Annotated in this window: 95 protein-coding genes, 2 tRNA genes and 2 pseudogenes; 52 read left to right on the forward strand and 47 right to left on the reverse strand. The window is 64.3% G+C overall.

The window, feature by feature from the left end; all coding sequences use genetic code 11:
* Positions 1-201: 201 nt before the first annotated feature.
* The 7 genes from ACM9ME_RS12105 to ACM9ME_RS12135 are packed head-to-tail and all read right to left on the reverse strand — an operon-like array spanning position 202 to position 6,360.
* Positions 202-1,110: an L-threonylcarbamoyladenylate synthase gene (locus ACM9ME_RS12105; RefSeq protein ID WP_415643717.1), complete on the reverse strand. Its 909-nt coding sequence runs from the start codon at positions 1,108-1,110 to the stop codon at positions 202-204.
* Between the two features lie 47 nt (positions 1,111-1,157).
* Positions 1,158-2,144 (reverse strand): SDR family NAD(P)-dependent oxidoreductase, encoded by a 987-nt coding sequence (locus ACM9ME_RS12110; protein WP_415643718.1) that lies wholly within the window; start codon positions 2,142-2,144, stop codon positions 1,158-1,160.
* An 8-nt stretch (positions 2,145-2,152) separates the two neighbouring features.
* A complete protein-coding gene (gene wecB, locus ACM9ME_RS12115; RefSeq protein ID WP_415643719.1) occupies positions 2,153-3,295 on the reverse strand; it encodes a non-hydrolyzing UDP-N-acetylglucosamine 2-epimerase in 1,143 nt (380 codons plus the stop codon).
* On the reverse strand, positions 3,292-4,557 hold the full coding sequence (locus ACM9ME_RS12120; RefSeq protein ID WP_415643720.1) for a nucleotide sugar dehydrogenase: 1,266 nt from the start codon (positions 4,555-4,557) through the stop codon (positions 3,292-3,294). Before ACM9ME_RS12120 ends, wecB begins: the two co-directional genes overlap by 4 nt.
* Before the next feature lie 59 nt (positions 4,558-4,616).
* A complete protein-coding gene (locus ACM9ME_RS12125; RefSeq protein WP_415643721.1) occupies positions 4,617-5,366 on the reverse strand; it encodes a metallophosphoesterase in 750 nt (249 codons plus the stop codon).
* Positions 5,367-5,406: 40 nt separating this feature from the next.
* Entirely contained in the window at positions 5,407-5,760 is a 354-nt protein-coding gene (locus tag ACM9ME_RS12130) for a GntR family transcriptional regulator (protein ID WP_415643722.1), read from the reverse strand.
* Between the two features lie 30 nt (positions 5,761-5,790).
* Positions 5,791-6,360 (reverse strand): nitroreductase family protein, encoded by a 570-nt coding sequence (locus ACM9ME_RS12135; protein ID WP_415643723.1) that lies wholly within the window; start codon positions 6,358-6,360, stop codon positions 5,791-5,793.
* Between the two features lie 60 nt (positions 6,361-6,420).
* Here ACM9ME_RS12135 and ACM9ME_RS12140 point away from each other — a divergent pair, with 60 nt between their 5' ends.
* The 5 genes from ACM9ME_RS12140 (at position 6,421) to ACM9ME_RS12160 (ending at position 12,722) form a co-directional block, all read left to right on the forward strand.
* Positions 6,421-7,323: a M48 family metalloprotease gene (locus tag ACM9ME_RS12140; protein WP_415643724.1), complete on the forward strand. Its 903-nt coding sequence runs from the start codon at positions 6,421-6,423 to the stop codon at positions 7,321-7,323.
* A gap of 90 nt (positions 7,324-7,413) precedes the next feature.
* Entirely contained in the window at positions 7,414-9,225 is a 1,812-nt protein-coding gene (locus ACM9ME_RS12145; protein WP_415643725.1) for a peptide MFS transporter, read from the forward strand.
* Positions 9,225-10,616 (forward strand): amidohydrolase, encoded by a 1,392-nt coding sequence (locus ACM9ME_RS12150; protein ID WP_415643726.1) that lies wholly within the window; start codon positions 9,225-9,227, stop codon positions 10,614-10,616. Before ACM9ME_RS12145 ends, ACM9ME_RS12150 begins: the two co-directional genes overlap by 1 nt.
* Positions 10,613-11,899, forward strand: a complete 1,287-nt coding sequence (locus tag ACM9ME_RS12155) for an amidohydrolase family protein (RefSeq protein ID WP_415643727.1) — start codon at positions 10,613-10,615, stop codon at positions 11,897-11,899. Before ACM9ME_RS12150 ends, ACM9ME_RS12155 begins: the two co-directional genes overlap by 4 nt.
* Before the next feature lie 154 nt (positions 11,900-12,053).
* Positions 12,054-12,722, forward strand: a complete 669-nt coding sequence (locus tag ACM9ME_RS12160) for an NnrU family protein (RefSeq protein ID WP_415643728.1) — start codon at positions 12,054-12,056, stop codon at positions 12,720-12,722.
* Here ACM9ME_RS12160 and ACM9ME_RS12165 read toward each other — a convergent pair.
* Together ACM9ME_RS12165 and ACM9ME_RS12170 are read right to left on the reverse strand one after the other, a co-directional pair.
* Positions 12,712-13,710, reverse strand: coding sequence for an aldo/keto reductase (locus ACM9ME_RS12165; RefSeq protein ID WP_415643729.1), 999 nt, complete (start codon positions 13,708-13,710; stop codon positions 12,712-12,714). The genes ACM9ME_RS12160 and ACM9ME_RS12165 overlap by 11 nt on opposite strands.
* A complete protein-coding gene (locus tag ACM9ME_RS12170; protein ID WP_415643730.1) occupies positions 13,707-14,948 on the reverse strand; it encodes a dicarboxylate/amino acid:cation symporter in 1,242 nt (413 codons plus the stop codon). Before ACM9ME_RS12170 ends, ACM9ME_RS12165 begins: the two co-directional genes overlap by 4 nt.
* Before the next feature lie 78 nt (positions 14,949-15,026).
* Between ACM9ME_RS12170 and glmM the strand changes: the two genes are divergently transcribed.
* From glmM to ACM9ME_RS12225, 11 genes are all read left to right on the forward strand, one after another.
* Complete coding sequence (gene glmM, locus ACM9ME_RS12175; RefSeq protein WP_415643731.1) at positions 15,027-16,370, forward strand: phosphoglucosamine mutase; 1,344 nt, start codon at positions 15,027-15,029, stop codon at positions 16,368-16,370.
* Between the two features lie 270 nt (positions 16,371-16,640).
* Positions 16,641-17,189, forward strand: a complete 549-nt coding sequence (locus ACM9ME_RS12180) for a PEP-CTERM sorting domain-containing protein (protein WP_415643732.1) — start codon at positions 16,641-16,643, stop codon at positions 17,187-17,189.
* A 36-nt stretch (positions 17,190-17,225) separates the two neighbouring features.
* The gene (locus ACM9ME_RS12185; RefSeq protein WP_415643733.1) at positions 17,226-17,438 is read left to right on the forward strand and encodes a DUF1272 domain-containing protein; all 213 of its coding nucleotides are present in this window, start codon (positions 17,226-17,228) and stop codon (positions 17,436-17,438) included.
* Positions 17,435-18,583, forward strand: coding sequence for a bifunctional hydroxymethylpyrimidine kinase/phosphomethylpyrimidine kinase (thiD, locus tag ACM9ME_RS12190; RefSeq protein WP_415643734.1), 1,149 nt, complete (start codon positions 17,435-17,437; stop codon positions 18,581-18,583). The genes ACM9ME_RS12185 and thiD overlap by 4 nt, the downstream gene beginning before the upstream one ends.
* A gap of 17 nt (positions 18,584-18,600) precedes the next feature.
* Entirely contained in the window at positions 18,601-19,290 is a 690-nt protein-coding gene (locus ACM9ME_RS12195) for a hypothetical protein (RefSeq protein WP_415643735.1), read from the forward strand.
* A 47-nt stretch (positions 19,291-19,337) separates the two neighbouring features.
* The gene (locus tag ACM9ME_RS12200; protein WP_415643736.1) at positions 19,338-19,934 is read left to right on the forward strand and encodes a ribonuclease HII; all 597 of its coding nucleotides are present in this window, start codon (positions 19,338-19,340) and stop codon (positions 19,932-19,934) included.
* 153 nt (positions 19,935-20,087) lie between these two features.
* Entirely contained in the window at positions 20,088-21,212 is a 1,125-nt protein-coding gene (locus tag ACM9ME_RS12205; RefSeq protein WP_415643737.1) for a site-specific DNA-methyltransferase, read from the forward strand.
* Positions 21,213-21,249: 37 nt separating this feature from the next.
* On the forward strand, positions 21,250-21,648 hold the full coding sequence (locus tag ACM9ME_RS12210) for a BLUF domain-containing protein (RefSeq protein WP_415643738.1): 399 nt from the start codon (positions 21,250-21,252) through the stop codon (positions 21,646-21,648).
* A 3-nt stretch (positions 21,649-21,651) separates the two neighbouring features.
* Positions 21,652-22,719 (forward strand): dihydropteroate synthase, encoded by a 1,068-nt coding sequence (folP, locus tag ACM9ME_RS12215; protein ID WP_415643739.1) that lies wholly within the window; start codon positions 21,652-21,654, stop codon positions 22,717-22,719.
* 92 nt (positions 22,720-22,811) lie between these two features.
* The gene (gene rpsU, locus ACM9ME_RS12220; RefSeq protein ID WP_415643740.1) at positions 22,812-23,018 is read left to right on the forward strand and encodes a 30S ribosomal protein S21; all 207 of its coding nucleotides are present in this window, start codon (positions 22,812-22,814) and stop codon (positions 23,016-23,018) included.
* A 1-nt stretch (position 23,019) separates the two neighbouring features.
* Entirely contained in the window at positions 23,020-23,616 is a 597-nt protein-coding gene (locus ACM9ME_RS12225; protein WP_415643741.1) for an FKBP-type peptidyl-prolyl cis-trans isomerase, read from the forward strand.
* A gap of 12 nt (positions 23,617-23,628) precedes the next feature.
* On the opposite strand, the gene ACM9ME_RS12230 is transcribed toward ACM9ME_RS12225, so the two are convergent.
* From ACM9ME_RS12230 to pyrE, 7 genes are read right to left on the reverse strand one after another with little or no spacing between them, the layout of a single operon-like run.
* Positions 23,629-24,714 (reverse strand): AI-2E family transporter, encoded by a 1,086-nt coding sequence (locus ACM9ME_RS12230; RefSeq protein WP_415643742.1) that lies wholly within the window; start codon positions 24,712-24,714, stop codon positions 23,629-23,631.
* Positions 24,714-25,604: a signal peptidase I gene (gene lepB, locus ACM9ME_RS12235; protein WP_415643743.1), complete on the reverse strand. Its 891-nt coding sequence runs from the start codon at positions 25,602-25,604 to the stop codon at positions 24,714-24,716. The genes ACM9ME_RS12230 and lepB (ACM9ME_RS12235) overlap by 1 nt, the downstream gene beginning before the upstream one ends.
* Positions 25,601-26,011: a holo-ACP synthase gene (gene acpS, locus ACM9ME_RS12240; protein ID WP_415643744.1), complete on the reverse strand. Its 411-nt coding sequence runs from the start codon at positions 26,009-26,011 to the stop codon at positions 25,601-25,603. Before acpS ends, lepB (ACM9ME_RS12235) begins: the two co-directional genes overlap by 4 nt.
* A gap of 7 nt (positions 26,012-26,018) precedes the next feature.
* Positions 26,019-26,747, reverse strand: coding sequence for a pyridoxine 5'-phosphate synthase (locus tag ACM9ME_RS12245; RefSeq protein WP_415643805.1), 729 nt, complete (start codon positions 26,745-26,747; stop codon positions 26,019-26,021).
* Positions 26,744-27,229, reverse strand: a complete 486-nt coding sequence (locus ACM9ME_RS12250; protein ID WP_415643745.1) for a hypothetical protein — start codon at positions 27,227-27,229, stop codon at positions 26,744-26,746. Before ACM9ME_RS12250 ends, ACM9ME_RS12245 begins: the two co-directional genes overlap by 4 nt.
* Positions 27,226-28,191: a serine hydrolase domain-containing protein gene (locus tag ACM9ME_RS12255; protein WP_415643746.1), complete on the reverse strand. Its 966-nt coding sequence runs from the start codon at positions 28,189-28,191 to the stop codon at positions 27,226-27,228. Before ACM9ME_RS12255 ends, ACM9ME_RS12250 begins: the two co-directional genes overlap by 4 nt.
* Positions 28,188-28,763, reverse strand: coding sequence for an orotate phosphoribosyltransferase (pyrE, locus tag ACM9ME_RS12260; RefSeq protein ID WP_415643747.1), 576 nt, complete (start codon positions 28,761-28,763; stop codon positions 28,188-28,190). Before pyrE ends, ACM9ME_RS12255 begins: the two co-directional genes overlap by 4 nt.
* 120 nt (positions 28,764-28,883) lie before the next feature.
* On the opposite strand from pyrE, the gene coxB reads away from it, so the two are divergent.
* From coxB to ACM9ME_RS12280, 4 genes are all read left to right on the forward strand, one after another.
* Positions 28,884-29,972 (forward strand): cytochrome c oxidase subunit II, encoded by a 1,089-nt coding sequence (gene coxB / locus ACM9ME_RS12265; RefSeq protein ID WP_415643748.1) that lies wholly within the window; start codon positions 28,884-28,886, stop codon positions 29,970-29,972.
* Between the two features lie 10 nt (positions 29,973-29,982).
* Positions 29,983-31,680, forward strand: coding sequence for a cytochrome c oxidase subunit I (gene ctaD, locus ACM9ME_RS12270; RefSeq protein WP_415643749.1), 1,698 nt, complete (start codon positions 29,983-29,985; stop codon positions 31,678-31,680).
* Positions 31,681-31,822: 142 nt separating this feature from the next.
* Positions 31,823-33,319, forward strand: a complete 1,497-nt coding sequence (locus ACM9ME_RS12275) for a DUF1800 domain-containing protein (protein ID WP_415643806.1) — start codon at positions 31,823-31,825, stop codon at positions 33,317-33,319.
* A gap of 2 nt (positions 33,320-33,321) precedes the next feature.
* Entirely contained in the window at positions 33,322-34,473 is a 1,152-nt protein-coding gene (locus ACM9ME_RS12280) for a DUF1501 domain-containing protein (protein ID WP_415643750.1), read from the forward strand.
* On the opposite strand, the gene ACM9ME_RS12285 is transcribed toward ACM9ME_RS12280, so the two are convergent.
* Entirely contained in the window at positions 34,437-35,396 is a 960-nt protein-coding gene (locus ACM9ME_RS12285) for a PEPxxWA-CTERM sorting domain-containing protein (protein ID WP_415643751.1), read from the reverse strand. The genes ACM9ME_RS12280 and ACM9ME_RS12285 overlap by 37 nt on opposite strands.
* Before the next feature lie 126 nt (positions 35,397-35,522).
* Between ACM9ME_RS12285 and ACM9ME_RS12290 the strand changes: the two genes are divergently transcribed.
* The gene (locus ACM9ME_RS12290; protein WP_415643752.1) at positions 35,523-36,677 is read left to right on the forward strand and encodes a glycosyltransferase family 4 protein; all 1,155 of its coding nucleotides are present in this window, start codon (positions 35,523-35,525) and stop codon (positions 36,675-36,677) included.
* Here ACM9ME_RS12290 and ACM9ME_RS12295 read toward each other — a convergent pair.
* A complete protein-coding gene (locus ACM9ME_RS12295) occupies positions 36,674-36,967 on the reverse strand; it encodes a DUF2218 domain-containing protein (protein WP_415643807.1) in 294 nt (97 codons plus the stop codon). The genes ACM9ME_RS12290 and ACM9ME_RS12295 overlap by 4 nt on opposite strands.
* 20 nt (positions 36,968-36,987) lie before the next feature.
* A complete protein-coding gene (locus ACM9ME_RS12300; RefSeq protein ID WP_415643753.1) occupies positions 36,988-37,572 on the reverse strand; it encodes a PadR family transcriptional regulator in 585 nt (194 codons plus the stop codon).
* An 85-nt stretch (positions 37,573-37,657) separates the two neighbouring features.
* Between ACM9ME_RS12300 and ACM9ME_RS12305 the strand changes: the two genes are divergently transcribed.
* The 6 genes from ACM9ME_RS12305 to ACM9ME_RS12330 all read left to right on the forward strand — a co-directional run bounded on the left by ACM9ME_RS12305 (position 37,658) and on the right by ACM9ME_RS12330 (position 42,396).
* Entirely contained in the window at positions 37,658-38,947 is a 1,290-nt protein-coding gene (locus ACM9ME_RS12305) for a replication-associated recombination protein A (protein WP_415643754.1), read from the forward strand.
* Positions 38,944-39,273, forward strand: coding sequence for a hypothetical protein (locus ACM9ME_RS12310; RefSeq protein WP_415643755.1), 330 nt, complete (start codon positions 38,944-38,946; stop codon positions 39,271-39,273). Before ACM9ME_RS12305 ends, ACM9ME_RS12310 begins: the two co-directional genes overlap by 4 nt.
* A complete protein-coding gene (locus tag ACM9ME_RS12315) occupies positions 39,270-40,133 on the forward strand; it encodes a hypothetical protein (RefSeq protein ID WP_415643756.1) in 864 nt (287 codons plus the stop codon). Before ACM9ME_RS12310 ends, ACM9ME_RS12315 begins: the two co-directional genes overlap by 4 nt.
* Positions 40,134-40,150: 17 nt before the next feature.
* Positions 40,151-40,226 (forward strand) — tRNA-Thr (locus ACM9ME_RS12320).
* A gap of 78 nt (positions 40,227-40,304) precedes the next feature.
* Positions 40,305-41,387: a hypothetical protein gene (locus ACM9ME_RS12325; protein WP_415643757.1), complete on the forward strand. Its 1,083-nt coding sequence runs from the start codon at positions 40,305-40,307 to the stop codon at positions 41,385-41,387.
* Positions 41,380-42,396: a phosphotransferase family protein gene (locus ACM9ME_RS12330; protein WP_415643758.1), complete on the forward strand. Its 1,017-nt coding sequence runs from the start codon at positions 41,380-41,382 to the stop codon at positions 42,394-42,396. Before ACM9ME_RS12325 ends, ACM9ME_RS12330 begins: the two co-directional genes overlap by 8 nt.
* Here the strand turns inward: ACM9ME_RS12330 and ACM9ME_RS12335 are convergent.
* The 4 genes from ACM9ME_RS12335 to ACM9ME_RS12350 all read right to left on the reverse strand — a co-directional run bounded on the left by ACM9ME_RS12335 (position 42,393) and on the right by ACM9ME_RS12350 (position 47,969).
* Positions 42,393-42,899: a glycine zipper 2TM domain-containing protein gene (locus ACM9ME_RS12335; RefSeq protein ID WP_415643759.1), complete on the reverse strand. Its 507-nt coding sequence runs from the start codon at positions 42,897-42,899 to the stop codon at positions 42,393-42,395. The genes ACM9ME_RS12330 and ACM9ME_RS12335 overlap by 4 nt on opposite strands.
* Positions 42,900-42,987: 88 nt before the next feature.
* Positions 42,988-46,293 (reverse strand): polysaccharide deacetylase family protein, encoded by a 3,306-nt coding sequence (locus tag ACM9ME_RS12340; protein ID WP_415643760.1) that lies wholly within the window; start codon positions 46,291-46,293, stop codon positions 42,988-42,990.
* Between the two features lie 11 nt (positions 46,294-46,304).
* On the reverse strand, positions 46,305-47,651 hold the full coding sequence (gene gorA, locus ACM9ME_RS12345; RefSeq protein ID WP_415643761.1) for a glutathione-disulfide reductase: 1,347 nt from the start codon (positions 47,649-47,651) through the stop codon (positions 46,305-46,307).
* Between the two features lie 27 nt (positions 47,652-47,678).
* On the reverse strand, positions 47,679-47,969 hold the full coding sequence (locus tag ACM9ME_RS12350; RefSeq protein WP_415643762.1) for an MliC family protein: 291 nt from the start codon (positions 47,967-47,969) through the stop codon (positions 47,679-47,681).
* A 52-nt stretch (positions 47,970-48,021) separates the two neighbouring features.
* Between ACM9ME_RS12350 and lepB (ACM9ME_RS12355) the strand changes: the two genes are divergently transcribed.
* Genes lepB (ACM9ME_RS12355) through era form a run of 3 tightly spaced genes read left to right on the forward strand, consistent with a single transcriptional unit; the run spans position 48,022 to position 50,374 of the window.
* Complete coding sequence (gene lepB, locus ACM9ME_RS12355; RefSeq protein WP_415643763.1) at positions 48,022-48,834, forward strand: signal peptidase I; 813 nt, start codon at positions 48,022-48,024, stop codon at positions 48,832-48,834.
* Entirely contained in the window at positions 48,831-49,484 is a 654-nt protein-coding gene (gene rnc, locus ACM9ME_RS12360; protein WP_415643764.1) for a ribonuclease III, read from the forward strand. Before lepB (ACM9ME_RS12355) ends, rnc begins: the two co-directional genes overlap by 4 nt.
* Positions 49,481-50,374 (forward strand): GTPase Era, encoded by an 894-nt coding sequence (gene era, locus ACM9ME_RS12365; protein WP_415643765.1) that lies wholly within the window; start codon positions 49,481-49,483, stop codon positions 50,372-50,374. The genes rnc and era overlap by 4 nt, the downstream gene beginning before the upstream one ends.
* Here the strand turns inward: era and ACM9ME_RS12370 are convergent.
* From ACM9ME_RS12370 to ACM9ME_RS12380, 3 genes are read right to left on the reverse strand one after another with little or no spacing between them, the layout of a single operon-like run.
* Positions 50,341-51,171 carry an NAD-dependent deacylase gene (locus ACM9ME_RS12370; RefSeq protein ID WP_415643766.1) on the reverse strand — a complete coding sequence of 277 codons (831 nt, stop codon included), beginning with the start codon at positions 51,169-51,171 and terminating at the stop codon, positions 50,341-50,343. The two genes, era and ACM9ME_RS12370, sit on opposite strands and share 34 nt — an antisense overlap.
* Positions 51,168-52,028: an oxidoreductase gene (locus tag ACM9ME_RS12375; protein ID WP_415643767.1), complete on the reverse strand. Its 861-nt coding sequence runs from the start codon at positions 52,026-52,028 to the stop codon at positions 51,168-51,170. Before ACM9ME_RS12375 ends, ACM9ME_RS12370 begins: the two co-directional genes overlap by 4 nt.
* A 16-nt stretch (positions 52,029-52,044) precedes the next feature.
* Positions 52,045-52,464, reverse strand: coding sequence for a GFA family protein (locus tag ACM9ME_RS12380; RefSeq protein ID WP_415643768.1), 420 nt, complete (start codon positions 52,462-52,464; stop codon positions 52,045-52,047).
* 146 nt (positions 52,465-52,610) lie between these two features.
* On the opposite strand from ACM9ME_RS12380, the gene ACM9ME_RS12385 reads away from it, so the two are divergent.
* The 5 genes from ACM9ME_RS12385 to ACM9ME_RS12405 all read left to right on the forward strand — a co-directional run bounded on the left by ACM9ME_RS12385 (position 52,611) and on the right by ACM9ME_RS12405 (position 55,338).
* Positions 52,611-53,378, forward strand: coding sequence for a DUF72 domain-containing protein (locus tag ACM9ME_RS12385; protein ID WP_415643769.1), 768 nt, complete (start codon positions 52,611-52,613; stop codon positions 53,376-53,378).
* A 105-nt stretch (positions 53,379-53,483) separates the two neighbouring features.
* Positions 53,484-54,212 (forward strand): 4-hydroxy-tetrahydrodipicolinate reductase, encoded by a 729-nt coding sequence (gene dapB / locus ACM9ME_RS12390; protein WP_415643770.1) that lies wholly within the window; start codon positions 53,484-53,486, stop codon positions 54,210-54,212.
* On the forward strand, positions 54,209-54,874 hold the full coding sequence (gene nth, locus ACM9ME_RS12395) for an endonuclease III (protein WP_415643771.1): 666 nt from the start codon (positions 54,209-54,211) through the stop codon (positions 54,872-54,874). Before dapB ends, nth begins: the two co-directional genes overlap by 4 nt.
* On the forward strand, positions 54,871-55,236 hold the full coding sequence (locus ACM9ME_RS12400) for a hypothetical protein (RefSeq protein WP_415643772.1): 366 nt from the start codon (positions 54,871-54,873) through the stop codon (positions 55,234-55,236). The genes nth and ACM9ME_RS12400 overlap by 4 nt, the downstream gene beginning before the upstream one ends.
* A 25-nt stretch (positions 55,237-55,261) precedes the next feature.
* Positions 55,262-55,338: transfer RNA gene (locus tag ACM9ME_RS12405), tRNA-Arg, on the forward strand.
* Here ACM9ME_RS12405 and ACM9ME_RS12410 read toward each other — a convergent pair.
* Positions 55,309-56,397 (reverse strand): recombinase family protein, encoded by a 1,089-nt coding sequence (locus ACM9ME_RS12410; protein WP_415643808.1) that lies wholly within the window; start codon positions 56,395-56,397, stop codon positions 55,309-55,311. The genes ACM9ME_RS12405 and ACM9ME_RS12410 overlap by 30 nt on opposite strands.
* Positions 56,398-56,526: 129 nt before the next feature.
* Here ACM9ME_RS12410 and ACM9ME_RS12415 point away from each other — a divergent pair, with 129 nt between their 5' ends.
* On the forward strand, positions 56,527-57,228 hold the full coding sequence (locus ACM9ME_RS12415) for an IS6 family transposase (RefSeq protein ID WP_415643773.1): 702 nt from the start codon (positions 56,527-56,529) through the stop codon (positions 57,226-57,228).
* Positions 57,229-57,279: 51 nt separating this feature from the next.
* Here ACM9ME_RS12415 and ACM9ME_RS12420 read toward each other — a convergent pair.
* Positions 57,280-57,459: pseudogene (locus ACM9ME_RS12420) on the reverse strand (hypothetical protein); the annotation flags it as partial.
* A 767-nt stretch (positions 57,460-58,226) separates the two neighbouring features.
* Between ACM9ME_RS12420 and ACM9ME_RS12425 the strand changes: the two are divergent.
* Complete coding sequence (locus ACM9ME_RS12425; protein WP_415643774.1) at positions 58,227-59,018, forward strand: methyltransferase; 792 nt, start codon at positions 58,227-58,229, stop codon at positions 59,016-59,018.
* Positions 59,019-59,159: 141 nt separating this feature from the next.
* Positions 59,160-60,005 carry an ATP-grasp fold amidoligase family protein gene (locus tag ACM9ME_RS12430; RefSeq protein ID WP_415643775.1) on the forward strand — a complete coding sequence of 282 codons (846 nt, stop codon included), beginning with the start codon at positions 59,160-59,162 and terminating at the stop codon, positions 60,003-60,005.
* 150 nt (positions 60,006-60,155) lie between these two features.
* On the opposite strand, the gene ACM9ME_RS12435 is transcribed toward ACM9ME_RS12430, so the two are convergent.
* The 7 genes and pseudogenes from ACM9ME_RS12435 to ligD form a co-directional block, all read right to left on the reverse strand.
* Positions 60,156-61,181 carry a glycosyltransferase family 4 protein gene (locus tag ACM9ME_RS12435; protein WP_415643776.1) on the reverse strand — a complete coding sequence of 342 codons (1,026 nt, stop codon included), beginning with the start codon at positions 61,179-61,181 and terminating at the stop codon, positions 60,156-60,158.
* Positions 61,178-62,746, reverse strand: coding sequence for an alpha-amylase family glycosyl hydrolase (locus tag ACM9ME_RS12440; protein ID WP_415643777.1), 1,569 nt, complete (start codon positions 62,744-62,746; stop codon positions 61,178-61,180). The genes ACM9ME_RS12435 and ACM9ME_RS12440 overlap by 4 nt, the downstream gene beginning before the upstream one ends.
* A gap of 159 nt (positions 62,747-62,905) precedes the next feature.
* Positions 62,906-63,193 (reverse strand): hypothetical protein, encoded by a 288-nt coding sequence (locus tag ACM9ME_RS12445; RefSeq protein WP_415643778.1) that lies wholly within the window; start codon positions 63,191-63,193, stop codon positions 62,906-62,908.
* Between the two features lie 100 nt (positions 63,194-63,293).
* Positions 63,294-64,016, reverse strand: a complete 723-nt coding sequence (locus ACM9ME_RS12450; protein ID WP_415643779.1) for an IS6 family transposase — start codon at positions 64,014-64,016, stop codon at positions 63,294-63,296.
* Positions 64,013-64,396, reverse strand: coding sequence for an ATP-dependent DNA ligase (locus tag ACM9ME_RS12455; RefSeq protein WP_415643780.1), 384 nt, complete (start codon positions 64,394-64,396; stop codon positions 64,013-64,015). Before ACM9ME_RS12455 ends, ACM9ME_RS12450 begins: the two co-directional genes overlap by 4 nt.
* 35 nt (positions 64,397-64,431) lie before the next feature.
* The gene (gene xth / locus ACM9ME_RS12460; protein WP_415643781.1) at positions 64,432-65,229 is read right to left on the reverse strand and encodes an exodeoxyribonuclease III; all 798 of its coding nucleotides are present in this window, start codon (positions 65,227-65,229) and stop codon (positions 64,432-64,434) included.
* Positions 65,226-67,037, reverse strand: a pseudogene (ligD, locus tag ACM9ME_RS12465) (DNA ligase D); the annotation flags it as partial. The pseudogene ligD and the gene xth, both read right to left, overlap by 4 nt.
* A 156-nt stretch (positions 67,038-67,193) precedes the next feature.
* On the opposite strand from ligD, the gene ACM9ME_RS12470 reads away from it, so the two are divergent.
* Positions 67,194-68,357, forward strand: coding sequence for a DUF4062 domain-containing protein (locus tag ACM9ME_RS12470; RefSeq protein WP_415643809.1), 1,164 nt, complete (start codon positions 67,194-67,196; stop codon positions 68,355-68,357).
* A 14-nt stretch (positions 68,358-68,371) separates the two neighbouring features.
* Here the strand turns inward: ACM9ME_RS12470 and ACM9ME_RS12475 are convergent, their stop codons facing one another.
* Positions 68,372-68,764 (reverse strand): response regulator, encoded by a 393-nt coding sequence (locus ACM9ME_RS12475; RefSeq protein WP_415643783.1) that lies wholly within the window; start codon positions 68,762-68,764, stop codon positions 68,372-68,374.
* A gap of 110 nt (positions 68,765-68,874) precedes the next feature.
* On the opposite strand from ACM9ME_RS12475, the gene ACM9ME_RS12480 reads away from it, so the two are divergent.
* Entirely contained in the window at positions 68,875-69,966 is a 1,092-nt protein-coding gene (locus ACM9ME_RS12480) for a sensor histidine kinase (RefSeq protein ID WP_415643784.1), read from the forward strand.
* Positions 69,967-70,023: 57 nt separating this feature from the next.
* On the opposite strand, the gene ACM9ME_RS12485 is transcribed toward ACM9ME_RS12480, so the two are convergent.
* On the reverse strand, positions 70,024-70,464 hold the full coding sequence (locus tag ACM9ME_RS12485; protein WP_415643785.1) for a DUF1810 domain-containing protein: 441 nt from the start codon (positions 70,462-70,464) through the stop codon (positions 70,024-70,026).
* On the reverse strand, positions 70,464-70,814 hold the full coding sequence (locus ACM9ME_RS12490) for a hypothetical protein (protein WP_415643786.1): 351 nt from the start codon (positions 70,812-70,814) through the stop codon (positions 70,464-70,466). The genes ACM9ME_RS12485 and ACM9ME_RS12490 overlap by 1 nt, the downstream gene beginning before the upstream one ends.
* 150 nt (positions 70,815-70,964) lie before the next feature.
* On the opposite strand from ACM9ME_RS12490, the gene ACM9ME_RS12495 reads away from it, so the two are divergent.
* The 6 genes from ACM9ME_RS12495 to ACM9ME_RS12520 all read left to right on the forward strand — a co-directional run bounded on the left by ACM9ME_RS12495 (position 70,965) and on the right by ACM9ME_RS12520 (position 81,424).
* Complete coding sequence (locus ACM9ME_RS12495; RefSeq protein WP_415643787.1) at positions 70,965-71,696, forward strand: ImuA family protein; 732 nt, start codon at positions 70,965-70,967, stop codon at positions 71,694-71,696.
* Entirely contained in the window at positions 71,617-73,170 is a 1,554-nt protein-coding gene (locus ACM9ME_RS12500; RefSeq protein WP_415643788.1) for a DUF6504 family protein, read from the forward strand. The genes ACM9ME_RS12495 and ACM9ME_RS12500 overlap by 80 nt, the downstream gene beginning before the upstream one ends.
* Positions 73,167-76,478, forward strand: a complete 3,312-nt coding sequence (locus ACM9ME_RS12505) for an error-prone DNA polymerase (RefSeq protein ID WP_415643789.1) — start codon at positions 73,167-73,169, stop codon at positions 76,476-76,478. The genes ACM9ME_RS12500 and ACM9ME_RS12505 overlap by 4 nt, the downstream gene beginning before the upstream one ends.
* Before the next feature lie 199 nt (positions 76,479-76,677).
* Complete coding sequence (locus tag ACM9ME_RS12510) at positions 76,678-77,010, forward strand: DUF6471 domain-containing protein (RefSeq protein ID WP_415643790.1); 333 nt, start codon at positions 76,678-76,680, stop codon at positions 77,008-77,010.
* Positions 77,007-80,726: an Eco57I restriction-modification methylase domain-containing protein gene (locus tag ACM9ME_RS12515; protein WP_415643791.1), complete on the forward strand. Its 3,720-nt coding sequence runs from the start codon at positions 77,007-77,009 to the stop codon at positions 80,724-80,726. The genes ACM9ME_RS12510 and ACM9ME_RS12515 overlap by 4 nt, the downstream gene beginning before the upstream one ends.
* Positions 80,723-81,424, forward strand: coding sequence for a hypothetical protein (locus ACM9ME_RS12520; RefSeq protein WP_415643792.1), 702 nt, complete (start codon positions 80,723-80,725; stop codon positions 81,422-81,424). The genes ACM9ME_RS12515 and ACM9ME_RS12520 overlap by 4 nt, the downstream gene beginning before the upstream one ends.
* 270 nt (positions 81,425-81,694) lie before the next feature.
* On the opposite strand, the gene ACM9ME_RS12525 is transcribed toward ACM9ME_RS12520, so the two are convergent.
* Positions 81,695-82,084 carry a hypothetical protein gene (locus ACM9ME_RS12525; RefSeq protein ID WP_415643812.1) on the reverse strand — a complete coding sequence of 130 codons (390 nt, stop codon included), beginning with the start codon at positions 82,082-82,084 and terminating at the stop codon, positions 81,695-81,697.
* Here ACM9ME_RS12525 and ACM9ME_RS12530 point away from each other — a divergent pair.
* Positions 82,019-83,209 (forward strand): alpha-ketoglutarate-dependent dioxygenase AlkB, encoded by a 1,191-nt coding sequence (locus tag ACM9ME_RS12530; RefSeq protein WP_415643810.1) that lies wholly within the window; start codon positions 82,019-82,021, stop codon positions 83,207-83,209. The two genes, ACM9ME_RS12525 and ACM9ME_RS12530, sit on opposite strands and share 66 nt — an antisense overlap.
* Before the next feature lie 29 nt (positions 83,210-83,238).
* Positions 83,239-83,601 carry a hypothetical protein gene (locus ACM9ME_RS12535; protein ID WP_415643793.1) on the forward strand — a complete coding sequence of 121 codons (363 nt, stop codon included), beginning with the start codon at positions 83,239-83,241 and terminating at the stop codon, positions 83,599-83,601.
* 11 nt (positions 83,602-83,612) lie between these two features.
* Here ACM9ME_RS12535 and ACM9ME_RS12540 read toward each other — a convergent pair whose 3' ends face one another.
* A complete protein-coding gene (locus ACM9ME_RS12540) occupies positions 83,613-83,783 on the reverse strand; it encodes a hypothetical protein (protein WP_415643794.1) in 171 nt (56 codons plus the stop codon).
* Positions 83,784-83,869: 86 nt separating this feature from the next.
* Here ACM9ME_RS12540 and ACM9ME_RS12545 point away from each other — a divergent pair, with 86 nt between their 5' ends.
* Positions 83,870-84,133 (forward strand): DksA/TraR family C4-type zinc finger protein, encoded by a 264-nt coding sequence (locus ACM9ME_RS12545; RefSeq protein WP_415643795.1) that lies wholly within the window; start codon positions 83,870-83,872, stop codon positions 84,131-84,133.
* A 6-nt stretch (positions 84,134-84,139) separates the two neighbouring features.
* Here the strand turns inward: ACM9ME_RS12545 and ACM9ME_RS12550 are convergent, their stop codons facing one another.
* From ACM9ME_RS12550 to ACM9ME_RS12580, 7 genes are all read right to left on the reverse strand, one after another.
* A complete protein-coding gene (locus ACM9ME_RS12550; protein ID WP_415643796.1) occupies positions 84,140-84,895 on the reverse strand; it encodes a hypothetical protein in 756 nt (251 codons plus the stop codon).
* On the reverse strand, positions 84,870-85,061 hold the full coding sequence (locus ACM9ME_RS12555) for a DUF6961 family protein (protein ID WP_415643797.1): 192 nt from the start codon (positions 85,059-85,061) through the stop codon (positions 84,870-84,872). Before ACM9ME_RS12555 ends, ACM9ME_RS12550 begins: the two co-directional genes overlap by 26 nt.
* Positions 85,058-85,708, reverse strand: coding sequence for an SOS response-associated peptidase (locus ACM9ME_RS12560; protein ID WP_415643798.1), 651 nt, complete (start codon positions 85,706-85,708; stop codon positions 85,058-85,060). Before ACM9ME_RS12560 ends, ACM9ME_RS12555 begins: the two co-directional genes overlap by 4 nt.
* Before the next feature lie 60 nt (positions 85,709-85,768).
* Positions 85,769-86,560 (reverse strand): hypothetical protein, encoded by a 792-nt coding sequence (locus ACM9ME_RS12565; RefSeq protein WP_415643799.1) that lies wholly within the window; start codon positions 86,558-86,560, stop codon positions 85,769-85,771.
* Between the two features lie 81 nt (positions 86,561-86,641).
* Positions 86,642-88,180, reverse strand: coding sequence for an HNH endonuclease domain-containing protein (locus ACM9ME_RS12570; RefSeq protein ID WP_415643800.1), 1,539 nt, complete (start codon positions 88,178-88,180; stop codon positions 86,642-86,644).
* Positions 88,181-88,185: 5 nt separating this feature from the next.
* Positions 88,186-88,383, reverse strand: a complete 198-nt coding sequence (locus ACM9ME_RS12575) for a methyltransferase domain-containing protein (protein ID WP_415643801.1) — start codon at positions 88,381-88,383, stop codon at positions 88,186-88,188.
* A 1-nt stretch (position 88,384) separates the two neighbouring features.
* Positions 88,385-89,293 carry an HNH endonuclease gene (locus ACM9ME_RS12580; RefSeq protein ID WP_415643802.1) on the reverse strand — a complete coding sequence of 303 codons (909 nt, stop codon included), beginning with the start codon at positions 89,291-89,293 and terminating at the stop codon, positions 88,385-88,387.
* 374 nt (positions 89,294-89,667) lie between these two features.
* On the opposite strand from ACM9ME_RS12580, the gene ACM9ME_RS12585 reads away from it, so the two are divergent.
* The 3 genes from ACM9ME_RS12585 to ACM9ME_RS12595 form a co-directional block, all read left to right on the forward strand.
* The gene (locus ACM9ME_RS12585) at positions 89,668-90,825 is read left to right on the forward strand and encodes a DUF6361 family protein (RefSeq protein WP_415643811.1); all 1,158 of its coding nucleotides are present in this window, start codon (positions 89,668-89,670) and stop codon (positions 90,823-90,825) included.
* The gene (locus ACM9ME_RS12590) at positions 90,822-92,633 is read left to right on the forward strand and encodes a phospholipase D family protein (RefSeq protein WP_415643803.1); all 1,812 of its coding nucleotides are present in this window, start codon (positions 90,822-90,824) and stop codon (positions 92,631-92,633) included. Before ACM9ME_RS12585 ends, ACM9ME_RS12590 begins: the two co-directional genes overlap by 4 nt.
* Positions 92,630-93,435, forward strand: an 806-nt coding sequence (locus ACM9ME_RS12595; RefSeq protein ID WP_415643804.1) for a DEAD/DEAH box helicase family protein, incomplete at its 3' end; no start/stop codon positions are given. The genes ACM9ME_RS12590 and ACM9ME_RS12595, both read left to right, overlap by 4 nt.

The raw sequence follows: 93,435 nt of genomic DNA on the forward strand, positions 1-93,435 counted from the left end.
CGAGGCCGGTCGCGGGGAAAGACAGCGGGCGGTCGGCGATAGTGGGCCTGCTAGGAAATCAGCGGTTACAGCGCGGCTGTGGTCGCAAATGCTATTTCCACCCGCTATCACTATACCCCCCGGACTTGATCCGGGGTCCACCTCTCCACCGGAACAGGCCCAGCGATGATGGATGGATCCCGGATCAAGTCCGGGATGACGTTAGTGAGTGGGAGTAGCGGCCCGCCTCAACCGGTCGTTGATCGCTGCGCCCAAGCCCTCATCCGGCACCGGCGCCACCGCGATGCGCGCCTGCCCGCTGGCATCGGCCAAGTGCAGGAGATCGTAGAGTTTTGCCGCCGCCTCGACCGGATTGCCAGATGCGGACAGGGTTTCATCCCCGCCGACATTGCCAAAACCGATCAGGAACTCATCGGCACCAGCGGCGACCACGTCGAGCCGCAACGGCTTCGAAGGCGAATAATGCGCCGCCATCTGCCCCGGCGCGACGATCGCTTCTCCGCCCGTCAGCGCCCCCAATTCGATCGACCCCAGCCGCAGTACTTCGACCCGCCCGTCCACCACGCGCGCAATCGTGCTCTCGATGCCGACCTCGGTCGCGCCGCCATCCACCACCAGCGGCACCCGCCCGTCCAGACTCGCCACCACATGCTCCGCCCGCGTCGGCGAAATCCGTCCGCTGGCATTGGCCGACGGCGCGGCGAGCGGCTTGCCCACTGCGGCCAGCAACGCGCGCATCGCCGGATGCGCCGGCACGCGGATGGCCAATGTCGGCAACCCCGCCGTGACCAGGCTGGCGATCCCGTTGTCCGCCCGTGCCGGCAGCACCAGGGTCAGCGGCCCCGGCCAATGCGCCTCGGCCAGGCCGCGCGACACATCGTCGAACACCGCCAGCCGCTCCGCCGCCGCCAAATCCGGCACATGCACGATCAGCGGGTTGAACGCCGGTCGCCCCTTGGCCTGGTAAATCCGCGCCACCGCCGCGCCGTCGGTCGCGTCCGCCGCGAGGCCGTAGACCGTCTCGGTCGGCACCGCGACGGGCTGGCCATCCGCGATCAGGCGTGCGGCTTCGGCAATCGTTTCATCGTCGAAGGGCAGGACGCGGGTCATCGCGGCTGCCGCTATCACCCGCCTGGCGCATTGGGAACGCGCGTCGCCTAAAGCCCGTGATAGGCGCGGTACCAGCGTACGAAATTGGGGATGCCGACATCGATGCTGGTGGTCGGCGCGTAGCCCAGATCGTTGGCAATGGCGTCGATATTGGCGAAGGTTTCGGGGACGTCGCCGGCCTGGAGCGGCTGGAAATCGTACGTCGCCTTCACGCCCAGCGATGCTTCGATCAGGCCGATCATGTGCATCAGCTCTTCGGAGCGGTGGTTGCCGATATTGTAGAGGCGGTGGGGCGCAACCGAGCCGCCGGCTTTTTCCGCTCCATCGTCGGGCGGCGGGTTGTCGATGCAGGCGACGATCCCGGCGACGATGTCGTCGATATAGGTGAAATCGCGGCGCATCTTGCCGTCGTTGAACACCTTGATCGGTTCGCCCGCGAGGATCGCCTTGGTGAACAGCCACATCGCCATGTCGGGGCGGCCCCACGGGCCGTAAACCGTGAAAAAGCGCAGGCCGGTCAGCGGGATGCGGTAGAGATGGGCGTAGGTTTCGCTCATCAGCTCGTCCGCCTTCTTGGTCGCGGCATAGAGCGACATCGGGTGATCGACGCGCTGATCGACACTGAAGGGCAGAACCTTGTTGCCGCCATAGACCGATGACGACGACGCATAGACCATCGGCACTGCGGCATGCCGTGCGACCTCGAGCAAATTGAGGTGGCCGACGAGATTGGCCTGCACATAGGCGCGGGGGTTCTCGATCGAATAGCGCACCCCTGCCTGCGCGCCGAGGTGGAGGACGCCGTCGAATTTTTCGCCCGCCAAGGCTGCGTCGAGCGCGGCGTGATCGGCGAAATCGATCTTCTTGAACGCGAAGTTGGTCTGTTCGAGCGATTTCAGCCGCGCCTGCTTGAGCGTCGGATCGTAATAATCGTTGATATTGTCGATGCCGAGAACGCTGTCGCCGCGCGCCAACAGGACGCGGGCGACGCTGGAGCCGATGAACCCGGCCGCGCCGGTGATGAGGATACGCATAACGGCTCCTATGCTTCGGTAAGGGTTGATGCCCGCTTAGCGGCGGCGGGAATGCCGTGGATCAGCGCATCGGCGATGCGTTCGGCGGCGCGACCGTCGCCATAGGGGCACTGGCCGGTCGCGGAGGGCGGGTTGGCGAGCATTTCCGTCGCCGCACTGACGATGGCGGCCGGGTCGAGTTTGGTCAGGCGGGCGAGGCCACAGTCCACGCCTTCGGGGCGTTCCGTCGTTTCGCGCAGTACGAGAACCGGCGTGTTAAGCGCGACCGCTTCCTCCTGCACGCCGCCGCTGTCAGTCAGCACCAGCGATGCACGATCGAGCAAGGTCACGAATGCGGCATGGTCGAGCGGATCGGTGACCACCAGATTCGCGACGCCGAGCAGCCGCGCCAGATCGTCCGAAGCCGCGGCGTTGGGGTGACGCACCATCACGACCAGCGCACCGCTGTCGCGCGCCATTTTCTTGAGCGCGGTGACGATCGCATGCAGCGATTTGGCGTTCTCGCGCCGGTGCGCTGTGGCGAGGATCAGCGCGCGGCCATCGGCGGCGGCGAGGATCGGTTGCGCGGCGGCGGCCAATTCTGGGTCGAGCGCCACCCGCGCGCGGACTGCGGCGAGTGCATCGACGATGGTATTGCCGGTCATCAGCACGGTTGCCGGATCGATGCATTCGCGACCGAGCGCCGCAGCCGCAGCCGGTGTCGGCGCGAAATGCAGCGCCGAATAGTCGGCGATGGCGCGGCGGTAATGTTCTTCGGGCCAGGGGTGTGCGGTGTTGCCGCTGCGCAGGCCAGCTTCGACATGCGCCACGGGGATTTGGCGGTGGACGGCGGCGAGCGCGCCGGCATGCGCGGTCGCGGTGTCGCCCTGCACCACGACCATGTCGGGTCGGACCAGTTCGAGCGCATCGCCGATCGACAGCAGTAGCGAGGCATGCAGCGCATCGAGTGAATCGTCGCGACGGATCAAATCGAGCTGCAGATCGGGTCGCAACCTGTGCAGCGCCAACACCTGCTCCAACAACACATCATGCTGTCCCGTCGCCAGCGTCTGGACGACTATCCCTGCCCGCGCCTGCAGCGCCCGCACCACGGGGATCAGCTTGATCGCCTCCGGCCGTGTGCCGAAGATGACGAGGATGCGCTGGCTCACAGGCTCCAGCGGTTGGCGAGCGGACGGTCCGCCCAGATGTTCTTGAGGTCCGCGACCAGCCCGCCGACATTGGTCAGTTTGGTGATCGCCTCGGTATCCATCGCCGCATATTGTTCGTGGCCAACGGCGCAGACGACGAGGTCATAGCGGCCCTGCAACGCGTCGGCTTGTATCGATGCGCCATATTCGTGGCTGAACTCCACCGGATCGGCGAGTGGATCATGCAGCGTCACGTCATGGCCAAGGCGCTTAAGCCGGTTGACCACGTCGATCACCTTCGAATTGCGGATGTCGGGAACGTTTTCCTTGAACGTCAGCCCCATGACCAGAGCCGTGCCGGCCTTGCCGCGTTTGTCGTGCAGCGTTTCCGCTACCCATGCGCCCATACCGTCGTTGATCGCACGACCCGACAGGATCACGCGCGGCTCGATGTCATGTTCGGTCGCGACATGCGCGAGATAATAGGGATCGACGCCGATACAGTGGCCGCCGACCAGCCCGGGTTTGAAGTCGAGGAAGTTCCACTTGGTCCGTGCCGCGGCGAGGACATCCCACACCGATAGATCGAGCTGGGCGAAAATCTGGGTGATTTCGTTAACGAAAGCGATGTTGATGTCGCGCTGCGCGTTTTCGATAACCTTGGCGGCTTCGGCAGCCTTGATCGACGCGGCGCGGAAGGTGCCGCCGCTGGTCACCGCCGAATAGATCGCATCGACACGGTCGAGCGTTTCGGCGTCCTCGCCGCTGATAACCTTGGTGATACGATCGACGGTATGTTCGCGGTCGCCCGGATTGATGCGTTCGGGCGAGTAGCCGAGGACGAAGTCCGGGCCGCGTTTGAGGTCGCCGACGCGTTCCAGTTCGGGGCCGCACAAATCTTCGGTCACGCCTGGATAGACCGTCGATTCATAGACGATCACGGCGCGCGAACCTTTGGCGACAAGCTCCGCTACGGTGCGCGTCGCCGACATGACGGGGCCAAGGTCGGGACGGCGCAAGCGATCCACCGGCGTCGGCACGGTGACGATGTACGCGTCATAGCCTTTACATTCGGCAGGGTCGGCGGTGAGCGTCAGCGTCGTTGCGGCCAGTCGCGGCGCGTCGATCTCGCCGGTGCGGTCATGCCCGTCGCGCAATTCGGCAATTCGGCCCTGATCGATGTCGAGCCCCACGGTCTCGAAAGACTTGGCGAGCGCCACAGCCAGCGGCAGGCCGACATAGCCCAATCCGACGACGACAATGCGCGGCTTTGCTTCGGTCACGAAATCCCCCTTGGTCGCCAACGCCCTATGCCGTGACGGTTACGCCTCCGTAAACCCCGTCAGGTGGACAAAAACCACCGCTCCGCCCCTTCGAGACCGATTGCGGTCAGGACGCCGCTGGCAAAGGCGCCGGTATCGATGCCGATGCGGTTCGATCGTTCATCGACCGCACCGGTGATCGAATGGCCGTGGACGACCATCGCGCCATGATCGCGCGCGTCCTCGAGGAATTCGCGGCGGATCCAGCGCGTGTCTTCGCTCGACTGTTCATTACGCGGGATGCCCGGGCGAATTCCGGCGTGGACGAACAAATAATCGCCCTCGAGGATCGTTTCCTCGAACCCGCGCATGAACTCGATATGCGCGGCGGGCACATGCTTGCGGGTCAGCGCAACGAGTTCGGGCAACCCCGCCTCGTCATATTCCGCTTCATCGACGCCATAGCTCAGCAAGGTTTCGCGGCCGCCGATGCGCGAAAACATGCCGGCGGTGCGCCGATCGCCGTCCCATGTGCGGATCAGTACTTCTTCGTGATTGCCCATCAGCACGCGGCATTTGCCATCGGCGCATAATTGCATCGCGCGCTCGACCACCCCCGCCGAATCCGCACCGCGATCGACCAGATCGCCGAGCAGCACCAGATGCGTGTCCGCCGCGCCGCGCTGGCCGTCGTCGGCACGGATTTTCGCGAGCAATTCCTCGAACAGGTCCAACCGTCCGTGGACGTCGCCGACGGCATAGATCCGCTGTCCCGCAGGCAGCGCGTGCGCGCGGGGCTCCGGCCGGGAGAAAAGTCGTTTGAAAACCATGATGCGCGGGCGCCCTAGCGCAAAAATGCTGAACCCGCGATTATGCCGCTTCGCGGCTCAGCAAAGTTTCGGGGCGAATGCCCAGGCGTTGCATCTGCGCGCGGACGCGCGGCCAGGTTTCGCTGAGAAATTGGGCGCGCTGATCACCGCGCAGCTGGTCGAGTGCGCCATCGGCGACGAACATGCCGACGCCGCGCCGGACGGTGACGTACCCATCATCCTGCAACGACTGATAGGCCTTGGCGACGGTCAGCGGATTGGCGCCGTGTTCGGCGGCAAAGGCGCGTACCGAAGGAAGTTGATCGCCTTCGACGAAGTCGCCTTCGAGGATCGCAGCGGCGAGCAGATTGCGCAGGCGCAGGTAAACGGGCTCACCGGAGTCGGAAACTGTCATGCAACCCTAATACACTAACACAGGCGTTTGTCACCCCCAGTGTCGCACAACCAATTCTATCGGTGGCCGTGGCCGATCTTCGAGCGGGGCGCCCGTCGTGCCGATGAAAAGGAAACCCGCGATCCGTTCGCCAGCTTCACCGATACCGGCAGCGACGATGGGTGAAAACGCCGCCCAGCCGGTGATCCACGCCGCGACGAAGCCGAGGGCGTGGGCGGCATGGAGCAGGTTCATACACGCTGCGCCCGCGGACAATTCCTGTTCCCACAACGGCACGCGGCTGAGCGCGTCGGGCGCCGACATGACCGCGATCAGCATGGGTGCGTCGTGCGCGAATGCCGTCAGCTTGCCGAGATCGACACCCTCCGCCGCGGCGCGTTCGGCGCGGAAGGCATCGGCGAGCAACGTGGCGAATTTCTCACGGTCGTCGATGATAACGAAGCGCCACGGCACCAGTTTCTTGTGATCGGGCGTCCGCGCCGCGATCGTCAGGATCGTATCGAGCTGGGCTGAATCGGGTCCGGGTGCGACCATGTCGCGCGGTTTCCCCGAACGGCGGGTGGTCAGCAGACTAAGCGGTGACGACAAATCGTTGAGCATGATGTGCAGCTAGGCACGCAACCCCTGTTGCACAACGCAGCACGCGCTATGGCGAGCGGAATGCTTTCACTCCTCCTGGCGCTCACCGCCCCCGCTGCCCCCGATCCGCTCGCCATCGCCGACGCCCGCGTGGCGCAGGTGTCGTGGCGGCTGCAAACGGCCAATGTCGCTTTGTGCCCGCAACATGCGCCCTTGCCCGGCCTGTCGCTCCAGATGCGCGATCAATATGGCCCGGCGGATCGCGCCGCCACCGGCCTCGGCGACCGCCCCACGCTTAGCGCGGTCGTCCCGGGAAGCGCCGCGGCGCGCGCCGGGCTGAAGGTCGGGGATGCGCTTGCGGGGATCAACGGTACAGCGACGCCGGTCGCGTCCGACAAGGGGGCAACCTTCGCCACGGTCGGTCGCGCGGACGCCCAGTTGGCGGCGGCGCTGGCCAAGGGCGACGCTATGATCGTTTTCGGCGATGGGCGCAGCGTCACCCTCACGCCGGATCAAGGCTGTGCGTCGGAGGTGCAGTTGCTCCCGCAGAAAGGGCTGAATGCCGGTGCCGACGGGCAGATCGTCCAGATCGGCGGCAAGCTGTACGACTTTGCGGCGAATGACGACGAGTTGGCCGCAGTCATCGCGCATGAATTGTCCCACAATTTCCTCGGTCACCGCAATCAGCTTGACGAAGCGGGCGTTTCGACCGGGCTGTTTTCGGGGCTGGGCAAGAATGGCGCGAAGCTGCGTCAGATCGAGTTCGAGGCCGACCGCCTGTCGGTGTGGCTGGTGGCGCGCGCCGGCTATCGGGTCGACGCGCTGCCGCCGTTTTGGGCGCGGTTGGGACAGCGCGCCGGGATCCTGATTTCCGACGGGACGCACCCCGGGTTCAAGGAGCGCGTTCGCCGGATCGAAGCGGCGGTCGCCGAAGTCGCAACACAGCGCGCGGCGGGCCAACCCCTTATTCCGCCGGTGCAATAACCCCTTCCCTTCGCTCGATTCGCCGCTAACTCTCCCGCCATATCAAGGCGCGCCCGCCAGAGGTGCGCCCAAAGGGAGTTGTTACAGGGCATGGACACGCCAACCGTGGATTCGCCGGTCGAACCGGATATCAGCCACACCAATCCGGCATCGCAGGAAACCTGGTTCGGGCATCCGCGACAACTCGCCCGGCTGTTCACGACAGAGGCGATGGAGCGATTCGGCTATTACGGCATGCGCGCGTTGCTCACGCTGTATCTCGCGCAGCATTTCCTGTTTTCCGATACGACGACCACCGGACTGTATGGCGGGTTCACCGCGTTGGTGTATTTGACGCCGCTGATCGGCGGATTGATGGCCGACCGGTTCCTCGGCGCTAAACGCTCGGTCAAATTCGGTGCGATCCTGATGAGCCTCGGCTATCTGACGCTGTGCTTCGGCGGTCAGCCGGCCAAGCCGTTCGCGACGATCGACGGGGTCCGCAGCGAAATTACCAACCAAGGTACCGGTGAAGCGCGCAAGCAATTCGTCGCGGGTGCCGATGGCCAGCCGCTGCAGATCAAGGGCAATGACGACAAGTCGGTCTCGCTTCTGCGCGCGGATGGCAGCGAAGCGCGGCGCATTGCCGATGGCGGGTTCAAACCCGATGGCGAGCGCAACCCGACCAGCGTGTTCCTGCTGCTCATCGGCCTCGCCTTGGTCGTTATCGGCAACGGTTTCTTCAAACCCAACATCTCGACGATCGTCGGCTCGCTTTATGCGCAGGGCGACCGCCGCCGCGATGCGGGTTTCACCATCTTCTACATGGGCATCAACCTCGGCTCGCTGTTCTCCCAGATCCTGTGTCCGTTGCTCGCGGTCGGCATGGGCAGCTGGGGCGGCCTCGGCTGGTGGGCGGGGTTCGCGCTGGCGGCAGTCGGCATGCTGATTTCGTGGCTGCTGATCCAGTTCGACGGCGGCAAGCTCGACGGCTTCGGCGATCGTCCGGCCGATGCGCCGACCAATCGTGACTTCGTCATTTATATCGGCGCGGTGCTGGCGATCCCGGTCGTGTGGTTCCTGTTCACCAACTTGATGAGCTATGTCCGTCCCGCCGCCGGTTCGGGGATGATCGGCTATTTCATGACGCTGCCGATCATGGGCAAGATCATGTTCGGCACGTTCCTGATCAGCGTCCCGGGCATCCTGATCTGGTCGTACATCAAGGGGACCAAGCAGGAATTTCAGATGATGCTGGCGGCGATGGTGCTCATCACCTTCAACACCGTGTTCTGGACGTTGTTCGAACAGGCGGGGTCGAGCCTGACGCTGTTTGCCGATCGCAACACCGACCTCAGCGTGTTCGGGCTGTTCTCGATCTCGGCGGGGCAAACCCAGTTTTTCAACGCCGCTTTCATCGTTCTCCTCGCGCCGCTCTTCTCGATCATGTGGAACGGCATGGCGCGGCGCGGGATCGAGCCGACCATTCCGATCAAGTTCGCCATCGCACTTATGGGCGTCGGCGCCGGCTTCTTGTTCCTCGTCTGGGGCGCGAGTTTTGCCGGTCCGGACTTCAAGGTCGGGCTGTGGTGGATCGCCGGACTTTATTTCGTCCATTCGGCGGCCGAATTGTGCATCTCGCCCGTCGGTCTCAGCATGATCACCAAGCTCAGCATCGCGCGCATCGTCGGGTTGATGATGGGCGTGTGGTTCCTGTCGATCGCGGTGGCGCAATATGTCGCCGGGTTGGTGGCACAAGTCGCCAGTGTCGAGACTGTTGGCGGACAGGTGACCAATTTAAAGGTCAGCCTCGACACCTATGTCGGCGTGTTCACCACCATTGGTTGGGTCGCGGTTGCGATCGGGGTCGTGCTGTTTGTCCTCGCCTGGCCGCTGAAGCGGCTGATGCACGGAGTGAAGTGATGCGGTTAGCCTGGGCCCTTATTCCTGCCATCGCGCTGGCGGGTTGCGCGACCAACGAACATCCCAAAACGGCGTCGGCGTCCACGCCATCAAAGCCGTTCGACTGGAACCCCGACCCGTTTCCGTCGACCTACAAGCCGTATCCGTCGCGCCCCACGATCGTGCGCAATGCGACGATCTATGATGGCGAAGGTGGACGGATCGAGCATGGCTCGGTGGTTATGGCCGATGGCAAGATCGTCGCCATCGGCGGCGCCGACCTCGCGGCGCCGGCGGGGGCGGATGTCGTCGACGGCACCGGCAAATGGGTGACGCCCGGGATCATCGACATCCATTCGCACCTTGGCGACTATCCTTCACCCGGGGTCGAAGCGAATTCGGACGGGAATGAAGCCACCGGTCCGGTGACGTCGCAGGTCTGGGCCGAACACAGCGTCTGGCCGCAGGACCCGGGGTTCAGCCGCGCGCTGGTCAATGGCGGGGTCACGACGCTCGAAATCCTGCCGGGCTCGGCCAATCTGTTCGGCGGCCGGTCGGTGGTCGTGAAGAACGTCTATGCCCGCACGCAGCAGGGGATGAAGTTTCCCGGCGCGCCTTACGGCCTGAAAATGGCGTGCGGCGAGAATCCGAAGCGCGTTTATGGCAGCCGCAACCAGATGCCGTCGACGCGCATGGGCAATATCGCGGTCGACCGGCAAACCTGGGCCAAGGCGGTCGAATATAAGCGCAAGCGCGAAAAGGACCCGCTGGGCACCCCGCGCGACTTGCAGATGGATACGCTGGCCGCAGTGCTCGACGGCAAGATCCTGGTCCAGAACCACTGTTATCGCGCCGACGAAATGGCCAATGTGATCGATATGTCGAAGGAATTCGGCTATCATGTCAGTGCGTTCCACCACGCGGTAGAGGCTTACAAGATCGCCGATCTGCTCAAGGCCAACGGCATTTGCGCGGCGATGTGGGCGGATTGGTGGGGTTTCAAGATGGAGTCCTATGACGCCATCGACGAGAATTTGCCGCTGGTTCACGCCGCGGGTGCGTGTGCGATTACGCATTCGGACGATCCCAACGGCATCCAGCGGCTGAATCAGGAAACTGCCAAGGCGCTGGCGCATGGCCGTCGCGCGGGCATCCAGATCGCCGATGAGGTCGCGTGGACGTGGATGGCGATCAACCCGGCCAAAGCGCTGGGCATTGCCGACAAGGCTGGCAGCTTGAAGCCCGGCAAGATGGCCGACGTCGTGCTGTGGAACGGCAATCCGTTGAGCGTTTACACCCGCCCCGAACATATCTGGATCGATGGTGCGACGATGTACGATGCCGACAATCCGCGGATGCGCCCGGTGAGCGATTTCGAGCTGGGCCAGACCGGTGAAGGAGACACGAAGTGAAGCGGCTCCTGCTCGCCACTGCGGCGCTTTTCGCCGCACCGCTCCACGCCGAAACTGTTGCGATAACCGGCGCAACGATTGCCACGGGTGAGGAAGTCGCGCCGTCGCAAGGCAATGTCGTGATCCGCGACGGCCGCGTCGTTGGTATCGGCAATGTCGCCGTCCCCGCCGGAGCCCGCATCATCGACGGCACCGGCAAATGGGTTTCGCCGGGCATCGTCGCGGGCTTCACGCGGCTCGGGCTGGTCGGAGTCGATGCGGTCGACGAGACCAACGATGCGTCGGCGCGCACGTCACCCTTTTCCGCGAGCCTCGACGTATCGACCGCGATCAACCCGCGCGTCCCCGCTATTGCGGTCAGCCGCGCGGCAGGCGTCACCCGCGCGATCGTCGCGCCCGAAGCCGCAAGCGCGATGTTCGCCGGACAAGGCGCCTTGATCGATACCGCCAGCCGCACCGACATCGTCGACAAGGCCCGCGCATTCCAGTTCGTCGAGTTTGGCGAAAACGGCGCGCGCCGCGCGGGTGGCAGCCGCACCGCCGCGCAGGCATGGTTCCGCAACGCCCTCGAACAGGCACGCAGTTTCGCGCGCAACCCGGCGAGCTATGACGGCAATTCGAAGGACGCGCTGCTCAACCGCAGCGATGCCGCCGCATTGGTGCCGGTGATCGAGGGGCGGCAGCCGCTTTACGTCCATGTCGAGAGCGGGCCGGATATCCTCCAGATGCTGTCGCTCAAGCGGGAGTTTCGGGCGCTGAAGCTGGTCCTTGTCGGGGTCAGCGAAGGATGGACCGTCGCGCGTGAAATAGCGGCGGCTGGCGTGCCGGTGATCGCCAGCCCGACCAACGATCTGCCCGCGTCGTTCGAAGCGCTGGCCGCGACCCAGTCCAATGTCGGTCGCCTGCGTGCGGCGGGCGTCGAAGTCGCCATCGGCATGATCGACGACGACGATGCACGCCAGGCGCAGCTCAGCATGCAGCGGGCGGGCAATCTGGTCGCGCTGTCGAAAGTGCCGGGCGCGACCGGGCTCAATTGGGGTCAGGCATTCGCCACGATCACGAGCGTTCCCGCGCGCATCGCGGGCATGACCGATGTCGGCACGCTCAAGCCCGGCGCGCGCGACGTGGTGATGTGGTCGGGCGATCCGCTCGAGCTATCGACGCTGGCCGAACGCGTGTGGATCGACGGCGTCGAGCAGCCGATGGAAACGCGCCAGTCGCGCTTGCTGAAGCGCTATCTGACGCCACAGGAAGGTGCGATGCCAAAGGCTTACGACCGCTAGGCGGACCAAAACTCGTCACCCTGACGAAAGTCAGGGTCCATTCGCCCTCTGCCCTGATCGAGAGCGAATGGACCCCGGATCAAGTCCGGGGTGACGAGGGCTTCGGCCTTGACCGCGCCCATGACTTGGCCCCTACTCTCGCCAGGAGAGACCAATGCTCAATTTGATCCTCGCACTCGCCGCGTTCGTCGGCACGCATTTCGCCATGTCGCATCCGTTGCGTGCGCCCCTCGTCGCGCGACTGGGGGCAGGTGGCTTTCTCGGCCTTTACTCGCTGGTCGCGGCGCTGACGCTTGGTTGGGCGGCGGTCGCCTTTCGCGCCGCACCCTATGGCGATCCGTTATGGGCCGCGTCCGACGCCCTGTGGTGGGTCTCGACCGTCGTCATGTTGCTCGCCGCGATCCTGCTGGTCGGCAGTTTCTTCGGTAACCCTGCCTTGCCCGGCCCGCAGAGCACGGCGCCCATTCCTGCCGCGCGCGGCGTATTCGCCATCACCCGCCACCCGATGATGTGGAGCTTCGCGCTGTGGAGCCTTGCGCACGCGCTGGTCAGCCCGCGCCCCGCCGTGCTGGCATTGAGCGGCGCGATTGCCGTTCTTGCGCTCGTTGGCGCTAACCTGCAGGACGGCAAGAAGGCCGGACTGCACGGCGAACGCTGGCGAGACTGGACCGGGCGGACCAGCTTCGTACCTTATGGTCGTGGCTGGGCCTGGCCGGGGCTGGTCGCCAGCGTCGGCGGCGTCGCATTATGGCTGGTCGCGACATGGGTGCACCCGTTGCTGGGTGCGCCGGCCGCCGGGATCTGGCGCTGGCTTAGCGCCTGACCGTCGCCATGCCGCGCGCATTATAGCGGTCACCCGACGTCCCGCCGCGCGGGCTGGCGGTATCGAGCGCGGCGAGATCGTCGGCGGTCAGTTTGACGTCCGCCGCACCGACCGAATCCTCCATCGTGGCGCGGCGTTTGACTCCCGGGATCGGCACGATGCCATCGCCCTGCGCCAGCAACCACGCCAGCGCGACCTGCGCCTTCGACGCTCCGTGTTTGTCGGCAACCGCGCCGATCGCATCGACGACCTTCAGATTCTTCGGCAGGTTTTCCGCCGAATAGCGCGGGTCGTTGCGGCGCCAGTCGTCGGCAGGGAGGTCGTCGAGGCTGGTGATCCCGCCCGCAAGGAAACCACGACCGAGCGGCGAATAGGGCACGAAGCCAATGCCGTTCTCGCGGCAGATGTCCAAGATCTCGTCCTCGACGTCGCGTTCCCACAGCGAATATTCGCTTTGTAGTGCGGTGATCGGCGCGGCCTTGGCGGCGCGGCGCAGCGTGTCGGGGCCGGCTTCGGACAAGGCGATGTGGCGGACCTTGCCTTCCTTTACGAGCTCCATCATCCCGCCGACCGTTTCCTCGATGGGGACGTTCGGATCGACGCGGTGCTGATAGAACAGGTCGATCGTGTCGATGCCGAGACGTTTGAGCGACCCTTCCACCGATGCCCGGGCATTGGCCGGTGACCCGTCAACCCCGGTGATCTGATTACCATCGAATTTGAAACCGAATTTCGTGGCGATAATCAATCCGTCGCGCTTGCCCGCGATTGCCCGGCCGACCAGTTCTTCATTGGCGAACGGGCCATAGATTTGCGCGGTGTCGAAGAACGTCACGCCCAGGTCGATGGCGCGGTGGATCGTCGCAGTGGCCTCTCCGACATCGGCATGTGCGCCGTAGGTGATGTTCCCGCCCGCCTCGATCATCGGCATGCAGCCGATGCCGATGGCCGACACGGTCAACCCGTTGCCGAGTTCGCGATACTTCATGCTGCTTCTCCCATCGTCCTGGTTTGCCGGGCGACTGCGCCCGTCACCGCCACGTCCCACATGACATTGCCCAATGTCCGGAAGATGTCGGGTAAGGTCTCGACAGCGATCAACAACGCCAGCGGTTCCACCGGCACCCCGAGAATGAGGCAGAGCGGACCGATCGAGGTGACGAAGCTGACTTGCCCGGGCAAGCTGACCGCGCCCATCGAGGTCAGTACCGCGGCGAAAATCGCCACGGCATATTGTGCCGCCGTCAGGTGAACCCCGAACCAGTTGGCGACGTAAAGCGCGACGGCGAGGTTCATCGCCGGGCCCGTCGCCCGCAGCAAGGCCACCGCCATCGGCAAGGTGATTTCGGCGGTCGCCGGCTGCACGCCCAGCCCTTGCGATTTGTTGAGCATGATCGGCAGACAGGCAAGCGAACTCTGCGTCGAGATCGCCAGCGCCTGGACCGGCGCAATGGCCTTTACATAATCGCCGAACCGCCAGCGCGCGGCAAACACCGCGACCAGATAGGCGATCAGCGATATGACGATCCCGACGCTCGCGACCGTGGCGACATAGTGGAACAGCGCCCCAAGCGCGGCCAGACCGCTGCGCGCGCCGACGACGAACGCCAGCGCGAACACGCCGATCGGCGCGAGGCGCAACACCCAGTCGATGACGATGACCATCGCATCGGCGATGGCCGAGAAGAACCGCGACAACAGGGCGCGCGGCTCGGCCGGCAAGCGGGTGATCGCAAAGGCGAAGACCAGCGTGAACACCAACAGCGGCAGGATCGCATCGCTGGTTGCCGCCGCGAGCGGATTGGTCGGAACGATCGATTTGACGAAATCCACGAATGGCGGCGGCGGCGTAACCGTGCCCGTGGTGGTCAATGCGCCCTTCAGCGCATCCGCCGCCGCGACCGGCATCGGCACCAGCGCCAGGAATGTCGGCATCAACACCGCCCCGAGGATCGCGCTGAAACTCATGACGCAGACGATCCAGAGCATCGCCCGGCCGGCGACTGCACCCGCGCGCGCGGCTTCTGCAGTCTGGGCGATGCCCGTGATCAGCAGGGCGACCACCAGCGGCACGATCGTCATGCGCAGCCCGTTGAGCCACAAGGCGCCAACGGGATCGGCGATGTTGGCCGCGCCGGTCGCAAATCCGGGCGCGAACGAACTGGCAAGCAGGCCCAGGCCCAGACCGATAATGAGCGCGACGAGGATGCGGGTGGCGTTGGACATAATCGCTTTGCTAAGCGTCTCGGCTTCGCCGTGGAAGTGGAATAGATCGGTGACGACGGCGACGAGGAGGAGAATAGCTTGGGCCAGCGCAATTATTTCGGCACCGACGGCATTCGCGGGCGCACCAACACCAGCCCGATGACTCCGGAAATTGCGATGAAGGTCGGCCAGGCAGCGGGTACGTATTTCCTGCGCGGCGACCACCGGCATCGCGTGGTGATCGGCAAGGACACGCGGCTCAGCGGCTATATGGTCGAAAATGCGCTGGTCGCTGGCTTCACGTCGGTCGGCATGGACGTCGAACAATTCGGGCCGATGCCGACCCCCGGCGTCGCGATGCTCACCGCGTCGATGCGCGCGGATCTGGGCGTGATGATCTCGGCCAGCCACAATCCGTACTACGACAATGGCATCAAGCTGTTCGGTCCCGACGGGTACAAATTGTCGGACGAGGCCGAGGCGAAGATCGAGGCGATGATCGATGCACCGCCGCGCCTTGCCGCGTCATCCGATATCGGTCGTGCGCATCGTGTCGACGATGCCAAGGGCCGCTATATCCATCATGCCAAGGCGACGTTTCCGCATCATCTGCGCCTCGACGGGCTCAAGATCGCGCTCGATTGCGCCAATGGCGCGGCGTACAAGATCGCCCCCACCGCCTTGTCCGAATTGGGTGCCGAACTGGTGTGCATCGGCGTCGATCCCAATGGCCGCAACATCAACGACAATTGCGGATCGACCGCGCCGATGACGCTACAGGAAACGGTCGTCGCGTCGGGTGCGCAAATCGGCATCGCGCTCGACGGCGACGCCGACCGGCTGATCGTTGTCGATGAGCGCGGCAAGGTAATCGACGGCGACCAGCTGATGGCGTTGATTGCCGGCAATTGGGCGCGCGACGGGCGCCTCATGGGTGGCGGGCTGGTGACCACCGTAATGTCGAATTTGGGCCTGGAACGCTATTTGCAGGGCAAGGGCTTGGGCCTCGAGCGCACCGGGGTCGGCGACCGCTATGTCCTCGAACGCATGCGCAGCGGCGGGTTCAATGTCGGCGGCGAACAATCGGGTCACATCATCCTCGGCGATTACGGCACCACTGGCGACGGGCTGGTCGCGGCGCTCCAAGTCCTTGCCGCCTTGGTCGAGGTCGGTCGCCCGGCGAGCGAAATGCTCCATCTGTTCGATCCGGTGCCGCAATTGCTCAAGAACGTCCGCTATGAACGGGGTGCCAAACCGCTCGAGAATGCGCAGGTGCGCGCCGCTATTGCGGATGCCGAAGCCGCATTGACGGGCAGTGGCCGACTGGTGATCCGTGCATCGGGTACCGAACCCTTGATCCGGGTGATGGCCGAGGGCGACGACGCCACCCAAGTCGAACGCATTGTCGACGGTGTATGCGCGGCGGTCGCCGCCGCCGGCTAACAGCCGTTCACGTCCGTTTCGGCGGTAACCATGAATCGCGGTCGATTTAAGAGTCGAAACAGGCTATAAGCCTCGAATTCTAGGGGATTTAGCAGTCGAGGCAGCGGTTCGTTACGGTCAATTGTACCGCAATGAGACACGTTTTCGCCAAATTGCGCATCATTGTGGTTCTACGGGGGAACTTTCATCCCATGTGAACCATTACACTCTTATAACAAAACTAATGCAGGCAAAGGTTTATCGCCGGAGCCGCCTCGGGATTGCAAATACATGTTGAAACAGCTCGCGGCTTCGCATTTTGCGAAGACCCTCGCCCTGTGCGTTTGCCCGATCGTGACCGCAGGGGTGGTCGCGGTCAAGGAACCGCACGTTCGGCGGATGATCCACAAGGCGACGGGCTCTGCTCCCGAAAAGGTCGGGCGTCATAGGGCAGCGCTGTCTGCTGTCTCGCTTCCGCCGTGCACGCCGGTCGGGCCATTTGCGACCTTGCCGCGTGTGTCAGCCGCGCTTCCTGCTGCCGTTGGACTTCCTGGCGAAGGCGCCCAATTGACCCCCACGGCGGCATCCGCGCCGGAAGCGGTGGGCAGCGCGTTCAACCCTGGCTTTGGCTCGCCGGGCGGATTCGTATTCAACCCGAGCGGCCCGTCCGGCGGCGGCGGGGTTATTCCTCCGACGTTTCCCGGTGGCGGCACGTCTCCGACGAGCCCGGTATCGGGTGTGCCCGAGCCCGAAACATGGGTCCAGATCTTGGCTGGCCTCGGCCTCGCCGGCGCTGGGATCCGCGTGCTCCGCGCCCGTAAAGAACTGGCCAAAGCCTGACTTTCATCCGCGCGGCGCGCTCGCTATGGCGGCGCGATGCTGGAAATGCGTCCCGATTGCGAGTTGTGCGGTCGCGACCTTTTGCCCGGCGATGATGCGTTGATCTGCTCGTTCGAATGCACGTTCTGCACCGGTCACGCTCTGACCGCCTGCCCGAACTGTGGCGGCGATCTGCAGCGACGGCCGACGCGCCCGGAACCCATGCTAACCAAATATCCAGCTTCTGTGGTGCGTAAGTACGCCGCATGACGCCGCGTATCCTCATTATCGCCGGATCGGATTCGGGCGGCGGCGCGGGGATTCAGGCTGACATCAAGACCGTCACGATGCTCGGCGGTCACGCGATGACTGCGATAACCGCGCTGACCGCCCAGAACACACTTGGCGTCGACAGTATCCTTCCCGTCGCGCCGGACTTCGTCATTGCCCAGATCGATGCCTGTCTCAACGATATCGGCGCGGACGCGATCAAGATCGGCATGCTCGGTTCGGTCGAGGTGGCGCACGCGGTCGCCGAACGATTGGCCGACGTCGATCTGCCCATCGTATTCGACCCGGTCATGGTCGCGACCAGCGGTGCCGAATTGGCCGACGATGCGACGGTCGAGGCGTTCGACCGGCTGCTGCGTATTGCCACGATCGCCACGCCGAACTTGCCCGAACTCGCCGAATTGTCGTCCGGTGAGGATGAAGTCGGCGCGGCGCTTGCGCTCGTCGCGGCGCGTGGTTGCGCCGTCCTGATCAAGGGCGGACATGGCGGCGAAGATCCCATCGCCGACGTGCTGGTCGAAACCGACAACATCACCACCTGGCAAGGCAGCCGGATCGACACGCGCCACAGCCACGGCACCGGCTGCACGCTCGCCAGCGCGATCGCCGTGTTCCTGGCGCGTGGCGCGACGTTGCCGCAGGCCGTGGACCGTGCACGCGACTTCGTCCGTCAGGCACTACGCTCGGCTCCTGGCCTCGGCAAAGGTGCCGGGCCGATGGGGCATCAGGACGTACGCCTCGACGTCGGCGAGCCGATGCGGCTCAACCAGATCACTCTGCCCTGCACCGATTACGAGGCAAGCAAGGCATTCTACCGGCGACTGGGCCTGACCTTGATCGTCGACAGTCCGGCCGACGGCTATGCCCGGTTCGAAGCGCCCGGCGGCGTCACGCTGTCGATCCACCATGACGACGCGCGTCCCGTCGGCGCAACGGTATATTTCGAAGTCGACGCGCTCGACGACCGGGTCCTCAGCCTGTCGCGCGCGGGCGTCCAGTTCGAACACCCGCCGATCGACCAGCCTTGGCTGTGGCGCGAAGCGCGGTTGCGCGATCCGGCGGGCAATATGATCTGCCTGTATCGCGCGGGTGAAAATCGGAGATTCCCGCCGTGGCGCGTGTGATTTTGCAATGGTTGACGATGGCTTTGCTGGCTGCGGTGATGGCGTCGTCCGCCACCGCGCAGCATCCCTTAATTCTCGCCAAGCTCAAGGGCTGGAACGACGCCGCGCCAGCTCCGCCGTCGGCCATGCTCAACGCCGAAGTGATGAAAACCGCAATTGCGGTGCAAGGGCGCAACGGCGGGTGTCTGCCCACCTCAGCAGTCATCGACCGGCTTCAGCCGGCGACCGCCGAGCGTTATATCTTTAACGGCCTAATCCGCGGTCAGATACGCAACGGCTGGACCGAAATCGTCCGCCATCCGAATTGCGGGCCCGAAGTGACTCGTTATATGACGATGCAGCAGACCGACGGAACGTTGAACACCGTCCGGGTCAATCGCGGCGTCTCCTACGCACATGACTCGCTGATCGGCGACACCGTGCCGCTGGCCAGCCTTGCCGCAGACCAGTCGTTACGGAAAGCAGGAGCAGGGTGCGAGGTGTCAAAGCCAGGAACACTGGGAGTCATCCGCATCGCGAGTGAAGACCCCGGACTGGGACCGGATATCTATGGCGTCCGTTACGCCGGCGGATGGAGCGAAATCTGGCCCGTCTCACTCTGCGGGCGAACGGTCGAAGTGCTGGTTCACTTCCTTGCGGACGGCGATGGCGGCGCCTATACCGACATCAAGGATGAAGCGGCAAAACTGCTCCCATCCGTAAAGTAATGCCTAAGGTCGTGCGTCCCTCCCATCGCTATGTTCGCGCGCTTGGCATGACGCCCGTCGCTGGCGTCGATGAGGCGGGTTGCGGCCCCCTCGCCGGGCCGGTGGTGGCGGCGGCGGTGATCTTGCCCACGAAAGGGGTACCGCGCGGAATCGACGATTCCAAGAAGCTTTCGGCCAACGAACGCACCCGTCTGCATGGTCGGCTGATGCATTGCGCGATTGTCGGCATCGGCATCGTCGAAGCTGACGAGATCGACCGCATCAATATCTATTGGGCGCGGATGAAGGCGATGACCTTGGCGGTCGAGGCTCTGGCCGAGTTTCCGGCCCATATTCTGGTCGACGGCAACCGCCTGCCGCGCTGGGATCGGCCCGCGACGGCGATCGTCAGCGGTGACACGTTGTGCCTGTCGATTGCCGCCGCCTCGATCGTCGCCAAGCACACACGCGACACGATCATGCTCGCACATCACGAGGCGCACCCGCAGTATGGCTGGGCGTCGAACAAGGGCTATGGCTGTCCCGCCCACTTCCAGGCGCTGCGCGAACACGGTCCGTCGCCGCTTCATCGCCAGAGCTTCGCGCCAGTCCGTCGCAGTGGTTTCCGCGACGATGAGTCTTTCGCGCAACACGCCACCGGTTGAGTCTCCGATTCCGCCGAGACTCAACATCTTGTGTCTGGTCCCTTGCGCGACCGCTATGGTTAACAAAAGGTTAAAATCGTCACCTGATCGTCGTTGACCACGACTCCCCGCGGACTCACTCTGACTTTCAAGACAGGGACGAAGGGGCATTCGATGGGGGTTTTGGAGCGCGTCCGCGCGGCACCGGTGCCAAAGCATTTTGGGGCGAAACTGCCGCTCGACACGATCATTCGCGACGATTGCATTGCGGCGATGTCGCGCCTGCCCGACGCCAGCGTCGACATGGTTTTCGCCGATCCGCCATATAACCTGCAGCTCGGCGGCGACCTGTTCCGGCCCGAAGGCGGGCGCGTCGATGCGGTCGATGACGACTGGGACAAGTTCGCGAGTTTGCAGACTTACGACGCATTCACTGTCGCCTGGCTTGGCGAGGCGCGGCGCATCCTCAAACCCAACGGTACTTTGTGGGTCATCGGCAGCTACCACAACATCTTCCGCGTCGGCGCTAAGCTGCAGGACCTGGGATACTGGATCCTCAATGACATCGTCTGGCGCAAGGCCAACCCGATGCCCAACTTCCGCGGCACGCGCTTCACCAACGCGCATGAAACGTTGATCTGGGCGTCGCACAGCGACACGTCGCGCTACACGTTCAACTATCGCGCGATGAAGACGCTCAACGACGAACTGCAGATGCGCAGCGACTGGTCGCTGCCGATCTGCGGCGGTCAGGAACGGATCAAGCGCGGAGGAAGCAAGGCGCACCCGACGCAAAAGCCCGAGGCGCTGCTCTACCGTGTGCTGCTCGCCGCGACCAATCCGGGCGACGTGGTGCTCGACCCGTTCTTCGGCACCGGGACCACCGGTGCGGTGGCCAAGCGCCTCGGTCGTCACTTCATCGGTATCGAGCGCGATCCCGGCTATGTCGAAGTCGCCGAAGAACGCATCGCGGCCGCCCTGCCCCTCGATGAATCCGGCCTGCGCACAATGCAGAGCCCCAAATCGCAACCCAAAGTGGCGTTCGGCACGTTGGTCGAAACCGGCATGTTGCCGCCGGGCAGCACGATCTTCGACAGCAAGCGCCGCTGGACCGCGACGATCGGTGCGGACGGCTCGCTGACCGCCAACGGCACCGTTGGATCAATCCACAAACTTGGCGCGACGTTGCAGAATTTGCCGTCGTGCAACGGCTGGACCTTCTGGCATTTCGAACGCGACGGCGCGGTCAAGCCGATCGATGCTTTGCGACAGGATTATATTCTCGCGACCGAGCCATGAGCTATCGGCGAGCGGAATCATTCCCTAGCCTCCCTGCGTGACCATCTATCAGCTTATCTACGCGTCGGAGCCGTTCGGCTTCGACGACGGCTTGCTCAGCAGCATCCTGTGGGTATCGCGCCGCAACAATCAGCGCGACGGAATTACCGGCGCCCTGATCTGTCGCCGCGACATTTATTTGCAGTTGCTCGAGGGGCCGGAAGCGTCGGTCGAAGCCGCGTTTGCGCGGATCGTCGGTGACGACCGCCACTTGGCGGTGCATCGCCTCGTGTCGGGCAAAGTCGCGGCACGCGTTTTTCCCGATTGGGCGATGCGCGACGATCCCGCCCGTTCATGGTTATGGAATGAGGTCGAAGTTGGCGCTGGGGCGGTCAAGGCCGCCGGCCCGGGTGAATTGCAAGCCGTGTTCGCGCGCGTCGCCCGCGAAAGCGCGTAGCCGGTGGCACGCTATTTTCGCCCGACCGCTTTCATCGACTCCCCAATCGGCTTCGACGGTCAAGTGGCCAGGCTGGCTGGCGGGCTGGCCTATTTCTCGGCTTATGAAGTGATCGAAGCCGAGGGCCAGCGAATTTCGAAACGGCTCGTGCCGGTCGCTCAGATCGACGCGACCGTCGCGGGTGATGCCCAAGCGCAAGCGACGCTCGCCAATCTCTCCGGCTCGCGCCCACCGCTGACCCTCGGCAACCGGACAATCCGCCTCGACCAGCCGCAGGTCATGGGTATCCTCAACGTCACGCCCGACAGCTTTTCGGACGGCGGAGCCTATGCCGACGAGCCCGGCGCGATCCGGCATGCCCACGCGATGACCGACGCGGGCGCGGCGTTGATCGATGTCGGCGGCGAATCCACGCGCCCGAATGCCGACCCGGTGTGGGAGGGTGACGAGATATCGCGCATCCAACCTGTCGTTGCGGCGCTCGCCCGGGGTGGCACCGCCGTCTCGATCGACACGCGCAAGGCGAGCGTGATGGAAGTCGCGCTCACTGCAGGTGCGGCAATCGTCAACGACGTCTCGGCACTGAGTTTCGACCGCAAGGCGATCGAATTCCTGCGCGACCGTGCCGAACCGATCGTCATCATGCATTCGCCCGACGCGGCGAAAACGCTCCATGCGGGCGGCAACTACGGCAACGTCCTGATCGAGGTGTACGACTGGCTCGCCGCGCGCATCGCCGCGCTGGAGGCGGAAGGCATCGCCCAATCGCGCCTGATCGTCGATCCGGGCATCGGCTTCGGCAAAAGCCTTGCGGAAAACCTCGCTTTGCTCAACGGCGCCGCGATCTTCCACGGCCTAGGCTGTCCGCTCCTCATCGGCGCGAGCCGCAAGCGGTTCATCGGCGCGCTGGCGAACGAGGTTCCGGCGAACCAGCGCCTCCCCGGCAGCCTCACCATCGCGCTCAAGGCCGCCGAGCAGGGCGCACAGATCATCCGCGTCCACGATGTCCCCGAGACCGTCCAGGCGCTCAAGGTGTGGCGCGGTCTGCGCGATCAGGCGCTTGCGGGTTGAGTTTCAGCGAATCCCGCGCTATGCGGCCCCCTTTCGCGGGACGTGTTTGCGCGCCCTGCCCTTAATCATATGCGGAGTTAGACGGCCTTTTTATGCAAATCATGGTGCGCGACAACAATGTCGATCAGGCGCTTCGGGCGCTGAAGAAGAAGCTTCAGCGGGAAGGCGTTTATCGCGAAATGAAGTTGCGCCGGCATTATGAAAAGCCGTCGGAAAAGCGTGCGCGCGAACGCGCCGCCGCGGTGCGCCGCGCCCGCAAGATGGATCGCAAGCGCGCCGAGCGCGACGGCGTAAAGTAGAATGAGCGAAGTCACGGCTGTGCCGCTGCGCCCGATCAAAAAGGGCGCGGTGACGCGTTTGTGGCTTGGTATCGCCGTTGCCGTGCTTGGCGCCGGTGCGGTGGCCTGGGCCGGCACCAGCAAGAGCGTCGCGATCAGCGGTACCAACGAACAATTCTTCGCCTGGCATGCAGGGCAGCCGGGCGTGAAGACCACGCCATCGGGCCTCCAATACCAGATATTGAAAGCCGGTAAGGGTCCCAGCCCGACCGACACCGACATCGCGCTCGTTAATTACAAGGGTGCGTTGCGCGACGGCACCGTGTTCGACGAATCGAAACAGCCGACGCCATTTCCCGTGACCCAAGTCGTGCCTGGCTTCAGCGAAGGCCTGAAGCTGATGCCCAAGGGTAGCAAGTTCCGCCTGTGGATCCCGTCGGCGCTCGGTTACGGCGAACGCTCGCCCGATCCCAAGCTGCCCGCCAATTCGGTGCTGGTGTTCGACGTCGAGATGATCGACTTCCGCAGCCAGGCCGAGGTTCAGCAGCAGATGATGCAGCAGCAGATCCAGCAGCAAATGCAGGGCGGCGGTCAGCCGGGCGGCCAGCCGCAACAATAAGGCTGTGCGGGATTAAAGCTCCGCGCGCTTTCCTTCCGCCTTGGGATCGAGCCCCGACCGCGCCTCCAGCGCGACCTTGACCATCGCCAACAGCGGATCGGCGAACAACAGACCCAGAAACCCGAACGCCGCGCCGAACAGCAACTGCGCGGCGAGGACCAGAGCGGGTGCCAGATCGACCGACTTCCGGGCAACCGTCGGCACGATCAGCCAGCCATCGAGCAATTGCACGCCGAGATAGACCGCAAACGCATAGAGCCACAAATTGCCGCCCGCGCTGAGGCCCACCAGAACGATCAGTGTCCCCGAAATGATCGACCCGATATTGGGCAGAAAGGCCAGCAAGCCGGTCAGCAAGCCGAGCAAAGCCGCCATCGGCACACCGCCGGCCCACAGCAGCAACCACGTGCTGACACCCTCGACGGCCATGCCGATCAAGCGACCGAGCATCAACCGCCGCAGCGAATAGCCCATATGGCCGAGCGTGTCGTACAGGCTCGCACGGCGCGCCACGGGGAACATCCATGCCAGCCCGCGCTCGTAACTCCCCGGCTCGATCGCCAGGAACACACCGATCACCAGCATCATCACCGCGCTGGTCAGCGCGCCGAGCGCCGAGCCGACGAACGATGTGACGCGGCCCAGCGACCCGAACACCTGCTTGCCGACCTCGTTCGCGCTGTCCGCGCCGATCAGCCCATTGGCGTGCGCCAGCGTGAGCAAATGCTGGACCTGAGCGGTAACGATCACACGCAACCCTTCGGCCTGCGACGCGATCTGGCTGCCGGCGTAAATCATCGTCCAGACGAGGAACGCGACGACGCCGACCACGACGATACCCAGCCGCCAGCCGCGCGCGATCTTCAGCCGCCGCCCGAGCAATCGCACGCCGCCATCGAGCATCGTCGCAAGGACCACGCCGCCAAAGATCAGCAACAATGGCTGCGACAGGAAATACGCCGCGACGACCGCGACGATCAGCGCGATCCATACGCCCGCGCGTTTCAATTCTTCGCGCACCACCGGGTCGCGCATTTCATTCGGACCCGGCGCTTCCGTCGGTCGCGTCGAGGCGTCTTGCCGCGGCGCTTCGGCCATCAGCCGCCCCGCGACGGGTGCAACGTCGTCCCTGCACGATTACCGCGCAGCGACGTCAGCCAGCTGATCGGATTCCACCACACCGCGCCACCATCGAGCGAGAAGGTGATGAATTCGGCACGCCCGCCCAGATTTTCCCACGGCACCGCGCCGCCCAATCCCTTTTCGGCGAGGCTGAACCGGCTGTCCGCCGAATGGTCGCGATTGTCGCCCATCAGGAAGACATGATCCGCCGGAATCTTGGTCGGCGCATAATCGTCCGCCTGCCAGATATAGCCCGATTCGACGGTGTCGTAACTGCGCCCGTTGGGCAGCGTTTCGCGGATGATCGCCAAACGACAGCTGTTCTTGCCGCCCGGTTTTTCGGTCAACGCGCCGGGATAGACGCGCGGATCGCAGGTCAGGCCGTCGGCCGAGGGATCGCCGCCATAATCGGGGATGTCGACATAATGGAGCGGGCCGCGCTTCACCGGCACACCGTTGAGGATGACCGTGCCGCCGCGCACTTCGAGCGTATCGCCCGGCAGCCCGATAACACGCTTGATATAATCTTCGCTGGTGCCCGGCGGCGTGACGATGACCACGTCGCCGCGCTCGGGCAAATGCCCCAGCACGCGGCCGGGAATGAACCCGATGGGATGGAACGTCAGCGACGCAAAGCTCCAGCCATAAGGGAATTTCGTCACCACCAGCCGGTCGCTGACCAGCAGCCCCGGCAACATCGATTCCGACGGAATGTAGAATGGCTTGGCGACGAAGCTGTGAAATCCGAGCACCGCGAGGACCAGCCAGAAGATGCCTTTGGCCTCGGCCTTCCAGTCGGTCTTCTTCTTTTCCTTGACGACCACCGGTTCTTCGGCGGGGGTCTCGACGATCGTTTCGCTGGTCACGCAGTCGCTTTCGGCAGTGCCTCGATGATCACAAAGGCCTGCGCCCAGGGGTGATCGTCGGTGAGCGTCAAATGGATGCGCGGCTCATAGCCGTCGGGAATAAGCGCGTCGAGCGCCGCTTGCGCCCCGCCCGCCAACGCCAAAGTCGGCGCACCCGACCGGGCGTTGACCACGCCGATGTCCTTCATGAACACCCCGCGCTTAAAGCCCGTGCCGACGGCCTTGGAAAAAGCCTCTTTTGCGGCGAAGCGCTTGGCGTAGGTGCCCGCGCGGGTGAACGGCCGCCGCGCCGCCTTGGCACGTTCGACATCCGTGAACACGCGATTTTCGAAACGCTCGCCGAAGCGGTCGAGCGAGTTCTGGATCCGCTCGATATTGCAGAGATCAGAGCCGAGGCCGACGATCATGCTTGAGTCATCGTGCCGCCGCCATCAGCGCCTTCATCTCGCGCACACTCTCGCCCAGCCCGCCGAAGATCGCCTCGCCGATCAGGAAATGCCCGATGTTCAACTCGGCGATTTGCGGGATCGCGGCGACGGGCGCGACATTATCGAAGGTCAGGCCGTGCCCCGCGTGCGGCTCGATACCGTTCTTGGCCGCCAGCGCCGCCATGTCGGCGATGCGGCGCAGTTCCTCGACCTGCGGCGCGCCAACCCGGTGCGCATACCGCCCGGTGTGAAACTCGACCACCGGCGCGCCGAGGCGGATCGCCGCTTCGACCTGTTCGGGCGACGGCTCGATGAACAGGCTGACGCGCACCCCGGCATCGAGCAAGCGCGCGACGAACGGCGTCAGGCTGTTGTGCTGGCCATAGGCATCCAGCCCGCCCTCGGTCGTCCGCTCCTCGCGCTTTTCCGGCACGATGCACGCGGCATGGGGGCGGTGCTTGAGCGCGATGGCCAGCATCTCGTCGGTGGCCGCCATTTCGAGATTGAGCGGCAAATCGATTTCGCCCATCAACCGCGCGATATCGTCATCGCGAATGTGCCTCCGGTCCTCGCGCAGGTGAGCGGTTATGCCATCCGCCCCCACCTCCGCCGCGATCCGCGCCGCGCGGACCGGGTCGGGATGCTCGCCCCCCCGCGCATTGCGCACCGTCGCGACATGGTCGATGTTGACGCCGAGGCGGAGATGGCCGGTCATCGCCGCGCCCCCGTTCCAGCGAACCATGCCAGCGCCGCCGCCGACCCCAGGCCGGCAGTCGCCTGCATCGCCGCACTGCCAGCCGGAAGCAGCAGCGCGGCAGCGTCGATCGCCGTCATCGTCGCGGCCAGCCACAGATAGCGCTCTCCGCCCCCGGCCCACCACAGTCCGATGAAGTGCAACCCGACGAGGATACCAACAGCCGGCAACAAATAGCCGCCCAGCCCCCACCGCCCGAGCAACAGCTGCGTCACCGCGATTGCCGCGAATTCGGCGATCACCGCGATCCTGTAGCGGCCCATTCGAAACAGCCCGGTGCGCGGCTCCTCCATTCGCCACGCACGCCAGACGAATATGCCGATCACCGCCAATCCGCCCGCGCCGACCAGGCAGCGCCACGGTATGGGCAACGCCGCCGCGCCGAGTATCAACCACAGGACGGCAAACCCAAGCCCGATCGCGCGCCCGGTAAACGCGCTCACGAACAGGCCGCCGCACTAAGCAGATCGTAGGTGAAGCCCTTGCCTTCCCACACTTCGCCAAACGCGAAATCGTCGGACGAGCGGTTGGTAAAAGCGATCACTACCAGATCGTCGTCGGGGAAAATGAAATTGCGTGCCTGGACGCCATAGATTTCGCCGTCGCGCTGAACGATCCGTTTGGGTTTGGCGCAGCCTTTGAGCGTGCCGGGAAAGACCCATTGGCCGAGCGCCTGATAGCTGCCCTTGCCCTCCGGCCTCCACAATTCGGCGAGGGCGGCGGGCGGCAGCAGCTTGCCGGTCATCAGCGAGCGATCGAAATCGAACACCGCGCGCGCGGTGCCCATGAAACCGCCCGCCGTGTACCAGCTGCCCAGCTCGAAATAGGGTTCTGGTTTACCGCCGACAAAACCTGGAACGCCCACTTCGCCTAGGCGTGCGACAGTGATGCCTTTAGGCAAGATCGGTCCGCGTGACTGCTGCACGGTGAGATAATCGCAATTGTTATAGCTGAATGGAGCATCGGACTTAGGTGGTGCCGACATGCAATATGCGAAATCGGGCATAGGTTTCTGGTAGAAGCTGGGAACGCCACCGATCCCCGTCGGCGTCGCATCGGGATTGGGCAGGCCACTATGGTGCGTGAGCAGTTCACGCCGCGTCAGCTTCTCGAAACCCGGCAGCGCGATCCCCATCGGTTTATCGAGTTCACCAAAATAGTTCCTTACGATGAGTGCTGCCGTGATCTGCTTGCTGATCGATGCCAGCCGCCAGCGCGCACCGGCCTTGTGCAGCTTGCCGCCCGCCGGATCGACCGTACCAAAGGCTTGGTCGGACACGACGGCCTTGCCCTTGCCAACCAGGATTTCGCCCGCCAGCCCGTAACGCGCGGCAACCTGATCGACCGTTTCTGCCGCGGCTGGCACGGCGATGAGGGCCAACAAGGCGAGTGCGGCAAATCTCACCTCCGACTCCCCGGCTTGATCGCCGGTATTGCTGCCAGATCGGGCGGCAATTTATCCGCTTCGTAGGCCGGCACATCCATCTTGAGCAGCGACACCAAGGGCAAGCCGATATCCGCCGTCCCGTTCGAACGATCGACGATGCACGCGGCGCCGAGCAATACGCCGGGATGCTCGCGAATGGCGGCGATGCATTCGCGCGAACTGAGCCCGGTGGTTACGATATCCTCAACCATGACGATCCGCGTGCCCGCCGGAATCTCGAAGCCGCGGCGCAGATGGAACTCGCCGTCCTCGCGCTCGACAAACACGGCCCTGCAGCCGAGGGCGCGCGCAGTCTCATAGCCGGGGATGATCCCCCCGATCGCGGGTGAGACCACCAGATCGACTTCACCAAAGGATGTGCGGATAAGGTCGCCCAGCGCGCCGCACACGCGCGCGGTGCGCACCGGATCCTCGAAAATGCGCATTTTCTGGAGAAACACTGGCGAATGCAGCCCCGACGACAGGATGAAGTGCCCCTCGAGCAATGCTTGCGCGGCGCGAAATTCCGCGAGTACCTCTTCGTCGGTCATTTACCCTCCGTAACGTGCCGAAATCCCCGCGCCAATGCCCTTCACAGGGGCGCGGTCGCTGATTATAGGCGCTTGCACAGAGTGCGCCGTCGGGCGCGATTCCAGGGACGCCGATTGCCGATGAAATTGTTCGCTCCGCTTTTGATTGCCCTCGGTCTCGGCCTCTCCGCGCCCGTGCTGGCCCAGCCCGCACCGGCTCCAGTCGTTGCCGAACAGCAGGCTGCTGCCGCGACCGCCAATGCCGCCGCCCCGGTCGCGACACCGGCGGTTGCCGCGCCGGTCCTGCCAAAAACCGAGGCTGGCATCGGCCAGCCGACTCCCGGCGCCATCGGCATCCAGAAACAGGTGACGGTCAACGGCGAACGCGCCTTATGGATGCACAATGCGCTGTTGATGCCGATCATCACGGTCATCTCGTTCTTCGTGCTCGGGCTGTTGTTCTGGGTGGCGATCTTCCACAATCGCCGGTCGAACCCCGTGGCGTCGAAAACCAGCCACCACACCGGACTCGAAATCGCCTGGACGCTGATCCCCGTGTTGATCCTGGTGGCGATCGCGATTCCCTCGATCTCGCTGCTGGCCGCGCAGTACAAGCCTGCGGGCAAGGACGCGCTGACGATCAAGGCGATCGGCAACCAATGGTATTGGTCGTACGAATACCCCGACAATGGCGGGTTCGAAGTCGTCGCCAACATGCTGCCCGACGACAAGGCGAAGGCCGCCGGCAAGCCCCGCTTGCTGGGCACCGACAACCCGATCGTCATCCCCATCGGCACGACCATCCGGCTGCTGACCACCGCCAATGACGTGATCCACAGCTGGGCGGTTCCGGCGTTCTGGACCAAGATGGACGCGGTCCCCGGCCGGACCAACGAGACGACCTTCAAGGTCGATCGCATCGGCACCTATTATGGCCAGTGTTCCGAACTGTGCGGTGCGCGCCACGGCTTCATGCCGATCGAGGTTTCGGTCGTGAGCAAGGCCGATTTCGACCAGTGGGTGCTATCGAAGGGCGGCAAGATTTCGAACGGCAGTGCCGCCAGCGCCGCCAAGGCCGCGAACGCCGAAGCGGGCGGTGGCGGACAGGCGCTGCAGGCTCCGGCCACCGCGTCCGGCACCGTGCCGACCGCCACTGCACCCGACAATGCGACAGTTCCGGCCAAGACGACGGGCACCGCCCCCGCCAACGCCGCGACCGCGAACCACTGAGACTCAGCATATGACCGATATCGCCGCCACCCCGCACGACTTTCACGGCCACGCGCATGACCATGATCATGCCCATGACGCGGATCACAAGCCGGGCTTTTTCGCCCGCTGGTTCATGTCGACCAATCACAAGGATATCGGCACGCTGTATCTGATCTTCGCAATCATCGCGGGGATCATCGGCGGCGGCATTTCGGGGATGATGCGCGTCGAATTGGCGACACCGGGCATTCAATGGCTCGAATATTGGGCGAACATCCACAACGGCATGGTCGGTCAGGGTCCCGCGACGATGGATGAGGCGTACCATCTGTGGAACGTCCTGATCACCGCGCACGGGCTGATCATGGTGTTCTTCATGGTCATGCCGGCGATGATCGGCGGTTTCGGCAACTGGTTCGTGCCGATCATGATCGGCGCGCCCGACATGGCGTTCCCGCGCATGAACAATATCAGCTTCTGGCTGCTCGTTCCCGCGTTCATCCTGTTGCTCGGTTCAAGCTTCTTCAGCGGTGGCAGCGGCCTCGGCGCCGGCACCGGCTGGACGGTCTATGCCCCGCTGTCGACGTCGGGTTCGGTCGGTCCGTCGGTCGACATGGCGATCCTTTCGCTCCACCTCGCGGGCGCAAGCTCGATCCTCGGCGCGATCAATTTCATCACAACGATCTTCAACATGCGTGCGCCGGGCATGACCCTGCACAAGATGCCGCTGTTCGTGTGGTCGGTGCTGGTCACCGCGTTCCTGTTGTTGCTGGCATTGCCGGTGCTCGCGGCGGCGATCACCATGCTGCTAACCGACCGTAATTTCGGCACGACATTCTATGACGCGTCGGGCGGGGGCGATCCGATCCTGTACCAGCATCTGTTCTGGTTCTTCGGTCACCCCGAGGTCTACATCATGATCCTGCCGGGCTTCGGCATGGTCAGCCAGATCGTCGCGACCTTCTCGAAAAAGCCGGTGTTCGGCTATCTCGGCATGGCCTATGCAATGGTCGCGATCGGCGTGGTCGGCTTCATCGTGTGGGCGCACCACATGTTCACCACCGGCCTCAGCGTGAACGTGAAGATGTATTTCACCGCCGCGACGATGGTTATCGCGGTGCCGACAGGGATCAAGATCTTCAGCTGGATCGCCACGATGTGGGGCGGTTCGATCAGCTTCAAGACCCCGATGATGTGGGCGATCGGCTTCATCTTCATGTTCACCGTCGGTGGCGTCACCGGCGTCGTGCTCGCCAATGGCGGCATCGATACGTACATGCAGGACACCTATTACGTCGTCGCGCACTTCCACTATGTGCTGTCGCTCGGCGCGGTGTTCTCGCTGTTCGCGGGCTTCTATTACTGGTTCCCCAAAATGTCGGGGAAGATGTACAATGAATTCCTCGGTCAGGTTCACTTCTGGATCTTCTTCGTCGGCGTAAACGTGCTGTTCTTCCCGATGCACTTCCTGGGGCTTCAGGGCATGGCGCGGCGTACGCCGGACTATCCCGATGCCCAGGCGTACTGGAACCACATCGCGTCGGATTACGGGTACTCGCTTATGGCGATCGGCATGCTGGTGTTCTTCGTGAATATCATCTGGTCGCTCGCCGCGGGCCGCAAGGCGGCAGACAATCCGTGGGGCGAAGGGGCGACGACGCTCGAATGGACGTTGCCCAGCCCGCCGCCCTACCATCAGTTCGAAACGCTGCCGGTAATCCACTAACGGAGCGAGGCGGGTAAGGCTTCTTTACCCGCCGGTCGCTTCAGCGACGCGAACGTCCGGCCGGCCTCGCTTTCGCGAGGACCGACGGCGTGGCGCACTTTCATTCACCGGCAATTCAACCGACTCGGCGCAGCTTTGCGTGATGTCAGCCAACGCCGCCATCGCTCTCAACCGCTTCGGCCTCGGCGCACGCCCCGACGACACGCCGCCGGGCGATCCCAAACGCTATCTGCTCGATCAGCTGAAAAGCTTCGATCCGAAACCGCCCGCGCTGGCCGCCGCACCGACACGCGCGAGCGTCGCCGGGCACCTCGCCGAATATCTCGACGAACTGCGCGACATGCGCCAACAGACGGGCGGCAAGACGCAACTCGCCGCCGTCGCCCGGGTCGATCCCGCTGCCATGCCGGGCGCTTCCCCGCCCGGCATTGGGGCAAAGATCGACCCCGCCGCCAAGACCGCAATGCAGACGGTCCGCAAGGATCAACGCCTCGCCGGCCGCGCCGATTACCTCGCGCTGACCGGCGCGCGCGCCACCGCCGCGCTCACCAGCCCCGCGCCGTTCGTCGAACGCCTCACCCATTTCTGGGCCAATCACTTCGCGGTCAGCGCCGACAAACTGACCGTTATCGGCCTGTCGGGCCTCCTCGAATTCGAGGCGATCCGCCCCAATGTCCTCGGCAAGTTCGCCGACCTCACCCTCGCCGTCGAACAGCATCCGGCGATGCTGCTGTATCTCGATCAGGCGCAATCGATCGGCCCCGACAGCCCGGTCGGGCAACGCATCGCCGCGCGCGGCCAGCGCAAGGTCGGACTCAACGAAAACCTCGCGCGCGAAATCATGGAGCTGCACACGCTGGGTGTCCGCACCGGTTACACCCAGGCCGACGTCACCGAATTCGCCCGCGCGCTGACCGGTTGGACGGTCAGCGGCATCGGCCGCGGCCCCGGCGCGAGACTGCTCGGCGTCGCTGACAATCCCGGCGAATTCACCTTCCTCGCCTCGGTCCACCAACCGGGCACCCGCACGATCGTCGGGCGCAGCTACGACCAACAGGGCGAGGCACAAGCGCGCGCGATCCTCACCGATCTATGCGCCAGCCCGGCGACGGCGACGCACATCGCAACCAAGCTTGCGCGCCATTTCGCGGGCGACACGCCGCCACCTGATTTGGTTCAGCGGCTCGCCGCGAATTTCACATCGACCGGGGGCGATCTGCCTTCGCTGTATCGCACGCTCATCGAGTCCCCCGAATTGTGGGCGGCGCCCGAGGAAAAGTTCAAATCGCCGTGGGACTGGATGATTTCGTCGTCGCGCGGGCTGGGCCTCAAAACGCTCGAGGGGCAGCAGGTCGCGGGCCTGATGCAACAACTCGGCCAGCCTGTATGGCGGCCTGGCTCGCCCGCCGGTTATGACGATATCGACGCCAGTTGGGCCGGCCCCGACGCCTTGGTTCGGCGCGTCGAAGCCGCCGAACGCCTCGCGGCGCGCGTGCCCACGCTCGACGCCCGCGCCCTCGCACCCAAACTGATGCCCGGCACGCTCACGCCGGCAACCGCGCAAGCCATCGCCCGCGCCGACAGCCCGGCACAGGCGACCGCGCTGATGCTCGTCGCCCCCGAATTCATGCGGAGATAGATATGCTCACGCTCGACCGTCGCCATTTGCTGACCAAAGGCGCCCTCGCCGCCGCCGCGCTGGCCACCCCGCGCATCGTCCTGGCGCAAGCCGCGACCGAGCGTCGGTTCGTGTTCATCATTCAGCGCGGTGCGGCCGATGGGCTCAACATCATCATGCCGACGGGCGATCCGGGGTTCGCGCCCGCACGCGGCGCACTCGCCATTCCCGGCGGCACCAAATTGGATGGTATGTTCACCCTCCACCCCGCACTCGCCGAAGCTGCGAAAATGTATGCGGCCAACGAAGCGCTTTTCGCGCACGCCGTCGCGTCGCCCTATCGCGACCGCTCGCATTTCGATGGCCAGAACGTGCTCGAAACCGGCGGCACCGCGGCCTATCAGTTGCGCGACGGCTGGCTCAACCGCTTGCTGACGCAAGTCCCGCGCACCGATGCCTCGGCCATCGCCGTGTCCGCCACGGTTCCCGTCGCGCTGCGGGGCAAGATCGACGTGGCGAGCTATGCGCCGTCGGCGCTGCCCCAGGCGTCCGACGATCTCCTCGCCCGCGTGACCCAACTCTATCAGGCCGACACGCAACTCCACCCGCTCTGGTCGAGCGCGATGGCGACACGCGCCCAGACCAGCGACTTGACGGCGGGCGGCGGCGCCAACGCCGCGGCAACCGGCGCGCTCACCGCTAAGCTCCTCACCGGCCCGAATTCGGCGCGCATCGCAATGATCGAAACCGGTGGCTGGGACACTCATTCGGCGCAGACCGCGAGATTGGGCGCACAGCTCAAGGGCCTCGACGCGATGCTCGCGGCGCTCAAAACCGGCCTCGGCCCCGCATGGAGTGACACGCTCGTCCTCGTCGCCACCGAATTCGGCCGGACCGTTGCGGTCAATGGCACTGGCGGCACCGATCACGGCACGGGTTCGGCAGCAATGCTGTTGGGTGGCGCGGTCGCGGGCGGGCGCGTCGTCGCCGACTGGCCCGGATTGTCGGCGGCCAACCTCTACGAAAATCGTGATCTAAAACCGACGCTGGGTCTCGATACCCTGATCGCCGGTGCCCTCGGGCAGCATTACGGGATCGACCCCGCCCCGCTTGCCCGCGCTTTGTTCCCCGAAACGCCTTATGCCAGCTTCAAGGAACGCCTCGTCCGCGCATAGCCGCCGGCAAAACCGAAGCCACCGATCATCAGCGCCCAGCTCGCCGGTTCGGGCACGAATGCCAGCGCCGTCGCCGCGCCGCCCGAAGTCAGCGTCAGCCCGCTAATTCCGCGGAACGACGAATTCAGCCGGATCGTCGGATCGATATAGGCCGACACACTGCCGCTCGACCCGTCGAAATAAGTGTAGCTCGAGGCATTGAGATAGGCGCGGCTGTAGAAATCGAGCGCGCTGCCATTGGAATATTGATCGCCGCGAACAAAGCCGAAATCCAAACTATAGCCGCCGGTGCCGCAGCCCGACGCGTCGATCGTGCCCGGGATCGCCGTGCAATCCTTGCGGAAAGAGCCTCCAAAGCTCTGGGGATTGGTGGTGACCGCGATCACCGTCGCGCTGCCGACGCCCGACAACGTCGTCCCCCAATTCCCCGAGATCGTTCCTGCCTTGGTCGATTGACCCAGCGTCAACGCAATCTGGTCCGCCGCCGCCATATCCGGCGCGCTGAGCTTGATCGTGTAGAACATGGACATCGATACATTGGCATTATTGGCCAAGGTCTTCTGTGCGACGGTCCCCAAAGAGGGCGATCCCTGGTTGGGCAGGGTCACGGCAAACGCCACGCCCCCGTCAGCATCACCCAGCACGGTATAGCCGGTGGTCGATACGAAATGCACGCCGGGATTGCCGCTGACGGTATAGGTCACCGACGGCATCGCATTGGGCAGCGGCAGGGTGAAAGTCGAAATTCCCCCGCCGACATAATAATTCTGCGGATCGGTCGTCGGAAATTCGAAATACCCCTGAAGCTCGAGCGCGTCGGGCACCGGCGGTACGTAGCACCCATCCCCGGGGCAGGCAGCAAGCGCGGGTGAGGATAAAGCGGCGACAGCGATCGTCGCGATCGAGAACAGCGTCTTGCGCATGGTTAACCCCCCGAGAATGCGCCGCCATCACAACAATTGGACGATATTGATTGTATGAAAACGACATTCCCGCAGCGGGACGGCGCGTGCTCGCATGCGCGACCCGTTTCCGCTACGCCTCGGCCAATGGACCTTTCGTCGCTGCGCATTGCCCTGTTTTCGGGCAATTATAACTTCGTGAAGGACGGCGCGAACCAGGCGTTGAACCGCCTGGTCGGTTATTTGCTGCGCCAGGGTGCGGCGGTCCGCGTCTATTCGCCGACGACCGATCACCCTGCGTTTCCGGCGACCGGCGATCTGGTCAGCGTGCCGTCGGTCCCGCTGCCGGGGCGCGAGGAATATCGCTTCGCCTTCGGCATTATGCCCGCGGCAAAGCGCGATTTGCGCCGTTTCGCGCCCAATATCGTTCACGTCTCCGCGCCCGAAATGCTCGGCCATCGCGCGGTCAGCTGGGCGCGGTGGCACGATCTGCCGATCGTCGCCTCGGTCCACACGCGCTTCGAAACCTATCCGCGTTATTATAATCTGGCGTTTCTCGAACCGGTCATGCTGGCGATCCTGCGGCGTTTCTATCGCCGCTGCGATGCGCTGGTCGCGCCGTCGGACAGTTTTGCCCAGATCCTCCGCGAGCAGCGCATGAATTACGATATCGGCATCTGGTCGCGCGGCCTCGACCACGAATTGTGGAATCCCGGGCGGCGAGATCTCGAATGGCGCCGCGCGCAGGGCATTGCCGACGACGAGGTCGTGATCGGTTTTCTCGGCCGCATCGTTATGGAAAAGGGGCTGGATGTCTTCGCCGAAGCCGTCGAGCGACTGACTCAAAAGCATATCAAACACCGCGTGCTCATCGTCGGCGAAGGGCCGGCGCGCGACTGGTTTCAGCGCCGCCTGCCCGACGCGGTGTTCACCGGTTTCCAGATGGGTCCCGACCTCGCCCGTGCGGTTGCCGGGATGGACATCTTCCTCAACCCCAGCGTCACCGAAACCTTCGGCAACGTATCGCTCGAATCGATGGCCTGCGGTATTCCCGTCGTCGCCGCGCGCGCGGCGGGCAGCGAGGATATCGTCCAGGACGGCGTGACCGGCCTGCTGGTCCGCCCCGGCGCGATTGAGGGCTATGCCAACGCGCTCGCCCGCCTCGCCACCGATCACGATTTCCGTGCGCGCATGGGCCAGGCGGGCATCGCCGAAGCCGCCAAATATGAATGGGACCGCATCAACGCGGCAGTCGCGGAAACCTATCTACGCGTCATCCGCAACCGCCAGACGCGGCTTTAAGCCCAGTCGAATGTCAACGGCGCTTCGCGAAAGGCAAAGCGGTCGAGATGGCGCGCCAAAGCGCCCTTCAGCCCGTCGAGTTGACCGTCGGCACTCGCATCGATCCGGCATTCGAGCGTGTCGGGATGCGCAATCATCGTCACCACCCCGTCGCCCGGCCAGTCGGCTCCCCGCGCGTCGCGGGGAAACGTCACCGTCCCCCGCTCCGGCGTGAATTCCACCTCCAAATTATGCTGCCAATGCTTGCACAATTGCTGGAGGTATTTGCTACCACTGGCCGTCGGCACCATCGCCGTCGCGGATGCGACGGTCACAGGCGCTCGACCTTTTTCGCTGCCTCGTCGATCGCGTCGGCAATCGCGTGCAACTGCTCCGGGCTCAGTTCTTGGCCCATGATGCGGTCCTGCAGCACTTGCCGCAAATTGCCCATCGCGCGGCGCACCGGCCGTGCATCGCCGCGATTGCGCTCCGCACCGACCGCATCGAGCCGGGCAAAGATCGCCGCGACTTCTTCGGCGCGCTCGGCCAGATGTGCCGTGCCCGCCTCGGTAATGCCGAACAGCTTCTTGGCGCCCTCGGCCTGCCGCGCTTCGATCAGGCCCATATCGTCGAGCAAGGTCAGCGTGGGATAAACCACGCCCGGGCTCGGCGCATAGGCTCCGCCCGTCCGCTCCTCGAGCGCGCGGATCAGGTCATAGCCGTGGCGTTCCTGCTCTTCGATCAGCTTGAGCAGCACCAGCCGCAACTCGCCCCCGTCGAACATCCGGCGGCGACGAGCGCCACCGGCTTCCGCCATCGCCTCGCCCCAGGCCTGCCGCGCGTGGCGGCCGAACATCGCATGCATGCCGTAATGGCCGCCGCGCGGGCCGCCTCTGTGTTTATGATAACCAAACATATTTATCTCCTTCTCAAACGGATCTAAGATATATCTTTAGAAAGATCAAGTGGCGAGATGTGCTTGTACTTCTTATCTTTCGCTCATGGCCGATCTCTTCGCCGCTCCCGCCCCACTGGCGCCACTTGCGGACCGCTTGCGCCCACAGGCGTTGGATGAAGTCGTCGGCCAGGATCACCTGACCGGATCCGAGGGAGCGATCGGTCGGATGGTCTCCGCCGGGAAACTCGCCTCGATGATTTTGTGGGGTCCGCCCGGAACCGGCAAGACGACCATCGCCCGCCTCCTCGCCGACGCGGTCGGGTTGCGGTTCGAAGCGATCAGCGCGGTGTTTTCAGGCGTCGCCGACCTCAAGCGCGTCTTCGCCGCCGCCCGCGACGCCGCGACGATGGGCCAGCGCACGCTCCTGTTCGTGGACGAGATCCACCGCTTCAACCGCGCGCAACAGGACGGCTTCCTGCCTTATGTCGAGGACGGCACGATCACCCTGGTCGGTGCGAGCACCGAAAATCCGAGCTTCGAACTCAACGCCGCCTTGCTGAGCCGCGCGCAGGTGCTGGTTCTCCACCGCCTTGATCACGCTGCGCTCGGCCAACTGCTCGACCGCGCTGAATCGGAGGAGAACCGCACCCTCCCCCTCACCCGCGAAGCCCGCGACGCGCTGATCGCCAGTGCCGACGGCGACGGCCGTTTCCTGCTCAATCAGGCCGAGACGTTGTTCAGCGTCGCGATCGCCGAGCCGCTCGATCCGCCCGCGCTTGCCGAACTCCTGCACCGCCGCATGCCGGTCTATGACAAGGACCGCGAGGGGCATTACAACCTCATTTCCGCGCTCCACAAAAGCCTGCGCGGTTCGGACCCGCAGGCCGCACTCTATTGGATGGCGCGCATGCTCGTTGCGGGTGAAGAGCCGCTCTACGTCCTCCGCCGCCTCGTCCGCTTCGCCAGCGAGGATATCGGCCTCGCCGATCCGCAGGCGCTCGTGCAATGCCTCGCCGCCAAGGACGCGTACGACTTTCTCGGCAGCCCTGAAGGCGAACTCGCGATCGTGCAGGCATGCCTCTACCTCGCCACCGCCCCCAAATCGAACGCCGCCTATGTCGCCCAAAAGGGCGCGTGGAAATCGGCCAAGGAAACCGGCAGCCTGATGCCGCCGATGAACATCGTCAACGCCCCGACCAAGCTGATGAAGCAGCTCGGCTATGGCAAGGGCTATGCCTATGACCACGATCAGGCCGAAGGGTTTTCGGGCGACAATTACTGGCCCGACGAAATGACCCCGGTAACCTTTTACAGCCCCGTCGACCGTGGCTTCGAAGCGCGCGTCGCCGAACGTATGGCCCATTGGAACCAACTGCGAGCCGAGCGGCAATGACGCTGGAGGAGGCGCTAAATTTCGCGGCAAGCCTGCCCGGAGGCGAGCGCTCGAAACATTATGGCCAGCCCGCCGCAAAAGTGCACGGGCATGCCGAGGTGTCGACTGGGCATGAGCCGGACAGTTCGTTCGTTCTGCTGATCGACCGCGGCGACGTGGAGATGCTGATGGCGACCGAGCCGGACACGTATTGGCAGACGCCGCATTATGCCGGCTATTCCGCGGTCCTGGTGCGCTACGAAGCCGCTGATGACGACCGCGTCCGCACGATGATTGGACGCGCGGCGGACCAAGCGCGGGCGAAGAAGCCGCCGCGTCGGCGTTGAGGACGTTTGCAAACTTCGCGGCGATTGATTGGTCGGGCGCTGCGGGAGAACGGCACAAGGGCATTGCCGTCGCGCTGTGCGGACCTGCCGGACCGCCCGCGCTCGTCAGGCCTGGCCATCGTTGGTCACGGGCGGAGGTGCTCGACTGGTTGTTGGCAGAGATGCCTGAGGACACGCTGGTCGGGCTCGACTTGAGCGGATCGATGCCCTTTGCCGATGCCAGCGCCTACTTTCCCGGTTGGGACGAAAGTCCCGCCGATGCGCGCGGCCTGTGGGCGCTGGTCGAGCGGCACAGCGCGGACGATCCACATCTCTCTGCCATGAGCTTTTTCGATCATCTGGAAGCATCGCGCTATTTCCGCCGCCATGGCGGCCGGCGCGGCGACCGTTTCGGCGAAGGCCGACAGGGCCGCTTCCGCATCACCGAGAATGCCCAACGCGCGCTTGGCTGTCGCCCTTACAGCAACCTCAATCTGGTCGGCGCGGCACAGGTCGGCAAATCGAGCCTCACCGGTATGCGCGTGCTGCATCGGCTGAGCGGCAAACTGCCGCTGTGGCCGTTCGATGCCGTTCCCGAAACAGGTTCGCTGGTCGTCGAAATTTACACCACCATTGCCGCCATCGCCGCAGGCCGCGCGCCGGGCCGGTCGAAGATGCGGAGCTATGAGGCGCTTAATGATGCCCTCGGCAATCTTGGCAGCCCGCCCGTGCCAAGCGAAGGCGCGATCGACGACCACACCAGCGACGCACTGCTCACCGCAGCGTGGTTGCGCCATGTCCATGGCGACGCGGCACTGTGGCACCCGCCCGGTCTCGACGCGGTCCGCTTCACCGAAGGCTGGACGTTCGGCGCACGCTGACGTTACAGGGCACCCAAGCCGGCTTAGCTCAGATGGTAGAGCACCTGATTTGTAATCAGGGGGTCAGGGGTTCGATCCCTCTAGCCGGCACCATCATGACAGACTCAAATCATCCAGGGGATGATTTGTCGCGAGCGTGATCCGGGGGTAGCGAGGCCGCAGGAGAATGCCGTGCTGACCAAGGGCGACGATTACCCGATCCATCAGACGCCCGAACCGGTGGCGTTCGCGGGCACCGACCGCAATTTCTACGACCGCTATTTCTTCAACGGCTATGGCCCCGAAGGCGAAGCGTTTTTCGCCATCGCGTTTGGCATTTATCCCAATCTCAACGTCGCCGACGCGCATTTTTCGTGCTTGGTTGGCGGCAAGCAAATCTGCCTCCACGCCTCGAAATTGCTCGGCATGGAGCGCATGGACCTGTCCGTCGGGCCGATCAGCATCGACATCGTCGAACCGCTGCAAATCCTCCGCGTTCGCATCGCGCCGACCGACGGCATCGCCGCCGATTTGACCTTCACTGGTCGCCATTTTCCGATCGAGGAGCCGCGTTTCACGCGCCGTTTCGGTCCGCGCAGTTTCATGGACTACACCCGCCTGACGCAGAACGGCCATTGGTCCGGCTGGTACGAGATCGATGGCCAGCGGGTTGGCGTCGACACCCATGTCGGCACGCGCGACCGCAGCTGGGGCGTCCGGCCCGTCGGTGCGCGCGATCCCCAGCCCATCGTGCCCGAAGTCGCGCCGCAATTCTACTGGCTGTGGTCGCCCGCCAATTTCGCAAATGGCTCGCTGTTCTTCCACGTCAACGCCGATGCGGAAGGGAAGCCGTGGAACGTCCGTGCGGTGCGACAGGCGGACAGCGGCGAGCATGACGAAACCAGCGACGGGGCGATGACCCTGACTCTCGAACCCGGCCTGCGTCATGCCAGCGCGGCGACCCTCACCGCAAAATTCGGCGATGATCGCCTGGCCGCGACGTTCGAACCCGGCGCGAAATTCCTGATGCGCGGGATCGGTTACGGCCATCCCGACTGGCCGCATGGCGGGTGGAAAGGCGCGCTGGCGGTCGAACGCGAAGACATGGGCCCGGCGGCCATTTCCGCCGGGCGCCCCGACCATCTGCACATTCAGGCACTGGCGCGAGTCACCGTCGAGGATGGCGGGCAAACGCACGTCGGGACCGGCATCCTCGAACAACTGATCCTCGGCCCTTACGCCCCACTCGGACTCACGACGGTGTTCGGTGACTAAGGTCTTTCGCGTCGAACAGGTCACCGCAGAATGGCTCAGCGAAATGCTGGGCACCCGCATCGACCGGTTGTCGCACACCCCGATCGGAACCGGCCAAGTCGGGGCGACCTATCGGTTCACTCTGGCCGGTGCAGGCGCGCCCGCGACGCTGGTCGGAAAATTCGCGGCCACCGACGACGTGTCGCGCGCGACCGGTGTGGCACAGAACAGCTATAAGCGCGAGACCGGCTTTTACGACCGCTTGGCGCGGGGGAAGTCGTTGCCGGTTCCTGAAATACTATATGTTGGGTTCGATGAGGCGACGCACGATTTCGCCCTGATCATGCGCGAAATCGCCGGCGCACGCGCGGGCGATCAACTCGTGCCGTTAACGCAAAACGAAGCCGAGACCGCGGTCGATGCACTCGCGGCCGTTCACGGAGCATTCTGGGCCGACGCGACGCTCAACACGCGCGACTGGTTGCCGGGCTCAGCAAAGCTGCCGCACGGCACGGTCGATCCGCTTTATGCGATGCTGTGGCCTGCGTTTCTCGAACGTTATGGCGCATGCGTCACGCCGGCGATGCGTGAGGCCGGCGACGCTCTTGTGGACCGCGTCGATGCGTGGATCGCTTGTGGCGGATCTAAAACGCTCGTCCACGGTGATTATCGCCACGACAATCTGCTGTTCGACCCGCAGGGCGGCGTGACTATCGTGGATTGGCAGACCTGCGCCGTCGGGCGTGGCGTGCGCGATCTTGCCTATTTCGCCGGCACGTCGCTTTCACCGAACGATCGGCGGGCTTGGGAACGCGTATTGTTCGACCGCTGGTTGTCGGCGATCAAAGCTGAAACCGAAGCCGATACAGAGTGGGTCGAATATCGCCGCAGTGCTTTTGCCGGCTTCCTGATGGCTGTCGCGGCGTCGATGATCGTCGGACGCACCGAACGCGGCGACGCGATGTTCCTCACCATGGGTGAGCGCGCCGCCGCGATGGTTCTTGATCTAGGCTCGATCAACCTGATTTAACGGCAGGAATAACCGTTCCGTGATCCGTTGCGATCGATCGAACTGCCGACGGCACCACCGGCTGCGGCACCGATCAGCGCGCCGAGCAAGCTCGAACGGCCATTGGCGATGGTCGCGCCAGCCAGCGCACCGACACCCGCACCGATGATCAGACCGGTCGTGCCGTCCGACCGGCGGCAATAATAGCGCCCGTCATACCCACGATAGACGCGGTCGTTCTGGCTGAGCCGGCGCGGCTGATAATAGCGGCCGTCGCGATAGTAGCGGTCGGCATAATAGGTGCCGTAACGCGGGTCGGGATTGTTATAGTCGTAACGGTTCCACTGGCGATAATGGCGCAGTTCACGGCGGTAGTCGCGACGCGCCTGATCGTAATTATAGACGCCGCGCGCAGCGTTTTCGCGCTCGAACGTCGTCTGCTGTGCTTGCGCCGGGGCGGCGGCGACGGTCATTCCCGTCATCGCCGTTGCGGCCAGCGCGATCGCATTGATCATCGTCTTCATCGGGTCTCTCCTACGATTGACGCAGGTTGAACGGACCGCAGGTGGAACGGTTGCGTGAACCCAAAACTACTTTCGGTTCACCCGGGCGTCAGGCGGCCGACGTGCGCCCGGTCCGCTCTAATTTGCCCCAGCCGACACGCGGTCCCGACAGCGCCGCGCCGATCGCGCGCAGCACCACGCCATACATCAACTGGCGATAGACGATGCGCTGCGTGATCAGCCGCCAGAACGGATAGCCCTTCTCGCGTGGCTCCAGCCGATAGGCGATGAACCCGCACAGCAAATCGATGGCGGTGAACACGATCCAGAAAATCGCCATCGTCAGCACATCGGACTGCGTCTGCGCCCAGCCATGCTGGTGCACCCGGATCACCGTGCCGATCGCGCTCACGACCAGGGCGAGGTCGATGACCGGCGAGATCATCGCAAATACAATCTGGAACAACCACGCCTGTGGCAGCCCGACCAGCGCCAGCCCCAGCGGCTTGCGCGTGCGGATCACCGCGCGATGCTTCCACAGACATTGCAGCGTGCCATAGGCCCAACGGAAACGCTGCTTGCCCAACTGGCGCAGCGTTTCCGGCGCCTCGGTCCACGCCACGGCGTCGATGTCATACGCCACGCGCCAGCCCGCGCGCTGAATGGCGATGGTCAGATCCTGATCCTCGGCCAGCGTGTCGAGCGGATAGCCGCCGACCGCGTCGAGTGCCGTCCGACGCCACGCCCCGACCGCGCCCGGCACGACGGTGATCGCGTCGAAGCCGGTCAGCGCACGGCGTTCGAGATTCTGCGCGGTGACATATTCGGTCGCTTGCCAGCGGGTGACGATGTTGACGCGGTTGCCGACCTTGGCATTCCCCGCGACGGCGCCCAGCGTCGGATCGGCGAACCAGCGGGCCAGGCGCGCGATCGTCGTCGTTTCGAACTGCGTATCGGCATCGAGCGCGATGACGATGTCCGATGTCGTCAGCTCCAGCCCGAGATTGAGCGCCCGCGCCTTCCCGCCGTTTTCCAGCGTGAGGAGGCGCACCCGCGGTTCATCGGCAAAGGCGGCAGAGACGATCGCGCTGGTATCGTCTTTCGATCCGTCGTCGATGACGATCACTTCGACACGCACATCTTCGCTCGCCAGCACGCGGTGGATAGACCCTTCGATCACGCGCGCTTCGTTGAACGCGGGGATGAGCACGGAGACCAGAGCGTTGCTCTCCCCCGCGGGCGGGTCATCCTGCCGCCCGTTTTGCCGGACCGCCAAAATCGCCATCAGCACCGCGCGCGCAATGCCCAGCGAAATCGCGACGTAGAACAGCCATTTGAGCAACCAGAGCAACGATGCGAGGAACAGGAACACGCTAACGTCGACCCGCACGGCGAGCAGGTCGCTGCCTTTGACCAATGGCATCACCGCTTGCGGCGTGACCCCGGCCAGTTCGGACACTGTGACGATCTTCAAACCCTTGGCGCGCAACCCATCGATGATCGCGGGCAAGGCCGCGACAGTCTGTGCACGGTCGCCACCGCCATCGTGGAGCAGGATGATGCGCGTCGAATGCTGCGGATCGGCGCTGTCGCCGGCGGCCAGCGCTTTCTGGATGATCGCCGCGACGCCGGGGCGTTTCCAATCGTCGGGATCGACGTGCAGCCCGACATTCAGATAACCAGCCTGCTGCGCCGCGAGCGCCGGGCGCAATTCCTCGCTGGTCGTCGGCTCGGCGTCGCCGAAATATGGTGCGCGGAACAACCGCGTCGAATGCCGCGTATACGCCTCGATCAGCCGCTGCGAGGCGTTGAGCTCCAACTGCGTGCCACGCGGTGAGACCTCGGCGAGATTGGGATGCGTGTAGCTGTGGTTACCCAACTCGCTGCCGCCATCGACGATGCGCCGGAGCAATTGCGGGTGCGAAATCGCATTCTCGCCGATGACGAAGAAAGTGGCGGGCGCATGCTTCGCCTCGAGCACGTCGAGGATACGCGGGGTCCAGGTCGCATCGGGGCCATCGTCGAACGTCAACGCGACCATCCCCGCACGATCGCCGCCTCGGCGCACGACATAGGGGCTGGGCAAACTTTGATAGGCGACCTGGCGGATCAGTCCGCTGGCGTCGAACGCCACCTGCCGCGCGCCATCGCGCGGCGTGGCTTCGATGCGCAGCAATTCGCCAGTGCCTTCGACGTCGACACTGCCTTCGTAACGGACGATACTCAGGTCGGGCTGCGTCCCCGCCTCGACCGCCGCCTGCGCCGCCCAGAACCCGGGGTCTTCGCTGCCCATGCGCCACAAGGCGACGCCGGCGACGCCTTCGCGGCGCACCGCCTTCAACTGATTATACGCGCTCGCGGCGTCGAGGATCCAGACGTTGTGCGTGACCCCGTCTTCTTCGTACGAGAACGTCGAATTACCCGATGTCTTGTCGAACCCCGGCGTCGCATCGCTTTCGGATGCCTCGAGCCATGCTTCCTCGACCGACAGATTGTCGCTGTCCTTGCCGTGCCAGTCATAGGCGTAATTGCCGACCGCCACGATCGCCTTGTTGCGTGGCACCTGGCGCAGCGCGTCCTGCAGGCGCGCGATGAACCAGCCCTGCGATGCGATCGGCCCGGGGCCGAACCCGGGCGAATGCTCGTCATAATCCATCAGGAACAACCGGTCGGCGGCGCGCGCGAAATCGGCGAGGCGCCAGTCGGGATCGCCGAGCGGCACGGCCAGCGTGACCAACCAGCCGCGCTTGGCAAATTCGGCGCGCGTTTCGCCGATGAAACGCAAATAATCGCCCAATGCCGAACGCGGCAATTCTTCGAAATCGAACGCGATGCCGCCGCCTTTTTCGCGCTCGACCATTGCCGTCAGCACCTTGAGCATCGCGCCGCGTCGCGCCGGGTCGGCGAGGATCGCCGCCATGCCCGGGCCATCCCATTTGTCGTTGGCGGCGTTCTGCACCATCGGCAGGACGCGGGGGCGGTTGGGCGCGGCGGCAATAACGCGGTCGAACGACGGATCGGCGGTGAACACCGCGCGCTTGCCGCCTTCCGTAATGCTGCCGAGCGTCGGCACGACCCAATCGAGTTGCGCCACATCTCGATGCAGCGAACTCAGGCTGTCCGGGTCCCACGGCACATAGAAACCGACCATCACCGCATCGGCGGCGGTCGCATGCGCGCGGCCCGAGGGCAGCCAGCCAATCTGTCGCCCGATCCGCGCGAGCTGCTGCTTCAGCGGGCGGGCCTGATACCGCTCACCGATCGGATGCAACGGGCCGCCGACCGGCACCGCCAGCACGGTGATGGCGAAGGCGACTGCGCCCGCGACGATCAGCAGGAGCAGCGCGCCGACCACGGCGATCGACCGCCGTCGGCGGCGCCCGCTCGGATCGTAGAAAATCGGATTTTCGGCCATCGTCAGAGCGCCTACTTCAACAGCACCAGTTCCTCGGCCATCGTCGGGTGCAAGGCAATCGTGTCATCGAACTGCGCCTTGGTCAGTCCCGCCTTGACCGCCACCGCCGCCGCCTGAAGAATTTCCGCCGATTCCGGGCCGATCATGTGCAGCCCGACGACGACATCGTTCGAGGCGTCGCAGATCATCTTGTACAGCGACCGTTCGTTGCGCCCCGCCAGCACATTCTTCATCGGCCGGAAATCCGAGGTATAGACCTTGACCGCGCCCAGCTGGTTCTTCGCCTGCCCCTCGGTCATGCCCACGGCGGCGATCGGCGGGTGGCTGAACACTGCGCTCGGCACATTGACGTAATCGACGCGCGTCGGCTTGTTGCCGAAGACGGTATCGGCAAACGCTTGTCCCTCGCGGATCGCGACGGGGGTCAACTGGATGCGGTCGGTCACGTCGCCCACCGCATAGATCGATCCGACCGACGAGCGGTTATCCTCATCGACCTTCACCGCGCCCTTGTCCGTAAGCACAACACCCGCCTCTTCGAGCCCCAGCCCCTTGGTATTGGGCGCGCGACCGGTGGCGAACAGCACCATGTCGGCATGGATGTTTTCGCAACCCGCCATGTGCACGTCGAGCGTGCCGTCCTTGCGCTTGACGATCTTTTCGAATGGCGCGTTGAAGCGGAATTCGATTCCTTTCATCACCGAGATCTGCAGCAACCGGTCGCGGATCTGCTCGTCATAGCCGCGCAAGATCTGGTCGCTGCGATTGACCAGGATCACGCGCGCCCCGAACTGATGGAATATTCCCGCAAATTCGTTGGCGATATAGCCGCCGCCCGCGATCACGATGCGCTTTGGCAGCTTTTCGAGGTTGAACACCTCGTTCGACGTAATGCCGTGCGCACTGCCGGGGAATGTCGGGACGATGGGATAACCGCCGGTCGCGATCAGGATGGTCTTGGCGGTTATGTCGCGTCCGCTGGCCAATTTGATCCCGTTGGGCCCGGTAATGACCGCGCGCTCCCTGATGACCTCGACATGGTGATTGCCCAGCGTCTGGCCGTATAATTCTTCCAGCCGGTCGACTTCGGCCAGCACATTGTCGCGAAGGACCGGCCAATCGAACTTGCAGTCGGGTACGTCCCACCCGAACCGCCGCGCATCGGCCAGATCTTCGGCAAAATGCGCGCCATAAATCAGCAGTTTCTTGGGCACGCAGCCGCGGATGACACAGGTGCCGCCGACGCGGAATTCCTCGGCCACCGCCACCTTCGCACCATGCGCCGCGGCGACCCGGCTGGCGCGCACGCCGCCCGACCCCGCGCCGATGACGAACAGGTCGTAATCGTATTCAGCCATGCGTCATTCCTTTAGTGACTGCCTAAGTCACCCCGCGGGCATGTTGGCAAGACGGCATTCGGGCCAGGTGCGCAGACCCACGGTCAAGCGCGCCCAATCACCCCGCGTCCAGAACTCCGTCCGGCGGCGATGATCCAGCCCCGTGAAACGCGCGCCGTCGGCGCTGACCGTCTGCGCCAACCGCAGCAACCGCCCATCGAAGTTGAGCACCACCCGGTCGCGCGAAAAACGCGCGATCACCACCGTCGGACCGCATTGAAAACGCGCCGCGGTCGGGATCGTCGCGCCCGCCAAAGCCATTGCCGCCAACACGATCATCGCCGTCTCCCAACCTTGCTACACCGCCTTGACCCACATCGAGCATCGCCCCATGCCGCCGCCGATGGACGATGCCCCGCCCGCCGCAATCGCGCCAGCCCCCGTCGCGCGCAGCGAGTGGCGCGATTTTGCCCTGTTCTGCATCAAGCTGTTATTCGTCGTCGCCTTGGTCCGCAGCTTTGTCTTCGCGCCGTTCAGCATCCCGTCGGAATCGATGATGCCGCGCTTGCTGGTCGGCGATTATTTGATCGTGACCAAATGGCCCTACGGCTTCTCGCGTTATTCGCTGCCTTATTCGGTGCCATTGATCCCCGGACGCGTCCTCACCACCTTGCCCCAACGCGGCGACGTGGTGGTGTTCAAGGAACCGCCCGAAAATAATATCGACGTGATCAAGCGCGTCATCGGCCTGCCCGGCGACACGATCCGCATGAAGGCGGGCCAGCTGTTCATCAACGGAACGGCGGTGCCGAAGGTCCAGATCGCCGATTTTATCGTGCCGGTCAGCCCGAACACCCATTGCCTGACCCCGGCATCGGATCATGGCAGCACCTGCCGCTATATGCGCTTTCGTGAGACCTTGCCCGGCGGGCGGAGCTATGACGTCCTGGATTTCGGGCGCTATCCGGCGGACGATACCGGCGATTACCGCGTCCCGGCCGGCCACGTCTTCCTGATGGGCGACGACCGCGATGACAGCGCCGACAGCCGCCTCGAAGCCGGCGGGTTCGGCTTCGTGCCGATCGAAAATCTGGTCGGCCGCGCGCAATTCTCGGTGTTCTCGACCGACGGCTCCGCCAATTACCTGCTCCCCTGGACGTGGTTCACGGCGGCGCGCTGGCACCGCATCGGCGAAGGGTTTTGAGCTGGCTCGCCGAGACATTGGGTGCGGAGCCGCGTGATGCGACGCTGTACCAAACCGCGTTGACGCATCCAAGCCACGGCGCGGACAATTACCAGCGCCTCGAATTTCTCGGCGACCGCGTCCTCGGCCTCGTCATCGCCGACTGGTTGAGCGCGCTGTTCCCCAGGGACCGCGAAGGCGAGCTGTCGCACCGCTTCGTCACTCTGGTGTCCGGCGCGACCTGCGCCGATGTCGCCCGCGATCTCGGCCTGCGCGGCCATGTCCGCCTCGGCAAGCAGGCGCGCGACGATGGCGCGGCGGACAGCGACAACATCCTCGGCGACGTGATCGAGGCGCTGATCGGCGCTTTGTATCAGGAACACGGGTTGCAAGCCGCCCGCGCTTTCATCCACCGTGCCTGGGCCAGCCGGATCGACGGCAAGGCTGCGGTGCCGCGCCATCCCAAATCCTTGCTTCACGAATGGGCGGAAGGACATAAGCGCAAGCCGCCGACCTACACCGTCATCGACCGCTCGGGTCCCGACCATGCGCTTCGCTGGACCGTCCGTGCCAGCCTCGGCACTGCGGGCGAGGCGGACGGCACCGGTTCGTCCAAACAGGAGGCCGAAACCGCTGCGGCCACCGCTTTATTGGGAATGCTCAGCCTATGACGCAGCATTGCGGCCTCGTCGCTGTGATCGGCGCGCCCAACGCGGGCAAATCGACCCTCGTCAATGCGCTGGTCGGCCAGAAAGTGGCGATCGTCACGCCCAAGGCCGGCACCACGCGCACCCGCCTGATGGGCATCGCGATCGAGGGTGAGGCACAAATCATGCTGGTCGACACGCCCGGGATTTTCGACGCCACCCGCCGCTTCGACCGCGCGATGGTCCAGGCGGCATGGGGCGGCGCGCAGGATTCGGACGTCATTGCTCTGGTCGTCGATGCCACGCGCGGCGGCGGACCAAAGCTGGCGGGCATCCTCACCGCGCTCGAAAACCGCAGCGAACCCAAGTTGCTGATCCTCAACAAGGTCGATGCGGCGGACAAAGGCAAGCTCCTCGCGCTCGCGCAGAAACTCAACGAGCGGATCGAGTTCGACGAAACGCTGATGGTGTCGGCCACCACCGGCGATGGCGTCGCGGACCTCAAAGCCATGCTCGCCGCGCGCCTGCCCGAAGGGCCGTGGCACTTCCCCGAGGATCAGGTCAGCGACGCCCCCGAACGGATGATGGCCGCCGAAGCCACGCGCGAACAATTAACGCTGCAACTGCATCAGGAACTGCCTCAGGCGAGCGCAGTCGTCACCGAAAAATACAGCGAACGCGACGACGGCTCGGTCGAAATACACCAGCAAATCCTCGTCGAACGCGACAGCCAACGCGCCATCGTCCTCGGCAAGGGCGGGGTGCGATTGAAAGAGATCGGCTCAAAGGCGCGGGCCGAACTGGCGACGTTGCTCGACCGCCGCGTCCACCTCTATTTGCACGTGAAGGTCGCCCCCAAATGGAGCGACGACCGCGGGATCTATCGCGACATCGGACTCGACTGGGTCGACTGAAGCAGCTGGTCGACCCAAGCGGGCACCAATGTGCTGGCCGGGCCGATCCGCGTCGTGTCGAAATAGATGCTGCCCGCGCTCGGATCGAGGTTCATCTCGAGCGTCTGCGCGCCATGATAGCTGGCCGTCCGCACGAAGCCCGCCGCCGGATAGACCGCGCCCGAAGTGCCGATCGACACGAACAGATTCGCGCGGGAGACCGCCGCGTCGATCTCCTCCATCCGGTAGGGCATTTCGCCGAAAAACACGATGTCGGGGCGGAGGGCGGGTCGTCCACAGTCCGCGCACAGCGTCGCGGGCGGCAGACCTTCGAGCCACGCCCGCCGCGCGCCACACGCGGCACACAGCGCCGATTTCAGCTCGCCATGCATGTGGATTAGTCGAGGCGCACGGCCCCCTGCCGTCATCCCGGCGAAAGCCGGGATCCATCCCTCCGGGCGTACCCCAGGTTCGGACGATGGACCCCGGCTTTCGCCGGGGTGACGAGAAAGGTGCTGCCAGGCACGCTCATGCAGATCGTCGACATTCTGCGTGACGATCAGCAACTCTCCCGACCATTCGGCATCGAGCCGCGCCAGCGCGACATGCGCTGCATTGGGCTCGACTCGATCCAGCGCCGCGCGCCGCTCGTCGTAGAAGCGGTGCACCAATTCCGCATCGTGCCTCAGCGCGTCGGGGGTGCAAACATCCTCGACGCGATGCCCTTCCCACAGCCCGCCGGGCCCGCGAAACGTCGCCAGCCCGCTTTCGGCTGAAATCCCCGCCCCGGTCAGGATGACGATGTTGCGAGGGGTCACGCCATGCCGTTGAGCGCGGTTATCGCCTCTTCATCGAGCGTGATGTCCGCGACAGCCAAATTCTCCGCGAGGTGCGCGCGCGACGACGTGCCGGGGATCAACAGGATGTTCGGCGACCGCCGCAACAGCCATGCCAGCGCTGCCTGCAAAGGCGTGATCTCCAGCCGCGCCGCCTCCCGCGACAGCACATCCGACTGCAACGGGCTGAACCCGCCGAGCGGGAAGAACGGGGTATAGGCGATGCCTTGCGCGGCAAGGCTGTCGACCAACGCATCGTCGCCCCGATGCGCCAGATTATACATGTTCTGGACGCAGACGACCGGCGTGATCGCCTGTGCCTCGGCGATCTGCTCGGGCAGGACGTTGCTGACCCCGACGCCGCCGATCAGCCCGTCGTCGCGCAACCTGGCGAGCGTTTGGACCTGTGTAGCGATCGACCCCTTGGCGGGTTCCTGCGCGAACATCGCGCGGTAATTGACCGCGCCGATCTGCTCGATGCCCAGCCGGGTGAGATTGTCTTGGACCGCCGACGTCAATTGCGCAGGAGTTTGCGCGGGCAGCCAGCCGCCCTTGGCATCACGCACCGCCCCGACTTTGGTCACCAAGGTGAGATGCGCGGGATAGGGATGCAGCGCCTCCCGGATGATGTCGTTGACGACGAACGGCCCGTAATAATCGCTGGTGTCGATATGATCGACGCCGGCATCGACCGCCGCCCGCAGCACGGCGACCGCCTCGGCACGGTCGCGCGGCGGACCGAACACGCCCTTCCCCGCCAGCTGCATCGCGCCATAACCGATGCGATGAACCGTCCGGTCGCCGATTTGATACGTGCCGGCGGCGTCGAGATTGGCCATGCTGGGTCTCCCTGAATTACTCTCCAGCATCAACTTGCTCGGGCGACCAATGATCCACGTCGCCGGTAATTTCGACCCAAGGGTGTTTGCGGTTTTCGTAAACCGAATAGCTTGGCGCGGGGAAATTCGGGTCGGCGAACGCACCCATCGGCACGGCGGTCACGCCGGGCATCAGTTCGATCACATAAGTGACCGTCGCGCCGCATTCGGGACAGAAGTGGAAGGTCGCGCGATTGCCGCTGTCGGACACATTCGAATACGCCTTGGCCTCGCCCGTCACGGTGATGCGCTCGTCGGGCCAGCGCGCCTGCGCCGCAAAGGCGCTGCCCGAACGCCGCTGACAGTCGAGGCAGTGGCACACCGACACGCGCACCGGCTCTCCTTCGCATTCGGCGCGAAGCTGGCCACAGCGACAGGTGGCGGTGCGGGTCGTCACGGCGTCTCTCCCTCGATTTCCTGCTGTCCTACACCGGCTTGCTTGTGGCAGGAACGCGGCATGACCCGACCGGCCTCGCCCCCCTTCCCCACAGCCCTTATTGGCACATGTGAATCGTGTGAACCGGGCGGCGGAGCGAAACGATAATGGCAGATGTGAACCGTGTGAATCGCGGCACCATTCGCGTCGGCGTCGGTGGCTGGGATTACGACCCGTGGCGCGAGACATTCTACCCCGCGGGCCTCAGCAAGGCGAAGCAATTGCCTTATGCCGGGACCCAGCTGACGGCGATCGAAATCAACGGCACCTATTACGGCAGCCAGAAGCCCGAAACCTTCGCCAAATGGGCCAAAGCGGTGCCCGACGGGTTCAAGTTCGCGGTCAAGGCGTCGCGTTTCTGCACCAACCGCCGCGTGCTGGCCGATGGCACGGAATCGATCGAACGGTTCCTGACGCAAGGGCTGACCGAATTGGGCGACCGCTTGGGGCCGATCCTGTGGCAGTTCATGGCGACCAAGAAATTCGACGCCGACGATTTCGCCGGGTTCCTCGCTTTGCTCCCCGCGACACAGGACGGCGTCCCGCTGCAACACGCCATCGAAGTGCGGCACGAGAGTTTCCTCGCGCCCGAATTTGCGGCGATGGTGGCAAAGGCCGGACACGCCGTCGTGTTCGCGCATTCGAACGACTTCCCCGAAATCACCGCGCCATCCTCCACGCTTTTCTATGCGCGGCTACAGGAGAGCGTGGACGAAGTCGCGACGGGCTATGATGCCAAGGCGCTCGACGCCTGGGCGGCCCGGGCGAACGATTGGACCGCGGACGGGCGCGACGCCTATGTGTTCTTCATCTCGGGCGCAAAGCACCGCAATCCGGCGGCGGCCATGGCGCTGATAGAGAAATTGCAAAAGTAGCTGGACCCCGGCTCGGAGGCCGGGGCGACGCAGTCCGGTTATTTTACCCCATATCGTCGCCCCGGGCTTGACCCGGGGTCCAGCTTCTTCTTCGGAATCACTCTTATGGTGAAAATCGGAATCTACGGAAGCAGAGGCCGCATGGGGCAAGCCATCGCTCACGCCCTCGCGGACCAGAATCTCGTCCTCGCGGGCGGGTCGGATGCGGGCGACGATCCGCTCGAACTGGCGAAGAAGAGCGACGTGCTCGTCGATTTCTCCGCGCCCGTAGCACTCGGCGGGAATCTCGATGCGGCCGTCGCGGCGAAAACGCCGATCGTCATCGGCACCACCGGCCTGACCGAAGAACATCAGTCGATGATCGACGAGGCGGCGCAGTCGATTGCGGTGCTGCAGGCGGCGAACACCTCGCTCGGCGTGACGTTACTCACCGCATTGGTCGAGCAGGCGGCGGCGCGGCTGGACGAGGATTGGGACGTGGAAATCCTCGAATTGCATCACCGCCACAAGGTCGACGCGCCGTCCGGCACGGCGCTCGCGCTGGCCGCTGCCGCCGCGCGCGGCCGCGCACGGAGCCTCCCCGAAGTCAGTCGCTTCGACCGCTTCGAAAACGACTCCCCGCGCGACCGTGGCAGCATCGGTTTCGCGTCGCTCCGTGGCGGATCCGCGGCGGGCGACCACACCGTGCTCCTCGCGACAGAAGGCGAACGCATCGAAATCACCCACCGCGCCGAAAGCCGCGACATTTTCGCGCGCGGCGCGATCAAGGCGGCGCTGTGGCTCGTCCGCCTGTCGCCCGGGCGCTACACGATGAACGACGTGCTGGGGCTTTGAAGAAGGCCGATATTTTCGAGTTCTACCGGCGGTTGGCCGAGGCCAATCCGGACCCGCAGACCGAGCTTGAAAGCGTCAACATCTACACCCTGCTCGTCGCGGTGGCACTGTCGGCGCAGGCGACCGATGTCGGGGTCAACAAGGCTACCAAGGCGCTGTTCGCCAAAGTGCGCGATCCGCAGGCGATGCTCGATCTTGGCGAAGACGGCCTCAAGCAGCACATCAAGACCATCGGCCTGTTCAACACCAAGGCCAAGAACGTCATCGCGCTCAGCCGGATGCTGGTCGACAAATATGGCGGCGAAGTGCCGAACGAGCGCGCGCTGCTCGAGGAACTGCCTGGCGTCGGGCGCAAGACCGCCAATGTCGTGCTCAACGTCGCGCTGGGGGCGGAGACGTTTGCCGTCGACACCCATGTGTTCCGCGTTGGCAATCGCACCGGCCTCGCCAGGGGCAAGACGCCGCTCGCCGTCGAGACGATCCTCGACCGCCAGACGCCGCAGCCGTTTCGCAGCCACGCACATCACTGGCTGATTTTGCACGGCCGCTACATCTGCAAGGCGCGCACCCCCGAATGCTGGCGCTGCGTCGTTGCCGAGCTTTGCGCGTTCAGGCCCAAGACACCTGCGCCGAAGCAGAAGGATGCCGGAGGAACGCCATGAACAAGCTGCTGCTCGCTACCGCCCTCATCGCCGGTGCCGCCGAGGCCCGGCCGCGCGATATCCCCGTCGCGACGCCCGATGGCAAAGCGGTCAGCTGCCTCCAGACGACGCGGATCCGCGAAACGCGCGTGCGGTCGGACAGCGTGATCGATTTCTACACATCGGGCGGCAAGGTCTATCGCAACACCCTGCCCAACTCGTGCCCCAGCCTCGGGTTCGAAGAGAAGTTCGCTTACACCACTTCGACATCGCAGCTGTGCAATGTCGACATCATCACGGTGCTGCAAAGTGGTGGCGGCCTGTCGCGCGGCGCATCGTGCGGGCTGGGCATGTTTCAGCCGGTCCAGCTTGCCAAGAAGTAGCGCGCCCGCGTAAGGCCGCGCCCACGCACCGGTAGCTCAGCTGGATAGAGCACTGCCCTCCGAAGGCAGGGGTCAGGGGTTCGAATCCCTTCCGGTGCGCCATTCCCGTTCGATGTTGGGCACCATCCGTTTTGGATCGCCATCGAACCGGCAGATGGCGTGTTCCAGAGCGCGATTAGCGCCCACGATCTTGATAGTAGTGTCACCCACTTCGATGCGATCGACCATTGAACGGACGTAATGCTGGGCAAGAGCCGGGTTGTGGCAGCGCAACCCCTCGCGCATCAGGTCGCTAAACCGCTGCAAACGCTCGGGTGTGATGCGACGCTCAGACCGCTGCAACTTCCTTTCCAGCAATACGATATCGGTTTTAATTCCGGCCAACTGGTTGGTCTGTTCAGCATATTTGCGTGAAAAGCGCTCATCTGTCGCCGTCAACACGCCTTCTGCCACCAAATCGAGAAGACGATCGACGCCCGCTTCAAGTGCGGTCTGCCGCGACCGCAACTGGCGCAGCGCCTCGCGGCGCGAACTGGACGCGTCGGCAGAATAGTCGAGCCAACCCGACAACAATGCTTGCAAGCGCTCGGGTTTCAACACTTGGGCTTCGATTGCCGTCAATGCGATTGCGTCGAGCTTGGCCATCGGCACCCGCCGCCCTCGACAAACGCTTAAACCGGCGCGGGCGCGGTTTGAGCAAGCATAATATTTGTAACGTCCTGACTTGCCCGTCGACGTGGTCATTCCTCCGCCACAACCATCTCCGTCACAGCCGCATTTGAGGAGGCCAATCAGCAAGTTGTTGGTCGTTGTAACCCGTGCCGGGCGGTTCGCCGGGCGATGCTCGACAAGTCGTGCCTGCACGGCCTCGAAGTCCTCTTGCGACACGATCGGCGGGACCGGGATCGCGATCCATTGGTCTTCGGGACGCATTTCGCCGGTACGAGCGTTACGTTTGTTATAGAGCGCAACTCCCACGTACGCGAGATTGCGGAGGATGCGCTGCACGTTCGAGATGTAGAAGTTGCCACCCCTCTGCTTGTAACCATGGTCATTCAGCCACGCGGCCAATCTGGTAATGCCGAGCGGTAGCCCGCCTGGTGGTCCATCAAGATAAAGTTCGAACATTTTACGCACGATGAAGGCTTCGTCTTCGTCAATCTCGAGTTTGCGCTTGCTCTTGCCTCCGCGACGCTCGGCTTCGTAACTGCGATACCCGAGAGGCGGCGTCTGCCCGTTCCAGAAGGTGCTGTCAGGCTAATGCTAACTTGTCTCTGTCAGGAGGCGATGATGCAACCGATTTCCTACAAGCGGCACCGGTTTCCGCCCGACACGATTCGGCTCGCGGTGTGGCTGTATTTTCGCTTCACGATGAGTTTTCGGGACGTCGAGGAGCTGCTCGCCGCGCGCGGGATCGAGGTCAGCTACGAGACCATTCGGTGTTGGACGATCAAGTTCGGCCCGGCCATCGCCGCCAACATTCGGCGTCGCCGCGGGCGCGCCGACAGTGTGTGGCATCTTGATGAGATGGTCGTGCGGATCAGTGGTAAACGGATGTACATGTGGCGCGCCGTGGACAAGGAAGGTGAGGTCCTCGACATCTTGGTTCAGAAGCGCCGCAACAAAGCAGCTGCATTGAAATTGTTGCGAAAACTGATGAAGAACCAGGGCGCCATGCCCGAGGCAATCGTTACCGATGGCTTGGCTTCGTATCCTGCGGCGATGAAAGTTCTGGGATGCCTGGCCCGGCATCATCCCGGCCGATTACGCGACAACAACCGGGCCGAAAACTCTCACCTGCCGGTCCGGCGACGAGAGCGAAAAATGCAGCGCTTCAAGTCCCAGGGCCAGGCGCAACGCTTCGTTTCCACCCACAGCGCAATCTACAACACCTTCAATATCCAGCGTCACCTGATCTCCCGAAACACGATGCGCCTCTTCCGAACTTCCGCGATGGCGGAGTGGAACGCCGCGTCCGCCGCCGCTGCATGAAACGACAGAATTACGGTCTATTGCCGCTCCCGGAAGTTAACCTGACAACACCTCCACGCCGACCAGGCACGCTGGCAGTGAGGCGAAGAAGGAAAGCAGGTCTCGGCGACGCACCTCTCGGGCAACGATAACTTGGCCTTGGTCATCCACGGCGTGGACGAAGAACACATGCTTGGCCAGATCGAGGCCAACCGTGGTGACAGACGACAAATCGATTGGTAATTTACCCATGGACGGTGCTCCTGTGCTGGATCGCTTCGACAACGATCACAGACTGGCAGCGGGTTCTTCCGAATCAACTGCCAAACAGAGCGCCGTCCACACCATCAGACTAACCGGAATCTGGTTCGTTCGCGGCGAAACTGGCTGCGCTTGGCTGAAATTGAGCGGAACAAAGCCAGCCTGAACTTGGCCCATTCGCGGGACATTCGCGCCAAACGTTGGCCGCGAACCAGATAGGAAATCAGCGGTGCATTACGTCTGACAGTGCCCGTCGGGGAGGGCTGGCTATTGAGGCGCGTAGGCGCCATCCCGAATTTCATGAACAGGAGTCCATTTACGCCATTCGGCCACCCGAAAGCTGCCTGTCCACCTTCCACCCCTTGTGTCAGCAGACGTCGCATGAACGAATGACAGCTTTCGGGATTTGCCCGTGGGCACGGCGACGACTGGAATTGGGCGCGAAGGTGCCTGTCGGCTAACGACCCGTTTTCGGGCATTCTGACCTCGCCGACGTGCATCACACCTCGGCGATATAATCCATGACGGCTTGGTTCGGCCAGCGCTAGAGCGTCGGCGAAAGGTTGGCTCGTTGACGAACCGACCAGATTGCTCCAGCCGACTTCGTCATGATCGAGCTAGCGACACCCGATCAGGCCCTGGTAACGTTGCTCAAAGCCCTTGCTGCCCGGAAATACAGGTTCACCACAATCACGCCTGCGTCACACGAACGCGTGCTCGGACGGCAACCCGCACGTATCGCGGAGACCGTAGAGGACGTGTTCGGCTGGAGCCTGCCCTTTGGGGAACGGCTCCTCCCAGCCGATCTGCTTGAACCACTTCGTGCGAGTGGCGGGCTGGAGGATGTGTTCGGGGCTTTTCGGGCGAAGCTGCGCGTGTCTTCGGTCGATGGCCGGCTATATGTCCATTCGTCCTTCCCGACGGTCGCTGCCGACGCGGTGTTCCTGGGCCCTGATAGTTATCGTTTCGCTCGCCTGATTGCAGCCGAACTGTCACGCCAGCCGCTGGCGAAGACAGCAAGGGTCGTCGATATCGGCACCGGCGCGGGGGTGGGAGCGCTTACGGTTGGTGGACTAGCGCCCAACGCCAAACTGCTTGGCACGGATATCAACGCCGATGCCCTGCGGCTCGCTTCGGTAAATGCGACGGCGGCAGGGATGGATCTGCAGGTCATACAAACATCAGCCCTCGACGGCATTGACGGAACCTTCGATCTTATTTTGCTCAACCCGCCCTTCATTGCGGATGATGGCGACCGCGTATATCGCGATGGTGGAAGGCGCCACGGGGGCCAATTGTCGCTCGACCTTGCAAAAGCGGCGCTGGCCAGGCTTGCGCCGGGTGGACGGCTAATACTCTATACCGGCAGCGCGATCATAAAGGGTCAGGATCGCCTGCATCAGACGCTAGCTCGCCTAATCGAAAACGGATGTCGGCTGGAGTATAACGAGCTCGACCCGGACATCTTTGGCGAAGAGCTAAGTGAGCCTGCTTATTCAGAAGTTGATCGGATCGCTCTGGTTTCGGCGATCTTTCGCTGTCCAGTTTAGATTTCTGCCAATTACTCCATTGGAAAATTGGCGCGTAACGTTCTACTTCCACCGCTGTTGAGATGACGATCCAGCTGTGCATTCCCGGCGCGGAACAATCTCAAGCCAACTGGCTTTAATCCGGATGAAAATCATCTCCGTATGAGCCTTCCGTCTCTCCGCGGGGCACAGCTACGCATCAACCTGACCTATCTCTGGTGTCACCGACGCTTACCGCGGCTTGCCGATCCATCGCTGTTTACCGAGCTCGTGCAGCTCAGAAAGATGTTCGACCGCGACGAACGTATGCCCAAGCTTGCCGACAAGGTGGCCGCGAAGTCCATTGCTGCCGACCGGCTAGGCCGAGATTGGATCATCCCGATGCTTTGGTCGGGTGATGTCATGCCCGACGAATGCCCGTGGATGGGCCCGGTGGTTGTCAAAGCGCGGCATGGCTGCAACCAGAATGCGTTCGTCTACAGCGACTACGATTGGGCAGTGGCCAAACGCGCATCAGCGTGTTGGATGCGACATGACTACGGCCAGTGGCTCGATGAGTGGGCCTATCGAGAGATACCCCGCGGGTTGTTGGTGGAGCCCAAGATCGGGCCGAACGACAGCTTACCTTTGGACTACAAGGTTTTCGTCTTCGGCGGGCAGGCCACACATGTTCAGGTTCACCTCGATCGTGCCAGCCGTCATCAATGGGTGATCCATGACCGCGACTGGTGTGCGCTAGAAAACGGCGCACCCAACGTGGTCCGTCCTACTGCTCTCACCGCTATGCTGCTGGCTGCCGAAGAGATGGCCCGAGGTTTCGATTTCGCGAGAGTGGATTTCTACCAGCCCGACACCCAACCACTATTTGGGGAAGTTACTTTCTACCCTGGTTCGGGTCTGCTTGCCATTAATCCACCAAGATTGGATGCGGAATGGGGCAGGTTGTGGCTCAACGCACGTGCAGCGAACCAATGCCCCGCGCCAAGTAAGGCAGCACGCGCGCGATGAAGGCACTGCCTCGCGCTCCTAAGATGGGAGCTCCCGGTCGGCTTCCACCAATTGGCTGCTTCTGAGATCTGTGATCCATAAATTGAACGACTGGTTTTGGGCGCAAAGCTGCGATCGCGGAGCGACTGCTTGGTTCTAACCTGCGACTATTTATGGACTGGTCAGCTTAGGACCTTCGATGATCGATCGATATAATTCTATGTAGCGGTCGGCCATGCCATCGATCGAGAAACGTTCGCTTACCGATCGACGACACGCCCTGCGATCAATGTCGGCCGAGCGCCCGACCGCTGAAACCGCCTCGTCGAAACTATCGACAAGAAATCCAGTCACGCCATGCTCAACCAATTCCGCCATCGAACCGCGGCGGTTGGCGATCACGGGCGTACCGCAGGCCATTGCCTCAATCACCGAAAGGCCGAACGGCTCATCAAAGTTGATCAAATGCAGAAGCGCGCGAGCATGGCCAAGCGTTCGAACTCGCTGCTCTCCGCCGACCGCTCCATGATATCGAATGGTGGCTGATAAGTGCGGTAACACCTTGCGTTCGTAATAATCACGGTCCTGAATAACACCATAGAGGTCAAGCGCGCGGCCACTCGCCTGTGCCGCCGCAATTGCTTCGGCGGCGCCCTTGTCGGGATGTATGCGACCGAAAAAGATAAGGCTGTCGGCTCCGTCGGCGTTAAACGGGAAATCTTCGACCGGGACCCCATGATGGATCGTCGCGGCGTAGCTCAGTGCCGGGTGTCGGTCGGCGTCGCTGATGGCCACGTAGTGCACGCGGTCACCAAACGGCAGATACATCGGCAGGATCCGGTCTGAGCCGAATCCATGGATCGTTGTGACGATCGGCGTGTCAACCAAGGGCGCGAAAGCGTGAGCGGGAAAGTCTGCCTGGTTGTGGATCAAATCAAACTGATCGGCCTGCGCAAAGAGATGCGACAGATGGCGGTATTCCCACACCTTGGCGTCGATTGTCGCGTCTTCCTCGTAAGGCGCGGGAACAACCCCATCCAGCTTTGCCGCTGTTTGACTGTCGAGCGTGGCAAACAGCGTAACGTCTACCCCGCGCTCGACTAGCGCTTCAGTCAGCATGCTCGTCACAAGTTCCCAGGGGCCATAGGCGCGCGGAGGGGTACGCCATGCGATCGGCGCGAGCATGGCTATCCTCAAGACGTTGGCTTCACGATCAGTCCTTCATTGGGCCGAAGCATGCCCGGTTCGGGGACCCCGGAAAGCGTCGAGAGCAACACTTCACAATTGGGAAGCGTGACCCGCCGTACTTCTTCGCTCAGGTTCAGCGCGACAATGAAGTGCTTGCCGCCTCCACGACGCTCGTAGATCAGGACGTTTTCGGACGCACGTATAAGTGCAAAATCGCCGGCGTTGAGCGGGGAGTGAGCACGCCGCAGCCCCACAAGGTCGCGGTACAATTTAAGCATCGAACCGTCATCGGCGCCCTGTGTCTCCACGTTGCGCGTGGGCCAGTCGGCATTGATCGGCAGCCACGGCTCACCGGTGCTGAAACCGGCATTCTGCGAGCAGTCCCAAGGCATCGGCGTTCGCGAACGATCGCGCCCCAGTCCGCGACCCGGCTGCCGCAACTCCTGCGGATCACGCACGCGCTCGGCCGGGATATCGACCTTACCGATGCCGAGCTCGTCACCTTGAAATAGCGCCGGCGTTCCGCGCAGGGTCAGCAGCAGCATGGCCGCAACTCTTGCCTGTGATTCTCCGATCCGCGCGGCAATCCGAGGCGCGTCATGGCTGCCAAGAACCCAATTGGGCCAGCCGAACGAGGGCAGCGAAGTCTCATAATCGACGATCAGGTGTCCGAGGCGCTCGGCATTCCAATCGTTTTCGATCAGCTGGAAATTGAACGGCAGGTGGACCTGCGGCTGCTCGGGCGTGCCGAACCAACGTGCGTGGCGCTCATTCGGCAGAAAAATTTCACCGATCAAGACGCGCCCACCATAATCATCGGCAATCGCGCGCATCTCGGCCGAGATTGCGTGCGCCTCGGGTTGATCGGTCGAATAGCTTTGAAAGACGCGATCGCGCGCATTCATCAGGGGTGTCCAGTCCGGATTGACCGGGTTGTCTGGAAACGCTGCCGCCTTCACAATGTGCCACAGTACGTCGATGCGGAACCCGTCGACGCCTCGCTCAAACCAAAAGCGCATAACATCGAACATCGCTGCCTTGAGTTCCGAATTGCGCCAATTGAGGTCTGGCTGTTCCCTAAGAAAGGCGTGCAGATAGTATTGCTCGGTGGCCGCATCCCATTCCCAAGATGAGCCGGCAAAATCGCTCTCCCAATTGTTTGGGGGTCCACCCCCAGGCGCGGCATCAGCCCAGATATACCAATCGCGCTTGGGATTGTTGCGTGATGACCGGCTTTCGACGAACCAGGGGTGCTGGTCCGAAGAGTGATTGGGCACCAAGTCGAGAATAAGCTTGAGACCGCGCGCATGGATTGAGACGAGGAGCCGGTCGAAGGCGGCGAGATCACCGAACATTGGCTCGATCCCGCAATAATTCGAAACATCATAGCCGAAATCGGCCATCGGGGACGGGAAAATTGGCGAAAGCCAGATCGCATCAACGCCTAGGCTTTCGACATAATCCAGACGGTGTTCGATGCCAGCGAGGTCGCCGATGCCATCGCCATCGGAGTCCTGAAATGATCGCGGGTAAATTTGGTAGATAACGCCTGTTTCCCACCACGGGCGGATCATTCGTGCAACCATACGGCTAGATTGGCCGTACCCCGCGATAGATACCAGCCGAAACCTCGTCCGAGCTTCAGTGGCGGCTTATGGGGAAATTGAACGATGTACTGTACGACCGCAATTGGGCGCAAAGCTGTCGCGCGCCTCTAGCCGCCGAGCCCACATCTAAAGGTCAAAGTCCGCCGACCGCTTCTGCGGGCGATGAGGGCGCTTGGCCTGACCCGCCGCCAATATCGCCGAGCCAGGCAAAGCAGCCCACCAAACTGGCCATTCAACTTTCTTAGGTGTCCGCGTTGCACAGACAATCTCGACCTGTTCATCGACAGTCAGTTGCCGGTCTCCCAGTCGCGCAAGCGCTTGCTGGACCAGCCATGGTTCAATTCGCGTGTTGGCCGTTTCCCGATATTCATCCAGCACGACGCCCATTCGCAAGGCAACGAGTGCGGTGTTCACCGAACCAGGCGTCGTGGACACAAACACAATCCGGAGGGTGGTGTCAGTCGGATGCGAACTCGTCTCCACACGATGGAAGTCGGTCTTTGAAGAAAGCGGTTCAGGCGGCGAGTAGGCGCCACTCTGCAAGCGCCGCTGCGCGGCGTTCCTTGAAGACTGGGCGACTGACGAGATGGCGTTCGGTGTTGAAGTGATTATGGACGTTGGCGTGGACTGAGGCGAACTTTTGTAGCGTCTTCATTCGTCGGAATCTGAGCATCGCGCGTTCTCGTCGTCGGAATGGGAGATGGCTGTTTTCAACCCGGTTGTTGGCATGCCGGCCGACCTCCTGCTTGTCGGTGTTGCCGAGCACTTTCATCGCGGCCTTGTACGATGCCAGACCGTCGGTGACGATTGCGGCAGGTGAGCCGTGGCGCTTCAGCGCCTTCTTCATGAACACGAGCGCAGCGGCCTTGTCCCTGGTTTTTGTGATGAAGCTCTCGAGGATCTCGCCTTCGTGATCGACGGCACGCCACAGGTAAACCATCTCGCCATTTAGCTTCACGTACATCTCATCGAGATGCCATTTCCAATGGCGAAAGCCGCGCATGTGATTGACCCGCTTGCGGCGGATCTCGCCTGCGAACAGCGGGCCAAAGCGATTCCACCACAGGCGCACCGTCTCGTGGCAAAGGTCGAACCCGCGCTCGAACAGCAAATCCTCGACGTTGCGGAGCGACAGCGGGAACCGCACGTACAGCATCACCACTTCCCGGATCAGCTCGGGCGCGGAGTGGAAATACCGGAACGGGTTAGCCGGCTTGGCTCGAGATTTGCGGCTCATTCGCGGCGGCTAGCAGCCAGACCCCTGAACTGCCACATCCCTTTGACAACACCGTCAAATAGCATCAGCTGGGCCGGGGTCTCGCCCGACAAACGCCGTATCCTGCTCTCCGCCGGATGAAGGCGTGCCTGAAGCGCGTCAAACGACAACACGCCACCGATCGGCAGAATCAGCTCGCCGTCGAGGGCGTAGTCCCGGCAGCTAGTTTCCAGCAGTGCGGCGACGATCTCTGGAAAGTAGCGCGCCAGCGACTTGCCGGACTTGGACATGATCTCGACACGGTCGCCGAGCCGCGAGGCGATCGCGCGGAAACCGTCCCACTTGGGTTCGTATTGCCAGCCGTCCTCGGTCGGGAGGGCGTCGACCAGCTTCGCCTCCATCGGCTCGGTCTCCGCTAGCGGATGGGGTCTGTCCATCACGCGCGCCGCTTCCGCTTCGGCTTGTCCGAAAGCTCGATCCACACAGGCGCATGGTCGCTGGTCTTCTCCCAGCCGCGCACGTCGTGGTCGACCTGCGCATCGACCAGCCGGCCGGCCAGAGCCGGACTCAGAAGCAGGTGGTCGATCCGCAGCCCGGCGTTACGGGCGTAGGCGTTCCGGAAATAGTCGAAGAAGGTATAGATTGTCTCGTCGGGATGGATCGTGCGCAGGGCATCGGTCCAGCCTTGCCCGGTCAGTCGGAAGAACGCCTCGCGCACCTCGGGCGCGAACAGCGCGTCGTCGAGCCAGCGCTCAGGCTTGTAGACGTCGCGCTCGGTCGGCATCACGTTGAAGTCGCCGGCTAGCATCACCGGCAGACCAGACTCGAGCAATCCGGCGGCGTGCTCGATCAGCTTCTCGAACCACCGCATCTTGTATTCGAACTTGGGGCCGGGCCGCGGGTTGCCGTTCGGCATGTAGAGACCCCCGATCAGGATCCCGTTCACCGCCGCCTCAATGTAGCGGCTCTGCGACGGATCGGGGTCGTCGGGTAGGCCGCGCTGGGTCTCGTGTATCTCGCCGACCCGGCTGAGCATCGCGACGCCGTTCCAGCTCTTCTGCCCGTGCCAGATCGCCTCGTAGCCAAGGTCGCGGATCGGCGTTTCCGGGAACTTATCCTGTGGCGCCTTCAGCTCCTGCAGCACGACGACGTCCGGCTGGCTCTCCTCGAGCCAGCGCAGGAGCACGGGCAGCCGGCCGTTCACGCCGTTCACGTTGTAGGTTGCGATCTTCACAGGTCGGGCAGCACCTGATCGGCGCGCCCCCATCCGGACAGCGCCTTGGAGCCAGCGCGCCTTACGAGTTCTGCCGCGTCGCCGATGTGGAAGTGGTTCGGGGCATCGATGCTCTCCATCTCCTTCCAGGTGATCGGCACCGCGACTGGCGCGTTCTCGCGAGCGCGCACGCCATACGGCATGACGGCCGTCGCGCCGCGCTGGTTGCGGAGGTAGTCTACGAAGATGCGACCCTTGCGCTGGATCTTGGGAAGCGCGGCCGTGAAGTTCTCGGGATCGCTCTGGGCGACGGCCAGCGCCAGCCTATGCGCGAAATCCTTCACCTCGGGCCACTCGGCCTTCGGAACCAGCGGCGCGATGACGTGCACGCCCTTGCCGCCGGTCACCATCGGAAAGGTCTCAAGTCCGATCGACTTCAGGATGTCGCGGAAGTGGAACGCGGCCTTGCGCACCGCCTCGAAGTCGAGCCCCTCGTCGGGGTCGAGGTCGAACACGAGCCGGTCTGCCTTCTCGACGTCCTCGATCCGCGATCCCCAGCCGTGGAACTCGATGGTGCCCATCTGGACGCAGGTCAGCAGCCCGTCTGCGGTGTCGATAAACAGGTAGGGCTCCTCGTGCCCGTCCTTCTCCATGATGCCGACGTGCCTGACCGTGTCGCCGAAGCTGCCAGCGTCGTGCTTCTGGAAGAAGCACTTCTTACCCCGACCTTGGGGACAGCGGACCAGGCTCATCGGCCTGCTGCCGACCCATGGCAGCATGATGGCGGCGACGGTCGCGTAATAGTCGGCGAGCTGTCCCTTGGTGATGTTGGACTCTGGGAAGATGATCCGGTCGCGGTTGCTGATCTTCACCTTCGACCCTGCCGGGGCCTCGACCTGGGCGACGGCCCGCTCGACCTCGAGCACCACCGCCTCAGGCTTCTTGTCGGCGCGAAGGCCGAGGTAGCTCGGGTGCCGCAGCGTGCCCTCGTTCGTCATTTCGGTGTAGGCGATCTCGGCGACCAGCCTGGGCTTCAGCCAGTGCGCGCCCCGCACCTCGGCGCGTGGCGCCTTCACGGTCGGCTTGTCCTGCTCGAGCGTCGCCATCGTCTCCATCAGGCGAATGATCTCGTCATTGCTGAACCCGGTGCCGACCTTGCCAGCATAGCGCAGCACGCCATCCTCGTGCACGCCGAGGATCAAGGAGCGGAACAGACGCGACTTATCGGAAGGCGTCCAGCCGACGACGACGAACTCCTGCCGCTTGATGCACTTCGTCTTTAGCCAGTTCCCCGAGCGCGATCCTACATAACGGCCATCCGCTTTCTTCGAGATGATGCCCTCGAGACCGGCGTCGCAGAAGCTGTGCAGCAGCTTCTCGCCATTGCCCTCGATGTGTTCAGAGTAACGGATGCGGTCGCCACCCTCGGGCACGATCTTTCGCAGCATCGCCTTGCGCTCGGTCAGCGGCCGGCCGGTCAGATCCTCGCCGTCGAGCTCGAGAAGGTCGAACGCGATGAAGTCGATGCTGGCCGGCGCGCCCTTCAAGGCCCCCTGCAGCCCCTGGAAGCTGGACCGACCGTCCGCGTCCATCACGACGGCCTCGCCGTCGAGAAGCGCCGACCTCACGCCGAGTCGGGCGGCCGCCTCGACGACACCAGCGAACTTCTTGGACCAGTCGAGCCCCGAGCGCGTGTAGGCGCGGGCCGTGCCGCCGCCCACAGCCACCAAAAGCCGGTAGCCGTCATACTTCATCTCGTGGAGCCAGCGGTCGCCAGCGGGCACCGTGTCGACCAGCGTGGCGAGCTGCACCGGCCTGAATGGTGGCGGCTTCAGCTGCGCCGCCCTCCGGCTCTTCCCGCCCGGCGCAAACCGCTTGGATGTCTTCGTGGATGCCATCCCCCATAGACTCGTTCAGCGCCGGAGCGTTCCTTCACCCCCATCGAGCAAGCGGTGCCGGATCCTCGGGGACGCGCCTTGCGCCCGGTGCAGGCAGCCGTCGCCCTCGAAGTCGGCGCCCGCCGCGCCTATCTTCCATGGATGAGAATATTCATCAGCTCGCTGATCTCGAACTTCGCCGCGGAACGTCGCGCCGTTCGCCGCGCCGTCGAGACATTGCGCTTCGAGGCGGTGATGGCCGAGGACTTCGGCGCGCAGCCCAGCTCGCCACAGGTCGCCTGTCTTCAGGGCCTCCGGTCATCCGACTGGGTGGTGCTGGTTCTCGGCGAGGACTACGGCGCCGTTCAGCCCGTGTCGGGTCTTTCGGCGACGCACGAGGAATACCGCGAGGCCCGGAACACGAAACCCATCTTCGCCTTCGTGCAGGAGGGGACGTCGCCAGGCCCGGAGCAGGCGGCCTTCATCGCCGAGGTGCAGGCCTGGCAGGGAGGGCTCTTCCGGGGCGGCTTCCGCGACGCCGACGACCTTCAGGCGGCCGTCATCCGCGCGCTTCACGACTACACCCTCACCAGCGCGACCGGACCTGTGGACGAGCAGGAGATCATAGCGCGGGCTGTTGCGCTACTGCCACAGGAGAGCCGGAACACCGTAGAGGGCCCGTTCATCGACATCGCGGTCGCCGGAGGCCCTCGCCAGCAGCTGCTCCGCCCCGTGCAGATGGAGGCCCCCGATCTGGCCGACAGGCTTCTTCAGGAAGCCCTGTTCGGCGCAGACCGCTTCTTCGATCGCGCCGCCGGGACGGATAGCGGTCTCGATGGCCCGGACCTCGTCATCGCGCAGCAGCGCGGCCCGTCGTTCCGGCTCGGCGAAGACGGGTCGATGACGGTGCGCCTGCTCGCCACCGAACCGCGCAACCGTGACGTCTTCGGTCTGCCCGCGATCATCGAGGAAACGGTCCAGCAGCGCATCGCCACCGCGCTCGGGTTCGCAGCCGCTCAGCTTGAGCAGATCGACCGGACCGAGCGCATCACGCATGTCGCGATCGCCGTCCGCATCGCCGGGTCCGACTATCTCGGCTGGCGCACGCGCGCCGAGCACGCGGCCAGCCCGAACTCGATGACGATGGGCATGGGGGGCGACCAGCGCGGGCCCGTCACTGCCTTCAGACGCCGTGCGTCGCTGCGCCTCGACCGCACGAGCCTCGTAGAGGACCTCGTAGTCCCGCTGCGCAGGCAGTGGTCATCGCGGTAATTACCGGCTCAAAGCTAGTTGCTCGGCGCCGATTCACGAAATGCGGCGATTATCGCCTGCACGGTAAAGGGCTTCGGAATGATCAAACCCGGCGGGTTGCACGGACTGCACTCCTCCGGTGTCCCAGTAATGAAGATTACCGGTATCGGTCCCAATCGCCTATGGATTTCGGCCACTGCGCGCGGTCCCGTGCCCTCTAGCAGCTTTACGTCCGAGGTGATTACGCTCGGCGCGTGAGCTGCGGCAGCGGAGACAGCAGCCTCTTCCGTGTCAACTATTTCAAACGAAGTCGCCCCCTCCGACGCCAGGATATCCTGAATGGTCATCGCGACCAGAGGTTCGTCCTCGATGGTCAAAACATGGCACATGTCGTGGCTCCTGGCGATTTCTGTCAACGCAGCCGGCACCGCGTCGATCCGTAGGCTTCCGCAGGGGCTGCTTGCCTTTGGCTTTCGTTGGTTCAAAGTAGGACGCCCGGCAACGTTCGGCAGACACTCCAGTCACGAAGCGAGTTTTGATGGCCGACGCCTCGATCATTCCAGCGGACGAACCGCGTCGCCTGGCTGCCGTGCGGCGCTACGACATACTCGACACGCCACCTGATGGCGCGTTCGACCGAATTACCGCGCTGGCGGCTCGGCGCTTCGGTGTGCCGATATCAATCATCAGCATCGTCGATGAGGACCGGATCTGGTTCAAATCGCACCACGGGGTGCCGGTCGAGCAGATCGGGCGCGACCCCGGTCTTTGCGCGTCGGCGATTCTCTCAAATGATCCGCACATCCTCACCGATGCGAGCATCGATCCCCGTTCGCTTGCCAATCCGCTGGTAGCGGGTGACTTTGGGCTTCGCTTCTACGCCGGCGTTCCGCTGACCACTGACGACGGCCATAATCTCGGAACCCTGTGCATCATCGATAAAGAGGCGCGGCCGATCGACCAGTCGCAGATCGACGACCTGAAGGACCTTGCTGCGATAGTGATGGACCAGATCGAAGTGCAGCTTTCCGCGCGCCAGGCGGTCTCCCAGGCTGAGTTGATGGCCAAGGAAATCGACCACAGGGTCATGAACAGCCTGCAATTCGTGTCGGGTTTGCTGTCGATGCAGAGCCGCGCGCTCGATGATCCCGACGCAGTGGATCATCTTCAACTTGCCGCCAACCGCGTCGCCGCAGTCGCGCAGGTGCACCGCCACTTTTATGCGGAGGCCGCCGATCACGCCTCCTGTATCGCTTTCCTGAGGCGGTTATGCGCCGATCTGGAATCGATCCTCGGACGGAAAATTCAGGTGAGCGGGGATGAGGGCAACATCCCCACAACGTCGGTGCAGCCCGTCGGACTGCTCGTCAACGAGCTGGTCACGAACGCGGCCAAGCACGGTCAAGGCGTGATTGAGGTCCGCTATGAGATCGAGGGAAATCAGCATGCCCTGATAGTCTCCGACGAAGGTCGCGATCTCCCGAAAGACTTCGATCCGGCTGCGGCGAGCCGGAGCCTAGGCATGCGGGTCGTGACCTCGCTTACAAGACAACTCGGCGGCGAGCTGACGAGCGGTCATCGACCCGACGGCGGCACCTGTTTCAAGGTGTCGTTTCAGGCACAGCCGTAGGTTTCTTTTAGCCAGCACTCCTCCAATCACTCGCGACAGTTGAGCACTGCAGGTCGGCTAGCTTTCCGAGATGATCCGGATCGTAGCCGGGTCTCGAACACCGTCGAACCAGCGCTCCAACGCCGCGGCGAACAGCGGCCCACCGCCAGCGTAATCGAACAAGGTGAGTGAGGACCGGAGCTTCATTGCATCGACCTCACCGAACACCGCGATAGCCGTCAGTCCAGTGAGATCCTGCAGCACGGCCACGCTCTCCCCAAGGCGGGTGCCGAGGACAGGCTCGTCGAGATAGGCGCGAGCCTCTTCGAGCGACCGGATAGCGAAGCGCTGGGCCATCTCGCTTCGGCCCAGCCCCGCAATCTGCGGAAAGATGAACCACATCCAGTGGCTGCGCTTCGCGCCACGCCGGATCTCCGAGAGCGCGGCCTCGTAGCTATCGCCCTGGGCAGTCAAAAACCGTTCAAGGTCGAAAGGGTCGGCCACGGTCTTTCCAACCATCAGTGCGGTCGCTCGCTCTGCTCGAAGATCTCGTCGATCTTGGCGGTAATGACCTCGTAGAAGCTGCGGCCGTGCGCGTCGTGCGAAGCGCGCATCTGGATCGCGCGCGACTTGATGTGGTTGGCTGCGGTCAACGCACCAAGGTGGAAATCCTCCTCTGTATGCAGGCGCGTGTCGGCATCGAGAAGGGCGCCGATCGCCAAGGCGTAGAAGTCCATGACGTCGTCCGCCTTTGGCGGCCTCCCCGCAGCGGCCCGGAATTCGCGCTCGACCGTCCCCATGATTATCTGGAGCGTGCGGATCTTCACATCGTCATCGATGCTCAGCAGACCCTCCGAATTGGTCGGCATCAGCTCGTCTCCTCGATGGTCTCCGCGGCCCGGTCTTCACGTGCAACATTGCACACTCCGACGACCTTTATTCCAGCGACCCGTTGACTCAGCGCCGTTGATAAGAACAAATAAGGAACGAATCAACTTGTTCGCTAGTCTGCTGATGCCATGCGCCAATCCCTCGTCCTCGAAGATCTGCGTGCGCGCATCGCCCGCATCGAGGGTGCAGGCGCCCGCCACGAGGCAATACCGTTCGGCATCGAAGCGCTGGACTCGCGCCTTCCCGGCGGTGGCATCGCCTCCGGGGCGCTCCACGAGATAACCGGTGGCACCGACCTCGCCGACGATGCCAGCGCGACAGTGTTCCTCGCTGGCATCCTCGCAAGAATAGAGGGCCCGGTCCTCTGGTGCTTGCGGTGGCGCGACCTATTCGCGCCCGCCTTGCATCTCGCAGGCCTCCACCCCGACCGGGTAATCCACGTCGAGGCCGGGAGCGATGCGAACGTGCTGCTCGCGATGGAGGAATGCCTGCGCCATGCGGGACTGGCCGGCGTCGTCGGCGAGATCGGCAAGTATTCGACCACAGCGTCCAAACGCCTGCAACTGGCGGCCGAAGGCTCGGGCGTCGCGGCGTTCGTCTTCCGCCGGTCGTCGAAGGCGGACCAGGCCGCCGAGGGGACGGCGGCCGCCACGCGCTGGCGGATCACCGCCGCGCCGAGCGAGGATCTCGGCATCCCCAGTCTCGGCCGTCCCCGCTGGCGCGTGGAACTCGCACGCGTGCGCGGCGGCAACCCGCACGCCTGGATCATGGAGGGGTGCGATGCGCAGGGTCGCCTCGGTCTATCTTCCGCACTGGTCGACGGACCGGTTGCGGCGGAAGACCGCCAAGTCGCCGCCTAACGACGCCCGCCCAGGCGGCGGACCGCTGGCAACCGCGATCCCGGACCACGGCCGCCGCGTCATCGCGGCGGTGGACGTAGCGGCGCGCTCGCTTGGCATCACACCAGGCATGACCGTGACAAAGGCGCGGACGTTCGCACCCGGCCTCCAGGTGGTCGACGCCGAACCGGATGCAGACGCCGAGGGCCTCCGGCACCTCGCGTTGTGGGCTGGCACCAGATACGCGCCACTGGTCGCGCCGGATCCGCCGGACGGGATCTGGATCGATGTCACCGGCTGCGCATCGCTGTTCTCTACCGAGCGCGCGCTGCTCAAGGACCTGCACCGGCGCACCGCGGCGTTCGGGCTCACGGTCCAGATCGCGGTCGCCGACACCGCCGGCTGCGCGCATGCCGTCGCGCGCCACGTGCTCGCCGGACGCCCCGTCACGATCGAGCCCGGCGACCACCGCAAGGCGATCTCGCTCCTGCCGATAGCGGCGCTCAGGCTCGAATCGCCGACGGTGGAGGCCTTGCGCAAGCTCGGTTTCGAGCGGATCGAGCAGCTGATCGACGCGCCGCGCGCGCCACTCGCGAAACGCTTCGGGCGCGGGCTCCACCGACGTCTCGACCAGGCGCTCGGCAACCTGCCCGAACCGATCGAGCCGGTGTTCCCCGAGCACCTCCCGCGCGCGCGCCGCGGCTTCATGGACCCGATCGCCACGTCCGAGGCCTTCGGCCGGGTCATCGGAGACCTCGTGGGCGATGCCGTCGAGCAACTCGTCCGTGTCGGCAAGGGCGCTCGGCGGCTCGACTGCCTGTTCCACCGCGTCGATGGACACGTGCAGGCGATCCGCGTTGGCACAGCGACGCCCTCGCGCGATCCAGCGCACCTCGCGAAGCTGCTACGGGCCAAGGTCGAGACCGTCGAACCCGGTCTCGGCATCGAGGCGATGACGCTGGTCGTCCCGCTCGCGGAGCCAATGGCCGCCCGGCAGGGTGAGGGGCTGGAGTCGCTCGGCCGTCGCGGGCCCGACCTGGCAACGCTGGTCGACGCACTCACGAACCGCTTCGGCGGCGGCAGCCTCCATCGGACGGCCTATAGGGCGGGGGCGATGCCCGAGCGGTCGGTCGACAGGCCTGCCGCGCTGGCGCCGCCGCGCGTCACGGCGTGGGATGACGACCTGCCACGGCCGGCACGCATGCTGGCCCGTCCCGAACCAGTCGACGTGATCGCGCTGCTGCCCGACGAAGCGCCGCGCATGTTCGTGTGGCGCGGCCGGCGCTACGCCGTCACGCGCGGCGACGGGCCTGAGCGGCTGCACGGCGAGTGGTGGCGCGACGGCGGCGTCGAGGGCGAGCAGCCTTACACCGTGCGCGACTACTACCAGGTCGAGATCGCGACGGGCGGCAGATACTGGCTCTTCCGCCTCGGCGACGGGGTAACCCCATCGACCGGTCCGATGCGCTGGTTCATCCACGGCGCATTCGCATGAGCGGGACGGCCTATGTCGAGATGCAGGTCACGACGCATTTCAGCTTCCTGCGCGGCGCGTCGAGTCCCGAGGAGCTGTTCGCCGCCGCCGCGCTGCTCGGTCTGCCGGCCCTCGGCGTGGTCGACCTTGGCTCGGTCGCCGGCATCGTGCGCGCTTGGGACGCCGAGCGCACGACGGGCGTCCGCGCGATCGTCGGAACCCGCCTTGATCTCAACGACGGCACGGCGCTCTGCATCTATCCGACCGACCGGGCCGCCTATGGCCGCATGTGCCGCCTGCTCAGTGTCGGCAAGACGCGCGCCGGCAAGGGCGCGTGCCACCTCGGCTGGTCCGACGTCGAGGAATGGAACGACGGCCTGATCGCTATGCTGGTGCCCGACCGGGCCGACGCGACGACCGAGCAGGCGCTGGCGACCACCGGGCGGATCTTCGGCGACCGCACCTATATGGCCCTCACCGTGCGTCGGCGCCCCAAGGACGCGATCCGGCTGCGCGACCTCGCTGCGATGGCGGCCGCGGCGCGGGTGCCGACCGTCGCCACCAACGACGTGCTCTACCACTCGCCAGACCGCCGACTGCTGCAGGACGTGGTCACCTGCATCCGCGAGAAGTGCACGATCGACGAGCTGGGTGACCGACGCGAGCGCTTCGCGGATCGGCACCTCAAGACGGGGGAGGAGATGGAGCGGCTGTTCCGCCGCTACCTCAAGGACGCGTCGCCCGTCGCGCGCAGCGTCGAGATGGCCGCGCGCTGCGCGTTCAGCCTAACCGAGCTACGATACCAGTATCCCGACGAGGTCGCCGAGCCAGGACGGACGCCGCAGCAGGAACTGGAGTGGCTGACGTGGGAGAAGGCGCCGATCCGCTATCCGGAAGGCATCGAGGGCAAGATCCGCACCCAGCTCGAGCACGAGCTGCGGCTGATCGGGGAACTCGACTACGCCCCATACTTCCTGACCGTAAACTCGATCGTCGCGGAGGCCCGGCGGCGTGGCATCCTGTGCCAGGGGCGAGGCTCCGCCGCGAACAGCGCCGTCTGCTACGTGCTCGGCGTCACGTCGATCGACCCCGTCCGGTCGGAGCTGCTGTTCGAGCGGTTTGTCAGCGCGGAGCGGCGCGAGCCGCCCGACATCGACGTCGACTTCGAGCACGAGCGCCGCGAGGAGGTGATCCAGTGGATCTACGAGACCTACGGCCGCACGCGCTCGGCGCTGACCGCCGTCGTCACCCGCTACCGCGCGCGCGGTGCGATCCGCGAGGTCGGCAAGGCCCTCGGGCTTAGCGAGGACATGACCGCCGGGCTGTCGTCGTCAGTGTGGAGCTTCAGCCGCGACGGGGTGGAGGAGAAGCACGCCGAGGAGCTCAACATGGACCTCGGCGACAAGCGCCTGACGCTGACGCTCGAGCTCGCCCGGCAGCTGATCAACACGCCGCGCCACCTGTCGCAGCATCCGGGCGGGTTCGTGCTGACCCGCGACCGGCTTGACGAACTGGTGCCGATCGAACCGGCGGCGATGGAGGACCGCCAGGTCATCGAGTGGGACAAGGACGACATAGACGCGCTCGGCTTCATGAAGGTCGACGTGCTCGCGCTCGGCATGCTGAGCTGCATGCGCCGTGCCTTCGAGTTCCTCGAAAGCGACAAGGGCGTGACGGTCGACCTCGCCACGATCCCGGCCGAGGATCCCGAGACGTATGCCATGATCCGGAAAGCCGACACGCTCGGCGTCTTCCAGATCGAGAGCCGGGCGCAGATGGCGTCGATCCCGCTGATGGCGCCGACGACCTTCTACGATCTCGTCATCCAGGTCGCGATCGTCCGGCCCGGGCCGATCCAGGGGGACATGGTCCACCCTTACCGTCGCCGCCGCGCCGGGCTGGAGAAGGTGACCTATCCGACCGAGGAATTGCGCCGTGTGCTGGAGAAGACGCTCGGCGTGCCGCTGTTCCAGGAACAGGCGATGCGCGTCGCGATCGAGTGCGCCGGGTTCACCGCCAGCGAGGCCGACCTGCTGCGACGCGCGATGGCGACGTTCAAACTCACCGGCGGCGTCTCGCACTTCCGCGACAAGCTGATCGACGGGATGGTGGCGCGCGGATACGAGCATGCCTTCGCCGAGAAGACCTTCAAGCAGATCGAGGGGTTCGGCTCATACGGCTTTCCCGAAAGCCATGCGGCCAGCTTCGCGCTGATCGCCTACGCCTCGTCGTGGATGAAGTGCCACCATCCCGACGCCTTCTGCGCGGCGCTCCTCAACGCCCAGCCGATGGGGTTCTACGCCCCCGCCCAGATCGTCCGCGACGCGCGGCAGCACGGCGTCGAGGTGCGCCCGATCGACGTCAACTCGAGCCGCTGGGACTGCACGCTCGAGGACGGCGGCGGGCGCTACAAGGCGGTGCGGCTCGGGCTGCGGATGGCGCGCGACCTGTCGAACGCCGACGGTGCCGCGATCTCCGCGGCGCGGGGCGATGTGCCCTACACGTCGGTCGAGGAGGTGCAGCGCCGCGCGGGCGTCGGACGCGGCGCGCTCGACCGAATCGGCGACGCGGACGGGTTCGGCTCGCTCGGCGCGAGCCGGCGTGCGGGGCTGTGGGAGGTGAAGGGCCTCGGCAACGCTCCCTTGCCTCTGTTCGCTGCGGCCGACGAGCGCGAAGGACGCCTGCGCCGCGAGTCGATCGAACCCGAGGTGGATCTGGCCGAGATGGGCGAAGGCGCGGAGGTGGTCGAGGACTACCGAGCGTCCGGACTGTCGCTGCGCGCCCACCCGCTGGCGTTCCTGCGCGACGAGCTCAAGGCGCGCCGGATGATCACGTGCGCCGAATTGCGGGACGTGAAGGACGGACGATACGTCGAACTCGCCGGGATCGTGCTCGTCCGCCAGAAGCCGGGCTCGGCAAAGGGCGTGATGTTCATCACGCTCGAGGACGAGACCGACGTCGCCAATCTCGTCGTGTGGACCAAGATCTTCGAGGCCAACCGCCGCACGGTGCTCGGCGCCTCGATGATGGGCGTGCGCGGGCAGGTGCAGCGCGAGGGGGACGTAATCCACGTCGTCGCGCGGCGGCTAGACGACATGTCACCGCTGCTCGCCAGCGTCGGCGGCCGCGCAGACGTTGCCGACGTCTATCGGGTAAGCCGCGCCGACGTCGTGAAGCACGGCATGGGCCCGGATCCGCGCGAACCCGGAGAGCGCCATCTCGGCAAGGGTGCGCGCGACATATACATTCCAGACTTGCGGCTCGGATCAGGCATCATCCCTGGGGAGCCGGTCGAGGGTATCAAGGTCAGGACGCGGGACTTCCGTTGACGCCCCGGATCTCCCAGTCACAGGCGCGTGGTCAGAGCGGAGCCTGGCCACCAGCCCTTAAAGGTGTAGCCGCTGATGATTACTTGCACCATCCTGTATGATGGTGATCCTCAGCGTCGCCTATCACACCACCGTTTATGATGGTGCACGCTATCGCCAGTGCTTGCGCTCAAGCGTAGGTCCATCCTAGAACTGCAGAATGAGCAGCCCAACGGCCATTGAAGACACGACCTGGGAGCGCTTGGTAAAGAATATGCTGCGCGCCGAGATGATGCGCCGCGGTGTGTCCTACGAGCAACTGGTGGTAAGGTTGGCAGACTTGGGGGTCGAGGACAATGTGCTCAACCTGCGCAACAAGGTGGCGCGCGGTCGCTTTACCGCCCCCTTTTTCGCCAAGTGCATGGTCGCGCTCGGCGTCACCAGCCTGCAGATACCGCCGGTCACCGAGATCGGGGACAATGTGGACGATGCACATGGCGCCCAAGCGCTTGCCAGAAAGTCGACAAAGCGAAGAAAGCCGGATCCAGCATGACCGCCCGCACATACGTGCCTTTGCTCGATCCGGCGTTCCTGCAATCCGAACTTCACCACGAGTTCATCGCATGGCGCAGTGGTGGGGGCGACAAGCAGTTGCGCGAACGCTTGGAGAAATGGTCGGCGAGGGTCCGTAAGCGTGAGACGCAGGCGGAAGGATCGTTCACCCAGATCTTCTTCGTCGATATCTGGGGCTATCTGCAGGATGGGCAGGGGCACGATCTGCACCACCTCCAGCCGAAATTCGCGATTAAGGGCGCTGGCGCCGGCGGCAACACCGGCGAGGCCGACCTCGGCATCGGAATGTTCGGAACACCTCGTCCAGAGATCCCTCAGGTCGTCTGCGAATTCAAGGATGTGAACTCGGGGCTCGACGCTCCGCAGAAGCGAAAGGGCAATGACCGTTCGCCGGTCATGCAGGCCAAGGACTATCTATGGGGCGCCCGGCGAGGCGTCTTCCCCAACGATCCCATCCAGCCGCGGTGGGCGCTTGTCACGGACATGAACGAGTTCCGCCTATACTGGGTCGATAGCTTCCCGGATCGCTACCTGCGGTTCGTCATCGGCGACACCAAGCGCGACCTGCTGGCCGAGCCCTGCCTACTGGACGATACCGAGGCCGCGCAGTTCGACCGTTTCCTTTTCGCGTGGCTTCTGCGACCGGACATGCTGCTCGCCGAGGCGGGCAGACCAAGGCTTGAGCGGCTAATAGAACGGCAGGGCAAGACCCAGTCACGGCTCGAAGACGTATTCTACGACGATTACCGGGTTTATCGGGGCGCGCTAATCGGTGAGATCACGGCGCAATTGCCGCCGGGCGTCTCTCCGGGCGGAGCCGTCCGTCTAGCCCAGAAGCTGCTAGACAGGCTCATCTTCGTCATGTTCGCCGAAGACATGGGCATGCGGATTGGCTTTCCCGCCGGCGAGCTGACGCAGCAGCTCAAGAATTTCAGCAGCGACAATTTCCTTCGGCCCCAGGGCAATGAAGTCTGGGAGCGGCTAAAGCTGATCTTCGACGTCATGAACGAGGGCGGCGACATTGCCGGCGTCCCGCTTCACCGGTTCAACGGCGGTCTGTTCGCGACCGATCCCGACATCGACGCTCTCCGCCTTCCCAACCGGCTATTCGTCCAGCGCGGCCAGAGCCAATCCCAGAAAGGCACCGACGAAGAGAAGCGGACGCTCTTCCATCTTGCCGTAACCTACAACTTTGCGGCGGAGGGAGAGCGCGACACGGCGATTGGCCTCTATACTCTCGGACACATCTTCGAACAGTCGATCGTCGAGCTGGAGATGCTCGAGGCAGAGGCGGATGACCGGCAGTCGTTGACCGTGCTCAACAAGCGCAAGCTGGACGGCGTTTATTACACACCGGAATGGGTCGTCACGCGCGTCGTAGAGGAGGTTCTCGAGCCACTGTTCGCAGCCTGGCGGGTCGCAGCCGCCGACACGCACGAATATCTCACACGCCTTCGCGCGGTCCGTGTCGTGGATCCGGCGTGCGGCTCGGGCGCCTTCCTGATAGCTGCACTGCGACACCTGCGCACGGAAATGACGCGTGCGATCATGGAGATCGGCGAGGTGGCCGACGAGGGGCAGATCACCGAACACATCCTCTCGCGAAACCTATACGGCGTCGACATCAACCCGGCGTCAGTCGAGATCGCAAAGCTGTCACTCTGGCTGCACACGGCGAAAGCTGATGGCCCGCTCTCCTCACTCGACAAGACGATCAGGTGCGGCAACAGCCTCGTCGATCGGGACTTCCTGCCCGAAACGGCCACGGCATCCGATCGTGAACGCCTGAACGCTTTCGACTGGAACGAAGCGTTCCCCGACGTCTTCGCGACCGGCGGCTTCGACGCGGTGATCGGCAATCCTCCCTACGTGAAACTGCAGAATCTCAAGAGAGCGGATGCGGTGACGGCCAGCTGGCTAGCGACACCCGCAAGCGGTTACAGGAGCACCGTTCACGGCAACTTCGACCTATACCTGCCGTTCATCGAGCGGGGGCTCCGCCTCCTGAACGAGGAAGGGAGGATGGGCTATATCGCCCCGAATCTATGGCCTACCCTCGAGCATGGCGCAGGCCTTCGCCAGCTGGTCGCCGAAGGTCGTAACCTCGCTCGCTGGATCGACTTCCGATCGCACCAGGTGTTCGAGGAAGCCACGATCTACACCTCGATCCAGATCTTCTCCCGATCGCCCGTCCAGCATGTCGATCTCGCCTTCGTCGGCGACGGCGACGTCAGCCGCATCGACTGGAACGATCAGGACAATATGCTTCCCTGGGATGCCATACCCGCCGACGGCAGACCCTGGCGCCTCGCCCCGGCGCCGGTAAGGTCCTTGATGGACCGACTGGACCGCGACTGCCGGCCGCTCGGCGATCCGTCGGTCACAAAAAGCATATTCCAAGGGATAATAACTAGCGCGGACCACATCTTCCATCTCAAGCGCATCGCCAACGGGCAGTATGTTCATAAGCCGAAGGGCAGTGGAGCCAAACCAGTCCCCGTGAAGATCGAGGACGCCCTGATGAAACCGCTGGTCTCAGGCACCGAGGCAAAACGCTTCCTGGAGCCGGCAACCGAAACCTACCTCCTGTTCCCCTATGCGGTCGGCGACGGCGTGGACTTAATGCCCGCCGACCGCCTGGCAGCAGAATTCCCGAAAGCATGGCAGTATCTGCAGCAGCACGAGGAGGAGCTTCGCGCACGCGAGAACGGCTCGTTCGACGATGCACAGTGGTATCGCATGGGGCGGAACCAGAACCTGGACAAGCAGGAGCTGCCGAAGCTGCTCGTCGGGCAGCTCGTGCCGGGAATGCGCGTATCGTTCGACGATGGCGGAAAGGTCTATGCGAACAACGTCCGCGTCAACGGGATACTGCCCCAGGGCGATAACGGCTGGTTCCTGCTGGGCATATTGAACTCGCCGACCGTGGACTTCGTATTCCGTTGGACGGGCAAGCCCAAGGACAACGGCTATTACGAAGCCAACAAGCAGTTCATCGCCCCATTGCCGATCCCTGCCGCCAGCAAGGACCAGACTGATACGCTGTCGGCGCTCGCCCGCACGATGCAGGCCGACGTCACTGCACGGGTTCAGGTCCGCGGCGACATCGCGCAGCGCCTCGCAAGGCTCACCTTGGTGAAGCACCCGCTCGAATGGCTGCTTCCCGGCATACGCTCAGCGGCGGCAATCGAGGGGGAGTTCCAGACCATCAAGACGGGGCTCAAGGCGGTCGCAAAGACCCGTGAGGAAAAGCGGAACCTCAAGACACGGATCGTGGCCGCCCAGAAGTTGGACACGGACTTCGCTTACGCGGACCTGGGAAATCGACTTAGCTCGAGCAATGCCCTTGATGTCGTCGCGGAAAGGGGCAGCGTGCGCTTTGTCGCCGACGGCGCGACTGTCGCGCAGGCGTTCGTCAGCGATGCAGAAGCACCGCTGGTCGTCGCACAATGGCAATCTGTATCCCTAACCTTCGATCCGAGCGTGCGCGACGCTCCGAAGAAACTGATCGAGGCGCTACGCAGCGTCGCGGTTACCGGCGAAAAGGTTGTTGTCGGTCAAATAGTCGAGCTTGCAGAGAAGCTCGACGTCCTGACACGACGGATCCGAGAGCACGAGCGAGACCTGCACCAGCAGACGAGCCTTCTATTCGGCCTCAGCGCGCAGGAGAGGCTTATGGTCGAGATGGGACGATGAGCGATCCCACCGACGCGTCCTGGCTCTTGGCGACCTGGCAACTTCAGGTCGCCGTCGGAAGCGGCTACACGGCTTACATGATCGCCTACACCGGCATCAGGCATCACCATCAGACCATCGACACCACATTCCGCACGGTCGCCTTCGGCTTGGTGGCGACTGCCGTAATGCTTTCGATGCCGACCAGCGGCAAGGTATTCGTCATCAGTGTGGCCGTTGCGGCCACCGTCGCCGCTGGCGTGCTGTGGCGCACCGTCGGCATGGCCCTATGGGAAGCGGCGCTAAGGTGGCTCGACATCAGTTGGGCCGACGACACGCCCAGCGCATGGGCGAAGCTCAGCGCCGACCAACGCTATCACATCACCCAGATATCGGTGCTGACCACGGACGGCGTCCGGCTCCGATGCAACGACGCGGCATCATGCGGCCGGCTTCCGCTCGGACCATGCATCCTGGGCACCAACGGCGACATTCTGTTGTATATCACTCACATCAAGAAACCCGGCGAGGACGAGAAGGAAAGCGTCGGCATGAACGACGCCCACCACGGCGCGAAACTGACCTACCTTCCCGCCAGTTCGATCAAGCAGCTCGATATTCGGAGGAAAGCGGTGCCGCGGCGGGGAATTCCTTTCCTAGTCGGGCGATGGATCAGTCGTCGTCGGCGGGCGGCATCGCCGGACGGTTCTCGCTCGTAGTTGGATCGGTCTTTGGCTGAACGCTGCCACCTACATCGTGGCCATCTTGCGGTGGAGCCTTCGGCCAAAGTGACTTCTTCTCGGTTTCAAATGTGGGGCGATCGTCTGCCATTTCAATCCTCCTGGTAGGAACAAAGGGTGTATCTGCGACGCGCCAGTGTGTCCATATCGGAAGAAATCGCTGGAAAGACGAGAGCGTGCGGCGAGCATATCGACGAGGCACCTTTACGGCGAACCCAGGCGATACGAGACTGCGACGCTGATCGGACTCTACGCCACGCCGCTTGCGGCGATCCCGATCGCAAACCTAATCGCCCGCCGCCTCGCCCCCTTGGCTGGTCGCCCGAAGGATGCCGGATGGCGCAACTTCATCTTCGCCCAGCGGCGGCGAGAGCAGAGCGAGGCATATTCAGCTCCTTCGGCGGAGATCTGAGGCACCAGGCCACCATAGATTTGTTCTCTCTTTGTTCGCGTGATAAAAAGGGCGGCCACGAGTCGCAACGAGAAGTCCGCATGTCGAGGCTGCACGCAGTCGCCACCACCGCCGAAGAGGTCGCCGCTCATTTCGGCGTCGAACCCGTTCCATACTTCGAGGTGCCGATCGAGACCGTCGAGGGACTTCCCGGCCTCGTCGTATTCGAGAGAGGCGGTCGCCGGCATCTACGTCTCATGACTTGGGGCTTCCCGCGACTTTCCCGCGCCATGCACACGCGCGGTGAAGAGCCGAACCGCATCGGTTTGGTCGCCGACCTCACGAGCCCCATGTGGGACGAAATGGTCGTCGAGCCGAAATACCGCTGCCTGATCCCGATCACCCATTTCGCCAACCCGGACGGACCTGCGGGCGCAAAGACGCGCACGTGGTTCTCGGTCAAGGATCAACCGATCGTAGCCTGGGCGGGCTTCTGCCGGAACATCCCGGATCAGGGCCCGCTCTATGCCGGCATGACCATGGAGGCGAACGACGCGATCCCGCCGACCAACGACCGCATGCCTGTCCTGCTGGAACCGAGCGAATACGAGCGCTGGCTGCACGGCACCGTCCAAGACGTGATCCAGTTTCAGTATCGCGCGCCGTTCGATGCATCGCGCGCCGTTCGATGCATCGCGCATCATTCTGGAGGCGACCGAGGACCGGTGGCGCAGCGGCAAGGGTCCGCCGCGCCCGGCGCTGCCCGCACCTCAACCGGCTCTGCTCTGAGACCCGCTGTGGCCGCCGTCGCCGACCTGTTCGGGCCTCTCGAGGGCTCGACGCTGCCGGGCCTGTCCAGCTGGCCGGAGGTGATCCCACCCACGCGCGAGCGGGACATCATCGAAAACATCGACGCGACCGAACTTTCGCCATTCCGCTTCCAAGGCTGGTTGGGCAAGCGCCATACGCGCTCCTACGGCTGGACCTACGACTTCGACACCGGCCGGTTCGCAAAAGGCGAGCCGATGCCGCAGTGGCTGATCTCGGTGCGCGACGAGGTCGCCGAGGCCGTTGACCTACCTGCAGACGGGCTCGAGCAGGCTCTCCTCATCCGCTACGATCCTGGTGCCGGCATTGGCTGGCACAAGGACCGTCCGGTATTTGAGCACGTCGTCGGACTCTCGCTTGGCAACCCAGCGACGCTGCGCTTCCGCCGCCGCCGCGCCGATCGCGGCTTCGAACGCTTCTCGCTCGAGGCCCAGCCCCGATCGCTCTACCGGCTGTCGGGCGAGGCCCGATGCGCCTGGGAGCACAGTATCGCAGAGATGGAGGTGCCCCGCCGCTCGATCACATTCCGCACGCTGGCTCGGTAGCGAACGCGACCGCAGGGCGTTGGCGCCCAATGACTTCCACTTCCACGAACAGCGGCAGGTCGGAGCGCCGGGCGACCTCCGATCACCCGGTGACGCCGGATGGCCGCTACTTAGTGGTGCGCGGGCGGTTGTGGCGACGGAGCGATCCCAAGCTGAGCGATGAGGATCGCGAGCGGCTCGTGAGCGCACTCATGTCGGCGAGACGGGGGGTCGCCACAGCGCGCCGCACCAGTGACGGGCAGGCGGAGGGCGCGGCCCACGAGGCGGTCGATGCGACGAAGCGGGCGCTTGGCGAGCGCGGGCCGGTGTGGTGGGACGACGGCGCCCTTGACTACAACCGCCACATGGCGAGAAACACCCCCTACGCAGACTGGTTCGGAGGCCTCGACTGATCATTCCTTAATCAGTGGTCGCCGCGGTCTCCCTCGCCGGGCTTCGACTTCGTCTTGGCATGCTTGCGCACGTCCTGCGAAAGCGACTTTCCGACATCGTCGGACCCCTTGAACTGTCCCGCGTCGTCGCGACGGACGTAGCGCTTGTCGGTCCCAGTATGGATGAGTTCACGCTTCGACATGACAGCCTCCAATCTCGTTGTTCCGCGGGAACGCCTGGCGATTCCTGTGGTTCAATCACATCAAGACATCCGAATGAAAGAACACGATGGCCAACGGCTGGGCGCCAGACGGCGCGGTGCGGGATCAGATCGCCGACACAGTCAAGGATGCGGTCTCAGCCGCGCGCGCGCGCATGCCGTCGGGCGAGAGCGCAGAAGATTGCGAGGTCTGCGGCGAGGATATCCCTCAAAAGCGGCGGGATGCCCTGCCCGGCGTCCGAACCTGTGTCGCCTGTCAGGCGGAACGCGACCAGCGGCCAGCAAGCTCCGGCATCAACCGTCGGGGCAGCAAGGACAGCCAGCTGCGCTAGGCGACGTCAGCGGCCAAAGAGACGGGCGAACAGGCCGGGCTTCGACGCCGGCGCCGATACGAGCGGCTCGACAGGCTCGTCATCCCGCAGCATGTCATCGATGCGCGCCATCGCATCGGCATGGCGCCGCTCGCGCTCGATCCCGTTCAATTCGCGCACTCGCGCACTGACAGCCAGATAGAGTTCAGCATGGACGCGCTTCGCGGTGCTGTGCGTAAACGGCTCGCCCCAGGCGGCGCGCATCCACTTCCGGTCGGTGGCGTTCAGAAGGACGAGTTCGTCGCAGCCGATGCTCTCCCACGACAGTTCCAGGTCGGCGAACCGCGAATATGGGGTCATCTCGAATAGGCCATAGCCAATCCCCTTGTCGGCATCCGTCTCGACCGCGAAGCTCCACAAGGAAGCGAGGCGATGTAGCTTACGGAGGGCCGGGTCCGCGTCGGCGCCGTCCTTGCGCGCCTGCCGGATCATCGCACGCAGTGCGATCGCCATCTCCCTCCACGCAGCCGGAAGCGAAAGGTTGCGCTCCGCGACCTCGAAGCGGGCCCGCGGATCGTCCTTCGAGCGCTGCAGAGCGTCATACCAGAACTCGCCGTCCCCCTCCCGTGGCCCCGGAGTGCGCCCCTCGATCCCGGTTTCGGTCCGCGTCCACACGGGCTTCCATAAAGCCTCGTCGCGGCGAACGACCTGCTCCTCGGTGGTGGTGTCGATCCACCGCATCGTCACGCCGCGCCGCTCAATGCGGGACCGAAACTGCGCCATTCAACGCGTCGAAGCGAGCGGCGATCTCCTTCCAGCGACGGACACCCGCCAAATCCCCTTCCAGCGCCAGCGCCCCGATGCGTTCCGCAATGAACACGGGGGCTGCGTTCCCGAGCTGGCGCTGAACGGCGGCGGCCTCTGCCCGACGTTCCTCGTCCGGCGTCACGCGAGCGCCAACCCTTCGGCCGATGGCGGCGCCTTGCGCTTCACCCACAGCTCACTCGTCCGGGTCATCTCGATGAGGTCATCGGGGTAGCAGCGCTCCTGGAACGCCAACGCGTCGTCGAACGAGCCGTTCAACCACTGATCGTATTCGTCGGGCTGGAGCAGGACTGGCATGCGGTCGTGGATCGGCCGGATCGCTTCGTTGCAGTCGGTCATCACGCCTGAGTAAACCGGGCCCCACTCGTCGCTGACGCGCCACAGACCCGCCCAGGCGAAGACGGGCTGATCCTTCACGTTGAACCAGGTGCGCGTCTTCGACCCCTTTGGACCCTCCGCCTCGGCGAAGCCGGTGAGAGGAATGAGGCAGCGCCACTGGGGCTTGCGGGCCAGCCCGATCCACATGGGCTTGCGCAGGTCGGCGATGTTGTTGACCGGCTTGGGCTTCGCCGTCGGCGACATGCTCTTCAACCGCAGCGGGAAGCCCCAGGTCATAGATTGAGAGACGCGCGCGTCCTCGTGTTCGCGGACGACGACGCCCGGCGTTCCCGGATAGACCTCCTCGCCTGCATTGCTCTGAACCGGGTTCGCCACGCCGAAATGGGCCGCGACCTCGGCGGCGCTCTTACGGACGGTGTAGAGATTGCACATGAGTGGAGACTAGCGTCACGCGGTAAGGTCGCAACCGGGAACTCACCAGAGAAGATGCCCTCAGCTTGTTAGCTCCGCCTCATCATCGGACGATGGGTCGTCGTGTATCTCGACGACCGCGACGCGGCTGAAGTTCCTAGCTGAATTTGAGCTCGTGACGCCCTCCTGGCTATGTGCTTCGGCTGCAAGAAGTCGGGGTTCCGTAAGTGGCAAGCCACGCAAATGCGTCATGATGGGATCGTGGTTCTGCGCAAGCTGCGTGAGGGCCGTGAACACTTCAGTATGCCGATCGCTGACAGACCTGGTGGCAATCTCCAGAACTCGCTCCACCAACTTCTCGGCACGTTTCGCGAGCGCGGCCCTGTTGTGGGCGCGGCTCGACAGATGGCCGATCGGGTGATCCTTGTCGAACGGTCTCAAGACCATTGCTTCTGCCAGCAGCGGCGCGCCATCGACCGGTTCGCCCTTACCAAAGTGCGCAACCTCCTTGTTCCTCAAACGCATCACCTCGCGGTGCACGTCGCGCAACGACTGCGGCAGCTTCGAGATGCCGAACCAAGGCCTGCGGTCGATCGGCGGGGTGTCGGTCGCTCGCGCGTAGAGGATAATCGCGGTCGTCATCAACGACCCGACGATCGTCGTGAGATCCGCGTCGTCGAGCGGGGTTTCGTCGCTGCCGCTCGTGAGGCGACGCAGCAGGCGCAACGCCAAAAGCGCTTCGTCGAGGTCGCGATGGGCGGACGACACGTCCGCCGCGCGGCGGATTGCCTGAACAAGATCCGGCCGTGAGCCCTGCTCCTCAAGCCAGACTCCCAGAGCTGACAGGTCATATACGGTGTGCAGGATCATCAAGAACGGATGCCATTCCCAGCACCTGTTGACGAGTGGCAAGCGTATAACGAAGTCGAGACCGAGCCAGGAGGCCAGCCGCCGTCAAAACGCTGGATGCCACTCCGGCAGCTGCTGATCCTGACGCAGGCGAAGTCGCCGCCACTCCAGAGCAGAGAAGACTTCAGCTGGGGTCGCGGCGCACTCGATGGGAAGGGCCGCGGCGGCCTCACGGATGAACACCTCTCCGAGCAAGTTGTCCTCGAGCCAGGCATCCTCCCACCAAGCCACGATGCGTTGCCGCGAAGACGCCAGCAGGGTCGCTGACGGCAGGAGGTCGCGCTTCTGATGCTGGTTCACGCGCCGGTCTGCCGGCAGCAAATTCCAGAGATCGTCGCACGGCCATGCCGACCACGGCAGGCAGTGATCAACGTCGAGACTTGCCATGCTCAGGTCGCAGCCGCTCCAGACACACTCAACGGTCCTCCCCTTCGCGATGAGCCGCTGCGCAGCCGCGCGACCCGCGACGGTGCTCCGCAGCGGCTCCTGCCACTCGAGGGCCGCCTCAACCTTTCCCGGCTCGATCGCCATCCCCATCCGCGCCGCGTAGCGGCGCGTCAGCCTGGCCCATTCAGCGACGAGGACGGGCTCGATCCACGCACCGAAGCGCGTCATCGCTCGCCAGACAGCTCCCGGAACCGTGAGCGTGCCCCATTCGCGTAGGGTCGAAACATCCAACGACAGGCTCATCTGCCGCCCGCGCGACCTTTCACGCTGCGCATGGAAGACGCGTCGCTCCGAGTTGGGAAACCGCATAAAGTTGGCAGGCATCATCGCGATTGTCGCGGCAGCCTCGCCGATAGCAGCTCTCACGAGAGTCGCACGCTCGCCTGTGTGCATCGCGCCTGGCCGCAGGTCCTGCGCAGACGCGCTGAAATCCGCCAGCGCCCTGAATCCGGTCTTGGCGAATCCAAGACCGTCTGGCCCGCTATTCCCCGGCGCCTGAGGTAGACCCAGCCGAACGAGGGGGAGATACATCCGGATCCAGTTCGCCGCGACGAGGCCAAGGGGTATCTCGACGGCATCCGGATCGCCAACATCACCTGTCGGTTGGGCAGTGGCTGGCGCATATTCGGCCACGCGCGCGACCGCCCTGAGAAGCCCCAGCTTATAGGTGGAAGACTTCTCGTCGGACAGGATGATGCCGCGCAGTAAAGGCAGGGCTCCCGCACCGTCGTCCGGCAGGCGCAGCACCACCGTCGTCCACGTGACCTCGGTTCGCGCCATCGCGTCCTCCGTGTGGTCGACGCGCAGGATTTCGAGCCCGTGTGAACGGGCCAGCACTTCCACCTCGCCGAGCGAAGTGTCGTGCATCGGGCGGCCAACGGGCGCAGGTCCATCGCGCAGCGTGATAACCAGGACACCGCCCGGCTTGAGAAGCGTCCCGAGCTTGCGAAAGGCGCGCTCCCTTCCGCCCGGTGCGACGTGCTGCCACACCCCCGCGACGAGGATAGCATCGAAGGCGAGCGCCAGCCTGTGGACCGCATCCAAGGTCGGCAGGCGATCGTCGATCCAGCGAATCCGTTCCGAGGGGTGGCGCCGCGAACCTTCGGAACGCATCGCGGCGGCGGGTTCGACCGCCACCACCTCTAGCCTAAGTCCGCAAGCCAATGGGCGTCCCGGCCAGACCCAGCGCCGACATCCAGCGCGAGGCCGCCCGCAACCGGATCCCGTAGAAGGTTCTGTATGCCGGCGTAGCTACCAAGGAGCTCAGGGCGGTCGTAGCTCGCCGCCAACTCCCCGGCGGTGGCGTCGTAAGCGGCGATCGTGTCCAAGTCGTCCGTCATATCAGCCGCCCGCGAACATTTCGCGATGCCGAGCGACATATTCCGGTCGCGGATGCAGGCGCGCCGCGCGCGGGAGCCTGATCGGCTGTCCGGTCGACGGGAACAGCTGGCGGAGCTCCGCGGGAACCTTGTTGTGCGAAACGAGCAGGCCAAACCGCTCGTCCAGACTGATAAGGTGACGGTCGAACAGCCAGTGAGCCGTCGCGGAGAGCGCAATGCCGTTCTGAACCTCGTCCGGCCCTCCACCGGCCACCGACCAGATGTGGGCGGCCTGAGCCTCGGCCTTGCCACCGCCGTTTACGATCCGCAGGCCGGTCACAGCGCAGGTGCTGTCATACGCGTCGAGAACGAGACCTCGGAAGGCGGCATCGCGGATCTTGCGGTTGACCAGCATCTGCTCGACCCGCCGCTCAGTCGGCGGCTGGTGGATGAGCATTTCAGTGGCGGGGTCGAGGAACCTCGGCTCCAGTTCCAGGCGTATGGCGTTTAGCGGATCAAGCGTCCGGCTGAGCCCAGCGTCGACGATCGCGACGAAGTCGGCAGCATCGATCTCGCGGACCGATCGCCCACGCAGCGCCCGCCCGGCCACCGAGACGCTGGGCAGCTCGCGGAGGAAGCGCTCGGCGAAGCGGCCCTCGCCGTCGCGATAGGGGATCGCGCGATCTAGCTCGAGGAAATCGGCCATTCTCGCATAGAACAGTCCGGCGTCGTCCGGATCCGCGTCGATCCTTTTGACGCGGGCGACGGCAACGTAGGCCTTGCGCCCGCCGTCCGCTCCAGTCTCACGATAGAGTATCCAATGCCCGACAAAGCGTTCGGCGGTCCGGAGGTAGATGCGCGGGAACTGATAGCGCTCAGCTATGAGGTCGTCGTAGCGGGACGTGCCACTGATCTCGAACACCCCCTTCATCGAACCGCTCCCTCAGCCGAAAGCATCATGGTTGTTTCGCAAAATGGCAAGGAATCCGCGATGCCTGGCCGATGACCGCTCCTGCTAAATCCGGTTTCGCATTATGATTTAGCTGATTCTCGACGATGTCCGCTTCAATTCAGCGAAGGCGCAAATCGGTCCCTTGACCCTATACGACGCTTGAGGCCAATTTGCCCGCGGGAGGATGCCGAATGAGCCGCACAATCAATACGAACATTTGGGGGGGTGCCTAGTGCGCGTGTCCAATAGTGATGACTCAAACGCAGTGGCTGCTCTCAGACAGGCGCAAATGATCGCGCCGCGCACGAGCCGAACCCATCGCTGGCGTTGAACCCAAAATCGGCTGGTTCATTCTGTCGGAGGCGGATCGAGCGGCCGCCAACCGGCTGCTCGCCAGCGCGTCGTCCGACGGCACGCGCGACGAGCTCGGATTCGCTCCGATCCACTTCGCGTTCGCCGACCGTTTCTTCCCCGGCACCTCGGTGCAGCACGCCCAGCTCAGATACGTCTTCTTCGTCGCCTGGTCCTACCAGGAGCTGCTATCTCGAACGGCTGGCGAGCGGTTCTCGGTCGATGAGCTGTTCGACATCGAGCGCCGATATTCGACGCGGTTGATAAGGTCGGTCGAGACGCTCGAGGGTTCCGGCATCTCCGGCTGGACAAAATACCAAGCCGATCAGCGACCGATCGTGCGTGCGAGCACCATCTACTGGACCGCGCTGCGCTCGTGGGGGATGGCAAGCCCGGTCGGTGGCCTCGGCGACCCTCCAACCGAGACGCAGCTGCGGGGACTGTGGCCGCGTCTGGTCAGCCGCGAGGACGGCGACGACGGCAGGACCATAAACGCAGACCTTTTCGAGGGCATGCCCGGAGCTCCGGCCGGCTGGCGCAACAAGACAGGCAAACTCGACTTCGCGCTTCGCAAGGTCGAGGCGCAATACCTGCGGCGCCTATGGGAGACGGCCGGCACCGGCGGAACCAGGCCCCTCCTCAGCAGACTGACGGAGGCGGGGGTGACGACGGAGTCGCTGTGGTCCCCAGCGGTCCGGCGGGTCGCCACGGAGTCTGACCGAAACGCCCTGACGCTCGCCGAACGGGCGGCGGCGGTCGCCTGCATCGCCCGTGCCGCGCACTCCGCACTGATCGAACGGAAACGAAACAAGGACCGCGGTCTCGAAGATCACCGCCACACCGACGCGTTGCCAGTGCTGGTCGAGAAGCACCGGGACGCCGCACTGGCGCTAGACGTCGCAGCGCTCAGGACGGAGACCCACATCGACGCCAGGCTCGTCGCGTTCGTCGAGACGGTCGTTGAATGGGTGCGCGAACGGCGCCCCCTGGACACGATCGCGGACGCGCTGACGACGCGGGAGCGCGACCTCAAGGACGTCCGGGCATATCTGGTGAACGAGCAGCGCCGCCGGGATTGGCGAAAGGGCATCGCCGCCCCGCTCGACTACCGTTGGCCTGTCGTGCGCGACATGATCGAATGCGTCAGGGATGTCTCGTGACGTTCGGTCGGCAAGACGACCGCATATCGGTATTCGCAGCACTGCGCCCCGGGCCCGGCCAGACCGTCTCGCGCGCTGTCGTCACGACATACTCGCTCGACCTGATCGCCATGCTCGGCCTGGTGCTCGCGCTCGGCGGGGATGCCGAGACGGAGTTCGAGGCTTCCCCGCTCGGCCTTGTGAAGGCTTTCGACAGGATGAGGGGCAGGCTCCTCGTCCTGCACCAGCTGAGCCGCGTCGTGGCACCGAGCGCGCACAGGTCGGTCCTGCCCCTTCTCGACACGATGGTGCACGCCATCGCCTCGAACGAACGCCGCGAGAGCTGGCACCCGAAGGTCGCCCTCGCGAGATACACGTCGGAGGGTGGCGTCGAATGGCGGTTCTGGATCGGAAGCCGAAATCTCACGGGGTCCACCGATCGGGACGCCGGACTGTTGCTCGTGACCTCCAGGGAGAAGGCGGCGCGACAGCTGCCGGACATCTGCAGCCTGGCAGAGGACCTCCTAGCGGAGGCCGGGCTGACGGCGGCCGAGCTGACCGAACTCAAATCCGCCCGGTGGTCAGCGCCCCCGGGCGTCAGTGTGCGCAGCATCCAATGGCGCCGCAACGGACAGACCCGCAGGTTCCTCGACACCCCCTTGCTGGCCCGTGCCGATCGCGGCTGCGCCGTCAGCCCGTTCATCGACCATGGCGGCCTAGAGGAAGTGCTGAAGGCGGGCGCCGGCACCGTCTCCCTGCTCACCACCGAACTGGCTGGAGCGGGCTGCGCTCCCTACGACGGGGTGAGGTTCCACGTCGACGCCGCGCCCGAACCCGAGACGCCCGTCTCGGTCGAGCAGCAGCAGGAGGAGGTCGTCGGCGAGTTCGCCGAACCCCCTTCGACCGGTATCCACGCCAAGCTCTTCGCGGTGTCCAAGGGAGTCCGGACCACGCTCCTGCTCGGAAGCGCGAACCTGACGAGGCGGGGTCTGATCGGCCCCAACGCAGAGGCGGTGGCCATCCTCGACATTACCGGCCCAGCACTGGCAGAGTCGCTCTATGGCTTCGTCGGCGGGGGCCTCGAACTGACGGCCAGCGTGCCCGAAACGGCCGAGGAACAAGAGAGTGAACGCGCGAAGCGGGAACTGGACGGTCTGATCAGCCAGTTCCTCGAACACTCGTTCCGGCTGACCTACCGAGACGACGGGCTTCACCTTGTCATCGGTGACGGTGCAGCGCAGATTCTGGGCTTCGCCCGCTTCGAGGTCTCGCCGTTCCTGGAAGCCGAAGCATGGACAACCATCCAAGCTGGATCGCGCTCGATACCACTGCTTGCGAACCCGCCGCCGGTCAGCGAGCAGACCGCTCTCGTCAACTTCCGAGCGAACAGCATCTCCGGCCCGGAAGTCTGCCGCGAATGGGTGCAGACGCTCGAGGTCGAGGGCATCGACGTGGAGCGGAGGGATCGCGCCCTTCTCGCGCGCTATGTCGGGGCGAACAGGTTCCGCGACTGGCTGCGCTCACTGCTCGACGGCGTGGACGGCACCGGCGGTCAGCGGTGGACGGACCCGATCGGCCCGTGGAACCCGCAAGACCCCGCCAGCCATCTGTCCCAGATATTCACTCTGGAGACCATGCTCGCCGCATGGGCGAGAGACCACAAGGCATTCGAAAGCCGGGTGGGCGGGATGATGGCGATGCTCGAGTCCTTCAAGGAAGTATTCGCGGCGATTCCAGACGACGGCGAGCGGGAGGCGGCGTTGAACGACCTCGAGGAGGTCCGGCCCTTCCTTCAAGCCGTTCATGACGCGATCGGCGTCGCGCTGTGACCACGCTCGCGGAGTTCCAGCGGAGGACCGTAGAGGTCGCGCTCGACCGCCTGGAAGCAAACGGCCCGCGGCGCTTCCTGGTCGCGGACGAGGTCGGTCTCGGCAAGACGATCATCGCCCGCTCGTTGGCGGAGGGGCTGCGGAAGAACCGGCGCCACCTGAACGTCATGTATCTCTGCCCCAGCCTAGAGATCGTCGGGCAAAACCGGCTGAAGTTCGTCTCGTTGACGGGTATCGAGGAGAAGGACTATTCGCCAGGCGAGGACAGGCTGGCACTGGTCCCGGGGTCACCCCCGGACGCGGGGAACGGTTTCCGGATATTCACCTTTACGCCCGAGACGAGCCTGCCCGGATGGAAACCGGGGCCCCGGACGGGCCGAAAGGCGGAGCGGGCGCTGATAAGGCGGCTGCTCGACCGCTACGATCTGATCAGGCCCGTCGCGCTGCGCATGGACCGCGAACATGCGGGCAGCGGTCGCAAGCTGCTGGACGAGCGCGCACCTAGTCTCAATGGCTACACCTTCGTCGCGATCGAGCAGGCTGTGCGCGACGTCTTCCGTTGCCCAATGGGCAACTTCGAGAAGGTCGTGGTCGACTGGCTCGGGCGAAAGCACGTCGACATCGGAGAGTTCGTCGGCCGGTTCCGCTCGATCCTCGCTCTGGCGGCGTTGCGGTCGAAGACTGATCTGCCCCCCGCTGAGTGGCCCAGAGACTATGATAGTCTGGACCACGAAAGGGACGACGAATGCCGAGCAAGAAGCACAAGCCGGAAGAGATTATCGGGAAGCTGCGTGAAGTTGAG

The organism is Sphingomonas antarctica (assembly GCF_965137005.1).
Classification (GTDB): domain Bacteria; phylum Pseudomonadota; class Alphaproteobacteria; order Sphingomonadales; family Sphingomonadaceae; genus Sphingomonas_O; species Sphingomonas_O antarctica.

Excerpts from the sequence above, each read along its gene's own strand:
- ACM9ME_RS12560 (WP_415643798.1), bottom strand. The coding sequence starts at position 85,708 with ATGTGCAATCTCTACACCGTCCGTAAGAGCGCCGCCGAGGTCGCGGCC.
- ACM9ME_RS12145 (WP_415643725.1), top strand. The coding sequence starts at position 7,414 with ATGGACACGCCAACCGTGGATTCGCCGGTCGAACCGGATATCAGCCAC.
- ACM9ME_RS12545 (WP_415643795.1), top strand. The coding sequence starts at position 83,870 with ATGGCCAACGGCTGGGCGCCAGACGGCGCGGTGCGGGATCAGATCGCC.
- ACM9ME_RS12505 (WP_415643789.1), top strand. The coding sequence starts at position 73,167 with ATGAGCGGGACGGCCTATGTCGAGATGCAGGTCACGACGCATTTCAGC.
- rpsU (WP_415643740.1), top strand. The coding sequence starts at position 22,812 with ATGCAAATCATGGTGCGCGACAACAATGTCGATCAGGCGCTTCGGGCG.
- ACM9ME_RS12340 (WP_415643760.1), bottom strand. The coding sequence starts at position 46,293 with ATGGCCGAAAATCCGATTTTCTACGATCCGAGCGGGCGCCGCCGACGG.
- ctaD (WP_415643749.1), top strand. The coding sequence starts at position 29,983 with ATGACCGATATCGCCGCCACCCCGCACGACTTTCACGGCCACGCGCAT.
- ACM9ME_RS12495 (WP_415643787.1), top strand. The coding sequence starts at position 70,965 with ATGCGCCAATCCCTCGTCCTCGAAGATCTGCGTGCGCGCATCGCCCGC.
- ACM9ME_RS12125 (WP_415643721.1), bottom strand. The coding sequence starts at position 5,366 with ATGGTTTTCAAACGACTTTTCTCCCGGCCGGAGCCCCGCGCGCACGCG.
- ACM9ME_RS12150 (WP_415643726.1), top strand. The coding sequence starts at position 9,225 with ATGCGGTTAGCCTGGGCCCTTATTCCTGCCATCGCGCTGGCGGGTTGC.
- ACM9ME_RS12275 (WP_415643806.1), top strand. The coding sequence starts at position 31,823 with ATGTCAGCCAACGCCGCCATCGCTCTCAACCGCTTCGGCCTCGGCGCA.
- ACM9ME_RS12140 (WP_415643724.1), top strand. The coding sequence starts at position 6,421 with ATGCTTTCACTCCTCCTGGCGCTCACCGCCCCCGCTGCCCCCGATCCG.
- ACM9ME_RS12450 (WP_415643779.1), bottom strand. The coding sequence starts at position 64,016 with ATGAGCCGCAAATCTCGAGCCAAGCCGGCTAACCCGTTCCGGTATTTC.
- ACM9ME_RS12385 (WP_415643769.1), top strand. The coding sequence starts at position 52,611 with ATGGCAGATGTGAACCGTGTGAATCGCGGCACCATTCGCGTCGGCGTC.
- ACM9ME_RS12225 (WP_415643741.1), top strand. The coding sequence starts at position 23,020 with ATGAGCGAAGTCACGGCTGTGCCGCTGCGCCCGATCAAAAAGGGCGCG.
- ACM9ME_RS12160 (WP_415643728.1), top strand. The coding sequence starts at position 12,054 with ATGCTCAATTTGATCCTCGCACTCGCCGCGTTCGTCGGCACGCATTTC.
- ACM9ME_RS12490 (WP_415643786.1), bottom strand. The coding sequence starts at position 70,814 with ATGCCGACCAATTCGGAGGGTCTGCTGAGCATCGATGACGATGTGAAG.
- ACM9ME_RS12480 (WP_415643784.1), top strand. The coding sequence starts at position 68,875 with ATGGCCGACGCCTCGATCATTCCAGCGGACGAACCGCGTCGCCTGGCT.
- ACM9ME_RS12430 (WP_415643775.1), top strand. The coding sequence starts at position 59,160 with ATGAGCCTTCCGTCTCTCCGCGGGGCACAGCTACGCATCAACCTGACC.
- ACM9ME_RS12580 (WP_415643802.1), bottom strand. The coding sequence starts at position 89,293 with ATGAAGGGGGTGTTCGAGATCAGTGGCACGTCCCGCTACGACGACCTC.
- thiD (WP_415643734.1), top strand. The coding sequence starts at position 17,435 with ATGACGCCGCGTATCCTCATTATCGCCGGATCGGATTCGGGCGGCGGC.
- dapB (WP_415643770.1), top strand. The coding sequence starts at position 53,484 with ATGGTGAAAATCGGAATCTACGGAAGCAGAGGCCGCATGGGGCAAGCC.
- ACM9ME_RS12520 (WP_415643792.1), top strand. The coding sequence starts at position 80,723 with ATGAGCGATCCCACCGACGCGTCCTGGCTCTTGGCGACCTGGCAACTT.
- ACM9ME_RS12105 (WP_415643717.1), bottom strand. The coding sequence starts at position 1,110 with ATGACCCGCGTCCTGCCCTTCGACGATGAAACGATTGCCGAAGCCGCA.
- ACM9ME_RS12535 (WP_415643793.1), top strand. The coding sequence starts at position 83,239 with ATGACTTCCACTTCCACGAACAGCGGCAGGTCGGAGCGCCGGGCGACC.
- ACM9ME_RS12180 (WP_415643732.1), top strand. The coding sequence starts at position 16,641 with ATGTTGAAACAGCTCGCGGCTTCGCATTTTGCGAAGACCCTCGCCCTG.
- ACM9ME_RS12540 (WP_415643794.1), bottom strand. The coding sequence starts at position 83,783 with ATGTCGAAGCGTGAACTCATCCATACTGGGACCGACAAGCGCTACGTC.
- ACM9ME_RS12280 (WP_415643750.1), top strand. The coding sequence starts at position 33,322 with ATGCTCACGCTCGACCGTCGCCATTTGCTGACCAAAGGCGCCCTCGCC.
- ACM9ME_RS12285 (WP_415643751.1), bottom strand. The coding sequence starts at position 35,396 with ATGCGCAAGACGCTGTTCTCGATCGCGACGATCGCTGTCGCCGCTTTA.
- ACM9ME_RS12290 (WP_415643752.1), top strand. The coding sequence starts at position 35,523 with ATGGACCTTTCGTCGCTGCGCATTGCCCTGTTTTCGGGCAATTATAAC.
- ACM9ME_RS12525 (WP_415643812.1), bottom strand. The coding sequence starts at position 82,084 with ATGCCGGCGACCGCCTCTCTCGAATACGACGAGGCCGGGAAGTCCCTC.
- ACM9ME_RS12245 (WP_415643805.1), bottom strand. The coding sequence starts at position 26,747 with ATGACCGGCCATCTCCGCCTCGGCGTCAACATCGACCATGTCGCGACG.
- ACM9ME_RS12300 (WP_415643753.1), bottom strand. The coding sequence starts at position 37,572 with ATGTTTGGTTATCATAAACACAGAGGCGGCCCGCGCGGCGGCCATTAC.
- ACM9ME_RS12575 (WP_415643801.1), bottom strand. The coding sequence starts at position 88,383 with ATGACGGACGACTTGGACACGATCGCCGCTTACGACGCCACCGCCGGG.
- ACM9ME_RS12110 (WP_415643718.1), bottom strand. The coding sequence starts at position 2,144 with ATGCGTATCCTCATCACCGGCGCGGCCGGGTTCATCGGCTCCAGCGTC.
- ACM9ME_RS12165 (WP_415643729.1), bottom strand. The coding sequence starts at position 13,710 with ATGAAGTATCGCGAACTCGGCAACGGGTTGACCGTGTCGGCCATCGGC.
- pyrE (WP_415643747.1), bottom strand. The coding sequence starts at position 28,763 with ATGACCGACGAAGAGGTACTCGCGGAATTTCGCGCCGCGCAAGCATTG.
- ACM9ME_RS12200 (WP_415643736.1), top strand. The coding sequence starts at position 19,338 with ATGACGCCCGTCGCTGGCGTCGATGAGGCGGGTTGCGGCCCCCTCGCC.
- ACM9ME_RS12440 (WP_415643777.1), bottom strand. The coding sequence starts at position 62,746 with ATGATCCGCCCGTGGTGGGAAACAGGCGTTATCTACCAAATTTACCCG.
- ACM9ME_RS12130 (WP_415643722.1), bottom strand. The coding sequence starts at position 5,760 with ATGACAGTTTCCGACTCCGGTGAGCCCGTTTACCTGCGCCTGCGCAAT.
- ACM9ME_RS12170 (WP_415643730.1), bottom strand. The coding sequence starts at position 14,948 with ATGTCCAACGCCACCCGCATCCTCGTCGCGCTCATTATCGGTCTGGGC.
- ACM9ME_RS12305 (WP_415643754.1), top strand. The coding sequence starts at position 37,658 with ATGGCCGATCTCTTCGCCGCTCCCGCCCCACTGGCGCCACTTGCGGAC.
- coxB (WP_415643748.1), top strand. The coding sequence starts at position 28,884 with ATGAAATTGTTCGCTCCGCTTTTGATTGCCCTCGGTCTCGGCCTCTCC.
- ACM9ME_RS12550 (WP_415643796.1), bottom strand. The coding sequence starts at position 84,895 with ATGGCGCAGTTTCGGTCCCGCATTGAGCGGCGCGGCGTGACGATGCGG.
- ACM9ME_RS12510 (WP_415643790.1), top strand. The coding sequence starts at position 76,678 with ATGAGCAGCCCAACGGCCATTGAAGACACGACCTGGGAGCGCTTGGTA.
- gorA (WP_415643761.1), bottom strand. The coding sequence starts at position 47,651 with ATGGCTGAATACGATTACGACCTGTTCGTCATCGGCGCGGGGTCGGGC.
- ACM9ME_RS12310 (WP_415643755.1), top strand. The coding sequence starts at position 38,944 with ATGACGCTGGAGGAGGCGCTAAATTTCGCGGCAAGCCTGCCCGGAGGC.
- ACM9ME_RS12195 (WP_415643735.1), top strand. The coding sequence starts at position 18,601 with ATGGCTTTGCTGGCTGCGGTGATGGCGTCGTCCGCCACCGCGCAGCAT.
- acpS (WP_415643744.1), bottom strand. The coding sequence starts at position 26,011 with ATGATCGTCGGCCTCGGCTCTGATCTCTGCAATATCGAGCGGATCCAG.
- ACM9ME_RS12500 (WP_415643788.1), top strand. The coding sequence starts at position 71,617 with ATGCGCAGGGTCGCCTCGGTCTATCTTCCGCACTGGTCGACGGACCGG.
- ACM9ME_RS12230 (WP_415643742.1), bottom strand. The coding sequence starts at position 24,714 with ATGGCCGAAGCGCCGCGGCAAGACGCCTCGACGCGACCGACGGAAGCG.
- ACM9ME_RS12350 (WP_415643762.1), bottom strand. The coding sequence starts at position 47,969 with ATGATCGTGTTGGCGGCAATGGCTTTGGCGGGCGCGACGATCCCGACC.
- ACM9ME_RS12455 (WP_415643780.1), bottom strand. The coding sequence starts at position 64,396 with ATGGAGGCGAAGCTGGTCGACGCCCTCCCGACCGAGGACGGCTGGCAA.
- ACM9ME_RS12185 (WP_415643733.1), top strand. The coding sequence starts at position 17,226 with ATGCTGGAAATGCGTCCCGATTGCGAGTTGTGCGGTCGCGACCTTTTG.
- ACM9ME_RS12515 (WP_415643791.1), top strand. The coding sequence starts at position 77,007 with ATGACCGCCCGCACATACGTGCCTTTGCTCGATCCGGCGTTCCTGCAA.
- ACM9ME_RS12375 (WP_415643767.1), bottom strand. The coding sequence starts at position 52,028 with ATGGCCAATCTCGACGCCGCCGGCACGTATCAAATCGGCGACCGGACG.
- ACM9ME_RS12485 (WP_415643785.1), bottom strand. The coding sequence starts at position 70,464 with ATGGTTGGAAAGACCGTGGCCGACCCTTTCGACCTTGAACGGTTTTTG.
- ACM9ME_RS12205 (WP_415643737.1), top strand. The coding sequence starts at position 20,088 with ATGGGGGTTTTGGAGCGCGTCCGCGCGGCACCGGTGCCAAAGCATTTT.
- ACM9ME_RS12335 (WP_415643759.1), bottom strand. The coding sequence starts at position 42,899 with ATGAAGACGATGATCAATGCGATCGCGCTGGCCGCAACGGCGATGACG.
- lepB (WP_415643763.1), top strand. The coding sequence starts at position 48,022 with ATGCCGCCGCCGATGGACGATGCCCCGCCCGCCGCAATCGCGCCAGCC.
- ACM9ME_RS12400 (WP_415643772.1), top strand. The coding sequence starts at position 54,871 with ATGAACAAGCTGCTGCTCGCTACCGCCCTCATCGCCGGTGCCGCCGAG.
- ACM9ME_RS12415 (WP_415643773.1), top strand. The coding sequence starts at position 56,527 with ATGCAACCGATTTCCTACAAGCGGCACCGGTTTCCGCCCGACACGATT.
- ACM9ME_RS12135 (WP_415643723.1), bottom strand. The coding sequence starts at position 6,360 with ATGCTCAACGATTTGTCGTCACCGCTTAGTCTGCTGACCACCCGCCGT.
- ACM9ME_RS12295 (WP_415643807.1), bottom strand. The coding sequence starts at position 36,967 with ATGGTGCCGACGGCCAGTGGTAGCAAATACCTCCAGCAATTGTGCAAG.
- era (WP_415643765.1), top strand. The coding sequence starts at position 49,481 with ATGACGCAGCATTGCGGCCTCGTCGCTGTGATCGGCGCGCCCAACGCG.